Origin of the sequence: Marmoricola sp. URHB0036 (genome assembly GCF_000426045.1) — a bacterium.
In the GTDB taxonomy this organism is placed as follows: Bacteria; Actinomycetota; Actinomycetes; order Propionibacteriales; family Nocardioidaceae; genus Marmoricola.
This window is the reverse complement of the sequence record NZ_KE384490.1, coordinates 1-115,343: the sequence shown is the minus strand read 5'-3', so window position 1 is coordinate 115,343 and position 115,343 is coordinate 1. Positions and strand designations below refer to the sequence as shown.

99 protein-coding genes and 1 tRNA gene (1 of these 100 running past the window's edge) are annotated in these 115,343 nt (G+C 67.1%); 27 read left to right on the top strand and 73 right to left on the bottom strand.

Features of this window, described 5'->3' with window-relative positions; genetic code table 11:
- Window positions 1–308, bottom strand: partial view of a DEAD/DEAH box helicase gene (locus H976_RS27735; protein WP_051277219.1) — the 5' end (the start) only. The gene continues 1,867 nt to the left of window position 1, outside the view; 308 of the gene's 2,175 nt are visible here — the first part of the coding sequence; the start codon lies at window positions 306–308; its stop codon lies beyond the left edge, outside the window.
- 240 nt (window positions 309–548) lie between these two features.
- Between H976_RS27735 and H976_RS0120800 the strand changes: the two genes are divergently transcribed.
- Window positions 549–1,427: a dioxygenase gene (locus H976_RS0120800; RefSeq protein WP_027863095.1), complete on the top strand. Its 879-nt coding sequence runs from the start codon at window positions 549–551 to the stop codon at window positions 1,425–1,427.
- On the opposite strand, the gene H976_RS0120795 is transcribed toward H976_RS0120800, so the two are convergent.
- A complete protein-coding gene (locus H976_RS0120795) occupies window positions 1,410–2,441 on the bottom strand; it encodes an acyl-CoA desaturase (RefSeq protein WP_051277217.1) in 1,032 nt (343 codons plus the stop codon). The genes H976_RS0120800 and H976_RS0120795 overlap by 18 nt on opposite strands.
- A gap of 100 nt (window positions 2,442–2,541) precedes the next feature.
- Window positions 2,542–3,123, bottom strand: coding sequence for a DUF664 domain-containing protein (locus H976_RS0120790; protein ID WP_051277215.1), 582 nt, complete (start codon window positions 3,121–3,123; stop codon window positions 2,542–2,544).
- A 53-nt stretch (window positions 3,124–3,176) separates the two neighbouring features.
- Between H976_RS0120790 and H976_RS0120785 the strand changes: the two genes are divergently transcribed.
- On the top strand, window positions 3,177–4,133 hold the full coding sequence (locus H976_RS0120785) for a YafY family protein (protein WP_027863092.1): 957 nt from the start codon (window positions 3,177–3,179) through the stop codon (window positions 4,131–4,133).
- Here H976_RS0120785 and H976_RS0120780 read toward each other — a convergent pair.
- From H976_RS0120780 to H976_RS0120765, 4 genes are all read right to left on the bottom strand, one after another.
- The gene (locus H976_RS0120780) at window positions 4,130–4,447 is read right to left on the bottom strand and encodes a hypothetical protein (protein ID WP_155918600.1); all 318 of its coding nucleotides are present in this window, start codon (window positions 4,445–4,447) and stop codon (window positions 4,130–4,132) included. The two genes, H976_RS0120785 and H976_RS0120780, sit on opposite strands and share 4 nt — an antisense overlap.
- An 18-nt stretch (window positions 4,448–4,465) precedes the next feature.
- Complete coding sequence (gene smpB / locus H976_RS0120775) at window positions 4,466–4,945, bottom strand: SsrA-binding protein SmpB (protein WP_027863090.1); 480 nt, start codon at window positions 4,943–4,945, stop codon at window positions 4,466–4,468.
- A gap of 21 nt (window positions 4,946–4,966) precedes the next feature.
- On the bottom strand, window positions 4,967–6,646 hold the full coding sequence (locus H976_RS0120770) for a formate--tetrahydrofolate ligase (protein ID WP_027863089.1): 1,680 nt from the start codon (window positions 6,644–6,646) through the stop codon (window positions 4,967–4,969).
- A gap of 104 nt (window positions 6,647–6,750) precedes the next feature.
- The gene (locus tag H976_RS0120765; protein ID WP_081683093.1) at window positions 6,751–7,923 is read right to left on the bottom strand and encodes a HoxN/HupN/NixA family nickel/cobalt transporter; all 1,173 of its coding nucleotides are present in this window, start codon (window positions 7,921–7,923) and stop codon (window positions 6,751–6,753) included.
- A 169-nt stretch (window positions 7,924–8,092) separates the two neighbouring features.
- On the opposite strand from H976_RS0120765, the gene H976_RS29220 reads away from it, so the two are divergent.
- The 3 genes from H976_RS29220 to yidC are packed head-to-tail and all read left to right on the top strand — an operon-like array spanning window position 8,093 to window position 10,768.
- A complete protein-coding gene (locus H976_RS29220; protein WP_027863087.1) occupies window positions 8,093–9,601 on the top strand; it encodes an endonuclease/exonuclease/phosphatase family protein in 1,509 nt (502 codons plus the stop codon).
- A 29-nt stretch (window positions 9,602–9,630) separates the two neighbouring features.
- Window positions 9,631–9,921 carry a hypothetical protein gene (locus H976_RS0120755; protein ID WP_027863086.1) on the top strand — a complete coding sequence of 97 codons (291 nt, stop codon included), beginning with the start codon at window positions 9,631–9,633 and terminating at the stop codon, window positions 9,919–9,921.
- Between the two features lie 55 nt (window positions 9,922–9,976).
- Window positions 9,977–10,768: a membrane protein insertase YidC gene (yidC, locus tag H976_RS0120750; RefSeq protein WP_027863085.1), complete on the top strand. Its 792-nt coding sequence runs from the start codon at window positions 9,977–9,979 to the stop codon at window positions 10,766–10,768.
- On the opposite strand, the gene H976_RS0120745 is transcribed toward yidC, so the two are convergent.
- From H976_RS0120745 to H976_RS0120720, 6 genes are all read right to left on the bottom strand, one after another.
- Complete coding sequence (locus tag H976_RS0120745) at window positions 10,765–12,456, bottom strand: SulP family inorganic anion transporter (protein ID WP_027863084.1); 1,692 nt, start codon at window positions 12,454–12,456, stop codon at window positions 10,765–10,767. The two genes, yidC and H976_RS0120745, sit on opposite strands and share 4 nt — an antisense overlap.
- An 85-nt stretch (window positions 12,457–12,541) precedes the next feature.
- Window positions 12,542–13,558 carry a proline racemase family protein gene (locus H976_RS0120740; protein ID WP_027863083.1) on the bottom strand — a complete coding sequence of 339 codons (1,017 nt, stop codon included), beginning with the start codon at window positions 13,556–13,558 and terminating at the stop codon, window positions 12,542–12,544.
- Window positions 13,559–13,883: 325 nt separating this feature from the next.
- Entirely contained in the window at window positions 13,884–15,233 is a 1,350-nt protein-coding gene (locus tag H976_RS27725; protein WP_231389035.1) for a helix-turn-helix domain-containing protein, read from the bottom strand.
- A gap of 318 nt (window positions 15,234–15,551) precedes the next feature.
- The gene (locus H976_RS0120730; protein ID WP_027863082.1) at window positions 15,552–16,442 is read right to left on the bottom strand and encodes an NAD(P)-dependent oxidoreductase; all 891 of its coding nucleotides are present in this window, start codon (window positions 16,440–16,442) and stop codon (window positions 15,552–15,554) included.
- 25 nt (window positions 16,443–16,467) lie between these two features.
- Window positions 16,468–17,745 (bottom strand): dihydrolipoamide acetyltransferase family protein, encoded by a 1,278-nt coding sequence (locus H976_RS0120725; protein WP_027863081.1) that lies wholly within the window; start codon window positions 17,743–17,745, stop codon window positions 16,468–16,470.
- Between the two features lie 31 nt (window positions 17,746–17,776).
- Window positions 17,777–19,957 (bottom strand): thiamine pyrophosphate-dependent enzyme, encoded by a 2,181-nt coding sequence (locus H976_RS0120720; RefSeq protein ID WP_027863080.1) that lies wholly within the window; start codon window positions 19,955–19,957, stop codon window positions 17,777–17,779.
- 132 nt (window positions 19,958–20,089) lie between these two features.
- Here H976_RS0120720 and H976_RS0120715 point away from each other — a divergent pair, with 132 nt between their 5' ends.
- On the top strand, window positions 20,090–20,605 hold the full coding sequence (locus tag H976_RS0120715; RefSeq protein ID WP_027863079.1) for a VOC family protein: 516 nt from the start codon (window positions 20,090–20,092) through the stop codon (window positions 20,603–20,605).
- A complete protein-coding gene (locus tag H976_RS27720) occupies window positions 20,602–21,285 on the top strand; it encodes a GntR family transcriptional regulator (RefSeq protein ID WP_036227620.1) in 684 nt (227 codons plus the stop codon). Before H976_RS0120715 ends, H976_RS27720 begins: the two co-directional genes overlap by 4 nt.
- Before the next feature lie 12 nt (window positions 21,286–21,297).
- Here H976_RS27720 and H976_RS0120705 read toward each other — a convergent pair whose 3' ends face one another.
- The 3 genes from H976_RS0120705 to H976_RS0120695 all read right to left on the bottom strand — a co-directional run bounded on the left by H976_RS0120705 (window position 21,298) and on the right by H976_RS0120695 (window position 24,274).
- A complete protein-coding gene (locus H976_RS0120705; protein WP_027863078.1) occupies window positions 21,298–22,341 on the bottom strand; it encodes a ketopantoate reductase family protein in 1,044 nt (347 codons plus the stop codon).
- A 1-nt stretch (window position 22,342) separates the two neighbouring features.
- Window positions 22,343–23,542 carry a metabolite traffic protein EboE gene (eboE, locus tag H976_RS0120700; protein WP_027863077.1) on the bottom strand — a complete coding sequence of 400 codons (1,200 nt, stop codon included), beginning with the start codon at window positions 23,540–23,542 and terminating at the stop codon, window positions 22,343–22,345.
- Between the two features lie 84 nt (window positions 23,543–23,626).
- Window positions 23,627–24,274 (bottom strand): helix-turn-helix domain-containing protein, encoded by a 648-nt coding sequence (locus H976_RS0120695; RefSeq protein WP_036227619.1) that lies wholly within the window; start codon window positions 24,272–24,274, stop codon window positions 23,627–23,629.
- Between the two features lie 231 nt (window positions 24,275–24,505).
- Here H976_RS0120695 and H976_RS0120690 point away from each other — a divergent pair, with 231 nt between their 5' ends.
- On the top strand, window positions 24,506–25,585 hold the full coding sequence (locus H976_RS0120690; RefSeq protein ID WP_027863075.1) for an SDR family oxidoreductase: 1,080 nt from the start codon (window positions 24,506–24,508) through the stop codon (window positions 25,583–25,585).
- Between the two features lie 4 nt (window positions 25,586–25,589).
- Here H976_RS0120690 and H976_RS0120685 read toward each other — a convergent pair whose 3' ends face one another.
- The 8 genes from H976_RS0120685 to H976_RS0120650 form a co-directional block, all read right to left on the bottom strand.
- The gene (locus H976_RS0120685; RefSeq protein ID WP_027863074.1) at window positions 25,590–26,564 is read right to left on the bottom strand and encodes a zinc-binding dehydrogenase; all 975 of its coding nucleotides are present in this window, start codon (window positions 26,562–26,564) and stop codon (window positions 25,590–25,592) included.
- Window positions 26,565–26,590: 26 nt separating this feature from the next.
- Complete coding sequence (locus H976_RS0120680; RefSeq protein WP_027863073.1) at window positions 26,591–27,649, bottom strand: 2,3-butanediol dehydrogenase; 1,059 nt, start codon at window positions 27,647–27,649, stop codon at window positions 26,591–26,593.
- A gap of 58 nt (window positions 27,650–27,707) precedes the next feature.
- Window positions 27,708–28,769 carry a zinc-binding dehydrogenase gene (locus H976_RS0120675; RefSeq protein WP_027863072.1) on the bottom strand — a complete coding sequence of 354 codons (1,062 nt, stop codon included), beginning with the start codon at window positions 28,767–28,769 and terminating at the stop codon, window positions 27,708–27,710.
- Entirely contained in the window at window positions 28,769–30,160 is a 1,392-nt protein-coding gene (locus H976_RS0120670; protein WP_027863071.1) for a Xaa-Pro peptidase family protein, read from the bottom strand. The genes H976_RS0120675 and H976_RS0120670 overlap by 1 nt, the downstream gene beginning before the upstream one ends.
- Window positions 30,161–30,242: 82 nt before the next feature.
- On the bottom strand, window positions 30,243–32,768 hold the full coding sequence (locus H976_RS0120665; protein WP_196804170.1) for an ATP-binding cassette domain-containing protein: 2,526 nt from the start codon (window positions 32,766–32,768) through the stop codon (window positions 30,243–30,245).
- A gap of 87 nt (window positions 32,769–32,855) precedes the next feature.
- A complete protein-coding gene (locus H976_RS0120660; protein WP_027863069.1) occupies window positions 32,856–33,956 on the bottom strand; it encodes a substrate-binding domain-containing protein in 1,101 nt (366 codons plus the stop codon).
- A 67-nt stretch (window positions 33,957–34,023) separates the two neighbouring features.
- On the bottom strand, window positions 34,024–34,824 hold the full coding sequence (locus tag H976_RS27715) for an ABC transporter permease (protein WP_196804197.1): 801 nt from the start codon (window positions 34,822–34,824) through the stop codon (window positions 34,024–34,026).
- A 554-nt stretch (window positions 34,825–35,378) separates the two neighbouring features.
- Window positions 35,379–35,454 (bottom strand) — tRNA-Ile (locus H976_RS0120650).
- Between the two features lie 118 nt (window positions 35,455–35,572).
- Between H976_RS0120650 and mobF the strand changes: the two genes are divergently transcribed.
- From mobF to H976_RS29180, 5 genes are all read left to right on the top strand, one after another.
- The gene (gene mobF, locus H976_RS29205) at window positions 35,573–39,076 is read left to right on the top strand and encodes a MobF family relaxase (protein ID WP_196804169.1); all 3,504 of its coding nucleotides are present in this window, start codon (window positions 35,573–35,575) and stop codon (window positions 39,074–39,076) included.
- 42 nt (window positions 39,077–39,118) lie between these two features.
- Window positions 39,119–40,453 (top strand): hypothetical protein, encoded by a 1,335-nt coding sequence (locus H976_RS29745; RefSeq protein ID WP_036227617.1) that lies wholly within the window; start codon window positions 39,119–39,121, stop codon window positions 40,451–40,453.
- A complete protein-coding gene (locus tag H976_RS29190) occupies window positions 40,450–41,508 on the top strand; it encodes a toprim domain-containing protein (RefSeq protein ID WP_081683091.1) in 1,059 nt (352 codons plus the stop codon). The genes H976_RS29745 and H976_RS29190 overlap by 4 nt, the downstream gene beginning before the upstream one ends.
- 125 nt (window positions 41,509–41,633) lie before the next feature.
- Entirely contained in the window at window positions 41,634–43,319 is a 1,686-nt protein-coding gene (locus tag H976_RS29740) for a type IV secretory system conjugative DNA transfer family protein (protein ID WP_155918597.1), read from the top strand.
- The gene (locus H976_RS29180) at window positions 43,316–43,888 is read left to right on the top strand and encodes a hypothetical protein (protein ID WP_027863065.1); all 573 of its coding nucleotides are present in this window, start codon (window positions 43,316–43,318) and stop codon (window positions 43,886–43,888) included. Before H976_RS29740 ends, H976_RS29180 begins: the two co-directional genes overlap by 4 nt.
- Before the next feature lie 96 nt (window positions 43,889–43,984).
- Here the strand turns inward: H976_RS29180 and H976_RS0120615 are convergent, their stop codons facing one another.
- Complete coding sequence (locus H976_RS0120615) at window positions 43,985–44,431, bottom strand: hypothetical protein (RefSeq protein ID WP_196804168.1); 447 nt, start codon at window positions 44,429–44,431, stop codon at window positions 43,985–43,987.
- A 43-nt stretch (window positions 44,432–44,474) separates the two neighbouring features.
- Entirely contained in the window at window positions 44,475–45,314 is an 840-nt protein-coding gene (locus H976_RS27685; protein WP_051277201.1) for a DUF4386 domain-containing protein, read from the bottom strand.
- A 430-nt stretch (window positions 45,315–45,744) separates the two neighbouring features.
- Between H976_RS27685 and H976_RS30775 the strand changes: the two genes are divergently transcribed.
- Window positions 45,745–46,659: a DUF480 domain-containing protein gene (locus tag H976_RS30775; protein ID WP_231389007.1), complete on the top strand. Its 915-nt coding sequence runs from the start codon at window positions 45,745–45,747 to the stop codon at window positions 46,657–46,659.
- Window positions 46,660–46,772: 113 nt separating this feature from the next.
- On the opposite strand, the gene H976_RS30195 is transcribed toward H976_RS30775, so the two are convergent.
- A complete protein-coding gene (locus tag H976_RS30195) occupies window positions 46,773–47,843 on the bottom strand; it encodes a hypothetical protein (RefSeq protein ID WP_155918594.1) in 1,071 nt (356 codons plus the stop codon).
- 340 nt (window positions 47,844–48,183) lie between these two features.
- Between H976_RS30195 and H976_RS31190 the strand changes: the two genes are divergently transcribed.
- The 3 genes from H976_RS31190 to H976_RS30190 all read left to right on the top strand — a co-directional run bounded on the left by H976_RS31190 (window position 48,184) and on the right by H976_RS30190 (window position 50,517).
- Window positions 48,184–48,657 (top strand): pentapeptide repeat-containing protein, encoded by a 474-nt coding sequence (locus H976_RS31190; protein ID WP_081683089.1) that lies wholly within the window; start codon window positions 48,184–48,186, stop codon window positions 48,655–48,657.
- Between the two features lie 734 nt (window positions 48,658–49,391).
- A complete protein-coding gene (locus H976_RS0120585; RefSeq protein WP_027863061.1) occupies window positions 49,392–50,087 on the top strand; it encodes a hypothetical protein in 696 nt (231 codons plus the stop codon).
- A gap of 259 nt (window positions 50,088–50,346) precedes the next feature.
- Window positions 50,347–50,517, top strand: a complete 171-nt coding sequence (locus H976_RS30190; RefSeq protein ID WP_155918590.1) for a hypothetical protein — start codon at window positions 50,347–50,349, stop codon at window positions 50,515–50,517.
- Here H976_RS30190 and H976_RS0120575 read toward each other — a convergent pair.
- Window positions 50,511–50,786 carry a DUF3892 domain-containing protein gene (locus H976_RS0120575; protein WP_027863060.1) on the bottom strand — a complete coding sequence of 92 codons (276 nt, stop codon included), beginning with the start codon at window positions 50,784–50,786 and terminating at the stop codon, window positions 50,511–50,513. The two genes, H976_RS30190 and H976_RS0120575, sit on opposite strands and share 7 nt — an antisense overlap.
- 2 nt (window positions 50,787–50,788) lie before the next feature.
- Window positions 50,789–50,971: a hypothetical protein gene (locus H976_RS27675; protein WP_036227615.1), complete on the bottom strand. Its 183-nt coding sequence runs from the start codon at window positions 50,969–50,971 to the stop codon at window positions 50,789–50,791.
- A gap of 218 nt (window positions 50,972–51,189) precedes the next feature.
- Between H976_RS27675 and H976_RS0120565 the strand changes: the two genes are divergently transcribed.
- Window positions 51,190–54,960, top strand: coding sequence for a hypothetical protein (locus H976_RS0120565; protein ID WP_155918588.1), 3,771 nt, complete (start codon window positions 51,190–51,192; stop codon window positions 54,958–54,960).
- Between the two features lie 112 nt (window positions 54,961–55,072).
- On the opposite strand, the gene H976_RS30185 is transcribed toward H976_RS0120565, so the two are convergent.
- From H976_RS30185 to H976_RS27655, 6 genes are all read right to left on the bottom strand, one after another.
- On the bottom strand, window positions 55,073–55,339 hold the full coding sequence (locus tag H976_RS30185) for a hypothetical protein (protein WP_155918585.1): 267 nt from the start codon (window positions 55,337–55,339) through the stop codon (window positions 55,073–55,075).
- Window positions 55,340–55,390: 51 nt separating this feature from the next.
- Window positions 55,391–57,280: a peptidoglycan DD-metalloendopeptidase family protein gene (locus H976_RS29175; protein WP_081683088.1), complete on the bottom strand. Its 1,890-nt coding sequence runs from the start codon at window positions 57,278–57,280 to the stop codon at window positions 55,391–55,393.
- A 30-nt stretch (window positions 57,281–57,310) separates the two neighbouring features.
- Window positions 57,311–59,194 carry a hypothetical protein gene (locus H976_RS0120550; protein ID WP_155918582.1) on the bottom strand — a complete coding sequence of 628 codons (1,884 nt, stop codon included), beginning with the start codon at window positions 59,192–59,194 and terminating at the stop codon, window positions 57,311–57,313.
- Window positions 59,191–61,731: an ATP-binding protein gene (locus H976_RS27665; protein WP_155918579.1), complete on the bottom strand. Its 2,541-nt coding sequence runs from the start codon at window positions 61,729–61,731 to the stop codon at window positions 59,191–59,193. The genes H976_RS0120550 and H976_RS27665 overlap by 4 nt, the downstream gene beginning before the upstream one ends.
- Entirely contained in the window at window positions 61,731–62,039 is a 309-nt protein-coding gene (locus H976_RS27660; protein ID WP_051277195.1) for a hypothetical protein, read from the bottom strand. The genes H976_RS27665 and H976_RS27660 overlap by 1 nt, the downstream gene beginning before the upstream one ends.
- Window positions 62,040–62,105: 66 nt before the next feature.
- Window positions 62,106–62,366, bottom strand: coding sequence for a hypothetical protein (locus H976_RS27655; protein ID WP_036227614.1), 261 nt, complete (start codon window positions 62,364–62,366; stop codon window positions 62,106–62,108).
- A 335-nt stretch (window positions 62,367–62,701) separates the two neighbouring features.
- Between H976_RS27655 and H976_RS27650 the strand changes: the two genes are divergently transcribed.
- Window positions 62,702–63,937: a cytochrome P450 gene (locus tag H976_RS27650; protein ID WP_051277193.1), complete on the top strand. Its 1,236-nt coding sequence runs from the start codon at window positions 62,702–62,704 to the stop codon at window positions 63,935–63,937.
- 103 nt (window positions 63,938–64,040) lie between these two features.
- Entirely contained in the window at window positions 64,041–64,328 is a 288-nt protein-coding gene (locus tag H976_RS30180; RefSeq protein ID WP_155918576.1) for a hypothetical protein, read from the top strand.
- A 207-nt stretch (window positions 64,329–64,535) separates the two neighbouring features.
- Here the strand turns inward: H976_RS30180 and H976_RS29170 are convergent, their stop codons facing one another.
- The 3 genes from H976_RS29170 to H976_RS29730 all read right to left on the bottom strand — a co-directional run bounded on the left by H976_RS29170 (window position 64,536) and on the right by H976_RS29730 (window position 67,248).
- Entirely contained in the window at window positions 64,536–65,102 is a 567-nt protein-coding gene (locus H976_RS29170) for a sigma factor (RefSeq protein ID WP_051277191.1), read from the bottom strand.
- 428 nt (window positions 65,103–65,530) lie between these two features.
- Window positions 65,531–66,751, bottom strand: a complete 1,221-nt coding sequence (locus tag H976_RS0120510; protein ID WP_027863057.1) for an MFS transporter — start codon at window positions 66,749–66,751, stop codon at window positions 65,531–65,533.
- Complete coding sequence (locus tag H976_RS29730) at window positions 66,748–67,248, bottom strand: MarR family winged helix-turn-helix transcriptional regulator (protein ID WP_081683084.1); 501 nt, start codon at window positions 67,246–67,248, stop codon at window positions 66,748–66,750. The genes H976_RS0120510 and H976_RS29730 overlap by 4 nt, the downstream gene beginning before the upstream one ends.
- A gap of 974 nt (window positions 67,249–68,222) precedes the next feature.
- Between H976_RS29730 and H976_RS0120505 the strand changes: the two genes are divergently transcribed.
- On the top strand, window positions 68,223–69,380 hold the full coding sequence (locus H976_RS0120505; protein WP_027863056.1) for a hypothetical protein: 1,158 nt from the start codon (window positions 68,223–68,225) through the stop codon (window positions 69,378–69,380).
- 249 nt (window positions 69,381–69,629) lie between these two features.
- On the opposite strand, the gene H976_RS29725 is transcribed toward H976_RS0120505, so the two are convergent.
- The 9 genes from H976_RS29725 to H976_RS0120460 all read right to left on the bottom strand — a co-directional run bounded on the left by H976_RS29725 (window position 69,630) and on the right by H976_RS0120460 (window position 76,978).
- Window positions 69,630–69,812 (bottom strand): hypothetical protein, encoded by a 183-nt coding sequence (locus H976_RS29725; RefSeq protein WP_196804166.1) that lies wholly within the window; start codon window positions 69,810–69,812, stop codon window positions 69,630–69,632.
- A gap of 95 nt (window positions 69,813–69,907) precedes the next feature.
- Window positions 69,908–70,141 carry a hypothetical protein gene (locus H976_RS0120495; RefSeq protein ID WP_027863055.1) on the bottom strand — a complete coding sequence of 78 codons (234 nt, stop codon included), beginning with the start codon at window positions 70,139–70,141 and terminating at the stop codon, window positions 69,908–69,910.
- Between the two features lie 59 nt (window positions 70,142–70,200).
- Entirely contained in the window at window positions 70,201–71,067 is an 867-nt protein-coding gene (locus H976_RS27640) for an alpha/beta fold hydrolase (RefSeq protein ID WP_036227612.1), read from the bottom strand.
- A gap of 27 nt (window positions 71,068–71,094) precedes the next feature.
- Window positions 71,095–71,517, bottom strand: coding sequence for a DoxX family protein (locus H976_RS0120485; protein WP_027863054.1), 423 nt, complete (start codon window positions 71,515–71,517; stop codon window positions 71,095–71,097).
- Between the two features lie 92 nt (window positions 71,518–71,609).
- On the bottom strand, window positions 71,610–72,182 hold the full coding sequence (locus H976_RS0120480; protein WP_027863053.1) for a PadR family transcriptional regulator: 573 nt from the start codon (window positions 72,180–72,182) through the stop codon (window positions 71,610–71,612).
- A gap of 578 nt (window positions 72,183–72,760) precedes the next feature.
- Entirely contained in the window at window positions 72,761–73,984 is a 1,224-nt protein-coding gene (locus tag H976_RS0120475) for an acyl-CoA dehydrogenase family protein (protein ID WP_027863052.1), read from the bottom strand.
- Window positions 73,984–75,012 carry a phosphotransferase family protein gene (locus H976_RS0120470; protein WP_027863051.1) on the bottom strand — a complete coding sequence of 343 codons (1,029 nt, stop codon included), beginning with the start codon at window positions 75,010–75,012 and terminating at the stop codon, window positions 73,984–73,986. The genes H976_RS0120475 and H976_RS0120470 overlap by 1 nt, the downstream gene beginning before the upstream one ends.
- Window positions 75,009–75,764: an SDR family oxidoreductase gene (locus H976_RS0120465; protein ID WP_027863050.1), complete on the bottom strand. Its 756-nt coding sequence runs from the start codon at window positions 75,762–75,764 to the stop codon at window positions 75,009–75,011. The genes H976_RS0120470 and H976_RS0120465 overlap by 4 nt, the downstream gene beginning before the upstream one ends.
- Window positions 75,761–76,978: an acetyl-CoA C-acetyltransferase gene (locus tag H976_RS0120460; RefSeq protein WP_027863049.1), complete on the bottom strand. Its 1,218-nt coding sequence runs from the start codon at window positions 76,976–76,978 to the stop codon at window positions 75,761–75,763. Before H976_RS0120460 ends, H976_RS0120465 begins: the two co-directional genes overlap by 4 nt.
- 123 nt (window positions 76,979–77,101) lie before the next feature.
- Between H976_RS0120460 and H976_RS0120455 the strand changes: the two genes are divergently transcribed.
- Both H976_RS0120455 and H976_RS29165 read left to right on the top strand, forming a co-directional pair.
- Window positions 77,102–77,725 (top strand): TetR/AcrR family transcriptional regulator, encoded by a 624-nt coding sequence (locus tag H976_RS0120455; RefSeq protein WP_027863048.1) that lies wholly within the window; start codon window positions 77,102–77,104, stop codon window positions 77,723–77,725.
- Between the two features lie 77 nt (window positions 77,726–77,802).
- Complete coding sequence (locus H976_RS29165; protein WP_081683083.1) at window positions 77,803–78,711, top strand: NAD(P)-dependent oxidoreductase; 909 nt, start codon at window positions 77,803–77,805, stop codon at window positions 78,709–78,711.
- A gap of 59 nt (window positions 78,712–78,770) precedes the next feature.
- On the opposite strand, the gene H976_RS27630 is transcribed toward H976_RS29165, so the two are convergent.
- From H976_RS27630 to H976_RS0120405, 8 genes are all read right to left on the bottom strand, one after another.
- Window positions 78,771–79,787, bottom strand: coding sequence for an ABC transporter permease (locus tag H976_RS27630; protein ID WP_196804165.1), 1,017 nt, complete (start codon window positions 79,785–79,787; stop codon window positions 78,771–78,773).
- 23 nt (window positions 79,788–79,810) lie between these two features.
- Window positions 79,811–81,346: a sugar ABC transporter ATP-binding protein gene (locus H976_RS0120440; RefSeq protein ID WP_027863047.1), complete on the bottom strand. Its 1,536-nt coding sequence runs from the start codon at window positions 81,344–81,346 to the stop codon at window positions 79,811–79,813.
- A gap of 42 nt (window positions 81,347–81,388) precedes the next feature.
- Window positions 81,389–82,540 carry a substrate-binding domain-containing protein gene (locus H976_RS0120435; protein WP_196804164.1) on the bottom strand — a complete coding sequence of 384 codons (1,152 nt, stop codon included), beginning with the start codon at window positions 82,538–82,540 and terminating at the stop codon, window positions 81,389–81,391.
- 252 nt (window positions 82,541–82,792) lie between these two features.
- Window positions 82,793–83,431, bottom strand: coding sequence for a TetR/AcrR family transcriptional regulator (locus tag H976_RS27625; protein WP_081683081.1), 639 nt, complete (start codon window positions 83,429–83,431; stop codon window positions 82,793–82,795).
- Window positions 83,432–83,471: 40 nt separating this feature from the next.
- Window positions 83,472–84,494: a hypothetical protein gene (locus H976_RS0120420; RefSeq protein WP_027863045.1), complete on the bottom strand. Its 1,023-nt coding sequence runs from the start codon at window positions 84,492–84,494 to the stop codon at window positions 83,472–83,474.
- Window positions 84,494–85,402 (bottom strand): phytanoyl-CoA dioxygenase family protein, encoded by a 909-nt coding sequence (locus H976_RS27620; protein ID WP_051277182.1) that lies wholly within the window; start codon window positions 85,400–85,402, stop codon window positions 84,494–84,496. Before H976_RS27620 ends, H976_RS0120420 begins: the two co-directional genes overlap by 1 nt.
- A 14-nt stretch (window positions 85,403–85,416) precedes the next feature.
- The gene (locus H976_RS0120410) at window positions 85,417–86,604 is read right to left on the bottom strand and encodes an aspartate aminotransferase family protein (RefSeq protein ID WP_196804163.1); all 1,188 of its coding nucleotides are present in this window, start codon (window positions 86,602–86,604) and stop codon (window positions 85,417–85,419) included.
- Between the two features lie 102 nt (window positions 86,605–86,706).
- On the bottom strand, window positions 86,707–87,579 hold the full coding sequence (locus tag H976_RS0120405; RefSeq protein WP_027863043.1) for a phytanoyl-CoA dioxygenase family protein: 873 nt from the start codon (window positions 87,577–87,579) through the stop codon (window positions 86,707–86,709).
- 106 nt (window positions 87,580–87,685) lie between these two features.
- Here H976_RS0120405 and H976_RS0120400 point away from each other — a divergent pair, with 106 nt between their 5' ends.
- The gene (locus H976_RS0120400; RefSeq protein WP_036227611.1) at window positions 87,686–88,651 is read left to right on the top strand and encodes an alpha/beta hydrolase; all 966 of its coding nucleotides are present in this window, start codon (window positions 87,686–87,688) and stop codon (window positions 88,649–88,651) included.
- A 248-nt stretch (window positions 88,652–88,899) separates the two neighbouring features.
- Here the strand turns inward: H976_RS0120400 and H976_RS0120390 are convergent, their stop codons facing one another.
- The 12 genes from H976_RS0120390 to H976_RS0120335 form a co-directional block, all read right to left on the bottom strand.
- Entirely contained in the window at window positions 88,900–89,481 is a 582-nt protein-coding gene (locus H976_RS0120390) for a TetR/AcrR family transcriptional regulator (protein WP_027863041.1), read from the bottom strand.
- Window positions 89,482–89,779: 298 nt separating this feature from the next.
- Entirely contained in the window at window positions 89,780–90,646 is an 867-nt protein-coding gene (locus H976_RS29160; protein ID WP_081683080.1) for an NAD(P)-binding domain-containing protein, read from the bottom strand.
- Window positions 90,643–92,889: an ATP-dependent Clp protease ATP-binding subunit gene (locus H976_RS27610; RefSeq protein ID WP_051277175.1), complete on the bottom strand. Its 2,247-nt coding sequence runs from the start codon at window positions 92,887–92,889 to the stop codon at window positions 90,643–90,645. The genes H976_RS29160 and H976_RS27610 overlap by 4 nt, the downstream gene beginning before the upstream one ends.
- A complete protein-coding gene (locus H976_RS0120375; RefSeq protein ID WP_196804162.1) occupies window positions 92,886–94,262 on the bottom strand; it encodes an NAD(P)/FAD-dependent oxidoreductase in 1,377 nt (458 codons plus the stop codon). Before H976_RS0120375 ends, H976_RS27610 begins: the two co-directional genes overlap by 4 nt.
- 89 nt (window positions 94,263–94,351) lie before the next feature.
- Window positions 94,352–94,768, bottom strand: coding sequence for a nuclear transport factor 2 family protein (locus H976_RS0120370; protein ID WP_027863039.1), 417 nt, complete (start codon window positions 94,766–94,768; stop codon window positions 94,352–94,354).
- Window positions 94,765–96,279: an aldehyde dehydrogenase family protein gene (locus H976_RS0120365; protein WP_081683079.1), complete on the bottom strand. Its 1,515-nt coding sequence runs from the start codon at window positions 96,277–96,279 to the stop codon at window positions 94,765–94,767. The genes H976_RS0120370 and H976_RS0120365 overlap by 4 nt, the downstream gene beginning before the upstream one ends.
- A complete protein-coding gene (locus tag H976_RS27605; RefSeq protein WP_081683078.1) occupies window positions 96,276–97,067 on the bottom strand; it encodes a gamma-glutamyl-gamma-aminobutyrate hydrolase family protein in 792 nt (263 codons plus the stop codon). The genes H976_RS0120365 and H976_RS27605 overlap by 4 nt, the downstream gene beginning before the upstream one ends.
- A complete protein-coding gene (locus tag H976_RS0120355; RefSeq protein ID WP_027863037.1) occupies window positions 97,064–98,176 on the bottom strand; it encodes a Zn-dependent alcohol dehydrogenase in 1,113 nt (370 codons plus the stop codon). The genes H976_RS27605 and H976_RS0120355 overlap by 4 nt, the downstream gene beginning before the upstream one ends.
- Window positions 98,173–99,543: a glutamine synthetase family protein gene (locus H976_RS0120350; RefSeq protein ID WP_081683077.1), complete on the bottom strand. Its 1,371-nt coding sequence runs from the start codon at window positions 99,541–99,543 to the stop codon at window positions 98,173–98,175. Before H976_RS0120350 ends, H976_RS0120355 begins: the two co-directional genes overlap by 4 nt.
- Window position 99,544: 1 nt before the next feature.
- Window positions 99,545–100,156 carry a hypothetical protein gene (locus H976_RS0120345; protein WP_155918570.1) on the bottom strand — a complete coding sequence of 204 codons (612 nt, stop codon included), beginning with the start codon at window positions 100,154–100,156 and terminating at the stop codon, window positions 99,545–99,547.
- Between the two features lie 380 nt (window positions 100,157–100,536).
- Complete coding sequence (locus H976_RS0120340; RefSeq protein WP_155918567.1) at window positions 100,537–100,752, bottom strand: hypothetical protein; 216 nt, start codon at window positions 100,750–100,752, stop codon at window positions 100,537–100,539.
- Between the two features lie 5 nt (window positions 100,753–100,757).
- Window positions 100,758–102,209 (bottom strand): NAD(P)/FAD-dependent oxidoreductase, encoded by a 1,452-nt coding sequence (locus H976_RS0120335; RefSeq protein WP_027863033.1) that lies wholly within the window; start codon window positions 102,207–102,209, stop codon window positions 100,758–100,760.
- A 134-nt stretch (window positions 102,210–102,343) separates the two neighbouring features.
- Here H976_RS0120335 and H976_RS0120330 point away from each other — a divergent pair, with 134 nt between their 5' ends.
- Window positions 102,344–103,978 (top strand): long-chain fatty acid--CoA ligase, encoded by a 1,635-nt coding sequence (locus H976_RS0120330; protein ID WP_027863032.1) that lies wholly within the window; start codon window positions 102,344–102,346, stop codon window positions 103,976–103,978.
- A 79-nt stretch (window positions 103,979–104,057) separates the two neighbouring features.
- On the opposite strand, the gene H976_RS0120325 is transcribed toward H976_RS0120330, so the two are convergent.
- On the bottom strand, window positions 104,058–105,518 hold the full coding sequence (locus tag H976_RS0120325) for an APC family permease (protein ID WP_027863031.1): 1,461 nt from the start codon (window positions 105,516–105,518) through the stop codon (window positions 104,058–104,060).
- A 566-nt stretch (window positions 105,519–106,084) separates the two neighbouring features.
- Here H976_RS0120325 and H976_RS27600 point away from each other — a divergent pair.
- Window positions 106,085–107,080 (top strand): aminotransferase class IV, encoded by a 996-nt coding sequence (locus H976_RS27600; protein WP_196804161.1) that lies wholly within the window; start codon window positions 106,085–106,087, stop codon window positions 107,078–107,080.
- A 697-nt stretch (window positions 107,081–107,777) separates the two neighbouring features.
- On the opposite strand, the gene H976_RS27595 is transcribed toward H976_RS27600, so the two are convergent.
- From H976_RS27595 to H976_RS0120305, 3 genes are all read right to left on the bottom strand, one after another.
- On the bottom strand, window positions 107,778–108,929 hold the full coding sequence (locus tag H976_RS27595; RefSeq protein ID WP_051277173.1) for an MFS transporter: 1,152 nt from the start codon (window positions 108,927–108,929) through the stop codon (window positions 107,778–107,780).
- A gap of 131 nt (window positions 108,930–109,060) precedes the next feature.
- A complete protein-coding gene (locus H976_RS0120310; protein ID WP_036227610.1) occupies window positions 109,061–110,422 on the bottom strand; it encodes an FAD-binding oxidoreductase in 1,362 nt (453 codons plus the stop codon).
- 46 nt (window positions 110,423–110,468) lie between these two features.
- Window positions 110,469–111,173, bottom strand: a complete 705-nt coding sequence (locus H976_RS0120305; RefSeq protein ID WP_027863029.1) for a hypothetical protein — start codon at window positions 111,171–111,173, stop codon at window positions 110,469–110,471.
- A 1,053-nt stretch (window positions 111,174–112,226) separates the two neighbouring features.
- On the opposite strand from H976_RS0120305, the gene H976_RS0120300 reads away from it, so the two are divergent.
- Window positions 112,227–113,459, top strand: coding sequence for a CdaR family transcriptional regulator (locus H976_RS0120300; RefSeq protein WP_027863028.1), 1,233 nt, complete (start codon window positions 112,227–112,229; stop codon window positions 113,457–113,459).
- Window positions 113,460–114,200: 741 nt separating this feature from the next.
- Here H976_RS0120300 and trxA read toward each other — a convergent pair.
- Together trxA and H976_RS27590 are read right to left on the bottom strand one after the other, a co-directional pair.
- Complete coding sequence (gene trxA / locus H976_RS0120295; protein ID WP_027863027.1) at window positions 114,201–114,530, bottom strand: thioredoxin; 330 nt, start codon at window positions 114,528–114,530, stop codon at window positions 114,201–114,203.
- Window positions 114,531–114,651: 121 nt separating this feature from the next.
- Window positions 114,652–115,343 (bottom strand): NAD(P)/FAD-dependent oxidoreductase (locus H976_RS27590; protein WP_036227609.1); only part of this gene is annotated, 692 nt, incomplete at its 5' end.

The following is a 115,343-nucleotide window of genomic DNA, read 5'->3' as shown; positions in this document are numbered from 1 at the left end:
CGCGCGGCGGTCTTGGCCAGGATCGTCGCGATGCCGTCGAGCCGCTTGAGCTGTCCGTCGCGCTGGGCCTCGGTGCTGTCCTTGTCGGCCTTGATGCGGGCGCGTTCATCGCGCACGAGCAGCGCCACCACCTGGAACATGGTGCGGTCGGAGACTCGCATCGTGCCGCGCTCGACCCTGGTCTCGATCTCGCGCACCTTGCGGGCGAGGACCGGGATGATCCCCTCGTTGTCGCGTGCCCGGGCACCCTGCTGGTCCCGTTGCGGCGTACGGCGACCCCGCGGTTGACGTCTGCTCTGACGAGCCACTCACTCCTCCTCCGGAGTATCCGGGGCACCTACGCACACCGGACCACATCCGCTCGCACCCATGGCCGGCGCGACCGGGCGTCGTACGGAACGGGCCTGGATGCGGCTGCTCCGCGACGCGGCCCGCGGACCTGAGAGAGGTCGACGCTTCGGGCCCGATGGCCCATCCACGCTGCGGTGCCGTGGCCAATACTAGCGCGATCCGGGTTTCTGTCCGGCTCCGACCCGTCAGGAGTTCCCATGGGAAGCGACTTCTCCGAGGCCACCGCTACCGACGCCGTCGTCGAGAGCTTCGCCGAAACACCCGACGCGCGCCTGCGCGAGGTGATGCAGTCCTTCACCCGGCACCTGCACGCCTTCGTCCGCGACGTGGAGCCCACCCAGGGCGAGTGGGAGGCCGCGATCGGGTTCCTGACCGCGGTCGGCCACCTCTCCGACGACCGGCGTCAGGAGTTCATCCTGCTCTCCGACGTCATGGGCGTCTCGATGCTGGTCGACGCGATCAACAACCGCCGACCGGTCGGCGCGACGGAGTCCACCGTGCTCGGCCCGTTCCACGTCGTCGAGTCGCCGGCCCGTGCACTCGGCGATGACCTGGCCGAGGCCCACGAGGCGCCCCGGTGCCTGGTCCGCGGCCGGGTCCTCGACCTCGACGGCCGACCCGTCGCCGGCGCGCTGGTCGACGTCTGGCAGGCCGACGACCAGGGCTTCTACGACGTGCAGAAGGATGACCTGGCGCCCGACCTGCGTGGGCTGTTCACCTGCGACGAGGTCGGCCGGTTCTGGTTCCGGACGATCGTGCCGCTCCACTACCCGATCCCCGACGACGGTCCCGTCGGCGCGCTGCTGCGTGCGACGGGACGGCACCCCTACCGGCCGGCGCACATCCACTTCATCGCCGGCGCGGCCGGGCACAACCCGGTCACCACCCACCTGTTCGTGGAGGGCAGCCCCTACCTCGAGGACGACACCGTGTTCGGGGTGAAGCAGAGCCTGGTGCGCCCGGTCAGGCAGGAGGACGACGAGGAGACCGCGACGAGCCTGGGCCTGCCCAACCCGTTCCAGGTCATCGACTTCGACATCACCCTGGCCGAGGACAGGTCACCCACGGGCGGCTGATCGCAGCCCGCTTCCCACCCGGTGCAGGTGCCGCAGCCCGATGGCGTACGCCGCGAACGGCGCCGCCTCGGTGTAGCCGACCCCTCGTCGCTCGCAGAAGTCACGGACGACCGGCTGGGCCAGGCGCAGGTTGGGACGTGGCATGTTCGGGAACAGATGGTGCTCGATCTGGTAGTTCAGACCGCCGATCGCGGTGTCGATGAACCGGCTTCCCCGGATGTTGCGGGAGGTCAGGACCTGCCGGAGCAGAGGGTCGACGGCCTGCTCGGCGTCCATCACCGGCATCCCCTTGTGGCCCGGGGCGAAGGACATCCCGAGGTAGATCCCCTGCAGGCCCTTGTGCACACCGATGAACGCGAGCACCTGGACCCAGGTGAGCGTGGTGGCCAGCAGGGCGGCGTACGCCAGGAAGTGCCCGGCCAGCAGCACCGACTCGCTGGACCGGCCACGCAGACCGGGCTTGAACAGCTGGCGGACGCTGGAGACGTGCAGGTTGAAGGCTTCTCCCAGCAGCATCGGGAAGAACAGGCCGGCCTGATGACGCGTCAGCCAGGCCAGGAATCCTCGCCGCTGGTCGGCCTGGCCGGCATCGAAGACCAGGGCACCGGCGTAGACGTCCGGGTCGGTGTCGAGGTCGTTCGGATGTGCGTGGTGGAGGTTGTGCTTGGCCACCCACCAGCTGTAGCTCAGGCCACCGAGGAGGTTGCCGCACACGACTCCGAGGCGGCGGCTGGTACGCGAGCTGTGGGTGACCTGCAGGTGGCCGAGGTCGTGGCCGAGGAACCCCAGCTGGGTGGAGACCACTGCCAGCACCGGTGCCAGTGCCAGCAACGCCCAGGAGTGGGACCACATGACCATGCCGGCGACGACGAGGCCGCCGACGACAGCGATCACGGCGAAGACACCGGCGTAGAACCAGGGCCGCCGGTCCAACAGGCCCAAGGCCCTGATCTCGCGGGCGAGATCGCCGTAACCGTTGGCGGCGGGTGAGGGACGGATCGAGTTGCTGGCCACAGGGGCTCCCGGTGTCGGGCTGGCGCCGCCGGGGTCTGGAGTGGCTGGGCCTCCAACCTACTCGCACCTGGGTGGACGGGCAGGAAATGCTTGGCCCGCCTCACTCCTGCGGCGGGTCCTCCCCGACGAGGCCGTCGACCGCCTCGCGGAACAGGTCGGCGTGCCCGACGTGCCGGGCGTACTCGTCGTGCAGGTCGACCAGCATCCGGCGCAGGTTCGGCGTCCACTCACCGAACGGGATCGCGATCGGCCGGTCGAGGCCGCCGTCGGCGAGGGCCGCGGCGGTCGCGGCCTTCGACCTCTCCACGGCGGTGCGCCACAGGTCGTAGAGCTCCTCGGGGGAGTCGTCGGCCGACGTCCGCCACTCGAAGTCGGGGTCCTCCCCCGGGTCGATGGTGTCCCAGGGCGGAGCGGGGCGCCGACCGGTGATGGCCCGGGCCATCATTCGTTCCTCGACGCCGGCCATGTGCTTGACCAGGCCGCCGATCGTCATCGCGCTCGGCGGGTGCGGCTGTCGCAGGGCAGCGGCGTCGAGGCCGCCGACCTTCCACGCGAACTGCGCCCGCGAGCGAGCGAGGGCGAACAGCAGCATCTCCACCTCGTCGGGGGTGAGCGAGGGCTCGTCGATGTGGGTGTCCAGGGTCGTGGTCGATGTGGGGTTCGGGGCGGTGTTCTCAGTCATGGCGCGACGCTAGTGTCGGTTCCGGACGTTCCACTTCCGGATCAGGAGACGCCGTGCCCGAGATCAGCCCGACGGCTCGCGCGCTGCAGGCGCTCGAGCTGATCCAGGGCAGTCCGGGCATCACGGCGGGGCGGCTGGCTGACAAGCTCGGCGTCTCAGAGCGGGCCGCGCGGCGCTACGTCACCATCCTGCGCGAGGCCGAGATCCCCATCGACTCCGTCCGCGGACCGTACGGCGGCTACCGGGTCGGCCGCGGGCTCCGGCTGCCGCCGCTGGTGTTCAGCGCCACCGAGGCCCTGGGCCTGGTGATGGCCGTGCTCGACGGGCACCACCAGGCGGGCGATCCGGCCGACCCGGTCGGCAGTGCGCTGGGCAAGATCGTCCGGGCCTTGCCCGAGCCGGTGGCAGCGCAGGCCGAGGCGGTGCGTCGCACCGCCGCGCCCGCACCAGACCGCGCCGCTGCCCGCCCGGAGTCCGGCACCACGATCGCGCTGGTGGAGGCCTGCGGCCAGCACCGGCTGACCAGGATCGACTACCGCTCCGAGGCCGGGTCGGCCTGGACCGTCGACGTCGAGCCGTGGGCGGTCGTCGTACGCCACGGTCGGTGGTACCTCCTGTGCCAGGTCCCGGCCAAGGACGCCGTCCGCGCCTACCGGGTCGACCGCGTGCAGTCGGTGGACCTGCTCGACCGCACCTTCACTCCGCCGAGCGAGCTGGACCCGGTCGGCCTGCTCGAGGACCACCTCGCGGTCGGCTGGGAGTTCGACGTGGAGGTCGTCATCGATGCTCCTGTCGAGGAGGCCAGGCGCTGCGTCCCCCGTGCCCTCGGCCGGCTCGAGGAGGTCGACGACCACACCTCGCGGCTCACGGCGAGCACCGGCAACCCCTACTGGTACGCCGAGCAGCTGACCGCCATCCCGGCCTCGTTCCGGGTCCTCGGCGGGGTCGAGCTGCAGCACACGACCCGCGAGCTGGGGCAGCGGCTGCTCGACGCGGGAGCCAGCGACTAGTCAGCCGGACGGCTCCGGACCCTGCGCACGATCAACCGGGTCTCGTTGACGGCGAAGCCCACGACCAGCAGGACCGCCGAGACGACGCCCCAGACCAGTCCAGCGACCGGGGCGATGTCGCACTCCTCGCCAGATCCGCACTGGGTGCCGGAGAAGATCGACGTGGCCGCACTCGCCGCCACGATCACGATGACCACGGCGCTCACGGTGTAGGCGCCGAACCGCCGCAGCACGGTGGGCTGCAGGCTTCCCCACCAGCACGCGAGCACGACCGCGACGACCAGCGGGACGAACCCGAGATCCTGCGCCTCCACCCACACCACCCCCCTGCGTCAGTCCGGCATGCCCTTGAGCCGCCGACTGACGGCGGCCTCGGCCTCGCGACCGGCCTGGCGCTCGGCGAGCGCGTGCCGCTTGTCCCAGGACTTCTTGCCACGGGCCAACGCGATCTCGACCTTGGCGCGACCGTCCTTGAAGTAGAGCTTGAGCGGCACGATCGTCAAACCGCTCTCGCTGACCCGACGCTCGATCTTGTCGATCTCGGCGCGGTGGAGCAGCAGCTTGCGCTTGCGTCGCGACGCGTGGTTGGTCCACGTCGCCTGCTCGTACTGCGGGATGTGCACGCCGTGCAGCCAGATCTCGCCGCCGTCGATGTCGGCGAAGCCGTCCACCAGAGAGGCCCGCCCCGCGCGCAACGCCTTCACCTCGCTGCCCTGGAGGACGATCCCAGCCTCCCAGGAGTCGCCGAGGTGGTAGTCGTGCGCCGCCTTGCGGTTGCGCGCGACGACCGGATCGGTCTGGGGCTTCTTCATCCCGGTGATTCTGCCAAGAAGTCAGGAGAGGCCGAGGATGGTCCCATCGTCGGCCAGGTCGATGCGCGAGGCGGACGGGTCGCGCGGCAGCCCGGGCATCGTCATCATGTCGCCGCACACCACCACGACGAAGCCGGCGCCGGCCGACAGCCTGACCTCGCGGACGTGCAGCTCGTGACCTGAGGGCGCACCCAGGGAGGCCGGGTCGGTGGAGAAGGAGTACTGCGTCTTGGCCACGCACACCGGCAGTCCGCCGTACCCGTCCCGCTCGACGCGCTGCAACCGTCGACGCGCCTTGGCCTCCCACGTCACGATGCCGGCGCCGTAGAGCCGGGCCGCGATGGCCTCCACCTTCGCGGTCAGCGACAGGTCGTCGTCGTAGGTGAAGGAGAAGGTGTACGGCGAGGGCTCGTCCATCGCCTGCAGCACGCCCTTCGCGAGGTCGTGCGCCCCGACTCCGCCGTCGACGAAGTGGGTGGCCGGGAAGGCACGGACTCCCTCGGCTGCGACGAGCTCGACCACCTTGGCCACCTCGGCGTCGGTGTCGGTCGGGAACCGGTTGACCGCGACGACGCACGGCACGCCGTACACCTCGCGGATGTTGTGCAGGTGCCGACGCAGGTTGACCATCCCGGCCTCGACCGCACCGAGGTCCTCGGTGCCGAGGTCGGCGAGGGCCACTCCGCCGTGGTACTTCAGTGCCCGCACCGTCGCGACCACGACCGCCACGTCGGGACGCAGGCCGGACTTGCGGCACTTGATGTCGACGAACTTCTCCGCCCCCAGGTCGGCTCCGAAGCCGGCCTCGGTGACCACCATGTCGGCCAGCCGCAGGCCGGCGCGAGTGGCCATCACCGAGCTGCAGCCGTGGGCGATGTTGGCGAACGGGCCGCCGTGCACGAAGGCCGGAGCGCCCTCGAGGGTCTGCACCAGGTTGGGCGCGAGCGCGTCCCGCAGCAGCACCGCCATCGCCCCGTCGGCGCCGAGGTCGCGGGCGGTCACCGGCTGGGTCCCGCGCGTGTAGCCGATCACGATGTCGCCGATGCGACGCTTCAGGTCACCCCAGGACTCGGTGAGGCAGAAGATCGCCATCAGCTCCGAGGCGACCACGATGTCGAACCCGTCCTGACGGGGAAAGCCGTTGGCGTGCCCACCGAGGCCCACGGTGACCTCGCGGAGCGCGCGGTCGTTCATGTCGAGCACGCGCTTCCAGGAAATGTTGCGGACGTCGATGTCCAGCTCGTTGCCGTGGTGCACGTGGTTGTCGATCAACGCCGCCAACAGGTTGTTCGCCGCGGCGATGGCCGCGAAGTCGCCGGTGAAGTGCAGGTTGATGTCGGTCATCGGCACCACCTGGCTGTAGCCGCCACCGGCCGCGCCGCCCTTCATGCCGAACACCGGTCCCATCGACGGCTCGCGCAGGCACGCCACCGTGCGGTGTCCCAGACCGTGCAGCGCATCGGTGAGACCGACGGTGGTCGTCGTCTTGCCCTCACCGGGCGGGGTCGGGGACATCGCGGTCACCAGCACCAGACGACCCAGCGGCCTGTCCGCGAGCGACGCGAGATGGGTCAGGTCGACCTTGGCCTTGTAGTGGCCGTAGGGCACCAGATGCCGTTCCTCGATCCCGAGGGTCTCGGCGGCGATGTCCCTGATCGGGCGCAGCGTTGCGGCGTTGGCGATTTCGATGTCCGACAGCACTGTCGACCCTCCCTGGTGATCCCCCTCTGCGCACGGTAGCCGAGCACCGGCTGGTCAGGCTGGTGCGGCCGCGACGGGTCCAGACCTGTGGGAGGTACGCCGGGTCAGGGACCCAGGTTCGCCGACCACCGCTCCTCGATGCGTCCGAACCTCCACACGGCGAGCGCGACGATCCACGAACCGAGGAACAGCGCGACGATGGCGTAGCCGGCGTAGTCGAGGGGGATGTCGGCGATCGCGCGCAGCGGCCCGGACGTGATCTCGGCCTGGTCGGCGACCACGCCGATCAGCTCGATCGTGCCGATGATCAGCGCCACGGCGACCGAGATCGAGGTGATGGTGATGTTGTAGAACACCTTGCGCACCGGCTGTGCGTTCGCCCAGCCGTAGGCGCCGTTCATCAGCACCCCGTCGACGGTGTCCATCAGGCACATGCCGGCGGCGAACAGGATCGGGAGCACCAGGATCGCGTAGAACGGGAGGCTGAAGGCAGCCGCACCACCGGCGAGCACGAGCAGCCCCACCTCGGTGGCGGTGTCGAAGCCGAGCCCGAACAGCACGCCGACGGGGTAGATGTGCCACGACTTGCGGACCGACCTGGTGAGGCCCCCGAGGAACCGGTTCATGAAGCCACGGTTGTTCAGCTGTTGTTCGAGCTCCGCCTCGTCGTACCGTCCCTGACGCATCTCGCGGGCGACCTTGATGATGCCGAGCAGCACCATCAGGTTGAGGATGCCGAGCACCCACAGGAAGACCCCGGAGACCGAGGCGCCGACCACGCCGGTGACCGAGTGCAGCATCGAGCTGTCATCCTCGACCGGGCCGGCGAGCGCCTTCACTCCGATCGCGAGCAGGAAGGACAGGGCGAACACGATCGTGGAGTGGCCCAGCGAGAACCAGAAGCCGATCGACAGCGGCTTGCGGCTGGTGAGGCCCTCGGCGTTGTCGGCCATCAGCTTGCGGGTGGCGTTGTCGACGGCGGCGATGTGGTCGGCGTCGAACGCGTGGCGCAGACCGAAGGTGTACGCCAGGATGCCGACCCCGGCGGTGAAGACCGGGTTGTCGCCGCCGATCCGGAAGTGCTCGGGCACCACGAGGCCGAACAGGATCCCGAAGCCGACCACGTGCAGGAACACGATGAAGGCGGACATCGCGCAGAGGGACGTCCAGTCACCACGGTCCAAGCTGCGCCAGAACCTGCTCAGGGAGGACACCTCGACAGCCACCTGCTCGGCCGGCACGGTGGCGGTTGCTGCTCCGCTCGCGTGGTCTGTCATCGCCGCTCCTGGTTCGACTCTGCTCGACATTATTTGTACTTGCACACTATTCGCAACAAGGAGACCCAGCGGATGGGGGTCGGTCCCGGGTTTTCCTGTACACCCACGGCGCCCTCACCTATCGTCGAGGCTGACTGTTCGATCAGTCAGTAAGACGAGAGGGGTCGGCATGCGGCGTACCTCGGTGGTCCGGCTGGTACTCGCGTCGAGCCTGGTGGCTCTCGGCGTACTGGCGGGGTGCGATGACTCGGACGGCCCGAAGGCAGCGGCGAAGCCCTCCTCCTCCCCCGCCGCGCAGGCCAGCCCGATCTCGCTGTCGCTGCTGGTCTTCAACGTGGAGTACGGCGGCACCAAGGCCTCCGACGCGGTGATCGCCGACCTGAAGGCCGACGTGGTCGGGGTGCTCGAGTCCTACAACCGGCTGCCGAAGATCGCGGCCGCTGCCGGCTATCCCTACTACGACGTGGGTCTGCAGATCATGTCGAAGTACCCGATCCTCGAACCTTCCGGAGCCGACGGCCTGTACTCCTACATCGAGGTCCGTCCCGGCGAGGCGGTCGCGATGATCAACACCCACCTCGACTACGTGCACGACGGACCGAACCGCCTCAACCGCGGCGCGTCGGTCGCCGACGTGGTCGCCACCGAGAAGGCGGTCCGGCTCTCATCGATCCAGACGCTGCTGCCCTCGGCCACCACGCTGCTCGACCAGGGCTGGCCGGTGTTCCTCACCGGCGACCTCAACGAGCCGTCCCACCTGGACTGGACGGCCGCGACCGCGTCGCAGCACGGCGGCGTCGGCGCCGTCGCCTGGCCGGTCAGCGAGGCGCTGCTGGGCGCTGGCCTGCACGACTCCTACCGCGAGACGCATCCCGACCCGGTCACGGATCCGGGCAACACCTGGGGCGGTGTCGCGGGCAGCGAGGGCAGTCCGCGGCGGATCGACTTCGCCTACGTCGGTGGGCCGGTGGACGTGGTGAGCAGCCAGGTCGTCGGCGAGCGCGGCGGCGACAGCGTCGACCGCGGCTACCCGAAGTGGACCTCCGACCACCGCGCCGTCCTCTCCCGGCTGAAGGTCACCCCGGCACCGATACCGACCACCATCGCCCTGTCCAGCCGGATGACCACGGTCGGCGAGCAGGTGACGGCGTACTTCCGGATGCCGCAGGGCGTCGACAGCGGCACGGTCAGGCTGTCCGGCCCCGCCAGCGCGTCGTACGACGTGAGCGGCGAGTCGGGCACGATCACGGTCCCGACGAGCCAGCTGACCCCCGGGCAGTACCAGGTCGACCTCGTGCACGGCGACGACGTGGTCGCCACCAACCAGCTCTACGTGCGACCCCAGGCGGCGAAGGTCGAGCTGACCACCGACGCACCGACCTACGGGGTGGGCGATCCGATCACCGTGCGCTGGGCCGACGGACCGGCCAACCGCTGGGACTGGATCGGCGTCTATCCCGCCAGGGCCGCCGACCCGGAGAAGGACAGCTACCTGATCTGGGGCTACACCGGCGGTCACGACGCCGGCGCTCTCCCCCCGACCACCGAGGGTGACCTCGTCCTCGGCCGCGAGCACCAGGGCAAGCCCTGGCCGCTGCCGCCGGGTCGGTATGTCGCCCACTACCTGCTCACCGACCAGTACGTCAGCGTCGGGTCGACCACCTTCACCGTGCGCTGAGGATCCGGATCTCGGCGTACCATCCGGGCATGCGCAGCATCGTCGACCACGCTTCCCGGCGTACGGCGGTCGTGCTCGCGACGCTGCTCGTCGTACTCCTGCCGTCGCTGCTGGTCACCACTCCGGACGCGCTCACCACGGCGGTGCTCGCGGTGGCGTGCGCTGTCCTGGTCGGCATGGCCACGGGCCGACCGGGCCTCACGCCGCAGACCCAGGTCGCGATGCGCGCGCACGACGTGACGGACGACCAGCTGCTGCCCGGCCGGGTCACCGACCCGACCCACCACCCGCTGCGTCCTCGTGCTCCTGGAACGGCCTGACGCTCGCCCCGGCGAGCCACGGTCCCGTTCACCCCCACACCTCCAGGAGCACCACATGTCTGTTCTCGACCCCTTGTCGCACGCCCTCGCAGCCCTGCTGGCCGCTGCCCACACCGCTCTCACCTCGCTCGGGGCCGATCCGGCCTCGGGTGTCACCTGGGCTCTGTGCATCGCCGCCCTCGTCGCCATCGTCCGGATCGCCCTGCTCCCGTTGGCGATCCACGGCGTCCGCCAGGCCCACGCCGCGGCGCGAGCGCGACCGCACCTGGCCGCGCTGGCCAAGCGCTACCGCAACCGCAAGGACCCGGACAGCCTCCGTGCGATGGTCCGGGAGCGGCGTCGCATCGCGGCCGAGCACCAGATGTCGCGGTGGAGCCTGCTGCCGCTGCTGGTGCAGGCGCCGATCTGGTTGGCGCTCTACCACCTGGTCTCCCACGTCGCGGCCGGGACACCGGTCGGCGCCGTCAACGCCGGCCTGGTGGCCTCACTGGGCGCGGCCACGGTGCTCGGCGTCCCGCTCGCCGAGCGCGGCTACCTGGGTGCGGGTTGGTCGCATCTGGCCGTGGTGGCGGCCCTGGCGGGTACGGCGGCGCTGCTGTCCTACGTGAACCAGAGGTTCCTGGTCGCCCCCAACACCGTCCTCACCGACGTCCCAGAGGTGATGGCCCGCGTCCAGCGGTCGATGCCGCTCATCTCGGCCGTCGGCCTGCTGGTCGCCGGCGGCGTCGTACCGGTGGCGCTCCTCGTCTACTGGGTCTGCAACGGGGCCTGGACCCTCGGGCAGTCGGCCGTGGTGTGGCGCTGGTTCCCCACACCGGGATCAGCGGCCGCAGCCCGGGCGTCCTAGCGGCCGAGCTGGGCCTCCACGGCACGGTGCACGTTGCCGTGGAGGTGGTCGCGGCCCAGCCTCTCGACCAGGCCCTCGCGGTCGAGGACGGCGCGTACGTCGGGCTTGACCCGCGCGAGCCGGAGCTCGACGCCTGCCTGCGTGCACAGCACGAGCAGGTCGTCGAGCGTGGCGGACCCCTGCGAGTCGAGGAAGTTGATGCCCTCGCAGTCGAGGACGACGCCGTGCGTCTCCGGCTGGGCCTGGATCAGGGTGCGCACCCTGTCCTCGAGCGCGTCCGCGGTGGCGAAGAACAGCCCACCGTCGAGCCGCACCACGACCACGCCGGGAACGAGCTCGTCGTCCGGGTTGTCGAGCACGTCGCGGAACACCTGGGTGCCCGGCTCGCGGCCGAGGGTCGGCATCTGCGGCTGGGTCGCGACGCCGACGAGCCAGAGCAGGGACAGGCCGATCCCGATGATGACGCCGGCCAGTACGCCGAAGGCCAGCGTGCCGATGATCGCTGCCACCGCGATCCAGAAGTCGAAGCGCTTGACCCGGTACATCCGCCGCATCTCCGGCAGGTTCATCATGCCCATCACCACGGCCTCGATGATCAGCGCACCGAGGACCGGCTTCGGCAGCTGCGAGAACAGCGGCGCCAGCACCAGCAGGGTGAGCAGCACCGTCACGCCGGAGGTGATCGAGGCCAACCCGGTCCTTGCGCCCGAGTGGTCGTTGAGCGAGCTCGCCGACAGGCTGGTCGAGACCGGCATCCCGTGGAGCACACCGGAGCCGATGTTGGCAGCCGACTGGGCGAGGGACTCCTGGTCGACGTCGATCTGGTACCGGTGCTTGGCGGCGAAGGCGCGGGCGTCACCCGCGGTCTGCGAGAACCCGATCAGCATCAGCGCGACCGCGGCCACCGCGACGGTCCCGGCATGGTCGACCATCAGGGAGATGTCGGGAATGGCGAAGGTCGGGAGGCCTCGCGGGACGTCCCCGACGAGCGCCACGCCACGGTCGTCGAGGTTGAACAGGTACGACGCCAGCAGCCCTCCGACGACGAGCACCAGTGCCCCCGGCACGTTCGGGGCCACGGACCGCAGCCCGAAGACGACCACCAGAGCGACGACACCGACGACGATCGTCGCGGTGTTGGTGTCACCGAGCGACCCCAGCCAGGACCGCAGCTCCTGGAACGAGTTCGAGCCGGTGACGTCGGTGCCGGTGAGCTTCGGCAGCTCACCGATGACGACGTCGATGGCCGCGCCGAACAGGAAGCCGGTCACGACGGCGCGGGACAGGAACTGCGCGACCCACCCCATCTTGAACACGGCCAGTAGGAGGAAGAGCAGTCCCGAGGCCAGGGTCAGCCCGGCGACGAAGGCGGCGACGTCTCCTCCGCTGGTCAGGCCGGCGGCCGCGACGGCGCTGGCGGCCACCGCGGCCAGGCCCGAGCTCGGCCCCATGGAGATCTGTCGACAGGTCCCGAAGACGGCGTACAACAGGGCCGCGGCCGCCGCCGCGTAGAGGCCGTTCTGCAGGGGGATCCCGGCGATGCCGGCGTACCCCAGGTTCTTGGGCACGATCAGCGCCGCGACGGTCACGCCGGCGATCAGGTCGCCGCGCAGCCAGCTCCGGTCGTAGGTGCGCAGCCAGCCGACGATCGGCAGCAGCCGGGTCACCCTCCCCTGCGGCTCGCTCATGCTCTCCCCATGCGGGCAGGGTCTCAGCGTTCCCGGAGTTCGGGGTCACCCCTTCCGGGTTGGTTCCCGCCCGTGGCACCCGCGGTCACCGCAGCACGAAGCCGGGGACCAGGGGGTCATGGGGATCGATCGAGAAGGTGTGCTCGCCCGTGCGGTAGGCGTTGCCGGTGACCTGCGGGACCACGGCGGCACGTCCGTCGACGTCCACGGTCTCGAGCACCCTCCCGATGAACGTGCTGCCGACGATGGAGTCGTGTCGCAGCACCTTGTCGTCACCCAGTCGGCCGTCGGACGCGAGGACGGCGAGCCGCGCGCAGGTGCCCGATCCGCACGGGGACCGGTCGACCTCGCCGTCGGCGAAGACCGTCACGTTGCGCTGGTGCACCTGGGCGTCGTCGTCACCGAGCTCGTCGTACAGGATCGTGCCGTAGACGCCGTTCAGTCGCGGGTCGGTCGGGTGTACGGCGTGGCTGCTGTCGTTCAGCGCCCACTTGATCTCGCGACCGAGGGCGATGAGGTCGCCGAGATGCTCCGGCGTGACGGACAGGCCGAGCTGCTCCGCTGGCAGGGTGGCGTAGATCGCACCGCCGTACGCCACCGTCACGGAGACCTGTCCCCGCGACGTGCTGACCGGCACCTCGCGTGCGACCACCCAGCTGGCCACGTTCACGAAGTCGACCGCGACCACCCGACCGGCCTCGCAGTGCACCCGCGCGGTGACGCGGCCGGAGGGGACATCGACCACCACGTCGACGCTGCCGTTCTCCGGCGCCTGCACCCGACCGGACTGCACCGCCCACGCCCCGAGGGCGATGGTGCCGTGGCCACAGGCGGTCGAGAACCCGTCCTTGTGCCAGAACAGCACGCCGAGGTGGGCACCGTCGTCGTCGGGTGGCACCACGAAGCCGCCGTACATGTCCGCGTGCCCGCGGGGCTCCGAGCACAGCACGGCGCGCAGCTCCTGCACCGCAGGATCCTCGATCGCCCGGGCCCGCCGCTCGGCCACGGTTGAGCCTGCGATCGGCACCGGAGGCTCGGCCACGATCCGGAACGGCTCGCCGCCGGTGTGGTAGTCGCTGGTCGAGATCGTCGAGGGCAGCACGCCCCGCAGCCTGCCACGCCCATCCGGGGCGCGTGGCATCAGCGACGACCGTGGGCCACGCCTGACCTCCGCCGCTCTGCCAGGTGGACTACATCTCTCGGAGCCTCTGCCTGACACATCTGGTCATGTGACTTGTCTGAATGTTACGCCTCGTGTCACACGCGCACCCCGCGCGTGACCCGAGGAGGCATGACTCATGACTGGTGCACAGCGTTTCGTAGCGACGATCCTGATCGTCATCGCAAGCGTGCTCGGCGTGACCGCGGCAACGACGGGAGCTGCCGGTTCCGCCGGAGCGGCCGATCGCATCTGCTGCTGACCACGCTCACGACGGGGCAGGCGTGGCCGCGAACCGCGGCCGCGCCAGTCCTGTCGAGGCCGCGCCCCGGCGATAGGCGTCCAGCGCGGCGTTCGAGTCGCCGGCGTCCTCGAGCAGGGCAGCCAGGTCGAACCACAGCTGGGCGATGTTGCGGTCGACGCCCAGACCGGCCAGCACCTGGATGGCCCCTCCGTAGCTCTCTCGTGCCGCGGCCAGATCACCCCGGGCCGCGCTGACCTGTCCCCGCACGACGAGGGCCTCCGCCTGCAGCATCGGCGACTGCCCCCCGATGAGCGCCTCACCCTCCTCGACGCGCGTCAGCGCCTCCTGGTGCTCCCCGAGCATGAGGTGGGCCTTGGCGACGGCCAGATGGTGGTCGGCCCGGTCGAGCGCACTTGCCGAGGACCAGGTCAGCTCGCGCTCGGCCTGCTGCAGCGTGCTCTTGGCACCCTCGGGATCCGGCGGGTCGAGACGCAGCTGGATGAACCCGACCTGCGTGCGCAGCCGCCCCAGGTTGCGGGAGTCGTCGCCCAGCTCGAAGAGGGCCATCGCCTTCTCGGCCAGCTGCAGTGCCGTGACGGTCGAGCCCCGGCGGGACTCGATGACACTGGCGTTCCAGTAGGCAGATCCCTTGGCCACAGGGGAATCGACACGCTCGGCCTCGTCGATGGCCCGCTGGCACATGCGCATCGCGTGGGCCAGGTCGCCCCGCTCCATGTAGGCGCCGGCGATGGTGACGGTGAGCTGGATCGCCTCCGTCGTACCGGCCAGGCCGAGCTCCTGGATGTAGGCGGCCGCCTGCTCCCCCACCGCGATCGCGCGGGCGAAGTCGCCCGACTCGCGATGACATCTGCTCAGGGCGATCAGGGCCTTGAGCCACGACGCGTCGGCCCGGGGCTCGGCCACGAGGTCCTCGAGCAGCTGGATCGCGTCGCTGGTCCGGCCGAGTGCCTCCAGGGCGAGGGCGCGCGCCTGCCGAGCGGCACGCTCGAGATCGCCACCAAGCCCCAGGGAGGAGTCGGCCAGCACCTTGTCGAGCCGCTCCAGCGCCGAGGCCGGGTCTCCGGAAGCCAGCGAGAGCTCGGCGTAGTCGACCTCGAGTCGCCGCTCGGCATCCGCCGGCGTCGACTCCTCCCCCAGCAGCTGCTCGAGCCCCACGTCGAGCCGGGTCGCCATCCGTTCGAGCAGGCCGGCCTCGGGCCGGCGCTGACCGGCCTCGATGCGGGAGACGTACGCCGCCGACGCGTCCTCGCCGGCCAGCTGCGACTGGGTCAACCCGGCAGCCACCCGGGCGTGCCGGATGCGCCGGCCCAGCTCGGCCGCGTCGATGGTCCGGCTCAGCTCGGCGTAGTGCATGTCCACGCCGACATTGTGCCCGCTCGATTGGCCTGAGCAGGCAAGAAGCGACAACCCCGACTGGCAACCCGTGCCGCCCTGACCCGAGGCGCACCCCTCGCAACCTCGAATCCCGAAACGACGAGGTCCCGAGAGGCCCCGCCTCGGAGCCTGATCTAAGCACGACTTGTCAAGATGTGACAACGTGGCAAGTCGCATCCGAGACGTCCGGGGGTGCCGCCAGCCCTTGGTCGCTGAGGGCGGTCCGCAGCGCGTCCGGAACCGTCCGCCCCGACGCTGCGACCCCGGCCGCGCGTAGCAGGAGTCCCCGCTCAGACCTCACGGCGAACCGGCAGCGCTCTTCCGCCGAAAGTGCTCGGCCAGTGCCGTCTCGTCGTGGTCCTTGAAGCCGTCCTCCATGGCCGTGGTCAGGACGGCGAGATTTGCCCTGGCCTGTGGAAGCTGGGCCCCCGCCGACTCGCCAGCAGCGATGGCCAGCCGCAGGTCCTTCGCCGCGAGCTCCAGTCGAAACGCCACCGGCGCCTCCGCCGGCCGCTCGAACGACTCCTGCCGGTAGTGGACGAACGGAGCGGCGATCGCGCTCTCGAGGAAGACCCGATACGCCAGCGACCGATCGATGCCCGCGCGCTCGGCGAAGACCAGTGCCTCGGAGACGGCTCCGTTGAGGCTGTGCAGGACGGCGTTCACGGCGAGCTTCATGTTGCTCCCGGCTCCACTCGGCCCGAGTGCGATGACCGGTGACCCGAGGTCGAGGAGCAGTGGGCGCGCTCGCTGCACGTCCTCCGCCTCTCCTCCGGCCATGATGGTGAGGGTCGCGGCAGTGGCGGCGGCGACGCTGCCCGACACCGGGGCGTCGACGAATCCGATGCCTCGCTCGGAGAGTGCTCGGTGCACCGTCGACACCGTCGCCGGCGAGATGGTGCTCATGTCGATGGCCAGCGCCCGGTCCGGCAGCTCGGCCAGTACGCCGCGCTCACCGAGGTAGACCTGCAGCACGGCAGCGTCGTCGGCCACCATCGTGACCACCATCTCTGCGTCACGCACGGCTTCGGCCACGGTGTCTGCAGCCTTCCCTCCGTGCTCGGCGACGAACGCCTCGGCTGTCGAGCGGGTCCTGTTCCAGACCACGACGTCGTGCTTCGTGCGCAGCAGGCTTGCGGCCATCGGTCTGCCCATGCGCCCCAACCCGAGGAACGCGACCGTGGTCATCGCACCGCGCCGATCGTCCGGCCGGTCATGCCAGCAGCCTCAGCGGCTGCTCGATCACCGAGGCGAGGGCAGTCATCCATCGCGCCGCGAGGGCACCGTCGATCGCTCGGTGATCGACGGAGAGCACCAGGTTCATCAGCGTCGCCACCTCCACCGCACCGTCGGCCACCACCGGCTGAGGCTTCCCGGCTCCGACGGCGAGGATCGCGGACTGAGGCGGATTGATGATGGCGGAGAACTCGTCGACGCCGTACATCCCGAGGTTCGTGACGCTGATGGTGCCGCCCTCGAGATCGCGCTGCTGGAGCTTGCCCTTGTTGGCCTGGTCCACCAGCTCACGGACGCGGCGCGCGATGGCGCTGGGCGTGGAGTTCTGCACGCCCCGGAGCACCGGTGTCACCAGCCCTCGTTCCGAGGCGATGGCCACCCCGACGTCGACCGAGTCGTACTGGCGCATCGCATCGTCGGTCCACACGACGTTGGCCTCGGGAACCTCCTGGTGGGCGGTCGCCACCGCGCGGACCACGAGGTCGTTGACCGAGATGCGTTGCGCAGAGACGTCGTTGAGCTGGGCGCGCAGCTCGAGAAGCGCATCGATGCGCACCACCCGCCTGACGTAGAAGTGCGGGACGGAATGCTTGCTGGTGGTCAGCCGTGCCGCCACGGCACGGCGCAACCGGGTGTGCTCGACCTCGGAGTACGACGGACCGGGCGTCGACGCTGCTCGCGCGGGCTGCGCCGCCGGCTGGTCGGCAGGCTCGGTCGTGGACGTGGACGTCTCTCGTTCGCGACAGGCCTGCACCGCGTCGCGCTTGGTGATCCGGCCGTTCGGCCCCGTGCCAGAGACCTCCTCGAGATCGATCCCGGCCTCGGCGAGCAGCCGCCTCGAGAGTGGCGTTGCGAAGATCCGTTCGCGGGCCGGCTCCTCCGCCACTGGGGCGCCGGACTCCGGATCTGTCTCGGCTGGGGTCTCCTCGGATGCCTGCTGCGCCGGCTCGAGGTCCTTCCCTCCGGACTGGGTCACTCCGAGCTCCGCCAGCAGCGAGTCGGTGTCGCCCGCTTCCTCCGAGGCACCGACGAGCGCCAGCGGAGACCCGACCTCGACCGTGGTGCCTGACTCGACCAGGCGTCTGAGCACCGTGCCGCTCGCCTCGGCCTCCACCTCGACGATGGCCTTCTCCGTCTCGACCACGACGATCGGCGCACCGGACTGGACGTCGCCGCCCTCGTCGACCAACCACTCGGACAGCACCACCTCGGTGGCGCCGGCAGCGACCTCGGGCACTCGCATCAACGTGGCCATGGGGTGCTCGTTCCTCGATTCCGTCGGCGGTTCAGAAGTTGGGGAGTCGTCGTAGCGCTTCCACGACTTCCTCGGTGCGGGCGATGGCGGCACGCTCGAGCACCTTGCTGATGCTCGGCGAGGCGGTCGATCCCGTGACGCGCGTGACGGGAGCGTCGAGCCAGTCGAAGAGCCGCCGCTGGATCTCGTCTGAGAGCCATCCGCCGTACGACGTGCCCACGGCGCCCTGTTCGACGATCAGCACCCGGTTGGTCTTGCGCACGCTGGCGGTGATCGTGTCCCAGTCCACCGAGGCGCGGTCGAGCCACCGCAGGTCGATCAGGTCGGCCGACACCTCGGGGACCTGCTCCAGCGCTTCCAGGCAGTGGCGCACCATCGAGAGGTAGGAGATGACGGTGACGTCGTCGCCCTCGCTGCGCAACGCCGCCTTGCCGACCGGGATCCGGTAGTCGAGGTCGTCCGCCGGTCCGGTGCCCGTGCTCGAGTAGAGGTCGACGTGCTCAAGGACGACGACAGGGTCGTCGCACGCGAGCGCGGTGTTCATCAGGCCCACGTAGTCGAACGGGTTCGACGGAGCCACCACGCGCAACCCGGCCGCCGTGGTCAGCACGCCGGCCGGGTCCATCGAGTGCTGCGAGCCGTAGCCCGTCCCCGCCGCCAGCTTGCTCCGCAGCACGAATGGCACGGCACTCTCGCCGCCGAACATGTGTCTGGCCTTGGCGATCTGGTTGAAGATCTGGTCAGCCGCGACCCACATGAAGTCGGCGTACATGAACTCCACGACCGGACGGAAGCGACCGTCCAGGGCCATCCCTCCACCCATGCCGGCGAAGGCGTTCTCGCTGATGGGGGTGCCGAGAACGCGCTCGGGGAACTTCTCCAGGGCAGCCTTGGTGGCGCCGTTGGTGCCGCCCTTGAGGCCGTCGACGTCCTCTCCGAGGACAACGATCGACTCGTCGAGCTCCATCGCCCGGCCCATCACGTCGCTGACCACGTCGATGAACCGGCGATCGGTCAGCTCGCCGTCGAAGGTGTCCTGCTCCTCGTAGCGACTGTCGTCGAGCTCGCTGAGGTCACCCCTGATGCCGACGTCGACGAACCCGGGATCGGGCCACTTGTCGGCTCGCACACGGCGTTGCCCCGGCTTGCCGTCGGGCACCGGTTCGAAGAGCTCGTCGCCGATCGCGCCCATGGCGTCGGTGATCTCCTGCTTCTTGGTCTCGAGCTCGTCCTCGGTCATCAGCTCGCGGCGTACGACGTGTCGACGGAGCAGGTCGAGCGGGTCTCTCTCCCGCCAGCTGCTCTCCTCGTCCTTGGTCCGGTAGCCGAAGGCGCTTCCCGGGAACGGGCCGTTCTGGTGGAAGTAGCGGTAGACCTCGGCCTCGATGATGGTCGGGCCCTGGCCGGTTCGCATGTGCTCGAGCGCCTCGGCCGTGGCCAGCCTGACGGCGAGCGGGTCCATGCCGTCCACACGCCAGCTCGGGATGTCGAAGCCGAGCCCGCGTGCCGAGAGCCGTGGCTCGGCCGTGGACGTCGAGAGCGGGGTGGAGACGGCGTACATGTTGTTCTCGATGAAGAAGCAGACCGGGAGCTGCCGCGCGGCCGCCAGGTTGAACGACTCGAGGACCGACCCGATGTTGACCGCGCCGTCGCCGAAGTAGGTGAACGTGACGGCTTCGCTGCCTGCCCGCTGCTGGTTGAACGCGAAGCCGAGTGCCTGGGGTACGCCGCCCCCGACGATCGCGTTGGTCCCCATCGCGCCGGCCTCGCGCCACTGCAGGTGCATCGAGCCGCCGCGTCCCTTGCAGAACCCCTCCGCGAGCCCACAGATCTCGGCCAGGGCGCGCCGCAGCACGGTGTGCACCTCGTCGGTGAGCTCGGGGACCCCGTCACCGGCCGGCTCCATCACGTGGCCGAAGGCCTTGGCGAGGAACTGGTGGTGCCCCCGGTGGGAGCCGTTGACGAAGTCGGTCGTCTCGAGGTCGAGGATCGAACCGACAGCACCCCCCTCCTGGCCGATGCTCGAGTGGGCCGGGCCGTGCACCAGTCCGTCGGCGGCCAGCTCGAGGACGTACTCCTCGAAGACCCGGATCCAGAGCGTCTGCACCACCATCATCCGCAGGTCTGCGGCCGGCAACGCGTCCCAGTCGGACCTGGTCGTGGTCAGCTCGACCCAGGCAGACGCGGGAGCCAGCCGCTTCTTCTTTGCCATGACGCCTCTCTGTACTATGGATCCATTTGTGGAGCATGGGCGCGATCTCTGAGCCTGGATGTTGCGCTCAGATGTAGCGCCCCTCACAATCTAGGTGAGCAATGGATCCATTACAAGCGTTGGGGAGCCCCCATGAGCGAGCAGACCGGCCCCATCCCCGGGGTCACCGGCGTCGACCACATCGGCGTGACCGTGCCGGACCTGGACGCGGCACGGGCGTTCTTCGTCGAGGTGCTCGGTTGCGAGTACATGTACACACTCGGCCCGTTCGCCCACGACGACAGCTGGATGAGCGAGCACCTCAACGTGGCGGACACCACGGTGATGCGGCAGCTGCACTTCTTCCGTCTCGGCGGCCAGGCGATCTTCGAGGTCTTCGAGTACGACGCCGAGGACCAGAACCCGACCCCGCCCCTCAACAGTGACATCGGCGGGCACCACGTCGCCCTCTACGTCACGGACCTCGACGCCGCGGTCGCCCACCTGCACCGTCTCGGCCTGAGGGTCCTGGGTGAGCCGACCGCCAGCAGTGGGCCCAGCGAAGGACAGCGCTGGATCTACTTCCTGTCACCGTGGGGCATGCAGTTCGAGCTAGTCTCCTACCCGCACGGCAAGGCCTTCGACAAGGGGGGACAGGTGCCCATGTGAGCGAGCTCTACGACACGGCACCACCTGCCGCCGTCGCGAGCCAGCGCATCGCCGACCATGTCCGCGAGCAGATCCTCTCCGGCGTGCTGAAGCCCGGGGCGCGGATCCGTCAGGACGAGCTGGCCGAGGAGCTCAGTGCCAGCCGGTTGCCTGTCCGCGAGGCCCTTCGGATCCTGCAGTCGGCCGGACTGGTGACGCTGCAGTCCAACAAGGGCGCGTGGGTGACCCGCCTGGACCAGAAGGACTGCGAACGCAGCTACCAGATCCGCGAACGGCTCGAACCGCTCCTGCTCAGGGAGAGCATGCCTGGGATCACCACCGAGGACCTGGCCCAGCTCGACGAGCTGCAGGAACGCATCGAGGCAGCCGCCGATGTCGAGGAGTTCCTGGTGCTCGATCGCGCCCTGCACTGGGCGACGTACAGGCACAACGACGCACGCGAGCTCGCCACCATCATCGGCCGGCTGTGGGACACCACCCAGCACTATCGACGCGCGTTCAGCCACCTGGCGCGAGAGTCCCGCACCTGGATCATCAACGCCGAGCACCGGTTGCTCATCCAGGCGCTCCGCGACAGGGATGGCGACGAGGCCGAGCGCATTCTCGAGCTGCACATCCGTCGGACCCGGGTCGAGCTGCGCGTCCACCCCGAGGTGTTCGACACGGTGGTCGCGCCCTAGCGCCGTCGCCGTTCAGACCGCGTTGACCAGGCCCAGCAGGCGATCGCGGTTGTCGGGGGATGCCTTCAGGTCACCCTCCTCGATGAGCAGGGCCAGCTCCACCGTCGCTGCGTTCGCGGGGGCGCTCCCGCCCCGGCGCCGTTGCTCGTCGACCACCAGACCGTTGATCTCGCGCACCTCGCTGCGACGGCCCTTCATCCAGTCCTGCAGCACCGTCGTCCGGGTCTCCGGGAGGGTGAAGTGCTGAAGCACCTGGTCGAAGAGCTGTTCCACATAGCGCGCGGGATCGGAGACCTCGGCGTCCGTCAGGCCGAAGATGGGCCGTGCCCGGTTGCCGGTGTCGATGGCGGTCTGCAGCGCCTCCCGGCCGGCACGAAGCATGAAGTCGCGCATGCCGGGCAGGGCCTCGGCATCCGCGAGCGGCAGGTCGAGAACGGCCGAGGGCACCAGCTCTGCCGCGTTGACCACGAGCTTCATCCACTTCGAGGAACGGATGTCGTCCGAGACCTCGACCGTCCCAGCAGCGCTCAGGACGGCCGCCACCTCCTCGGCTCCTGCCTGCACACCGGCCCGGACACCGCCGACCGCGAACCAGGATCGCGAGGGTGGGCTCTGTCGCTCGACGACACCGGGCACGAACATGTTCGAGGACACCTCGATCACGCTGGCCAAGGTCCGGTCGGGACCGACCACCTCGGCCATGTCGTCGAGGGTCATGCCGTTCTGCAGCCCGACGACGAGACCGTCGGAGGCCACGAGGGGCTTGATCAGCTCGCACGCCCATCGGGTGTCGTAGGCCTTCACCACCACGAACACCAGGTCGAACGGCCGTCGCAGGGTGGCCACCTCGCACAGGTGGATGACCCGCACGTCCGTCGTCTGCACCTCGTCGGGCATCTCCACCCGGACCCCGTGCTCGCGCATGGCCTCGACGTGAGCGGGCCACTGCTCGATGAAGGTCACGTCGTGACCGGCCCGGGTGAGGTCGGCACCGATCGCGGCGCCGTTGGCGCCGGTGCCGAGGACCGCGATCCGGGGCCGGTCCGGGAGGGCCATCTCAGCCCACCAGCTCGTGCTGCACGAACTCGATCTCGCGAGCGACGTAGTCCGTGATGTCGCCGGTCTTCAGGTGAGCCGGCAGCACGTCCCAGGTGTAGGTCTCGATCTCGAGGTGGTCCGACAAGGGTGTCTCCCGGTGCATCCGAAGGGCGTCCTGCACGGCGAACCTCGTCGTACGAAACGGGCCGATCTCCTCGAGGAAGACGGGCACGTGGAAGTGCGTGCGGATCTCCGCCGGGCGCGGGTCCTTCTCGAAGTCGTCGAGCGCTTCACCCAGGTTGAGGTACTTCGCCACCTCGCCACCACGACGCATCGTGGTCTGGCTGAGATAGATCGTGTCGGTGAACTCCCGGAGCCTGGGGATCTGTTCCGTGGTGAGGTGCTCCACCCAGAGCGCCGCTGCTTCCTGGAGCTTGAAGATCGGGATCCCGGCCGCGACCAGCCCGCGCAGGGAGTCACCGATGTCCTCGAAGCCCACGGACTGGTGACCGATGTCGAAGACCACTCCCAGGTGCCGGCGCAGCAGCCCTTCGGCCTCGGAGATGGGCACCGCCGCGATCCTGGCGAACTCCCGCACCCCCGTCTCGGCGTACACGTGGTGGATGAAGTAGGCGATCGTCTCCTTCGTCGACTCCAGGTAGCAGGCCGGCTCGGGCTCGAGGGCCAGCTTCACCCGTCGACCGGTGCGGGCCTCGACCTCGACGAGGTGTGCGACGACGCGGAACAGGTTGGTGGTGAACAGTGCGACGTACGCCTCGTCGGTCACCTTCGGCTTGAACGCCAGTGGTGCCGTCTGGATGCTGGGGCTGACGTCGGTCGGGGAGATGTCGGCCAGGATGTCGGCTACCTGGTTGGTGTAGAAGACGCGGTCCTGGGTGGTCCAGTCGGGCTCGTAGACCCGCTCCATGACGCTGCCTCCCTTGAACGGCCCGTAGGGGAAGGCGTTGACCGTGTAGACGTACATGTCGTGGGACTCGAGGAAGTCCTTCAGGTCCGCACGCTGTGCTTCGTCCGCACCCAGCGTCCGGGCGGAGTCGGCCGAGATGCGGAGTGAGACGCCGAATCGGCTGCCGGGCGACACGCGCTCCTTGACTGCTGGCAGGTGCTGCTCGAGGCTCGCCCGCATCTCGGCCCAGGTGTCTCCCGGATGCACGAGTGTCGAGTACGAGAGGTGACCGAGACCATTGCCGATGTCCATGACGGAGCGCTCCTGTGTTCAGTCAAAGTGAACACAAACGTAGGCTGACGCGACACCGCCGTCAAGGCGGGTCGAGCGCGACCGTCAGTGTCGCTGACCGTGCACGAACCAGATGCCCTCGAACAGGGCGGTGCCGGGGTTGCGCAGCGTGTGCGGGATCGAGGAGTCGAAGCCCAGCGACTCGCCTGCGTGCAGCACGAACAGCTCGTCACCGACGGTGACCTCGACGACGCCCGCGAGTACGTAGCCGTACTCGTAGCCGTCGTGGGTGATCAGGTCGCCTCCGGCGCTCGAGGTCGCGCCCGGCGCGTAGGCGATCTTCATGAAGTTGACACCGTGCTCCGGGGTCGCAGCAAGACGCTCCCAGATCACTCCCTCCGCCATCGTCAGGTGCGGCCGGTGCGAGGGATGCGCCACGGAGACGCGGTTCGAGTACTCCGAAGGCTGCCATGCGTGGATGGGGTCCATGTGGCCGTTGGCCCCTACAGCCCTGGCACGCTCCGCGGCGGCAGCCCCGTCGGACGCCGAGGCCTCCCGGTCCTCGAAGAGCTCGTCGACGGAGACGTTCAGCAGCCTGGAGAACGAGTAGAGGGTGGCGACGGAGGGTTGGGACTTGCCGTTCTCGATCTGGGAGATCAGCGACGGTGACACGTCGGCCTGGCGTGCGAGCTCACGCAGGCTCAAGCCCGCCTTCAGCCTGACGTCCTTGAGCCGTTGACCCAGATGATCCATCGGATGTCCTTGCCCGCTCTCTGGAGCTACCCGGCGACGCGCGATCCTGTGTGCGGCGTCGCCCGAAGATTAGCAGCACTGTACGGTCCAGAAGTCAAAGTCGCCTCGATCAGGTGACAATTCGCCTCCACACGCGACTGCCCAGCCGAGAAATGGGACGACCGATGCCCTTGCTGTTAATCCACATGCAACAGTAGGGTCAAGGTCGATGAACGAGCGAGGGGCGTGACAGTGGCGGCACCAGGGAGTCAGGGACGGGCCCTCGTGGTGGGGGTCAGCGGGATCGTCGGGCAGGCGGTGGCCGCCAAGCTGGACGCCGAGGGGTGGGACACCTACGGCCTCTGTCGCAGCGGCACCAGCATCGGCGACCACGTGACCACCCTGCGAGCCGACCTGTCGGACCCCACTGCCCTCGCCGTGGCGCTGGAGGGCGTCGCCCCCGAGCTGGTCGCCATCACGGCGTGGACACGCCAGGACACAGAGGCCGAGAACATCGCGGTCAACGGTGGCGCCGTACGCAACCTCTTGGCCGCGCTCGAACCCGCCAGGTCGGTCAGGCACGTGGCCCTCATGACAGGGCTCAAGCACTACCTCGGCCCGTTCGAGGCGTACGCCGTGGGGGAGATGGCCGACACGCCCTTCCACGAGGAGGAGCCCCGACTCGACTCGCCCAACTTCTACTACGCGCAGGAGGACGAGCTGTTCGCGTCGGCAGAGCGCAACGACTTCACCTGGAGCGTGCACCGGGCGCACACGGTGTTCGGCTTTGCCACTGGCAACGCGATGAACATGGTGGCGACGCTGTGTGCCTACGCCACGATCTGCAAGGAGCAGGGGCTGCCCTTCGTCTTCCCGGGTTCGGAGACGCAGTGGAACGCGGTCACCGACGTCACCGACGCTGAGCTCCTGGCCGAGCAGATCCTCTGGGCCGGGACCGAGGAGGCGGGCCACGACGAGGCGTTCAACATCGCCAACGGCGACGTCTTCCGCTGGCGCTGGCTGTGGCCGCAGGTGGCGGCGTACTTCGGCGTGGACTGGGAGGGCTTCGAGGGCACTCCGCGAACCCTGGAGACCTCGATGGCCGGCATGGAGGACGTCTGGCGGTGCATCGCCGACAAGCACGGCCTCGTGGAGGGCGACCTGTCCCGGATCGCTTCCTGGTGGCACACCGACGGTGATCTCGGACGCAACATCGAGGTCATGACCGACATGAACAAGAGCCGGAAGGCGGGTTTCACCGGCTCTCGCGACACCCGCGACAGCTTCTTCGAGTACGCCGAGCGCTACCGGAAGGCGCGCGTCATCCCGTGAGTCCTCAGAGCGCGGCTGTCAGCTCGATGTGTGCCTTGATCGTCGACTCCGGGTGGTGCGCCGCCTCCAACGCCTCGACCGCTTTGTCGATCCCGTAGCGCTGGGTCACCACGGCGGTGAGGTCGATGCCGCTGTTGGCCAGGAACCGGAGGGTCTCCGGCCACACGCCCGGCGAGCCGATGGAGCCGGTGATGCGTAGCTCCTTGGACTGGATGAGTCCGAGCTTGGCCGGCGCCTCCTGGCCGACGTCGATGCCGATGTAGGCGATGCGTCCCTGGAACGCCACGAGCTCGAGCGCGCGGGCCATCACGGCCGGACGACCGCTCGCCTCGACCACGACGTCGGCGCCGCGACCGGCGGTCAGGTCCTTCAGCAGGTCGTCGACGTCGTCGGGGTGGGCGGTGTGATGGGCACCCAACGCCTCCGCCGACGTACGACGGTCGGCGGAAGGCTCGACCACCACGACCACGGCACCCATGGCCCTGGCCGCAGCCACGACTGCGAGACCGACGGGTCCGGCGCCCAGCACGACGACGACATCGCTCGCGTCGACACCACCAGCCCGCACCAGGGCGTAGTAGGCAACGCTGAACGGCTCGACGAGCGCACCCATGGTGTAGGAGAGCTCGTCGGGCAGCCGGTGCAGCCACTCGGGGCGTGCCACGAAGAACTCCGCTGCCGCGCCGCTGATCGAGAACCCGAAGTGGTCGGCACCGATGACGCACTCCCCCACCACCCGGTCTCCCGGCGAGAGGGTGGTGACCGCACTTCCGACCGCCACCACCTCGCCGGACCACTCGTGGCCAGGGATGAGTGGATAGGAGAACGGGATGATGTAGCGACCCTCGAGCAGGTCGATGTCGGAGTGGCACACGCCCACGGAGCGCGCGGCGACCAGCACCTCGTCATCCGCGATCTGCGGCGTCGGGAGCTCCACGACCGTGGCCACGCTCTTGTCCTGGTACTGCAGCGCCTTCATGCGTCCTCCTGCATTTCCGTGTGGGTCTAGCGGGCCTGGACCAGGACCTTGACCTGGTCGCCGGTGGGCGAGAGGAGCGTCTCGAAGCCGGCCTGGACGACGTCGGCCATGGCGATCTGAGCCGTGACCACCTTCTCCACGGGATAGCGACCGCTGGAGATCAGCCCGATGATGCGGGGCCAGTCGTGCACGGGATAGCACCACGTCCCGGCGAGCGTGATGTCGTGCTCGGCCAGGACCATCGGGTCGATCGAGGCCGCCTTGGTGTGCAGGCCGGTCTGGGAGATGCGGCCCGCGGACCGGACAGCCGCGATGGCGGTCTGCAACGCACGCTCGTTGCCCGAGCACTCGATGACTGCATCGAAGCCGATGCCGCCGGTGCGGTCCTTGACCCACGCAGCGACGTCGGTCTCGGACGGGTCGAGCACCTCCCCCACGTCGAGGCTACGAGCGAGGGAGGCCCGGACGGGGTTGACCTCGGAGACGACCACGTCGGCCCCGACCGCGGACGAGTACAGGGCCGCGAGAGCACCGATCGGCCCCGCCCCTGTGACGAGCACGGTGTCGCCCGGTCGCACCTGCGCCGTGTCCACGCCGTACGCCGCGACGGCAGCCGGTTCGACGAGGGCGCCCTGCAGGTCGGAGACCTCTTCGGGGAGCACACTGACATGGCTGGCGGGGACCACCGCGAGCTCGGCGATCCCACCCCACCCGAAGCTGAGTCCGACGCAGGCCATCGACACACACAGGTGGTTCAACCCGCGCCGGCAGTAGTAGCACTCCCCGCAGTAGAGCAGGGGCATGACCGAGACCCTCTGACCTGGCTGCACCCCCGAGACGCCGGGACCCACCTCCACCACCTCGGCGGAGAACTCGTGGCCGAGGATCTGCGGTAGCTGTGACTGGTTGAGGGGGTGCGGTGAGGCCGGGATGACGATCGGGCCCATGGCGTACTCGTGCAGGTCGGTGCCACAGATCCCGCACCAGCTGGGCCGGAGCAGGACCTCGCCCGGCCCGGGACTCTCCGGACGGGTCACGTCCTCGACGCGGATGTCGTGATCTCCGTAGAAGACTGCTGCTCTCATCGGTGGGCTTCCCTTGCGTTCGTCGGAGTGGGAGGAGTGGGGCGGGTGTGCGCGGTCGTCATGGGGCAGGCACCAGCGCGGGGTCGAACAGCACCTTGCCCTCGAGCTGTCCTGTCGCCAAGAGCTCGAGCTGTTCGGGCAGGTCCTCCAGAGGGAGCACCGCCTCGAGCAGCTCGTCGGCCAGCGCCGTACCTTCGAGAATCTGCAGCGCTGCCGCGAGATCCTCGGCACAGACGTGCGCGAGGGTGGTGACCACCGAGATCTCCCGCATCACGAGAGTGTGCACGTCCACTTCCTGCTGGGTGGACGGCAGGCCGACCTGCAGGATGGTCCCGCCCGTGCGGACGATCTCGATCGCCGTGTTCAGCTGGCCTGGCGCACCACTGGCCTCGATGAGGACGTCGACCGAACCTCCGCCCAGGCTCTCGCGCACCCGAGCCACGACGTCGTCGCCGGCCGCCACCGTCCGCGATGCTCCCAGGCGGGCAGCCCGGTCCAGCCGGGTGCCCGGAAAGTCGATCACGGTGATGTCGGCGTCGACGAGTGACTGCAGACCGGCCAGGACGAACGAACCGATGGCTCCCGCGCCGATCAGGACGACACGGTCTCCTGCAGCGACACCCGCCCGCCGAGCCGCGTGCAGGCCGACTGCCATCGGCTGTGCCAGCCCCGCCCGGTCGACCGAGACCGAGTCAGGCACAAGCGTCAGTACGCTCTCGGGTACGGCGACGAGTTCGGCCATGCCCCCGGCGGCGTTGAGTCCCAGGGTGTAGTAGCGGTCACAGATGTTCGTCCGCCCCTCACGGCAGCGGAGGCACTTGCCGCAGGAGACGCCGGCTCCCGAGGCAACGACGTCACCCACGGCGAACCGACCGGACTCGCTGGTCTCGACGACCTCGCCGACGAACTCGTGCCCGAGCACCATGGGCCCGGTGTGCGCGGTCACCGGGTGGACCCGGTCGACCGGGAACGTCTTCGGACCGCTGGACCACTCGGTGGCATCGGTCCCGCACATCCCGCTGCGCAGCACGCGAAGCACGACCTCACCTTCGCCTCGCACGGGCTCGGGAACGTCCTCCACGCGCACGTCGTGGGCACCGTGGAAGACGGAGGCCCTCATCACGCATCCCCGGGCTGCTCGCCTCGACCGGCCGCGGTGTTCAGGTGCGACTGCGAGCTGCGGATCACCGGCAGCTGGCCGCCCACCGAGAAGTAGCGTTGTCCCGCCACGAGCAGCTCCTCCGCCGGGAACTTGGTGACGACCTCGCACCCGGTCGCGGTGACGACGAGCTCCTCCTCGATGCGGGCGGCGCCGATGCCGTCCGCCGATGGCCAGTAGGTCTCGAGTGCGAAGAACATGCCTTCCTCGAGCACCTCGGGGTGGTCCAGGGACACGAGCCGGGAGAAGATCGGCTTCTCCCAGATCGACAGGCCCACGCCGTGCCCGTACTGGAGGGCGAAGGCGGCCTCCTCGTCGGGGAACCCGAACTCCTGCGCCGTCGGCCACACCGACACGATGTCGGCGGTCGTCGCGCCGGGCCTCACCAGCGCGATCGCTCGATCCATGTACTCACGCGCACGGGTGTAGGCGTCGTGCTGCGCGTGGCTCGCCGAGCCCACCGCGAACGTCCGGTAGTAGCAGGTCCGGTAGCCGTTGTAGCTGTGCAGGATGTCGAAGAACGCGGGGTCCCCCGGCCTGATGATCCGGTCCGAGTAGACGTGCGGGTGGGGAGAACACCGCTCCCCCGAGATGGCGTTCACGCCTTCGACGTACTCCGAGCCGAGGTCGTAGAGCACCTTGGAGACCAGCCCCACCGTCTCGTTCTCCCGTACCCCGGGGCGGAGGAACTCGTAGAGCTGGTCGTAGGCGGCGTCGACCATCGAGACGGCCTGGGTCAGCAGCGAGATCTCGTCCTCGGTCTTGATCGCCCTGGCGTTCAGGAACACCTGCTGGCCGTCGACGACCGTCACTCCGGCCTGCTGCAGGGCGAACAGGATGGGCAGCTCGATCACATCCACCCCGAGTGGCTCGTCGAGCAGCCCGAACTCCTCCAGCTCGCGCTTGATCTTCCTGGCCACCTCCTCGGCGATCCCGGCGTCGGGGTTGAACGCTCCGCGGAGGGTCGAGATGCCGGCACGCGCACCCGACTCCCGGCGGGGTCGCACCGCGCCGTGGTGTGGGGCGTGCGGGTCGGCGTCCATCTCGGCAGTGGTGGTCGAGAGCCAGGGGTTGAAGAGCTGGTGGTGGCGCGCCGCCGAGCCGAAGTCCCACACGATCGGGTCGGAGTGCCGTGTCAGGAGCGAGAACCGGATCATCTTGTCCATCGCCCAGGTGCCGATGTGGGTGGAGGACATGTAGCGGATGTTGGAGAAGTCGAAGGCCAGCAAGGCACCGAGGTCGGAGGCCTCGAGCTCATTCTTGAGTCTCGCCAGGCGCTCGGTGCGCAGGCGGTCGAACGAGATGCGGCTTTCCCAGTCGACGGCGTTGGTGCCGTACGTTGCAGTGCTCATGCTGTTCTCAAGCCTTTCTGTCTGCCGGACAGCGAGTTGGAGGGGACGTGTGCGGGTCGTGCTCTGGGCAGGACCCGGCCGGTCAGGTCACCAACGTGCGCTTCTGACGACGTGATCGGGCCAGCGTGTAGACGACGGCCGCAACGAGGATCAGCACTCCCTGGAAGTAGTACTGCGAGGTGGACCCGAGCCCGAGGAACGTCGTGGCGTTGAGCAGCTGCTGCAGGAGGACGGCACCGACCAGGGTGCCCACGAAGGTTCCGCGGCCACCGAGGAGGCTGGTCCCGCCGAGCACGACTGCCGTGACACTGGTCAGGGTGAAGGCGCTCCCCTGCGACGGGTCGCCGATGCCGTACTGGCCCATGAACATCAGGGCTCCGAGGAAGACGAACAGCGAGGAACCGACGTACGCCAACAGGATCGTGCGGTTGATGCTGATGCCGAGCCGTCGCGCCGAGTCCTCGTTGGACCCGACAGCCCGCAGCTGCCAGCCCCACGGACGGCGTCGGAGCAGGAACTCCATGACCAGGGCCAGCGCGACGAAGGCCATGAAGGCAGCAGGGATCGGACCGAAGGTGTAGTTCACCGCGTTCTGGAACGACAGGCTGATGTAGCCACCCTGGGTCGACCTCAGCAGGAACGCCATGCCGCCCAGCGCGATGTAGAGGGTCAGCGTCGCCGCGATCGGCGTGAACTTCCCGAAACGTATGAGGGATCCGTTGATCAGGCCGACCACGGTCGCCGCCGCGATCATCAGGACGAGCCCGACCACCAGCTCCCATGGTGACTTCCCGTCGTTGACGTAGAAGGAGGAGATCACCACGAGGAAGCCGGCGAGCGGACCCACCGAGAGGTCGATGCCTCCGGTGAGCAGGGCGATGTTCTGGCCCATCGCGATCAATCCGATGGCCGTGGCCGCCGTGAGCAGGTTGGTGATGTTGAAGCTCGACAGGTAACGCTCGTTGCCGGGGGCGATGTACGCCGCCAGGCCCACCATCACGACCAGCAGGAGCACGGTCGGCGTGTAGTCGCCCTGGATGAAGCGACGCAGGGCCGGAGCACTGGCCTCACGTTGTGCCGCGGCCACGGAGACCGCTTCCGCGGTGGAGGTGACCGCAGCCGAGATGATGCGTTCCTCGGTCACGTCGGCACCCTTCAACGTCTCGACGACGTGTCCGCGCGACATGACCAGCACCTGGTCGCAGAGGCCTTCGAGCTCCTTCGCGTCCGAGGACGACACGATCACCGGCACACCACGGGCCGAGGCCTCGCGCAGGATGCCGTAGATCTCGGCGCGGGCGCCCACGTCGACGCCCTGCGTGGGCTCGTCGGCCACCAGCAACGGCGGGTCCGAGAGCAGGGCACGCGAGATGACGACCTTCTGCTGGTTGCCACCGGAGAGTGCTGACACCGACGCGTCCAGGGAGGGCGCCTTGACCGACAGCGACCGGAGCGAGCCGCGCACGCTCTCGACCTCGCGACCACGGTTGAGGAAAGGTCCGGACTTGAACTTGGTCAGAGCCGACAGCGCGGAGTTCTCCCGCACCGACAGGCTCATCATCAGACCTTCGGAGTGCCGGTCCGAGGGCATGTAGGCACTGCGTCGGAGCAGGTCCCGAGCGGACAGCTTCGTTCCCTCGACCTTGACCGTCCCCGTGAACGACTCCTGGCCGGCAAGAGCACGGAGCAGCTCGGTCTGGCCGTTGCCGACCACACCCGCGACCCCGATGATCTCGCCTCGCGTGGCTGACATCGACACGGAGACGAAGCCCGGCCCGGAGAGGTCGTCGAGCACGAAGTTCGGCTCGCCCGGCTCCTGGGCGACGTGCTTGTCCGGGAACGTCGAGTCGAGGGTGCGACCGACGATCAGGGCCAGGAGCTCAGGATCGGAGATGTCGGCGACCTGTGAGGTCCCCCGGACCCGACCGTCGCGCAGCACGGTCACTCGGTCCGCCAGCTCGCGCACCTCCGCCAGCCGGTGCGTGATGTAGATGACCGAGGTGCCCTCCGCCACTGCGTCACGCACCCGTCGGAACAGCAGGTCCACCGCGTCGCCGCCCAGGGGCGCCGTCGGCTCGTCGAGGATCAGCAGCTTGGGCTCGAAGGCGAACGCCTTGGCGATCTCGAGCAGGTGCTTCTCGGCCAGGGTCAGCGACTCGACGCGGTCACTGAGGTGGACCTGGAGCCCCACGCCGTCGAGGAGCGCCCGCGCCACCTTCTTCTCCGGTGCCCCGGCGAAGACCGACCGTGGCAGCGCCACCTGCAGGTTCTCCAGGACGGTCAGGTCCGGGAGCACCGCGGGATGTTGGTGCACGATCGCGATCCCCAGCGAGGCCGCGGTCTTCGGGTTGAGCGAGGTCAGCTCGGTGCCGAGGACCGTGATGGTGCCCTCGTCGGGGTGTGTGGTGCCCGTGGCGATGTTGACCAGCGTCGACTTGCCGGCGCCGTTCTCACCGAGGATGGCGTGGACCTCCCCTCCGAGAACACGGATGGACACGTCCGTCAGCGCCGCGACACCGTCGTAGCGCTTCGAGATGTGGGCCATCTCGAGGGTCAGGTCGCCCACCTCCTCGAGGTGGCTCTGCACGTCGACGTACTCCTGGGTCACAGCAGTCCCTTGCATGTCGTCTCTCGAATCCGCGGTGCTCGGGGTCGGGTCGTCGTCGACCCCGAGCACCAGCGTGTGGTCGTGTGCCTACTTGCCGAGCTTGGCCTGCTCATCACCGGGCATCTGCGCGGAGAGGTAGACGTCACCGGGCAGGTCCTTCTTGCACTGCACCCCGTTGGGCTGCTTGCTGACGGAGTCCTCGAAGACCGGCCCCTTGAAGGAATCGGCCTCGGGGATCTTGCCGCCCGTTGCCTTCGCGACGGCGTAGTCCACCGCGAGGCGGACGTTGTCGTTGCCGGTGGCCACCGTGACCATCTTGAACGGGCTCTTGGCCTGGCTGTCCTGCCAGAAGCAGCTCAACGAGTTCCCGTCCGAGGTGGCCAGGGCCGGGATCGCGCGGCTGCTCTTGGGGAACAGCGGGAGCGAGCTGACCAGGGTCGGTCCGAAGTCAGACACGATCACGTCGATCTTCGGGTACTTCGCGATGTCCGCCGTGAGCAGCTGCTGGGTCAGTGTCGGGTCCCAGTTGGTCGGCTGGAACGGCGTCTGCCCGATGAACTTGTAGCTGGCGGGCAGGTTCTTGCGCAGTGCCTCGTACTCGGTGGTGCTCTGGCTGTTGCCCGCGGGTCCACCCAGGAACAGGATGTTGCCGCCGTTCGGCACGTTCTTCTTGATCCAGGCGGCCCAGTTGTTGCCGTCGTTCGCGAAGTCGTCGCCGATCCACTTGTCGAAGTTCACACCCGCCTTGCCACCGGGGTCGACGCGGTAGGGAACAGTGACCACGCCCGCCTTGAAGGCGCTGGTGAGGGCGGGCAGCACAGCCTTGCCGGCGTCGGGGAAGACCACCATCGCGTCCACGCCGGAGGACACCATGCCCTTGATGTCGGAGATCGCCTTCTGGGTGTTGCCCTGACCGTCCGCGTAGCGGAACTTGGTCACGCTCGGGCACTTCGAGGCCTCGTCCTTGCCGGAGGCCGTGGTGACCAGACGCCAGCTGTTGCCGCCGAACCCGTCCAGCAGGGCGAAGTCGACCTTCTTGGTTCCGCACCAGTCCGGAGCCCCCTTGACGTGGGTGACCGGCCCGCCTGGCCCGTTGGCTTGTCCTCCTGAGCTTCCACAGCCGGCGAGGACCATGGACACCGCCGCGACTGATCCGAAGATCGCCGCGATCCTGGTGCGAGACTTCATCTTTCTCTCCTCTTGTTTGCGCGCGACGTGCTGTCACGCTCTGCCGGCCCCGAAGCCGAAAAACTGGTCATGCTGTCTGGCCCTGAGCAGGCGTGGGCGAACGCCGTACGACCGACCTGACGATCGCCGGCCAATCGAGGGTGTAGAGCGAGATCCCGATCGCGAGGGCCGCTGCCTGGACCAGCGGGGAGATGGCGGGTGAGACGCCGAGCACGCTCACCAGCTGGATGAGCTGCTGGAGGAAGATCGCGGCGATCACGGTCGGCAGGGGGTAGCCACGCCCGCCCAGCAGCGAGGTGCCACCCAGGACCACGACCGCGATCGACGGGAGCAGGAACGTGTCGCCGGCGTACGCCGTGGGCTGGGCCGTGATGCCGGCGATCAGGACCCCGGCCAGGCAGTAGAGCAGCTGGGCCCACACGTAGCCGAGCGATTGGACGGTCCGCACCCGGAGACCGGCTGCTCGGGCCGCCTCACGGTTCGCGCCGATCGCCTCGAAGCGTCGACCACTCACCGTGCGCTTCACGATCGCGGAGACGACGGCCAGGGCCACGGCCGCGAAGAAGATGGAGTTGGGGACACCGGCCGTCGATCCGCCGGCCACACTGCCCAGCGCGTGCGTGGTGATCCTCGGCCGTCCTCCGGAGATGCCGAGGTTGATGCCGTACAACACGGCATTCGTGCCCAGCGTCGCGATGATCGCGTTCAGCCCCAACCCGCCGATCAGCACGCCGTTGAGCAGCCCCGCACCGACGGCGAACACGATCGCCAGCAGGATCGCCGGCAGCAGCTTTGAGCTGTCCCCGTCTGGAATGTGGGTCACGATGATCAGCGACAGCGAGATCCCGCCCGCGACGGAGAGGTCGATCCCCCCCCTGCTGGACCACCAGCATCTGGCCGAGGCCGGCGATCGCGAGCACGGCCGCCACGGGCAGCATCCCCGAGAAGGAGGTGGAGGAGACGCTGGCCGAGTCGAGCAATGCGCTCACGATGAACAGCAGGATGGTCGCCGTACCGATCGTCACCAGGCCCTTGGAGACCGAGAACCGTGCGCTCCTGAGCTCAGCACGCTCCTGCTCGACCGGGTCCGCGACTGCCACCTGTACCTCGCCCTCTGTGACGGCGCTCACGCCGTGATGTTGAGCGAGACTGTACAAAGTTGCGTGGCTGCGCACAACCCCAGCGCGGTCTGACCGGTCGGCGTGTTGACCTGCCATGAACATCTGCTGGACACGGCGCGGCCCGGTCAGCACGCGGGTGATCCCCGGAACGCGGAACCGCCGCGCAGGTCGGGACGGACGGGTTCTCCGCCGCCACGGGTCGCCGGGACGCACCTCGGGACACCCAGAGGGTGAGGAGGGTCGAGACAGCAAAGAACCCGGTGAACTGCTGCGTTTCCGCAGGTCACCGGGTTCTTCCTGTTGGTAGCGGGGGCAGGATTTGAACCTGCGACCTCTGGGTTATGAGCCCATTCGACCCGCATCTCTGGCGTCCCGCCCGATCCCAGACGTGCCGTCTGACCTGCGCGTATGCGTCTCGCCCGTCCCACGTCGTCCGGGCGCTCACGACGGTTTCCGCTGCGTTCTGGTCGCAGAATTGGTCGCACTGTGCGGGTCGTGGTCACCGTGATGACGGTGCACAAGCTGACCGCTGGAGATGGCTACACCTACCTCACGCGACAGGTCGCATCCGCCGATGAACATCGAGCCCAGGGTCAGTCGCTCGCGGACTACTACGTCGCGCGCGGCAACCCACCTGGCGTGTGGCTCGGAAAGGGAGCGCACCAGCTCGGTCTCGCCGGTTCCGAAGTGTCGGAAGCCCAGATGCGTTCGCTATTCGGAAAAGGGTGCCATCCGAACGCAGATGACATGCGCGCAACTGGCGCGACCGAACGGTCGACGCGTCTTGGTACCGCCTACCCCACGTACGCCGAGCTCGCGCCCTACGTAGAACGCGTGGCTCAGGCGACGAGGGACTTCGAGCTGACGAACGGACGGCCCGCCACCGACACCGAACGAGCGCGCTTGGCTGCCAATGAGGCGCGGCGCGGGCGACGAGCGGTGGCTGGCTTCGATCTGGTGTTCACTCCCGTGAAGTCCGTCTCGCTGCTGTGGGCATTAGGAGGTCCGGGCGTACGGGCACAAGTGGAGGCCGCCCACCACGAAGCAGTCGGCTCCACGTTGGCTTGGCTCGAAGAACACGCGGCCTTCACGCGGACAGGCCACGGGGGCGTTGCGCAGGTCGACACCACCGGTCTTCTGGCTGTTGCTTTCGACCATCGTGAGTCGAGGAGCGGCGACCCAGACCTGCATACACACGTTGCGGTGGCCAACAAGGTATGCGGCACCGACGGCAAGTGGCGTTCGCTGGATGCTCGTGGGCTCTACGCGCTCGGGGTCGCTGCTTCAGAGCGATACAACACCAGGCTCGAGGACGGGATGGCGCGTCGACTCGGAGTCGACTTCGCGGAGCGACCTGGTGGCGTCGCCGGGAAACGGCCGATCAGAGAGATCGTCGGCGTCCCCCACGAGCTGATCCGGCATTTCTCGCGACGCCGCATGCTCATCGAGCATCGCTATGCCGAGCTCCATGCCGAGTACCGCGCAACTCATGGGCGTGAGCCAGGCCGAGCCACACAGTTGCACCTCGCCCAACAAGCGACCTTGGAGACTCGCGAGGGCAAGGGACCGGGCCGCACCTTGGACGAACAGGTCGAGGACTGGACGGGCCAAGCGCGCCGGGTCCTCGGAGACAGTGCGATGGACCGCCTGATTGAGGATTGCATCGACCGCGAGGACGGCTGCACGGGATCGGACACGACATCGGTGCGCGACACAGCAAAGTCCGTTATCCATACCGTCTCGGGACAGCGATCGACGTGGTCAGTCGGGAATGTCTACGCCGAGACCGAGCGGCAGTCCCGCGGTCGTCGTTTTTCCTCTGCACACGAGCGCGAGGACTTCACCGCGGCGGTCGTCGAAGCGGCCACGGGACCCAACTTCTCAATTCGAATCGCTGAGCCGGAGTTGGTTACCGAGGCGCCCGCGCTCCGCAGAGAGAGCGACGGCGAGAGCGTATTCGTTTCTCACGGCACCGACAGGTTCACGACCAGTGAAGTCCTTTTGGCCGAAGACCGTCTGGTCGCCGCCGCACGCAGTACCGACGGGCCTTACATCGATGAAGCGGTACTCGAGGCCTCGCTGGCCATCGAAGAGTCCCGGACGCATCTCACGCTCGATGCCGGTCAACGCTCTCTCGTGGAGGCATTCGCCACGTCAAAGGCTCGGCTTGGCGTGGGAATCGGTCCCGCCGGATCGGGCAAGACGACTGCGATGCGGGCCTTCGCACACGCGTGGTCGTCGGCGGGACCAACCGGGGGAAGGCTGGTCCCTCTGGCGACGAGCTCCAAGGCTGCCCAGGTCCTGGGCGCCGAGCTCGGGCTACGGGCCGAGAACATGCACAAGTTCTTACACGAGAACGGCGCTGAAACGCCTCGTGATCCCTGGTACGCCCTGAGGTCCGGCGACGTCGTCCTCGTCGACGAGGCTGGGATGGCGGGGACCTTGCAGCTGGACGCGTTGCTCGAGCGGGCCGCCGAGAGCGGTGCGGCCGTGCGACTACTCGGCGACCCATCTCAACTGGCCGCCGTCGATGTCGGCGGAGCTCTCGACCTTCTCGAGCACGAAGTCGGCGCCAGTTATCTCACCGAGCTGCATCGGTTCGAGGATCCCGAGGAGGCCCAAGCAACGATGGCCATCCGCGCGGGGGACGCACGTGCCTTGGACTTCTACCGATCGGCCGATCGCATCTCCGCAGGGTCTCGTGACGCGATGCTCGAATCGGCGTACGACGCATGGGCCCGCGACGTGCGCGCCGGGCTGAGCTCCGTGTTGATCGCAGCCGCCACCTCCGACGTCGCCGCGCTGAACATCCGGGCGCGCACGGAGCGAGTTCGAGCGGGTCAGGTGAGTCTCGACGGCACCGAGCTCCACGACGGCAACGTCGCCGGCATCGGTGACTGGGTGGTGACCCGCACCAATGCCCGAGGCTTGCGCTATTCCAGGCGAGCGCGGTGGGTGCACAACGGCGATGTGTGGAAAGTCGTGAGTCGCCATGAGGACGGCTCGCTGACAGTCCAGCACAGGGAGAACCACGGCACGGTTCGGCTTCCTGTTGGATACGCGTCCGAGTCAGTTGAGTTGGCCTACGCCGCGACGGCCCATCGGGTGCAGGGCGTGACGACGGACACCGCCCACGCGCTCGTCTCTCCCGCCATGACCCGGGAGGCGCTTTACGTCAGCTCGACGCGAGGGCGCCGCGGAACCAAGTTGTATGTCGTGACGGAGCCCTCGGTCGGCATGGACTGCGACGCGGAACCGGAAGGTCCTCGTACAGCAGTGGAGGTGCTCACATCGGTACTTCGACGGTCCGGCGCCGAGTCGTCCGCCACACGCACCATCGGGTCTACCTTTGACGAGGCGTGTGCCCTGCCATCACTTGTCAGCCGCTATGAACACGCACGAGTGCTGGCCGCCGACTCGTCGCTCATTCATGCGTCCCGGGTCCTGCCAACAGACGTCCGCGCTCATGTACTTGGTGCGACCGGCGCGACCTACCTCGCAAAGACCCTCGCATCGGCCGCCGGTCGTGGCGCCGACCCGGCAGTCCTCCTGCGAGCTGTCTTCGACCTCGAAGACCTCGATCACGTTCGTTCTCCGGCAATGGTGCTCGCCTCGCGCATCGAGGACTACGCCGACTCCCTCGGCGTCCCCACCGAGCCAATCGTCGCGGCTCCCCTGCCCTGGCTGCCGACTCCCGAAGTCGGGGACGCCGGTTGGCGACCGTACCTACGCGAGCGAGCGCGTCTCATCGAACAGCGCGTGGAGGAACTGGGCGGCTTGTCCGCCGCATATCGCGAAGAGTTCGGTATTTCGGACCGAGATGGGTTGGGCGAGCCCCCCGAGCCCGGAACACGACGAGAGCACGCATACAGCCTGCTTGGCGACGATCGCCTCGAGACCGGCCGATCGAAGGCTTCACGAACAACACAGTCGTCGGAGTCCATGACTCCACCTCGTTCTCAACGTTCACGGCATCGGGGCCCACACCTGCACCGCTGATCTGAACCCACCACCCACGCGGCACTCCATCGAGGAGGAGCCTTGGCTTCGCACACCCAAAATCTGGAAGATTCGCGCGCGATCTCGTTCGCTCCGGCGACTTACGGCACGCTGATGGCACAGGTTCGGTTGGAGCTCGACCAGGCACTGACGATCTCGGATCAACGTCCGATCGACGTACATCGAGCACATGCCGAGATTCTTGGCTACGAGCGATTCCTGCGCATTTCGGGGCACCACCTCAGTCTCTTGGCGTTCCTGGCCCAGACCGACTCGAGGGCCTGGCGCACCCTGAGCGAGCGACTTGCACACCTGCCGACGTGGGAGTCCAGCGAGGGAAGGTGGTCGCGGGCAGCCTCACTGTTGGGAACGGCACACGACCTCGTCTCGACGCACGTGGGCCCTGACCGTGGCCTGCGCACGCCGGAGATCGAAGACCTCGCCGGCGGGCCAGAAGTGATCTCGACGGCGCGCGAGATGTTGGATCGACTCGAGGCAGCTGCGCAAGCCGGCGAGCACATGCTCGACAGGGCGGCAAGGCGGCAGAGGCAGACCGAGGCTCACCCAACCACGACGCGCCACTACAGCGTCCTGCGGTCCGCAAGTCGCGCGATCGCCGTCTACGGCCGCGCCGCACACTGGGACTTGCGCGAGGCGAAGCCACCCTCGCCCGTGGACGGCTTTCAATCCCTGGCGGCCGCGCCACTGTCCCGAATCAGTCGCGCACCACGGTTCGAGGATTGCCTGCAAGCGCTGCGACTACTTCGTCACTTCGTGCGCAGGCAAGGGCACGGAGAGGTACCAGCAAGTGCCATCAGCCTTCGCGACCTGGCTCTCCTCGGCGCGCTGGTCACGGATCCGTCGCAACTCGGCGACCTCGAGGAGAGCGCAAACCCCGTGCTCCGCCTCGAGCACGCGCACTTCCGGGATCAGTTGGACTTTGCCCACCAGTCATGGCAGCAGCTTGCTGATCATCTGCTGACGCAGACTCAGGGACTGTCGAAAGCACCACGCGAATACGCGTTGGCAATCGAGCAGCTGCAGGGGCCGCTTGACCCGGCCCTTCGCGGCGCCATCGCTCGGGCGCTTCCCGAGCTCGGGCGCCGTGCCGGCGACACCGTCCGTCAGCTTGCGCTTCATAACGCACTGGTGAGCCGCCAGCGCGAGCCCGGGGCGCTGCAGGCTCACTGGCGTCCACTAAACCTTGAACATCGGGAGGCCCTGGCGGATCTGTTCGCCGAAGCAGGAGCCGCATCTGCTGCGATGGCAGCCCTAGGTCGCCCCAGTGTCACCAGCCACGAGCCGGTGGAGACGTTCCCCGCGGCAGCAAGGGGTCTGCATCGGAGTCACGCCCACCCCCACTCGGTGCAGCGATGAGCACAAACGCATCCCCTGCTTCCACAGACCGGCTCGTCGCAGCCAACGAGGACGCAGCCACCTTCTATCGACGACAACTCATGAGCCCTGAAAATGTTGGGCCGCGCGCCTACCTCTCCCAGAGAGGCTTCGGGCAGTTGCTCGAGGACAACCACTGGACCGTGGGTTTCGCGCCAGACGGGTGGACGTCTCTCCGCGACCACCTGTCGGCACTGGGGTACACGAATGAAACGCTGCTTTCGGCCGGCCTGCTGGCCGAAAGCCGGCGAGGACCATACGACCGCTTCCGCGGACGGATCACATTCGGCATACGAAATGATGCGGGAGAGCTCGTCGGCTTTACTGCCCGCTCGGCTCCCTATGCGGATGCCCGCGTTCCGAAGTACCTGAACACCCCTGCCACGAGGCTCTTCCATAAGAGCGCGGAGCTGTTCGGCTTGGGCGAGCAGGTCATTCACGGGGCCGAGTCGACGCTCGTGGCCATTGTGGAGGGACCGCTGGACGCGATCGCCATCGACATCGCCGGGCGAGAGTCACCCGACCATATTTCAGCACTCGCACTCTGCGGGACCGTGCTCAGCGCGACACATGTGGGTCATGTCCAATCCCTCAGTCCACGCGCAGTGATTGTGGTGCTCGACGAGGACGCGGCCGGGCGTTCAGGGCGCGAGCGCGCATACCTGCAGCTGCGCGACCGAATCGAGCATCTTCTATGCCCAACGTTTCCTCTAGACCACGACCCGGCCGACATCTTCCGGGCCTCGGGTGGGATCACGCTGCGTGAGCACTTGGCATCCACTCGTCCCCTCGCGGACCAGCTGGTCGACGACCGGCTCGCCTCGTGGCCCAACCTCGACGACAACGCAGAGGCACGAGTCGCTTGTCTGCGTGAGACGGCGGCCCTCGTTGCGTGCATGGGACCCGCGGACCTAACCCGAGAAGCCGGGAGGCTTCCCGCGGCGCTGAACCTCAGCCAGCAGACGGTGACACGCGAGCTCGCCGAGCGAGTCGCGGCGCCGACGACAAGGCTTCACCGCGCTCGCCTTTCGACGTAGAAGTTATCCACAGACTGTCCACTCATGGCTCCCCGCCGTATAGATCCGCGGCATCGTGATCTCGATCGTGGGTCCATCAACACCAGCCAATAGCAGCGACCCACGAGCAATCCGAGGTGGTGACGGTGACCCAGCAGGGTGACGAGGATGAGATGGCGATCGGCCTAACAGCGATCTGGTGCCTGGCACTTGCCCTCGCCGCGTGCGTGCTTGTCTGGCTTGCCTCGCTGTCCGCTCTGGCTCTGGACGGACAAGGGCCGCACAACACCCCGCTCTCCAGCAGCCCTGAGTTCGTGTTCAGACTTGTACAAGGAACTCCAGCAGAAAACGCGTGGGCAGATTCGTACGTCGATGCCGAGCCGCTGCATGCGGGCACGTTCTGGTGGGTTCTCGTGAGCTATGCCGCGTTGGTTCTCGCAACCAGTGTCTGGGTTCTGCTGACCTGGCCGCACAGCAAGACCACCGCATCGGATCCGGCCCACTGGGCCGGACGATCCGACGAAAGGCGCATGGCCGTCCGTCGAAAGCCAACACGTCGGCGCTGGCGCCTCGTCGCGGGACGCGGGGCATCGAGTCATCGACTTCTGGCGGGCGCCGACTGTGTTTCGGCGGTCGCCTTCGGCCCGAATGGATCGGGAAAGACCACGGGTCTGATCGTTCCGAACGTCCTGGATTGGGACGGACCGGTGGTGCTCACCACGGCCAAGGTTCAAGATCTCGAACCGATCTGCACCGCCCGTGCCCAGGTCGGACCGGTATGGATCGTTGCTCCGGGCGGCGCTGAAGGCCACGAAACCGTCGGGTGGTCGCCCGTCGCCGCGGCGCGAGATCCTGAAACGGCTGATCGCGTGGCCGAGTGGATGGTCGATTCCTCAGGCATGACATCGGATCCCAAGGGCCGGCCGTGGAACGCGCAGGCGCGCAAATACCTGAAGGGACTCCTTCTCGCGTCACATCTCGTCGGCGGTGGCATCAGTCAATGGATCCGATGGATTCACGCGGGTGAGCGGGTTCGGGATCACGTCGAGGAGATCCTGCGATCAGCCGGGCACGAGAGCACGGCGCAGGAGTATGCATCCACATGGCTCATCCACGAGGATGGCAAGGGCTCGGTCTTGTTCACCGCTCTCGGCCTTGCGGACACCTATTCGCGACCGGGGATCATGGCAGCGTCTGACAGCGGCGGGTTCTCCCCCACCGACCTGCTGGACCGCACCAGCACTCTGTGCATAGTGAGTCCCAGCGGTGAGGGTGAGCGCTTCGCGCCGTACTTCACCACAGTGGTCGGCGCCATCATTCACGAGGCAGAGAGTCGGGCTGCCGCCCAGGCACGACCCATCGAACCAAGGTTGCTGCTGGCTCTCGACGAGGCTGGCAACGTCTTCCGCTACCCCCGCCTCCCGCACCTGCTCACCACGGCGCGCGGCAACGGCATTCAGCTGCTACTGATTTACCACGACCTGGCGCAGCTCGAGCATCTGTACGGAGGTCGCGAGGTAGGACGAACGGTGCTCTCCAATGCCAAGATGCGCATGCTGTTGCCGGGCGTAGGGGATCTCGACACACTGAAGTACTGGTCAGATCTGATGGGCAGAACCCTCACGGAGAGCGAGGGAACGACCACCAGCCACGATGGCCGTCGCAGCCAGACTCGCAACCAGCATGAGATCGCCCTCGCTCCTCCCCATGTGCTGCAGCAATTGCCGGACGGTGAGGCGATCGTGCTGTACCAGAACCTGCCGCCCGCGCGAGTTCGTTTGCTCCCCTGGTTCGCCGATCGAAGGTTCCGTCACTTGAAGGGGCTCGCATGAGTCACGACAGCGCCGGCGACAGCCCCTTCGAACGGCTTCTCGTGAGCCAGGCGGAGCTAATCAGCCGCCTCCGCCGCGACCTCGACGAGCTCGCGAGCGAGTTCGCAGACACGGCTGCAGGTTTGATGGGCAGGATCGACGACCTCGACTCGACGAACGGGGCTGCCGCTCCGCGTGCCTGGAACTGGCGCGGCATAGGGCCACGGGCAGAGGAGGAACTCTGGTCGCAGCTCACGGCGTGGGTCGCGTGGATCCGACACCGCTATCCGTTGGCCAAGCGAATCCCACCGTGCTGGGCCAAACACACCGAGGTCGTCGAGGAACTCACCGCGCTGTGGCTCGCATGGCAACAGGCCTACGAGGACCGCCACGCCTCTTTGGCCGCTCCTGCGGAGTGGCACGACAGGTGGCTTCCCGGCGTTCTCTACCGCCTCGAACATGGGCCCTTCGCCCTCGACTGCGCCAGTGCTCACCAAGAGCGCCCACGACATGCTTACGGCGACCGGGGCAGGCGCGCGTCATGCGAAGCCGGCGAGCAAGGACGTGGCGCTCGACTCGAGAGCGGGTGACCATCATCAGCCGCGTCGATGTGCACGAGCTAAGGCGGCGGTAAGACGCGGTTCGTCGAGTGCACTCATCGCGGCAGATCCGGCCATGGCTCGCCATCAGTGGGCGGATACGGCGCGTGATCTCTTTGTGAGGGTCAGACCAGTACCCAGGGCCAGGAGCAAGATCAGATTCAAGCTGAGGTCGAGACTGGTGCGGCGGCCGATCCCGAGTGCGATTGTTGTCAGCCCCACCAAGGCGCCCAAGGCTGCGAAGCATTGTGCCGCGCAAGCAGCCCGACGGCTCCAGGGTGGGCGCGTCCAGGTGAGCAGGAGACCGAGGATCAAAACGGCTGAAATCAACGCCTCGGTGGCTCCGGCGGCGTGATGGCGGTAGCCGCCTATGAGCGCGCCGAAGTGGATCGACATCAGGACAAGGAAGATCGCTATTTGGGCGACCATCAAGGCTCGAACCATCCAGATGCTGCCGAATCGCCGGCCGCCGGGATCTGGTGCCGTCTGAATTTCTGCAGGAACCCGGCGCATCGGGTGGCCGGACTCGCTCATGCCAAGCTCGCTGGCCGAGGGACGATCTTCGCCCGGACGGTGGTCATACCAGGGCTTCGGCGGGTGTGACAGCCGCGGTCGCTCTCCTTGTCCACTTCGCCGTGTTCAGCCCGACAAGGAGAAGCCACAGGGCCAGCGAACCTTCGGCGAGAGGTGCGGGCAACTGGATCCAAGGGACCAGGTTGTCGGCATTTTTCGGTGTCAGGACATCCGCGAAGGCGTAGACGAGGTAGGCCACGGCGTCAATCGCCAACAAGACACCAAGGGCCCGCGGTAGGAACCCTGACTGGAACACCAGGTAGGCCAAGCAAAGAATGTCCAGGCCGAAGAACACGGTGTAGATGTTGTAGGCACCGTCGGAAAGTTCGCCGGGCAGGGATGCCAGCGCCTGAAGTTGCTGAGTCGGCAGGGCGTGGGCATAAGAGGCACTGTTCAGGAGCACCAGCGGTGCGAACTGGGTGATGATGCTGGCGGCCTCGATGGCTGTGGCGACCAGGACGAAGAACGCGTCAAGCAGGGCCAGCCTTCTATTCACTACCTTGAACAGCTCATAGAAGAGCAGAGCGAGCGGGACGTTTGTCACGACCACGACGATGTGCGCAGCGAGCCCGGCACGGTACAACAGCTCGTGCGACTGGATGTTCTGCGCCGTGGTGGCCGGATCCGTCGTGAACAGTGTGCCGTTCACGAAGCCGATCGCGAAGGCGCCACCAATAATGTTGACGAGGTAAAGAGCCCCCGCGATCCTGGCCAGCCGGCGAGGTGAGGTGCCAGCGACAAGTTGTGACGGTTCGGGGGCTGTCGTCAGGGGTTGTTCCGATGCTTGCCTCATGGTGCGCCCCCGACGAACGCGGACCGCGAAGGCGACAATCCGGCGTTCCACGCCACACCTGTCATCGAGATGTCGGCTCGACGCTGGCTATCCTGCGGAGACCTAGCGGGTTCCATGTTTCCCCCTACAACGAAGACTGGGACGTCGTTCTGGGCTCGCATGCTGCGCACCTGAGCACGCGCAGGCTTTCGATTGGGAACGTTTCGGTGCCTACGCTCGACCATCGACCTTCGCGGCCCGGCTTGTACATAGCGGTTTGGAAGTTTGGGCACTCCGACCCCGGTCGCCAGGTACGGGCGCAGACTCGAGCCCCGGGCTCGCACTGACCAACTCGAAACCTACGCGCCAACAGATACCCCTGCTGGGCTCGTGTGTCACCCGCCCACGCATCGAGAGATCCGGTTACTCCGGCGCGTCCTACAAGCGGTGAAAGGACGCTGCTCAATCCGCGCTCGTGCCAAGGCAGGCCTAGGGTCGTGACGTGAGAGAACTTCCCGTCCTCGATGCGACTGACCAGCGCATCCTTGGCAGCCTGCTGGAGAAGCAGGTGACCGTGCCCGCCACCTATCCCCTCTCCGCGAACGCACTGGTGTCGGCGTGCAACCAGACGAGCAGCCGCGACCCCGTCACCGACCTCGACCAGCGGACCGTCGAGCGGACCGCGAAGTCGCTTAAGGAACGCGGGCTGCTGCGGATCGTGTGGTCCGATACCGGGCGCCGGACGCTGAAGTACCACCAGACCCTCGACGAGCATCTCGCCCTCGAGCCCGACGAGCGGGCGCTGCTCACGGTGCTGCTGCTCCGCGGCGCGCAGGCGCCGGGTGAGCTGCGCACTCGCACCGAGCGGTTGCACGGGTTCACCGACCGGGGCCAGGTCGAGGAGTGCCTGCGCCGGATGGCGAGCCGCCCGCAACCGCTGGTGTGCGAACTCGAGCGCCGGTCTGGCCAGCAGGATCCGCGCTGGATCCACGTCCTGGGCGCCGAGTCGGAGCGGACCTCAGGCCAAACCGGCCCAGCTGGGAGTGCCAACCCGTCGCATATCCGCGTCATGCAGATCATCGCCGACCTCCAGGTACCCGACCTCCCAGCCTCCAGGAGCTTCTACAGCGACTACCTCGGTTTAGCCGAAGAGGAGTTCAACCTGGGCTGGGTGGCCCGCCACACGTCACCAGTAACCAGGGCGACGCTTCAGGTGATGACCAGCGATGCCACCGCGCCCGTGGACCCCGTGGTCTCGGTCATGGTCGATGACGTCGAGGCCGCCTACCGCCAAGCACAGGATCGTGGGTACGAGATCGTGCATCCCCTGACAACCGAGGCCTGGGGCGTGACACGCTTCTTCGTCCGCGCTCCCGATGGCAACGTGCTCAACGTCGTTCAGCATCACGCGAGCTGAGGATCTTGGTCATCCGCGGCGAAAAGACGCGAGTTGGCAGAGAGACGGCAGCGGGTGCAGCACTGCGGATCTCATGGCGCTCTGCCTTGGGTCCGACTCCCCGTAGCTGACCGCTAGTCGATTGCGGTGACCTCTCCGTCGTTGTCCGGCTCCACCTCTCGTTGCGCAAACGTGATTCCGGGTGATCGCTCGCCCTTCAGCAGAGCCATGAGCTCACGCGCCGTGTCGAATTCTTCGCCGCCTGTGGTGGGGGGCGTCACGTGCAGGGCGTCGTATAGCGCGAAGCGCGAAAGGTCCGTAACCGTTTCGATCGCAACGTTGTAGGAGGCGGCCGAAGCTACGACCCCCAGATAGGACGCGTACGCGAGTGCGAACGGGACCAATGCGAAGAGGCACCAGAGCCCGTCGTCAGAGAAGAGCACTGCGGTTATCGCCGTAGCGAGCGCGCCCACTAGGCACATCGTGATCGCTAGATCCATGGCTTTTTGTCGGTCTTCTACATATGCGTAGTGGCTTGGATCCGCGATCAAGCTCAGGTGCGGGGCGATGACTACAGTCTCGAGCCCGTACTGGGTACCCGCTTCGTCTTCCGATCGGCGCAGCACATTTCCGAGTCGGGTAGGCATGACTCGGTAGAGCTTCGCTGGGTACGAACGAAGCTGTCTTTCGTAAGCTTGTTGTGCCAAGTAGGCAGGCAGCATCACTCGGCCACCTGGACGCGCCAAGGCGCGGCGCGCACGCTTTTCCCTTCGCGCCCAGTCTTCTCCTCTGGGGGCGACGGGCGCGGTATCTGTCGCGTTCGCCAAGCGCTCCCCTCTCACAACCCAATCTTGGTACGAACAGTCGCGGGCCTTTCTCAAGCTCACGGCGTTCCGGTGGTGACGCTTGACTTGGGCAAGTGCCAAGGCTCGACCGAGGCGACTCACGCCCCAATAGCCTTCCAAGACCTGCGTAAAGACAAATTGCAGTGGGTGGATAAGGAGTGCGACGACAAGGGACGCCGCAATGAACCACGCGAGGTCTTGCCATCCGAATCCGTGCAGGGCAGGCGCAAGACGTCCGACATCGATGGGACCACGCCAGGCCCCAACCGAGAGCAGAAGCCAGACATAAACCACAAGAAGTGCAGATGGAATGGCGTTGGTGACGGCGAAGTATTTTCCAACACTGGCGCTCGAAGACACGGCAGCGTCGACTGGCGAAAACCCGGGCATCACTCAGTCGTCCACGAGCACAAGTTCGCGCGCGGCGTCGTCCCAGGAGTGCACGTGCCCGCCGTCACAGACGTACTCGTCATCTTCCTTGAAGAGCGCCAGGCCGCAGCCTTTCTGGGGGCAGAACCTAGGCGCCGTGGCATCACTTTCGCCAGCCCTGCGCGGGTCTCCGCGGTCGGGAAGCCATGCAGACGCAACCCCAATGCCTATGAGCAAAAGCGGCAGTCGCATAGCTTCACCTTGACCTACGTCATTGATGCACGGTCATCCTATTGCGAAATCCGCGAACTGAACACGGCGTGCCTACCCAATGACGCCTCAAAGGAGGTGTAGCGCTTCCAATGTGGAGTTGGATAGCGGCCGAGCAGCCGCGGACCCAGGGAGCGCCTTAACGCGGACACGCTCCTTACCCAGCCCCCTCTGGCTGCTCCTCCTGGCGCTCCTTCTGTTCATAGCCGGCGGGCTATGCGCTACCACCCTCGGGCTGGTCAGCCCGCACAGAGTCGATCAGTGCGCAATCGGCTCCGAGCGCGCCGGCACAAGCGGCCCCGATATGCACGGCGCCGATCTGACTGACGCGAGGCTCGCAGGCGCCAAGCTTTGTGGTGCCGACCTGGGCGGGGCCATTCTGCGCGGTGCCTGCCTTCGTGGCGCGCACCTCGATCGAGCTGACCTCACAGGCGCCATCCTGACCGGCGCTGACCTGACTGCTGCGACTACCTCCGGAACGGTTGGACTGCCAGACGAGGTGCCCAACTCGACTTCGGCCTGTAGCAGCGGATAGCAGCACGAGTGCCGGCGATCGCGGCGGAAAGACCCACACAGCGTGGCGGGTCCAAAAGGCGCTGGGCCGCGCGGCGGAGAGTGTTGCCCAGCTAGGGCGTCCAGAGTTGCGTCCACCGCCTGTACAGGCCGCAGGTCCCCAGGCGGAACGGCAACAGGGGACCCGCAGAGCGGGCCCTACTCGTGATCCACCAGCAGATGAGACCAACACGCGTGTGCACGGTGTGGTCATGCATTCTGGCTATATCCGCCTCCCTGGACTGGCGGATAGCGGCCCGCAACAACACCGGAGGCGGGGAGGTTAAGAGATTGCAGAGACTCACCCGGATCATCAAGACAGCTGCAGGTTCGCTCCTCGGCATCCCCCTCGCAATGGGAGCCCTTCCAGCGTCAGCAAGTGCCGCCGACTCTCCCCCGGACCCTCTAGGTGCCTCATTTCAGTCGCGACAATTTCTTGGGGACCGGGACGTCGTCTACGTGCAAGGCCAGCGCGTGCACGCCGGGCAGTACGAAATCCGCCTGCGTAGCAAGGAAGTCATCCCGGTATACCGCTTGGACCCTTCTGGCTTGCGTTCAGAACAGAGTTGGGAGATCGGGCAACCCAACACCCCCGGTCTCCACGGCGTAGTCACCGCGCTCTGGCTCGTCCACTCAACCCCACCTGGCACGCAGCTCGTGTCAGACGACTTGGAGGCCGCGGCTCAGCAGGTAGCCATTTGGTCAACAGGACACCTAATGCAGATCACGAAGGCGAGCGTGCCCGACACGGCCCTTCGAAGGCGAGCGTCCTACATCGCGCGGCACGCCCCAAACAACGGCACGGCCGCCCTCACGTTCGGCAACTACGGACTGCGGCCCTACCTACGGGCCGCGGACTGGCGAACCCTCTTGGTAGCAGTCACGCTCGACCAAGGCTCAGACAATGCCAAGCCCTCCAAGACCCAAGAAGTCGACATCCGCATCGGAGGGCACTCGCAGGTCATTCAAGTAGGCGAATTCAAGGACCTGCGCAACTTTCAACATCCCTCGGGGGGCGTCAAGCGAATCGCTGACGCAACTACGGCCGAGGTCAAGCTCAAGCGCCCGACCGTAACCACGCCTATCACCTTCGGCTGGCCAGTCACCTACGAACCGGGACTGGTGCTCCTCGGCAACGGCGGAGGACCGTCTCTCATCACCGCGAGGCCAGCAAACGTCACAGTCGAAGAGACACTCACGATCGACCCCGACGACCTACCGACCCCAGCCGACTTCATGGCCAGAACGGCCTACGACTTCTTGGTCGGCCTGCCGGCATGGCTGGACTGGATTCTCGTGCTTGTCGCGATTTACCTCATTCCAAAAATCAGCAAAGTTATCGACTGGACCGTTAGCGCCACCCTGCGCCGAAACAAGGGCAAGCATCAGAAGCAGGCATCGACCGGCGGCTAACGCGCTGGCCGGAGGGTCACACACCGACGCGGTGGGGCGAGATCAAGGCGTTCCGCGAAAGCCACAACCCAGGCCGACCACCGCGCAAAGCCTGAGCGGCCCAAAGGACGTGACGCACCCAACTCCGGGCGCTCCTGCATGACGTCGCGGACCCCCCGAGGGCGACTGCAAGACGCAACGTGCCAGACGGGAAGAGCGAAGGCACTGGGTGGACAATCAACCTCCCCGCCGAACCAAGGTCGCTGACCCAGGAAGCATCGTGCTGTTCAACACAGTTCTGCCCGTCATGAACTTCGACCTGCCCAACGCCATCCGGGTGCTCAAGGATCACGAGCTGAGGCTTAGCAACTTTGCGGGGACCGCAGCCCAGGATCGGTTGAATAGTTATCAAGCCGGGGTAAGCGATGAGGCAGGCTATGCGAGTCAGTAGCGAGGCAGAGACAGCAAGTTGTCCGTCCAGCGACCGTCAGCATGCGTCCGGAGATAGGGCGGCGATGCGTTGACGACGCCGACGTGTACCTCGCCTTGCTGATCGGCCACGCGGACGTCGCCGCCTTGATTGATGAACGTCACCATCTGGTCGGTGTTGGAGTAGCCGATCTGCTGCTTGCCCGACTCCAGCCATTGCACAGCGCCAATGTGCTCGTGGTCAGAGGCATTGGAGGGCTCCATGTGGATGGCCTGGATGTACACAGCCATGACTAAGCCTGCAGCGCTTCGTAGCCGGCCAGTACCGCCGAGGCGCTGATCGCGACCAGCGCCTGGGCCTGGGCCGGACTCAGCCCGAGCGCCGCGCCCTGACTACGCGCCAATTGACGGGCGACAGCAACCAGGCCGATCGCAAGACCGAGCCCGATCACTGCTCCCCATTGATCCTCGTTCATTCGTATCTCCATTCTGAATACAGCCATCCGCCCATCGCGGGCCGCCTCACCGTCACTATGGAGGACCCCGCCGACACAATCCTCGAGCTCAAATACCGGCTCGAGCAGGAGCAGTCACGCGGGTGTTCGCCACCACATGCGTGGAAACAAACCGCCGTTTGTCAGGTTGGTCGGGCAGAGTGATTGTCGAGCACCCCTAACTGAGAGGCATGGTCGCAGTGTCAGATCCCGACATCACCACACAGCAGACAATTGCTTCCCGCGACAACAGGGCCGACGGTCAGACTGGAAACGACCCCGCACACAAACTTCAGTCCTTGGCTGCAACTTTTCAAGCCGACCAGCACGGCAACTATGTCGCGCACCTAGAAGCGGCCGTCTCCGACCCCAAGAACAGGAACATTGCGCTCACCGGGCGCTACGGCACCGGGAAGTCCAGTGTGTTGGACAAATTCGAGGAGAAGCATCGGGATCGCACCCTGCGCGTCAGTATCACCACACTCGGCCCGGACCGTGACGACGAGGGACTCACGAATCGGATCCAGAAGGAACTGGTCAAGCAGCTCATCTATCGGACCAAGCCCGCCGATCTGCGCTCCTCCCGTTTCGCCCGCACCGATCCCCTGAACCCGTGGAAAGCTCTCGGGCAGGCTGCGGCCGCCGTGGCGGTCGTCCTTCCGTTACTCATGCTGACGGGCTGGCTGCCCCACATAGCCGGAACCGCGCACCAAGAGACCACCTCGACACGGATCGCAGCGTGGCTGCTGTTCGTCGTCCTTACGACCCTGGCGGCATGGGCGGCGCGGATGGCGCTCGGTAGCCGCATCATCACCGGCCTGTCGACGGCCGGCGCTTCGATCACGCTCAAGGAACGCGAAGACACCTACTTCGACGCCTACCTGGACGAGTTGGTGACGTACTTCGACGGAGGTCGAGAGGACTACGTCATCTTCGAGGACCTGGACCGGTTCGACGACCCGGAGATCTTCGACTCGCTCCGCGAGCTCAACACGATCCTCAACGCCTCGCCTCGCCGAGTGAAGAAGTCCGACAAGAGGCAGCTGTGCTTCATCTACGCAATCAAGGACAGTCTTTTCGAGCGACTCGGCGAGACAGAGTCCGCAGACACTGACGGCTCCTCGGATGCCCCCGATGACAAGGCCATGTCCCATCAGGAGGTGACGGCAATCCAACCAAGCGCCTTCGGCGAGGATCCAAGCCGCGCCGTCCGTGGCTCGATGGCCGAGAGGGCGAACCGAACCAAGTTCTTCGACGTCGTCATTCCGATGGTGCCGTTCCTTTCCCACCGGAACGCCCGTGACGTCCTGGACCACGAAATGCGGAAGCGCGACGTCCCCGAGGGAACCGTGTCGCGAGGGTTGTTGTCCTTGGTTGCTCGGCACACAACGGACATGCGGTTGATGCTGAACATCCTGAATGAGTTCGTGGTCTATGCCGAGCACCTGTTGTGGGTAAAGAAGCCAGCACCCGAGATCACGGGCGATCGCCTGTTCGCACTGGTCGCGTACAAGAACTTCCATCTCGCCGACTTCGAGGCAGTACCCGCGCGAGAAAGCACGCTGGATAGTCTCGATCAGAAACATCGACAAATGGTCCGCGCGGCAGTCAGTGCGCGCCAGGCACAGAAGTCGGCAGCCGCGGATCACGTTGCTCGGCAACGAAACACCAGTCCAGTCGCCGATCGACTCGGACGCATGGTCGTCGCTGCCGCGAACCTGGCCGTGAAGCCGAGCTACCCCAAACACGCCATCGCCCTGCACGTGGGGAATGACACCTTCACAGCGGACACCGCGCGCACTCCGCTGTTCTGGCAGAAGGTCGCAGAGCACCAGGCGATAACCGTCCAAGCCCGGGACACGAACGACGACGCCATCACCGATGTCGTGACGTGGAACGCCCAAGAACTGAAGCACGCGTTCAGTGACGGCATGGACCAGGAGACGTGGAGCGACACACTATCCCAGGCGCAGGAAAAGCGCATCAAGGAACTGGACGCCGAGATCGACGCCTTGCGCGGTGCCGACTACTCCGAGCTCGCTAAGGAAGAAGAGATTAAGGATTCAGATGGCAAGACCTTCGATGAGCACGTGGAGGCCTTGCCGTCCGAGCTAGCGCGCGAGCTCGTACGGAGTGGCTTCATCAACCGCAACTTCGCTACCTACTCGGCAGCGTTCTACGGCACCTTCGCCGGAATTGACGCCGAGACGTTCTACTACCGAAGCGTCCTGCCGAACGAAATGCTGCTTGACCACTCCTTCACCACGCCGGAGGGCATCTCCCACCTCCTGGCGCAGGTCGAGCAGACCGAGCCAGATTTCTACGGCAGCATCAGCGCACTGAACCCACAGATCGTCACATATTTACTCGACCAGTGGCCCGCACGTGGCCGAGAAGTCGCCTCTTTCCTCGCCAGCCACTTCGACGCCAACGCGCAGGAGTTCATGACTGCCTACCTGGCCGAGGACAAGGCCCCCCACGGGAAGCTCGTACAAGCCCTCACTGCTCACCCATGGGTCGAGATTTTCAACTACCTCGTCTCCGACGACGTCCCCGAGCACCTAAAGGCCACGCTCGTAGACGCGGCACTCCTTACTGCAGTCACGGAAAGTGATTTCCACCTGAATGACAGCGCACGCGAGTTCATCGCAACCAACTTTGGCGAACTGACCGCGTTTACCGAGCCCCAGGACGAACCACGGCCAGCCACAGTGCTCGGCTTCGCCCAACGGGCGAGCATGCTCGTCGAGGATCTCAACGACGTCGCCAAGCCACTCCGCGACCTCTTGGTCGAGCATCACATGTACGCGCTCACAGCCCACAACCTGCGGGTCGCACTCGACGGTGACGGTGCCGTCCCGCTGGACCAGGTCGCCGAAAACCCCGACGTTGCCGCTTACTGCCACGACAAGATTGACGACTACCTGTCCGCCATCGCTGAGGACGATGCGACACCACACTCGGTAGAAGCACCCGCCACCCTGCAGTCATTACTTTCGGAGAAGTACGAGGAATGGACCGCCGAACAACTCGAAGCCGTTCTCGCCTCCAGCTCGCCCAACAGTGCACTCAACGACCTTGGCCGAATCACGCAAGAGTGCTGGACGCTTTTGGCGAAGTACCGGCGCTTCACTCTGACGGTGCCGAACCTGCAGGCCTACACGGCCCAGTTCAACGTGGACGCCCCCCTTGCAAAGCATCTCGTCTCGGAAGGGGCGCGGATACACGTCAGTGACGACACCTCCGAGGATCAAGAGCCGCGCCTGGCGCTTGCACTGACGCTGCTCAACGCACACGATCAGCTCAGCGCCCCCGACCGCACGCGGCTCACCACCGATTTGGGCATTGGGCCAGGTGACCTGCAGGTTGACCAGATCACGCCAGTTGCCGACGACCTACTCGCCGAGGCGCTTGACCGTAACCTCGTTGAGCCGTCGGAGGCCACGTTCACTCATTTCCTCGGCGCCGGGTGGGCGGCGGTGTCCACGGCAGTCAAGCGCCACGAGCAGCTGCGGCCCTTCGTCACTCCCGATCGCGTCAGTGGCGCGGCGGTCCGGGAGCTACTCGACGACGACGACGGCGACGCGCAAGTCCAACAAGCCGTCCTCGAGAATTTTGACGAGTTCGTGCCACCGACGGCGTCTGCCGAGCTTCACCGAGCAGCAGCAATCCGCGGCGCAAAGCTAAGCACCAGCCTGGCCATCCCGCAGATCAGTCGAATCGCCGACCACGTGCCGGACGCCGATCTTGTACTGCCTTTGCTAGCGCAACATGACGGGCTTGACGGAGACCAGCTGGTGAGTGTGTTGGTGAAGCTTGGCGCCCCGTACGACCAGCTCCAAACACCAGAACGCCAGTTCGCCCTCCCGGAAGGCGAGGCCGCGCTAAAAGTGTTCCGGAGGCTTGAGGCGACCGAAAAGGTACGGCTGAGCAGCAGTCGCAAGGAGGGAGAACAGGTGCACGTGCGCTGACAGGGTGAGTCATTCTGGGCGCTGTGCCGTAACTCTCCGGACAGTCGCTTCCCGGACGAGGTCATGGATTGCAGCGAACATCCGCAGGGATCTCCAGTCCCCAGTGAGATGGTCAGTCGACCCAAACGAGGTGGACGGGCCAAGCAACGGGCTTGTGCTGACGTGGCGTGAACATCTGCTCGAAGTAGTGCGGCTCCGTGAGGATGTAGACGATCGCTCCGCCGTGGCCGTCTGTCTGAACCTCACTGACCGCACGCATGTCATGGACGAAGCCGTCCGGCGTTGAAAGGACTACGCGCTTGCCGGCGAGGGCCGGCTCGTTGACTGCAGGACGACGTTCGTGAGTCGGCGGCGCCCCAAAGTACGGGTAGCTAGCCACGACTCGGGCACCTCCTCCGTGTCCAACCTAGGTCGCCAAGACCTCGCCCACTCATGGTGCGACTCTGGCTCGTGCAATGACAACCGGGTGGTCCGTTGTTCTGTGCACAAGTTGGTCTCGGTCCACCGTGTGGTCGCTGAACTGGATGCTGCTCGAACCAAGGATCCAGTCAATACCTGAACGGCGAGGGCGCGCGCAGGGCGAAGCGGTTCCGCCATTCGACGAGACGAGTCCTCCGACCGTCGCCAGGCGGCAAAAGGCCTCTCGGCGGTCATTGAGGTCGCCGGTCATAATCACGGGCGATCCATTGGACGACAAGCTTCGAGTGAGTGCGATCTCGCGGGTGACAGCAGCGTGTCGCCACCTGCCTTGATTCCTGAACTGCCCTGTGTCCGCAGGATTGTGGACGTTGAGAAAGGTGACGTCAGCCCCGCTGACTCGATCGCGCAACCGGATCACCGGCATGCGTCGAGCGTGTCCGTTGAAGTACGGAACGGAAATCGAGTCGGCGGCAACGAGTTCCCACCGCTCGCGCCGAAAGGCAATCCCGTTCTCGGGGGTCTCTCCCGGTGGATGCCAGACCGCGTAGGTTGCACCGGCCAGAGAGGCGAAGGCTTGGGCCTGCGGACGCTGAAACTCCTGCAGCCCCACCACGTCGACGTGGTACTGGTCGAGGATTCTGACGACACCGCGCGTTCGGGTGGGACCGGACGCCATGCCCGCGTTCTTGCCACCTCTCGCGGTGTGGCTCGAGCCGAGTGTGTTGAAGGTGGCCACTGTGAATGCTTCACCGTCACTGGCCCAGGAAGCGCTGCGCACCCCATGCCCAACTCCCCCATCACGACCGACGTGTTGGGACAGCCATGCGGACGGGTCAACCGAGTCTTGGTAGATGGAGCCCCCACGAGGGTGAACTTCAAAGTGCAAGTGACATCCGGTTGCGTTGCCGAGGTCCCCCACCTCGCCGATCTGTTGGCCGGCTCGCACGGTCTGGCCAGCGCTGACCATGAGCGCGCGCATGTGCGCGTACCAGGTGGTGAGCTGACCTGTACCAGTGCTGACCTGGACCAACCATCGGCCTGCCCACCCTTGGTTGGTGATCACGACGACCTTGCCATCCGTCGCGGCTAGCACGGGGGTGCCGCAAGCGACCGAGAAGTCGTCGCCTGTGTGCACGCTGGCCCAGTGTCCGCCTCGGCCTCCGAAGTTGCGGTTGTCGTGGTATCCAGATCCGGCCGGGAGCGGGAACACGACTTCACCGGGCGACGTCGCGGGCTCAGCACAGTCAAAAGCGACGACATCCTGCATAGTCGAACTGCCCGCGGATCCAGAGGTCCCGAGTAGTTGGCGTGCGAGCAGCTCGTCGTCGGCGTATGCGTCGGGAAAGGCGGATCCCTGCACTGTCTGCGCCGCCACGGTCACCGGTTCCGACTGCCATGCCGGCAAGGAAAGGAGGGCACGATAGAACTTCCGAGCTGCGATCGCGGGAGTCATCAACTGCTGCATGGTCCCCCACCACGGCCACTGCTGCTGGAACACACCGAGCGAGCCGTGATCGGTCCCAACCGCCTCGTGCGGCAGGCGAACGGACGCCGCGATACCCGACTGAATGGAGAGAAGGTCGCCACCCTTGCCGTCATTGGCGTAGTTGGTGAAACGCGACTCCTGGTTTGCCACGGCCAGTGCGATCACGATCCCCTGCGTAGGCACCCGCATGTGGATTCCTTCAGTGATGATCGCGCTGGCGTTGGCGAGCTGACTCGACGTCAGTCCGCCCACCCCTTGCGCCTCGATGCTCGGACCGGAGCCACCGTCACACGAACCGCTGTCGTCGCCTTGGAACGCTCCCATGACTCCGGCGACGACGAGCACGCCACAGATGATCAGCGCTAATGGCAGCATCAAGACCAGGGCAATCACGGCAACGCGTCGCACGGTCATGCCACCGCTCTGATCGAGCTCGTAGGTGTGTCACGCGGCGTCATCCGGAGCCTGCTCGGGTTCAGTCGGTCGATAGATGGGATAGACCTCCTCGCCGTCAACCCACTCCGGCTCGGTCGGCGGTAAAGGCTCCGACTGCATATCAGGCGGCTCTTCGTACGCCGGAGCAGTCTCGTGTGGACGACGATCGGTGCGGTGATCGTCCGTCGGCGGAGCTGGGGTGGCCCTCGTCATCGGAGACACGCGTCCGTCTCGACCTTGTCCGCCAGGGTCGGACGAGGGATTCGCGGCCGAAAGGGCGAGCGGCTCTGAGCGCACAGGCTGGGCATGTGCCGGGCCTGGGTGCGCCTCCGCCCGATCAGGCGCATCGCCTCCCTCATCATCCCCGTCGAGTGCTCCGGCCGTCGCGAGTGCTGCGACGTTGCCCGTGTAGGCGGCGGCTGCCTTCGCTCCGAGATTGACGAGCCCGCGCCGCGTGTTACGAGCGCTCGCGCCGACAGCACCCGCAGCATCGCCGAACGGGTCGGCCTTACGCGAAACCATCGAGGTGAGCCGTCGAAACGGCCTCAGGCCCACCCACATCACGAAGCTGAACAGCGGCAACAGTACGAGAGTGAGCCAGCCTGGGAGGTCACTAGCGGGATCAAGGATGAGTCCGAGGACGCGGATCGTGACTGCAGCTCCAATGCCAAAGACGACTGAGTTGACCAGGGCCGCGCCGACCGTTCGGCCGACGCCCAGCACGACCCCACGTCCAGCCGGGAACAGGCCGATCGTGGCAAAGGCAGGAAACATCATGACCGCAAGGCGCACGATCAGGAACGACCCAATCAGGAGCAACGCGGCCGCGAGTAAGAACGGAAGCGCCAGGAACGCAGCCATGAGGGCGAGTACGGCGTACCCGAAACGAGTCTCCGATCGCTGACCCGTCAAGAACTCATAAGCGGCGGGGTCCTCGGCCTTGATCGCGTCAGCCGTTTTGGCCCAGGCGTCCTGCTTCGTCTCGATGATCTTTTTGCCAACCCCCGAAGGATCCTTCTGCACGATGGCCGCCTCGCGCCATGTCAAAGCTTGCGACTTGAACAGCAGGGGGCCGTACTTGCGGGCAGTTCGACTATCGGTGGAGCCGAGAGTGCCGGCGAGCCAAGACCTGTAGAAGATCGACTCCTGCACGTTCGACGCGACGGCGACTCCCGGATCGACATCTGGGCCTGCGCTGCTGTCGCTACCTTGCATCCTCGAGACCACTGAACCGAGCGTCCCTGTGACACTGCTGTCGGCGAAGTGGCCAGCTGTCAGTGGCCAGCGGAAGATGGCCGTCGCGACAAGCACCACCAGCAGCGCCCAGCCGATCGAGGCAGCAGTCGTGGCCAGAGCCGATTTACGTGCAGTGAACAGGATCGCGATGCCCAGTAGGGCGATGACCACCGGAACCCACGACGCGAACAAGCTGTCGTGTAGTGCCGATGAGACTCGCTCAATCACCGGATCGAACACCCGGAGGAAGGTGGGATGCAATGCCGCGCGGGTGATCGACGAGGTTAGTGCCGAGAAGGCGATCGGCACGATCATGATCCAGTTGGCGATTGCCGTACCGATCACTGCGTCGGGATGACGGGCCAGATCCGGGCCGCAGCCGAGGTCATACGTATGCCACCGCAGGCCCGCGTAGCCATACTGCTCATAGATCGTCGTCTTGGAGTCCTTCGCGAACGGGTCCTCGTCCGGCGGCAGCTCACTCGGCGGACGGTCGAAGAAGGCCGCCAATCCGGAGGCGGGCATGTCCGGCGTCGGCGACTCCTTGCAGTCGAATCCAGGAAATCCGCGGACCTGAGCGGAGGCCGATGGTGCCACAACCAGCACCGCGAAGAGCGCGGTGAGCGCAGTCAGGACTGCAGCCGCGCGCGGCCTCATGCCACGGCCCCCTCGGCATCCGAGCGTTCAGGCATTGCGCGGCCTGCGGTGGTGTTGAGTACTTCAAGCAAGGCCGGATTCGCAGCGAGGTCGACCCTGACCTTGTCAACATGTCCTTCGACGTCGCGCATGACGAACTCGCGCATCGCTGCGCGGCCATCGGCGCCGACTCCGCGGCTGGCCGAGAGGCTGGCGAGTGCACGTTCGTAGCCAACGCCCGTTGGGACGCGCAGCATCCGTAGCCCGTCACGTGCTGCTTCCTCGTCCTCGAGGCGCCCCACGAAGGCGGCCGACATGAAGTTGGCGACGTCCATGCCGAGTACGTCGGCAGGATTCTGCGAGGCCGCCAACACACAGGTGTTCCACTTACGTGAGTCGCGGCCCAGACGCGTAAACAGCGCACGTCCGGCCGACCACTCCCCCAGGAAGTGCGTCTCGTCGAGGGCAACCAGTTTGCGCGATTGCATGGAGCGCCCGTAGACCGCTCGCGTGGCGAACCACGAGGCGAGGTGGAGCAACGGCACGGCAAGCTGTTCCGAGGTCGACCAGTGCTCCCTCGGCACCGACCGTGGAGGCAGCACCAGCCCTGGCATCGTCAAGACCGTCAGCGTTGCGCTGAGTCGCTCCCGCTCAGCGCCGGCCTTTGGAAAGAAGAGTCGTGACAGGGGCAGCTCGGCCATGTCCCGCAGGTAGTTGGCGACCACGCGACCGTGGGGATCCTTGTGTGTTTCCAGGTTGCCCACCACGTCCCACAACGAGGCGTTCCGATCACCCCGGGTGGCCCGCATCGCGTCCGAGAGCACGAGCGAGGTGGAGGGGATCGATTCAAGTGACGGCGGAAGCAGCATCTTGACCACATCGATCGCGAGCAGCTTCCTATCCTGGGCAGCGAGCACCTGGGCCTCGGCGTAGGCGTCCGCGTTCTTGTAGGCCGATTCGAAGGGCTCGGCGACGACCTCGAACGGGTTCAGGGTGCCCGACGCCGCCGTGGTGAGGTCCATGTGCTCGCTGTGCTGACGAAGCTCCGGCATCTGGGTCAACCGCGCCAACGGTCCTGAGGGATCAAGGACGACGGCCGGAATTCCGCGCCGCGCCGCTTCGTAGGTGATCTGACCCAGCAGGACACTCTTCCCGGCTCCGAGTCCGCCTACGACGGGGACGAGACCAGAGGTCTCCTTGTCTTCCGTAGCGAAGTGCGTGTCGAACATGACTGCTCGTCGCGAGGAACCTGCCGTGTAGCCAACGTACGGTCCCCGCCGGTCCCCCAGGGTGCTAGAGGCGGCGGGAACCCCAGCTGTCAGGTACAGCAGGGGGAGCCGGCGTCGGTAGGCCGACGTGGAGACCGGCTCTCCGGGGATGAACTCGCGCAGTAGGCCGTACTGACCTCTCGGGTGCTCGATCGCCACGCGTCGTCCGCGATACGAGGTCACCACCTTGCGGACGCGCTCGAGACACTCCACTTCTGTGCGGCCGGCGACGGCGATGCGGAACCAGCCGTGGACCCGGGCCGCGGCGACTTCTGCGCCGCGCGACATCTGGTCCTCGATCTCACGCGCCTGTCGAGCCTGTCTATCGAGTGCCAAAGGCTCGTCTAGGTCGTGTTCGCCGTAGTGTCGCTGCATATCCCGCACGACCAGCAATTTGCGCTGCACGGCCCGACGCGCATCGGTGCCGGACAGCACATCGAGCTGACACGACCACTCGACAGGGAATGGCAACCGGTCGGTGTGGGAGAGCCACGGATCGCGCGCGGGGTCAGGTGCGTCAATCTCTTCCACTCGACCCACGGACAGAACAGAGACGTGGCGCTGGACGTCTTGCTGCCCAACCCGTCCAGTGAGCTGCACAGTGCGTGCGAACGGCTGTGCCACGTAGTCGACCTGGTCCGTCAAACCGTGCAGATCGTCGAGCTCCCATACGCCCGAGTCGATGGGTGACAGTTCGACCGGTGCGGGCAGACCCATCCCCACGGACCGGCGCAGGAGCCATTCCATCTCGTCAGCTGTGGCGGGTCGCCCCTCGAGGCCGGGGAGTCCAAGACGCTCGATAACCCGCTCATGTATGGACAACAGCCGCGCGTGCTCGATGTTGCCCGGCCTACGCCACACAGCAGCGATGGCCCGGTGCGAGGGGGCACGCGTCGTCAAGCGCACACCGAGGAACACCTGCTTCTCGGCCATCGTCTGAGTCGCAAGGTGTCGCTGCATCGACACCATGTGCTCAGACCACGGCTCCACGCCGTGGGTATGCAGGGGCGAGGGAGTCAACTCATGCAGCCGCTGCGCCCAAGCCGCCGATGGGTAGGGCTTGTTCGTGACGCGGAGGTGCAGCCGGTGCCCAGTGAGCCAGGCCAACGCATCCCCGGCACCGAACAACAGTTGCTCCCGCTGAGTATCGGAGCGAAATGCCCACGGCTGAGTGGGCAGTACGAACCATGCCCAAGCCTCGTGCGCGGTGAAGCACAGGTTGTCTTCGATATTTCGTAGTGCCAGTCGGGACGGGGTGACCGGATCGGAGACACGCTTTCGAAGCCGCATCACGAAGCACCCCTCTCCGCCACCCCGCGTACCCGGACCGTGCCAGCGTCGAGCCGCCGCGGTCGCTCCTTCTTGGGCCGCCTTGGAGCACGCAGTTCGTTGCGCATCAGTTGGAACACGCTGCCAACTGGGCGGTCATGATCGATGACGCCAGTCAGGGCGTACGTCGCGAGCACCGACAGCACGAGCTCCCAAACGGGAGGCACACTTACGTGCATCGGCAACAACGCCTCCGCGAGGAGGATCGAGACGAATAGCACCAGCCAGATGCCGTACGCCGAGTAGCGAGCCGTCCAGGGCAGGGTCATTCCGCGGGGGCCTAGCCACACCGCATCGACTCGGTAGATCTCGTCATCAGGACGTAGCAACATGGCTCAGCCCTTGAAGATGAAGGACGCGATGTTACCGGCGAAACCGTAGAACAGAGCAGCGCCTGCGATGAGCGCGCAGCCGAGCATCACGTTGGTGATCGTCATCGCGTTCTGCGACATCTGGCCCTTGCGAGCGCCAGCGATGATCCCGATGCCGACAAAGAGCAACAGGATCGGGATGATGTTCTTAACGCCCCACTCCACGATGCCCGTGGAGTTGAACTTCGGGTCGAGCACGATCAGTTGAGAAATTGCGTGCAGCATGTCAACTACCTCCCCTTGAGCCCGAGTGAGAAGCAGCAGCCAGCGCCGCCTAGCCCGAGCACGGATGACCTGTTACCAACGACGATGCGCCTCGTGGCGCCGAAGGGATCCCGCATGAATCTGCGTTGCAGAAACTCGCGGCTCTGTGATGGCGTTGCACCCGCAACTCCGTGGTCGCTCGTCATGTATCTAGATGAGCATCGCCCGAGTACACGCGGGCACCCCAAGGTTCCGATCTGTGGATAACTCATGACTCGGAGTCGGCAGCAATGACAGCGGGGACCCGATCAGCCCCTCACACCCGGCGCGCACGAGGCGGCCCGACGCAATGGCACTTGGACGAGGCACGCTCGTTGCTGCTGGCCAGGCACGGCTACCTCTTCACCGCGGCCCTGTCCGAGGCCGAGCGCCGTCAGCTGCACGAGACGAGTGCGGTCAGCATCCCTTTCCTGGGCCGATCCTCGCTGCTGGTCACCGGCGACGACGGTGTCAGGCTCTTCTACGACGAGTCGCGCATCATGCGGCACAAGGCGGTCCCGGCCCCGATCGCCACCTCGCTGTTCGGCGCCGGTGCCGTGCACGGGCTCGATGACCAGGAGCATCGTCACCGCAAGCAGCTGTTCCTGCACGCGCTGCGGCAGGACGAGCTCGACCGGCTGGTCCCCATCGCGGTACGCCGGTGGCGCGTGCAGATGGATCAGTGGCGTAGGTCGGGCTCGGGCGCGGTGTTCCCCTCCGCAGTGGCGGCGTTTGCCGGCACCATCATCGAGTGGGCCGGTGTCGAGGAGTCCGAGACCGAGATGGTCCAGCACGGCCAGTGGCTGGCCGACATCGTCGACGGGTTCGGCGTGGTCGGGCCGGCCTATGCCAAGGCAGCGGTTGCGCGCAGGCGGTGCAACTCCTGGGCCACCCAGCTGGTGCGCCGACAGCGCGAGCACCAGGCCGCGTCGGCCGAGTCGTGGCTGGGTCAGGTCGCGAGCTTCGTCGACGCCGACGGCCAGCCGCTGCCAGAACGCACGGCCGCGGTCGAGCTGCTCAACATCCTGCGGCCCGCGGTCGCGGTCTCGTGGCTGGCGACGTTCGCTGCCCTGGCCCTGACCGAGCACCCCGAGTGGCGTGAGCGCCTCGACGAGGAAGATCCGGCCGGACCGCAGCCGCTCGCCGAGGCATTCGCGCATGAAGTACGCCGCTACTACCCGTTCGTGCCAGTGCTCGCCGGACGGGCCCGGCACGAGCTCGACTTCGCCGGGCAGCACATCGGTGCCGGCCACCGCGTTATCCTCGACGTCTACGGCACGAACCATGGACGAGAGTGGACGGACCCCTGGGCCTTCGACCCGAGCCGGTTCCTCGGCCTCGACCCGTGCGACGTCCCCCACTTCGTACCGCAGGGCGGAGGTCCGCGCGAGAGCGGCCACCGATGCCCGGGCGAGGGGGTGGCCAACGCCCTGGTCGCCGTGGCCGTGTCCGAGCTCGCATCGCTCAGCCCGGAACCGCCGCTCCAGGACGCGGGGTACTCCATGCGCCGGATGCCCACGCGGCCGGACAGCGGCATAGAGCTGGTCCCATGAACCCGGTCGACAACCCAGTGGACAACCCGTGGGTGTGGCCCGCGCCGCGTCGCTAGGCGCCTCTGGCGCCATGGTTCGCGATAGGTGCAGGTAGCGTTTCGGCGTGGTCGGGGCAGGTTCGGTATTGGTCGACTACCGCGAACGTGGTAGTTCGATCCCGGATGCTCTGAAGGCTGCTGGCCTTGATTTACAGCTGACCGATCTGCCGGTGGGCGACTACGTGCTCGGGGGGTATGTCGCTCTGGTCGACCGTGAGTTCGCGGACGGGTGGCGTGGTGCACGGCGCGGCGATGTGCTCCGCGACCATGCGGGCTGCGACGTCGCGGACCTCTGGGCGCTCTCCACGATGGTTCGCGAAGCGTGGTCGGGCCACCGGTGGGGTCGGCGATGACCGCAGCGATGCGCTCGGCGACGGTGAGGTGCATCCGGTTGGAAATCGAGACGCCAGCGTCGGCCGGGACCTCGGCGTCGATCTCCCGCAACCGGTCGATGACGCCGCTGACCGTCGTCACCAGGTCCACAGATTGAATATCGCGTGCCGCCATCGTCCTGTTCCCGCCAGAGCCCATGGCACCAATAAACCGTCGAGCGAGCTCGGTTAAAACGCGCGCCTTACCGCTGCGTTCAGGACGCACGCCCGGGTGAGCGCCCGCATCCGGTTGATCCGTCGGTTCCCGCCACGTGAGAGCCGGCGCCGGACGTGGTCACCGGCAGGAGGCATGTCGACGGGCGCGTCGATGCGTACGGCGATGTCGCTTGGCCGCGGTGAGCATCCGAGCTCGCGCCACAGGTCGTCGCTGGCGCGGTTGATCTGCGGTTGTAGTTCCTGGATGCGGCGGGTCGGTCGAATCATCCAGGCATGGTCGCGGAAGTACTTGCGGACCTCACCGCGCATGTTCGGGACGGCGAAGCCGGCGAAAGCGGTCCCGCGGGTGGGGTCGAACCGGTGTGCGGCGCGCGTCAGGGCGGTGTACGCCACCTGGCGTAGGTCCTCGGTAGCTACACCCCGTCCGGTGTAACGGGACACGACGGCGTCGGCCATGGCCATGTTGAGCACGATGATCTCCTCCAGGAGGCCGCGCTGCTCTTCGACATCCTCGGTGGTGCAGACGCGGTGGAACAGCTCCCGGGTCTGTTGTCCACATTGGTCGATGCCTGTGGTCATGCTGGCAGTGGCAGTGTTCGCAACGGCGTTTGAAGGGGTGGGGACCGACGACATCGTCAAGTCGCTTCCTGTGTGGACTACGCGCCGCTTTGGTTCAACGCCGCGAGATACAACACGCCCCGCTTGGTGCGCAGGTGTTCATCTCATGCCCACCTACCGGGGAGCTCAAACACGCAACGTCTCGCCCGCGGCCACCTGGCCGCCACTGGGGGCGGGGCGCGCCGGCGGACTGGCCGCTCGATCCCGGTAGCGCAGTGCGGCTCACCCCCTTGCCTGGGCTCACCCCAGGTCCTCGACGATTTGGCTGTCCCGGACTGCGAGCCCTCGATGTGCGAAGCATGCCCCGGTGATCATCGTTCTCGTCCGAGCGCTAAACGCACGCGTCGCCAGCCGATTCTTGATCATTCGTAGTTGTTGTGGGCGGGGTTCTAGGCGGTTGTGCGCAGGCCATGGTGGGCGAGCGCCACGGCGCCCGCGAGAAAGCATGTGCCCGCGCTCAGGGCGAGCAGCAAGTGGGCGTTGTGGGGGGCGAGCGCCACCGCACCACATGCAGCTCCCAGCGGCGTGGCCGTAGCCAGAAGAGAGCGCTGCAAACCGAAGACTGCGCCGTGCTGGGCTGGATCGACCCATCGCTGCAGAGCGGTGGTTTCGACCGTGGTGTACGGACCCCAGATAACTCCCCCGAACAAGAACAGGGCTGCCGCGACTCTGAGATCGTCAACAAACAGCAGCGGCAGCATGGCCGCGCCCCAGGCCGCGGCACCGACCGCATTGACGAGACCGGGACGGCGACGGGCAAGAAGCGGCGCGAGCGGCAGGGTGGCCACGGCGCCGAGACCGAACAGAGTCCAGAGCCAGCCATAAGTTGCCGCGCCACCGCCCAGGCTCTCGCGCACGAAACTAGGCGTTACGGTCTCGAAGGGCCCGTAGACGAAGTAGTAGACAGTCGACAACGCGATCAAAGCGACCACCTTCGAGGGCAGCATCCGGATCCTGATAGTGCTCGGTCCCTGACGCCCGGTAAGTTGCGGGAGCACGCCCGCTTGAGGGCCACTCGGCAGACGCCCGGCGAACATCAGGGCAATCCCGAACAACACGACGGGAATCGTCAGACTGGGTGCTGTTCCCAATAGGGTGAGCGAGGGGCCGACCAGTGCTGCGCTGAGCAACAGCGGCAACTGGTCGCTGATCGCGACGACTGCGTTGGCTCTGCCGAGCTTCTCCACCGGGACCATCCGCGGGACCAGCCAACGGACTCCTGCATACGTCGCCGGGGACAGCGCACCGCACATCCCACCAAGCAGGAGTACTGGTACGAGAGGTACCTCGCCGGCATACAGCGACAGGACGAGTAGCGCGACGAGGAGTAGGCCACGGAGGGAGACGTCGGCAAGGATCATGGGGCGGGCGCCCCACCGGTCGACGCCGCGACCGACCGGCACCCCGAGCAACAGAATGGGCAATCGCAGGGCCACAACCACGAGAGCAGTCTCGATGCCGGACCATCCCTGTGGCGCGGCGATCCAAACCAGTAGAAGCATCACGTAGTTGTCGGCAGAGGCTGCGAGGAAGGCCACCATGCCCGCTACGCGGACCGCCGAGGGTATCCGCCAACCGGTGCGATCAGCTCCTAACCGGACCTCGGTCATCTCGACTCGTCGGAGACGCTGAGATCGACCGGGCAGTCGGTGCCGCACGCCGGCCACGTGCAGGAGCCGCACGCAGCGTCCGCGGTCCGTCGGTCACGTGGCGTTGTTTGTAGCGCGACGCGGATCGCCGATAGGAACTGGTCGCACTGCTCTGCAGAAAGTCCTGCCAGCAGGTCGTCCACCGACCTATCCCGTGCCCCGGCCCATGCCTTCAGCAGGCCTGCTCCCGCAGCCGTCAACCGCAAGGGAACAGTGCGGCCAGGAATCAGGACGCGTTCGACCAGACCACGGGCGGTCAACCGGTCGACAAGCCGGACCGTCCCGGATTGAGTGAGCCCGATCCGTTGGCGCAGCCAGTCCATCGTGCACCCCTCGTGCTCGGAGGCGAGCGTGAGTGCGGCAAGTTCGCGAGGGTCGAGCCCGAGCTCAGAGCGTGCCTCATCAACGGCGCCGTGCACGGTATTCGCCCAGGCCAACACGGCATTCGACGTATGCATGATTCATGCATACATAGGGTGACTGTGCTTGTCAACCCGCTCGTCGGGTCCGAGCGTCCGACGGTCACGAGCCAGCCGCTCGGACTGGAACCAGTCAGCAGCACCAGCCACGGACCGGACGTCGAGACCGTCCTGCGCCGTGTCAGGCCTGAGCGAAGCCGGACATTGGGAGGCAGCCGAGGACGCCGGCTGGTCAGGGACGACGTGGTGGTCGTCTGTTCGCGCGATCGAGGCAATGGATCCTTCGAGAGATGCGGCTCGCACGGTAGCCAGGCGCTGTTGCGCGCCGGAGAACGCCTCACGCGTGCTGCCCCTAGGAATGAGTCGACCACGACGAAGGCGGCGGCTCGAAACGACTCGGTTGAGGCCGAGCGGATCGCCCACGACGCGCATCGATCCCCACAGGCGCCCGATGCGATCGCGCCATGAGCGACTGTAAGCCTCCGGGGTGCTTGCTTCGGCCCGCTCAGGCTTGGTCATCCCGGGTGAACCCGCGTGGCCCGTTGGGGCGATCTCGCAGTCGTCTCCCAATTGGGACTGTGCGCTGTCGCCCAGTCACTACGGGAACAAAAAGCCGCCTGCGGCTTGGTCGCTCTTGGTCATGAACCCTCCGGAACTGCCGCATAGCGTTAGCGCGGCCGCAGCGCACGCTATGCGGCATGTCCGGATGGCCGCGGCGCGGGCTATCTGCGGCAGATGAGTAGGTGAGACTTACTCGACCCGATCGAGCCTGCGCGTGTGGCGCGGAAGATGCGCCGACCCCTAGCCAGTCATCAGCGCAGCTCGCGGGGTTGAGTGGCTCTGGATTTACATCTCAGCAGTCAGCAGGAGACCGCCCTTGGGGCGGGTGTTGGCCTCTGCTACCAAGGCGGTGGTATGACGCGCTCTTCGCGGGTGATCCGGATGCGTTCAGTCGGGGCGTCAATTAGGTTGTCCCGGTGCAGGATCCTCGCCCGCGGCTATTCGAGTCCTCGGTGCGCGTCGACAAGGCTCCCAAGAGTCATCTCGAGACGTCGTACCAGTTCTTCGACCGCATAGCTGGCGACTACTGGCAACAGGTTCGAGACCTCATGCAGACCTGGCTCGACCGTGTGGAGATCGATCGTGACTATCGTGACCTTCGCGGGCGCCTGGCAGCCGACGATGCGGCCCACTACTCGGCTTTCCTAGAGCTTTACCTGCATGAGCTGTTCTGCCGAGCTGGCTACACGGTGCACATTCATCCCAGTGTGGCCGGCAGTCCGCGGCGCCCCGATTTCCTCATCGAGGGGCACGGTGAGTCCTTCTACGTTGAGGCGACGATGCCAGGACCTCAGCGCGCCGCTCAGGGACGTAGTCAGCGACGTTCCGCCTTCCTCGACACCCTGCAATCGTGTCGCAACCGCAACTTCTTCCTGTCCCTCGATCGTTTGATCGTCGGCCCTGAACCCGCAAAGGGTGCGGCCGCTCGACGCGTGATCGACGCTTGGCTCAACACGCTCGACCCGGACCAAGTCCACTACGACGGACCCAACCGAGAATCGTTCGTCTGGGAACGTGACGGCTGGGAGGCAGAGTTCTCGGCCATCCCTATCTCAAAGGAGCATCGCGGCCGCCCCGATCATCGGGCGCTCGGTGTCTACGCCGACGGCGACGTCGAGTGGATCGATAACGCGCCCAGCATGCAGTCAGCTCTGCGATCGAAGGCCAACGCCTACGGCGATACCGGTCATCCCCTCATCGTCGCCCTTGGCACCTACATCTGGGACCGCGACCGCTGGCACGCGACTAACGCGCTCTACGGACGGGCGGGGGTGACGTGGTGGGAAAACGGAAAGGGGGAAGTGCACACCACTGAGGTTCGCCAACCGGATGGCTACTTCGGGATCCCACCAGACTGGGCCAACGCATCGGTTGCCGCTGTGTTGCACGTGAATCAACTCCAGCCGCACCACCTGCACAGCGCCGAGGTAACGCTGTGGCCCCATCCGACTCAACAAGACCGTCTGGACGGGTTGGCCAACAGAATCCCCGCCACCACGGTCACTGCAGACGACAGCCGGCTAGCGGCCACGAATGCACCCGTGGATCCATTCAAGTACTTCGACCTTCCTGACCCCTGGCCAGCGGGTGAGGCGTTTCCCGTCGATTGAACGCGACCAACTTGATCCCGTCACTTGGCTAGGTCTCTGCAGAACGGTGCGTCCAGCACGCGGCGGAAAGACGTGGGTCCTGAAGGGCACTCATCGCGGCAGATCCGGTCGGTTGAGCCTTAACCCAGGATCGCGACTTCGATACAGATCAGGATGATCGTCAGTACGCCCGTGATCACCACCAGGGGCCGGGCGACCTTGTGCCAGACGTCCGAGCGCAGCCAGTCGTCGATCACCACTCGGTACGCGTCAATCCGTGAGCCGCGTTTGGGCGGTTGCTTTCTCGCCTTCGGCCCATGCAGATTCCAGCGCCGCTGTCACGGTTCGGAAGCCGACGCCGTGCTTGCGCTGCAGCGCCCGGTTGGACATTCCAGATCGGGCATCCCGTCGGATGGCCGCGTACAGGTCGACCCGCGAACGCGCCTGCGTCATCGGTGGCACTCCTGACGTGAGCACGCCGTGGGCACGGCTTTCGGCACCGGGCCACCGCCCCGGAAACGGTGACCGCATGCGACCACAGCCCGGAATCACTGGCCCTGCCGAGGTGCCTGGTCATGTGCTGTGCAGGGCTTCGGTGGGCGGTACTGAGTCGGCCCGGAGTGCGGGGTACGACCGACGACGGAGCCGATGAGCAGCGAGTAGGCCAGGTCGAGTCCCACTGAAGCCCAGGTCAGTACGACGGCCCGGCCTTGCGTGGTGACGAAGACGTTGGTGACGAGCTCGCCCAGGATTAGGCCTGTGATGCCGCCGACGACATCCACCTCGACACTATCTGTCCGCCCCGTGTCCCTGGCGCGACGAAGATCTGCTTGCGCGGTGCCTAATCGTCTTCCCGCAACACCTCGCGGACCCCTCGGTGTTCGCTGCTGAAGAACCGTAGCAACAGCGGGCCGACGATCTGTGGGTCGACGACGTGATCCGGCCCCTCGAGGGTCTCCCGTTGAGCGTGGGGTAGGAGGTCTGCAAGCTCGTCGGCTGCGCGGTCGAAGAAGTCCGAGGGCAGGCCTGCCATGTAGGGGACCGTGATCGGTCCTCCGGTGGTGACCAGGACCGGTTGGGTGACCGTTGCCAGTCGATCGGCCGGCAACTGGTAGTGGTTGAGGAAGAGGCTGTCGTGGACCAGCGTGGGCGCGAGGGCGACCGAATCCGCCCAATGCGCCGTCTGCTTGCCTGCCGCTTTCCTGGCCGCGACGTTGTCGTCGGAGGCGCCGGTCATGCGCATGAACAGTTCGAGAACCTCCTCGTCTCGCCCGGCGTCGAAGGCGCGTCGGGTGTCCGCGACGTACTCCTCGAATCGCGGGCGTATGTCGTCCCCGACCGCGTAGGGCACCTCCCACACGGCGATCGTGTCGATGGCTGACCCGGCCGCGGCGGCTTCCAGCGCCAGAGCGCCACCAGAGGACGCCCCGAACAGGTGTGCCGAGCCGCCCGCCTCCGCGATCAACGCATCCAGGTCCTCGATCTCCCTTTCCACGGCGTAGGGCTCGGTGAAGCCGCTCGCGCCGCGTCCCCGACGGGCAAAGTTGTAAACCGTGAAGTGCTCGGCGAGAGCAGGTATCACGGGAGCGTTCTCGGCTCCGTCGTCCTGTGCGCCGCCTACCAGGACGACAGCCGGGCCCCTTCCGTTCCGGTCGTAGGCGATGGTGGTGCCATCGTTTGATGTCACGCGAAAGGCCATCTCGTTCATCTCACATCTCCGTTCGAGAGGTTTGTCTCAGCGCCTGAGCAGCGTGCCGACGACGGCGTCGGTGCGTGACCACCGCGCCCTTGCGATCACGGCCGCCACGGCGAGAAGGGCGAGCGGCAGCCAAGGGCTCTGCTCGAGCACGAACTGATCGGTGATGACAGCACCGGTCAGCAATGCCGCCAACCCCAGACTGGCCAGGCCCGCCAGAGCTGGGATCAGAAGTCCAACCCCTCCCGCGACCTCCAGCGCTCCGACCAGGTACCGGAGCCACTGGCCAGCCCCGATGTCGGCGAACATGTCCACCATGACCGGGTCGCCGGCGAACTTCGAGATTCCGCCGCCGGCGATGATCGCCGCCAGCACGACTTGCAGAATCCAGACCCCGATGCTGCTCGCCCGCCCGGGCGTGTGCGCAACGGTTTCCGAGTTGTTCTTGAGGATGGTGCTCATTCGGCTCTCCTTGCCGTGTCCGGGCCTGGCCGACTAGTCAAGTTTGGTTACTGGGCCAAAGTACGCGAGGAGGAGCGTCTAGTCAAGATTGATTAGGGGACCGTTCGCCACGAACCCGGATCATCGGCCATGGTGTAGGCGCCCTCAGCCAGTCGTTTGCTCAGGCTCTTCGCCCACTCCAGTTCGGTGCGTGCATGTCCCGCCCACAGTTCGGCCTGATCGCGGACGTGTTCGGGAATGTCGGGGTTCGGGTGCTCCCGCCACTTGGCCTGCTCTACGAGCTCCGCTTCCAGGCGCGCGACCCGCTCGTTGACGTGCGCGATGGCATCTGTCCTGGTCAGCATGGGCAACATGGCGATCGACGCGTTGAGCATGGTGGGGTCATGGGTGCGCCGCAGACCGTCGCGGACCAGTTCGACTATCTCGTCACGTCCCCGAGCTGTCACGCGGTACAGAACGCGCTCCGGCCCGGAGTTGCCCGGCTCGGCGTGTTCGGTGAGGAAACCGTCAGCCGCCGCCTTCTTCAGCGCGTGATAAATCGAGCCGGGCTTGATCTTGGCCCAAATCTCCGCACGCCAGCTCTGCAGCTCGGACCGCACCTGGTAGCCATGCGCGCCGCCGGAGAGGTGCACGATACCGAGTGCCAGGAGCTTCGTCGCCGACATGCGCCCACCTCCGCTCAATCTGCTCGGACTCGCTCCGCTTGCGCGCCCGCCAGCGTGGTGTCAACTCCCACCAACACTAGGGTGCCCTCCTGGTCCGGGTGGTGTCAGCACTGACCTACAAACGTGCTGGTGGAGACCTCCAAAGCCACCCGCTGGCCAATCGCTGAGGACTGGTGAGCCAGTGGTGAGCCAATCAACATGAGGCTCCGCACGGCGAACTGAGAAAGCCCGCGTCTACGCAGGTCAGGAGAGAGTTCTCGGAGCCGCCTGTCGGAATCGAACCGACGACCTTACGCCTTGGGATAGGCATGGCGCCGGGCCAATCTCGGCCTGACCTGCGGCTTTGCTGATCACGGCCCGCCCACTCCAGCGCACTGCGACGCACTACGACGCAGGGTTCGTTGGGAGTTTGTCGGGACCTTCATCACGTTGGATCAGACCACCAAGACCGCTCGAGCGAATGCACAGCTGACAGGGTCTCTCATCGAGCTCGAGCACCGCGACGGCGTGCCCGTCTGCGGCCAGCGGCTTGGCGACGGTCGGCGCGGGCAGGGTTCGTCTGGGAGCTGCGGTGGTCATCAGCGGTTCGCCTGCTGTCGGTGAAGCTCCGCTCGAGCCAGTGCGTTCTTGTGCACCTCGTCGGGACCGTCGGCGAACCGCAGCGTACGGATGCCGGCGATCATGTTGGCCAGCGGGAAGTCCTGGGAGAGGCCCCCGGCGCCGTGGGTCTGGATCGCCTTGTCGAGGATCCACTCGACCGTGGCCGGGGTGGCGATCTTGATCGCCTGGATCTCGGTGTGGGCCGCTTTGTTGCCGACGGTGTCCATCAGCCAGGCGGCCTTGAGCACCAGGAGCCGCAGCTGCTCCACGCGCACCCGCGACTCCGCGATCCAGTCGCGGACGACGCCCTGCTCGGAGATCCGCTTGCCGAACGCGACCCGCTCGTCGGCGCGCGCGCACATCAGCGCGATCGCCCGCTCGGCGATCCCGATCGAGCGCATGCAGTGGTGGATCCGGCCCGGTCCGAGACGGGCCTGCGCGATCGCGAAGCCGTCGCCCTCTCCCCCGATCAGGTTCGCTGCGGGCACCCGCACGTCGGTGAACGACAGCTCGGCGTGGCCGCCGTGCTCGTGGTCGTCGTATCCGAGGACGGTCATGCCGCGGTGGATCTCGACGCCGGGGGTGTCGCGCTCGACGAGGATCATCGACTGCTGGCGGTGCCGGTCCGCGCTGGGGTCGGTCTTTCCCATGACGATGAAGATCAAGCAGTTCGGGTTCATCGCGCCGGTGATCCACCACTTGCGACCGTTGATGACGTACTCGTCTCCGTCCCGCTCGATCCCGGTCGCGATGTTCGTCGCGTCCGAGGAGGCCACGGCCGGCTCGGTCATCGCGAACGCCGAGCGGATCTCGCCGGCCAGCAAGGGCTCGAGCCACCGCTGCTTCTGCTCGGGGGTGCCGAACTGCGAGAGCACCTCCATGTTGCCGGTGTCGGGCGCCGCGCAGTTCATCGCCGCCGGGGCGAGGTGGATGCTGCGGCCGGAGATCTCGGCGAGGGCGGCGTACTGCACGTTGGTCAAGCCGCCACCCTCCTCACCGGGCAGGAAGAAGTTCCACAGCCCGCGACGGCGGGCCTCGGCGCGCAGCTCCTGGATGACCGGGGCGGAGTCCCAGGCCCAGCGGTCCTCCAGCAGCTCGAGCTGCTCGTGGAAGACGTGCTCGGCTGGATAGACGGCCATCTCCATGAACTCGAGCATGCTGGCCCGCAGGTCCTCGGTGCGGGCGTCGTACGAGAAGTCCATCAGTGGTTCTCCTTCATCGCGGTCAGGCCCGTGTCGAGCAAGGGCTGGATGGCTTCCCCGATCCGGTCGAAGCCCTCGCCCACGGTCTGTCCTTGCAGGTAGCGGTAGTGGATGCCCTCGAGGATCGCGGCGAGCTTGTACGCGCCGAGCCCGAGGTAGAAGCCGAGGTGGGCGAGTTCGCGGCCGCGTGCCGCGGCATAGCGCTGGACGATCTCGCTCTCGGTGAGGAAGCCCGGCGCGTTCGAGGCGTCAGCGACGACGTTGCCGCTGAGCACCTGCGCGAGGCGGTGGTAGACGAGCATGAGCGCGAGGTCGGCGAGCGGGTCGCCGAGGGTCGCCATCTCCCAGTCGAGCACCGCGGTCGGTTGACCGTCGTCGATGAGCAGGTTGTCGAGCCGGAAGTCTCCGTGCACGATGGCGGCTCCGGACTCCGGCGGCACCGCGGCGGCCAGGCGCCGGTGGAGCTCGTCGGCCGCCGGGAGATCGCGGTTGTACGACGACGCCAGCTGGCGTCGCCAGCGCTCGACCTGCCGCGCGAGGTAGCCCTCGGGGCGGCCGAAGTCGCCGACCCCGATGGCGGCCGGGTCGACCTCGTGGAGCTCCGCCATGGTGTCGACCATCCGGGTCGAGACGGCGCGAGCGAACTCAGGGCCGAGCGCCTGTAGCTCGGCGCGGGTCCGGTACGGCGTTCCGGGGACCCGTTCCATCACGTAGAACGGCGCTCCCAGGATCTCGGCGTCCTCACAGAAGCCGAACGTCCGGGGCACCGGCACCGGCGTGGCGGCGAGGGCCGTCATCACGCGGTGTTCGCGGCTCATGTCGTGCGCGGTGGCCAGGACGTGTCCCAGGGGCGGGCGTCGTACGACCCAGTCGTGGGGGCCGTCGGAGACGACGTAGGTCAGGTTGGAGCGACCGCCGGCGATCATGGTCGCGGTCAGCGTCGACCCGGCTCCGGTGACGTGGTCGGCCATCCAGCGACCCAGACCTGCGAGGTCCAGGCCGGGCGGCGTCCGCGACGAGTCGCTCACAGCGGTGTCGCCAGGCCCACGCCACCGTCGACGGCGACGGTCTGTCCGGTGAGCCACGCGGCGTCGTCGGAGAGCAGGAAGGCGACCACGCTGCCGATGTCCTCGGGCTCGCCGAGTCGGCGCAGCGGGTAGGCCGATGCTGCCTCCTCCTCGTGGCCCTCGTAGAGCGCGGCCGCGAAGCGGGTCTTGACGACGGCCGGGGCCACGCCGTTGACGCGGACGCTCGGGCCGAGCTCGACAGCGAGCAGCTCGGTGATCGAGTTCAGCATCGCCTTGGAGGCGCCGTAGAAACCGATGCCCGGTGCCGTGCGGACACTGGAGAGCGACGAGACGTTCACGATCGCGCCGCCGTGCTCGTGCATCCACGCCCAGTAGACGCGCTGCACCCAGGACACGGCCGCGATGCAGTTGACCTCGACGACCTTGCGGGCCGCGGCGAGGTCGAGCTCGACCAGCGGGCCGTAGACCGGGTTGATGCCGGTGTTGTTGACGAGCAGGTCGACGCTGCCGAAGGTGGCGATGGCACGGGCGACGGTCTCCTCCTGGTGTGCCAGGTCGTCGGCCTTGCCGGCGACGGCAAGGGCGACGTTCCGGCCGCCGAGGTGGGTGACGGCCTCGTCCAGCGCTTCCTGCTTGCGGGCGGTGATGACGACGCGGGCGCCGTCGGCGACCAGTCTCTCGGCGATGCCGAGCCCGATCCCGCGGCTGGCTCCGGTCACGATGGCGGTCTTGCCCTGGAAGCGCGTCCTCATGAGAGCCGCTCCAGCACCATCGCCATGCCCTGGCCGCCCCCGACGCACATCGACTCCACGCCGAACTGCTTGTCGTGCCACTGCAGGGAGTTGATCAGGGTCGCGGTGATGCGCGCACCGGTCATGCCGAACGGGTGGCCGATCGCGATCGCGCCGCCGTTGACGTTGAGCTTCTCGATCGGGATGCCGAGCTGCTGCGCCGAGCCGAGCGACTGCACGGCGAAAGCCTCGTTGATCTCGAACAGGTCGATGTCGTCGGGGGACATGCTCGCATTGCGCAGCGCGGCCGGGATCGCCTCGACCGGCCCGAGGCCCATGATCTCCGGGGAGAGACCGGTCACTGCGGTGGAGACGATCCGTGCCAGCGGCGTCAGGCCGAGGGCCTTGGCCCTGGTGTCGCTCATGATCACGAGCGCCGCGGCGCCGTCGTTAAGCGGGCAGGCGTTGCCGGCGGTCACGGTGCCGTCGGGGCGGAAGACCGACTTGAGGCCGCTGATGCCCTCCAGCGTGGTGCCGGGACGGGGGCCGTCGTCGGTCGAGACCACGGTCCCGTCGGGCAGCGTGACCGGAGTGATCTCGCGGGCCCAGAACCCTTCCTCGATGCGCTGGCAGGCCAGGTTTTGGCTGCGTACGCCGAACTCGTCCTGCTCGCGTCGCGACATCCCCAGCACCTGGGCCACGTTCTCGGCGGTCTGGCCCATCGCGATGTAGAGGTCCGGCAGGGCCCCGTCGATGTGCGGGTCCTTCCATGTGCCCGCGCCACCTGAAGCACGCTGCGCGGTGCGGGCCCGCGCCTCGTCGTACACGGGGTTGTAGCCCTCGGGGTTGTCGGCGAAGCCGTTGCCGAACCGGCTGACGGTCTCGACACCCGCGCTGATGTAGACGTCGCCCTCGCCGGCCTTGATCGCGTGGAACGCCATCCTGGTGGTCTGCAGGCTGCTGGAGCAGTAGCGGTTGACCGTGACGCCCGGCAGGCGGTCCATGCCGGACCGCACAGCGACAGCGCGGCCGAGGTTATTGCCGGCCTCCCCCGCGGGCTGGCCGACTCCGAGAATCAGATCCACGACCTCGGCCGGGTCCAGCTCGGGCACCGCGGCGAGCGCCGCTTGGACCATCTGCACGGCAAGGTCGTCGGGACGCATCTCCTTCAACGAGCCCTTGACGGCGCGCCCAATGGGCGAGCGGGCGGTGGAGACGATCACGGCTTCGGGCATGAGCCACATCCTTGGTTACTAAGCGCTTGCTTAGGCTGTACTCTGACTCATGACAAGATCGACGTCAACGGGCGTGGCCCGGCCGCTGCCGTGACCCACGTCACTTCATCTCCCAGGGGCCTGATGACCGAAGCAACGGAGTCGGCACGCGCCGACGTGAGTCGCGCGCGGCTGCTGCTGGCCGCGACCGACGCCTTCGCTGAGAAGGGCTTCCACGGCACGACGACGCGCGACATCGCCGCCGCCGCGGGCATGAGCCCGGCCGCGCTCTACGTCCATCACCGCTCGAAGGAAGAGCTGCTCTACCTGATCTCCCGCCAGGGCCACGAGACCACGCTGGCGATGGTCCGCGCCGCGACCGAGGCTGGCGCCCCTGCCTGCGAGGCGCTGCGAAGCTGGATGCACGACTTCTGCCTGCATCACGCTCGCAACCACACCTCGGCCCGGATCGTGAACTACGAGCTCGCCGCACTCTCGGAGGAGCACTACGCCGAGATCCGCGGCCTTCGTCGCCAGATCGAGCACCTGACCCGTGGTCTGGTGGAGCACGGAGTCCGCCAGGGTTGCTTCGCCAGTCCCGACCCCTCCATGTCAGCGGCGGCCCTGCTCTCCCTCGGCATCGACCTGGCGCGGTGGTATCGCGAGGGCGGGCGTTGGACTCCCGAGCAGGTCGCCGAGGAGTACGCCGAGATCGGGCTGCGGCTCGTCGGGCTGGTCGCGCCGCACCAGCACGTCGCGAGGGGCTGAAGCACGGGCGGCGCCGTCGATGTCGCGCCCCACAACAGCTCTTGACAGCGCCCGGTGCCGTACCCGACATTGGTCAGATGACTGGGTCATTTGATCGCGGCGCTTCGACCTCTCCGGACGCCGCAACGCGTGCCGTCGCCGTGCTCGGCTGCGGCAACATGGGCTCGGCCATGGTGCGCGCCTTCTTGTCCAAGGGATGGAGCGTCACCGCCTGGAACCGAACGCCCGAACGCGCCGAGGCGCTCGCTCGCGACGGTGCCGTCGCGGTGTCCTCTGCCCGAGAGGCGCTGACGAGCACCCCGCTGGCCATCCTGTGCATCAGCTCCACCGAGGACGTACGCGCACTGCTCGACGTCGTCGACTCCGCCGAGCTCGGCGCCACCACCGTCCTGAACACGACCAGCGGCACGCCCGAGGACGGGCGCGCCCTCGGCGAGTGGGCGCACGCGAAGGACGTCCGCTACCTCGACGCCGCGATCGCGGCCTACCCCGAGCACCTCGGCACCGCCGAGGCCCGCTTCCTCGTCGCCGGAGACGAAGACGTGTGGAAGGCCCATCAGGACGCTGTCCTCGGCCTCGCCGGAGGCTCCCTGCACGTGGGAACCGACTTCGGCGCCGCCAACGCCATCGACTGCGCGATGACAGGGGCCTTCTACATCACGACGCTGACGGCGTTCGTCGAAGCGGCCCGGTTCACCACCGCGTTCGGGGTGTCGCACGAGATCCTGTCCGACCTCACGTCCTACTCACTATCGGTCATGGACGGCCAGCTGAAGCTGATCCTGGACCGCCTGCGCGACCAGGAGTTCGCCACCGATCAGGCCACGCTCGCCGTCTACGCCGACGCCGCAGCCGCGTTCGCGGCGGGCCTGAACCAGCACGGGAAGGCCCCGATGATCCAGGCCACCTCCGAAGTGCTCCGGCGCGGTGTCGACGCCGGCCTGGGCGACCAGGACATCGCGGTCGTCGCCACGCTCGACTCCTGAGAACAGCACGGCCAGAACAGCAGCGCCGCCACGACCACGTGGCGACGCTGCTGTGTGGTTCAGGCCTCGCGACGGCCGCCGAGGCGAGCAGCGACGCCGACACCGACGATGAGCGCTCCGCCGTTGACGAAGTTCGAGACGTACTCTGGCGCGCCGGCCAAGTTGAGTCCGTTGTTGAGGACCGCGAGGAAGTAGACCGAGACCAGCACGCCGCCGACGTTGTAGCGACCAGGCCGTACCGCCGCCGCACTGAGGAACGCGGCAGCGAGGGCGGGCAGCAGGATGCTGTCGGCCAGGTGTGGGTTCGCGCCGCCGGCCCGAGCGACCTGCAGAACCCCAGCCGCGCCGCAGAGCGCACCGGCGATCACGAACGTGGTGCCGACGACCAACTTGATCCGGATGCCGGTCAGCCGGGCTGCGGAGCGGTTCGACCCGAGCGCGTAGAGATAGCGGCCATACGGCGTGTAGTCGAGCACGTAGTAGGCGATGGCCGCCACGACGGCCAGCGCGACCACCGAGCGTGGGATCCCGAACCACGAGAGCGTGCCGAAGTTGGTGACGGCCACCGGGATCGAGCCGGCGACGGTGACACCGCCGGTCTTGAGGGAGATGATGCCGGCGAGGATGATCGACATGCCCAGCGTAGTGATCACGGCGTTGACGTTGAGGCGGGTCACGAGGACAGCATTGACGATGCCGACCGCCAGCCCGATCCCGATGCCGAGCGCGATCGCAAGGAACGGGGAGGTGCCGTTGGTGAGCGCGACGGCCACGAACACAGAGCTCAGGCCCGCGGTCGCGCCGATCGACAGGTCCCACTCGTTGCACACCAGCGGAATCAGCGAGCCGAGCGCTGCGATCGCGGCCACGGTGCTGGATCCGAACAGGATCTGCAGGTTCGCCGTCGTCGGGAAGACCGCCGATGTCTTGGGCCATACGCTGAAGAAGACGAGCGCCAGGACCAAGAGCCCGAGGAACGCATGGGCCTCCAAGTAGGCGCGGATCGGCTTGCGAAGTCGACGCTTTCGCGCTGGCACGACGACAGGCGCGGCCTGCGGAGCGCCACCGGCGCCCACCTCTGTGTTGTTGGACAACGAACTCATACCGCCACTTCCTCTGCCTCACCGTGCGCCAGGCGCTCGATCCGGTTGCTGGTCATCTGGTCGCGGCGAACCTCGCCGACGATGCGCCCACGGCGCAGCACGAGCACGCGGTCACAGATCGCTGCGAGCTCCTCACTGTCGGAAGAGGCGACCAAGGCGACTGAGCCCGTGTCCACCGCGCGCTTGATCAGCCCGTAGATCTCCGCGCGTGCGCCGACGTCAACGCCCTGGGTAGGTTCGTCCAGCAGGACGACCCGGGGTTCACGCCGCAGCCAGCGGGCGACGACCGCCTTCTGTTGGTTGCCGCCGGAGAGGGAGTCGAGCGGGTCCTCGACGGCCTCCGCCTTGATCGCATAAGTCGTGAGCAGTCCGTTCGCGTCCCGGCGCTCGCGCCGCCCACGCATCAACCCACCACGAAAGTAGTCCGGGAGCACGCTCACCGACAGGTTCTCCGTGAGGGTCAGGTCCGGGAAGGCTGCATCCTCCGCACGGCTCTCGGGTACGAGCGCGAATCCGGCTCGCATCGCACGACGCGGGCTCGAGAGCTCAAGCGGTTGGCCGTCCAGTCGCACCTCACCCGCTTCGGCGGGCAGGACGCCGAACAATGCCTTGAGCAGGCTCGAGCGACCCGACCCGACGAGACCGGCGATGCCTACCACCTCGCCCCGGTGGAGGGTGAGGTCGACCGGGCCCACAGGGCCAGCCTGCAGCGCATGCACCTCGAGCACGGCTGGCCCGCCGCCGGCTCCGCCGGTCGGGGCGACCTCCTCCACCGGACGACCGATGACCAGCTCGATCAGGTCGGCGCGGGTGATCGATTGCGGCGAGACCTCGTCGACCAACCGGCCGTTGCGCAGCAGGATGGCATTGTCGGCCACAGCGAAGACCTCCTCGAGCCGGTGCGTGACGAGCACCACGGTCTGACCACGGTCGGCGTGGCGTCGTACCGCGTCGAGAAGGAGCCGCACCTCGGCGTCGGGCAGCGAGACCGTCGGCTCGTCGAGGATGAGCACGCCTTCGCCTTCGCCCTGGGACTGCAGCGCCCGCGCGATCGCGACCATTGCCTGACGCGCCGGCCCCAGTTCGCCGAGGAGCTGATCGGGGTGCACCTCGATGCCGAACCGCTCCAGTGCATGCTCCGCGCGACGCCTCGCTTCCCGCCAGCGGATCCTGCCGCCCGAGCCGAGAGGAAAGCCGGAACCGCCGATCGCGAGGTTCTCCGCGACGGTGAGCTCGGGGAACGTCGACCGCTGCTGGTGCACGAATCGCAGGCCCATGGCGCCAGCGCGAGCCGGGGTGAGTTCCGCGAGCTGCGTGACGCGCCCTGCGATCTCGACCCGGCCCGCGTCTGCGCGCTCCACACCTGCGAGGAGCTTGATCAGTGTCGACTTGCCCGACCCGTTTCCACCAAGCAGGGCGTGCACCCGTCCCGGTGCCAACTCGAACGAGACGTCGTCGACCGCCTTGTTCGCGCCGAACGTCTTGCAGGCGCCGACCATAGCGAGCGCTGAACCAGGAAGCTGCGTGCGCATGGGAACTCCCATTTCATCCGAGTGCGGCCGGTGGCTGGAGCCTCAGGAGAGACCCCACAGCTTGCGGTAGGCGGAGACGAAGTCGACTGGTGGTGTGTAGGCCTTGCCCGTCGGCGGCATGTTGTGAGCCTTGTCGCAGACCTGGATGCCATTTCCGGTGTCGACCTCGGACGTGTCACGCTTGAGGAACGAACGCACCAGGGCGTCGAAGGCGGAGTAGGTCTCCCACTCACCGGACTCGCCGGCACACATCTGCATGCCGTCGCCGCCGCGGATCTGCGCGATGCCTGCAGAACTACCCTCACCACCGGCGATCGCGAGTTGGGACATCCGACCAGTGGACTTCAACGCCTGAGCGCCGCCACTCTGGGTCATCACCGAGTCGTAGCTCGGGATGAACGAGTTCGCATCAGGGTGCTTCACCATCGCCTGTTGGATCTTGGTCTGCAGTCCTGGCCCATAGTCCGACGACACCCACGTCGCGTCCTCGAGGATCTTGCAGGTCGAGCACTGCTTGAGCTGCTCCTTGATCCCCACGGTCGTGCCGAGGGTGCTCGCCGTGTCAGTCTCCGTGTTGAGCACGACCTTGGCCTGACCGTTGGTCTTCGCGATCACCCACGTCGCCTGCGCCTTGCCGAAGTCGCGCAGCCAGTGCTGAAGGGACGCCTTGCCCGCGTAGCTGACAACGTGCGAGTACACGCTCGGACTGCAATCGGCGGACTCGATGCCGATGATCGGGATGCCGGCCGCCTTCGCCTGCTGTGCCGCGTTCTTGACCGTGGCGCAGTCGATGTTCGAAACGATGATGCCGCTGGCGTGGGCGACGACGGCCTGCTGCACGCCGGTCAGCATCTGGTTCGGGTCGAACTTCGCGTCGAAGACGTGGAAGTTCCAACCGAGATCGGTGGCCGCCTGCTTCGCTGCCTTCGCTACGCGCACGGAGTACTCGATGCCCATGCCGGTAGAGACGAGCCAGACATCCTTTCCCTTCGGGGCCTGAACCGCCGGGCCCTCAGGCTCCTTGTAGGTGCCCTTGTACCAGGCATTCAACGCGTCCTTGTAACGCGCCGTGTCTCCGCTGCTGGCCTCAGCACCGGAGCTACCGGTGCCGGACCCGCCGCACGCGGACACCGTGGTTACCAGCAACGCCGCCGCCGCGATCGCGCTCCATTGCCCGGGTATGCGCTTCTTCATGAGTTCTCCTGGCCTGCTCGACAGCGTCTCGCGAGGCATCTGGAGCACCTGGGTGCGGCAGTTCCTAGCGTGCTGATCAGTTGACTTAGACGCGTGATCATAAACACGACCGCGACCATGCCGCAATGGCTCACGAGTAAATGACTAGATCAGATGATCAGGTAGAAACGGCGCCCATCAGCGCCAGCGCGCTCAAGGACATCCCGGCTTGACGGGGCATCCCTAAGGGCGAGCGTCAGGAAGAGGATGGAGTCAAGCGATGCGCCGCGAACGGCGCCCGAGATAGGCATCGAGCATCGCCGAGGCAGTGGCGAGCTCGCGAAGGATCATCTTCTCGTCACCGTGGGTGATCAGTTGCATGCACAATCCGTCGGCGATCGAGACGATAACGCGGGTGACCGTCTCGAGCTGGTCATCCGGGAGCGGGTTCTTCGCGGCCCGGAGAAGATCTTTCGACAAGTCGATGTACAAGCCGTAGAGCTTGACGGCGAGCTCAGGGTCGTTGCGCTCGGCCCAGAGCCAGATCTCGATCTGCGTGCGGTTCTCGGCAGGGCGGGCGATGGCCCACTGGATGGCCTCAGTCAGCAGCGAGGTGGCGATCGAAGACACGGTCTGACCCTTCGCATTCGCCCGTACATCGCCTTCCGCAGGGTCGGGGCGCATCAGGTCCGCGATCTGCTCGAAGACGGCCCAGAGCAGGTTCTCCTTGGTTTGGAAGCAGTAGTGGAGCGTAGCGAGCGGTGCCCCCGCCTCCTCGGCGATCCGACGCGTAGTCGCGCCGTCGACACCGACGCGCGCGATGACGGTCACGGCAGCATCGATGAACTGCTGGCGTCGGACATCGGTAGGGACGTGTGCCACGGCTCCTCCAACGGAGATCGACTTAGTCATTTGAATGAGTCAAAGCGTAGCAGTTCAGCCCGGGTCGCCCTCAGATCATCCGGGCGCCCTTGCTTGCAATCGCGGACACCGGGAGCTCGAGCAGGGTGCGGAAGCCGGGCTCCGCATCGGCAACCGCGTCCACCGAGTTCGCGGCCATCGCCACCGTCGACAGGAAGCTCTCATAGCCCCCGGCGGCGCGCACCTCGATCGTCTGCTCCCTCCCCGCGATCGTCAGGGTGTCGCCGGTTTCGACATCGTCGCTCGAGTCGAAGATCCCGAACCGCGTGGCGAGCTCTACCACTGGGATTCCCGACCTGACCCCGCGGGCGCGGTGGACGACGCAGGCGACCGTGCCGCGAGGGATGAGCAAGTGCGCACCCTTGCGCTCCTCAGTGGCGACGATGTCAGGCTCGACCGCTTCCACCACGATGTCGTCGAGGGTCCATTCCAGGCCGCGGGCGATTGCCGCGATGCTCTGGGCGAAACCGACGTGTCCCATCACCCGACCCTCCTCCCTACGCACGAGGAACTCGTCCGGGGACAGGCCGAGGCCGAACTTCGCCAGGATGGCGCCGTAGCGACTCATGTCAGCCGTTCGCCGGATGGCGATCGATTGGACGCGGGTCGTCAACCCGCTCAGCACGATGGGAAGCGTGTCCATCAACATGCCCGGGTTGCATCCGGTGCCGAGTACCGTGACGCCGTTGAACCTCGCAACTCGATCTAGCCGCTCGACGACGTCGGGGTGGCTGAGACCGGGGTCGCGCAGCTCCTCGCAGATCGACACCACATTCATGCCCTTGCTCAGAAGCGCGATCAGTGTGGGCTCGATGCTCTCGACCCACGACGAAGTCGCCACGACAGCGACGTCGGCGGCGGGCAGCTCCTCGAGCGAGGCCACGACCGCCACCGACGGCGCCCCGGGCACCACGGACGACAGCGAAGTGCCCGCGATGTGCGGCTGGATGTCAGCTGCGCCGACGAGACGGCAGTCAACCCGCGACGCGAGCGCTTCGGTGATCGCCAGGCCGGTGGCTCCCAGCCCGACGATCACCACGTCGGTGGGCCGCATCAAACGCTCTGCGGCTCGGGACTGGCGTTGAAGTCGGCGTAGGAGTTGCGAACCTCCTCGCCGTCCTTGAGGAGGAAGATCGGGTCGGCCATGGTGCCCTGGTAGTCGACGAAGCCGGTGCCCGGCGGGCAGACCGACCACCCGAGCAGCTGCTGGATGTCCTCGTCGAACGTCTTCATGACGTCGGTCGAGTACGTCAGGTAGGCGTTTTCTTCCTGGCGCAGGTAGCCGAGGTCGAGGCCGATCGTCAGGCCGATCCGGTTGCTGTCCGAGGTGTTCGTGCCGCCGCCGTGAAACGTGCCACCGACCCAGATCAAGGCCGAACCGGCGGTCATCACCGTCGGCACGGCCTCGTCGACGTGCGGGCCGCGGTTGTCGTCCCACTTGTGGCTGCCCGGCACGACCATGGTGCCGCCGTTCTCTGCGGTGAAGTCCGTGACCGCGACCATGATCTGCACGCGGGCCTGGCGATACCCCTCGGGGTGCCGCCACTGCCAGACCGTGTCGTCGCGGTGCAGGGACTGGGCGCCTTCGCCCGGGTGGATGTCGATGATCGAGCTGACGCCGACCTGGTAGCTGGGGGCGAGCTCGATCAGGTCATCTCCGACGTACACCGGCTTGGAAATCTCGAGAAAGTGCTTCGCGATGCCGGCGTAGTGCGGGTGCCGCACAGCGGTGGCCGCGTGTGGGGTGTGCTGGAAGACGCCGTAGAGCCGTTTGGTGTGGTGACCGGAGAAATCGTCCTGGCCCCACGGTGTGCTTGCCATGGCGGCGTCGATGTCGGAGCGCAGCTCCTTGAGGACGTTGGCGTCGAAGAAGTCGCGGATGATGACGCCGCCGTCGCGCTCTACGACGGCGATCGCTTCCTCGATGCTTGCGGTGGGGTCCAGGGTTGTCAGCGTGCTCATGGCACGTCCTTTCTTCAGTGTGGTTGGAGGGTGCGCATCTGAACGAGCACCTCCAGGAGCGCCTCGGCGGTTGCCGCGACGTCGTCGGTGGTGTGCGTGGTGGAGAGGAAGACCTTCCCTGAGGGCATGAAGAGCACGCCGCGTCGCACCATCCCCTCGAGGATCGCGGCCCAAGGGCCACCGGTTCCGTGGAGTCCGGTCCTACCGCCCGGCGGCACGTACTGCAGCAGCGAGCCGACGCGGTTGAGGCTGCCGCTGTCGGGGACGGACGCGAGCGCGGCGCCGACGGCACGCTCGAAATCGGCGGAGATCTCCTCGAGCTGGGTGTAGACCCCCGGCCCGGCCAGCGCGCGCATGGTCGCCTCGACGGCGGCCAGCGCAATCGGATTGGCGTTGAAGGTGCCGGCGTGGACCACGCCGGAGGTCACCTGGTCAACGAGGTCAGCTCGGCCGACGACAGCACTCTGTGTGAATCCTCCGGCCATCGCCTTCCCGAACACGGACAGGTCCGGCGTGACGGCATACCTCTCGGCCGCACCGCCACGTGCGATCCGGAACCCGGCGATCACCTCGTCGAAGATGAGCACGACGCCGTGCCGGTCGCACGCGGTACGCAGCGCGGACAGGAAGCCCGGCTTGGGGGCTTCCACTCCGCCGTTGCTGAGGATCGGGTCGACGAGAACCGCCGCAATGTCGCGCTCGACGTCCCCAATCAGCTGCTCGGCCATCACGGTGTCGTTGAACCGAGCGACGATCAACTCCTCGAGCCCCGACGGGCTCTGCCCCTTGCTGGCGGGAACGGCCTGCCGGCCGCTGTCCGACTCCCCGAGACCGGCGTACACCGAGTCGTACCAGCCGTGGTAGCTCCGCGCGAACTTGAGGATGCGCCGGCGGCCGGTCGCGCCGCGCGCGAGGCGCAGCGCCACCTGCACGGCCTCGGTCCCGGTGTTGCTCCACAGCAGCCGCTCGCCATGAGGTACGGCGTCCAGCACGGCCTCGGCCGCGAGGTACTCCAGCTCGTGGCCAGTGCCGACCACCTGCATCCGGGTCGCGACCTCCGCGACGGCTTTGGTAATGCGAGGATCGCCGTGGCCGAGGACCAGTGGCCCCCACGCCATCACGTAATCGATGTACCGGTCGCCGTCGAGGTCCCACACATGCGCACCGCGCGATTCGCGGACGAAGAGTGGATGGGGCTGCATGGCGGCACGCAAGCCTGAGCCGACTCCCCCGCCGACACTCCGTCTGGTCCGCTCGAAGGCGGCCTGGGAGCTCGCGAGTGCCACGTCGAATCCTTCGCTTCCTCAGCCGTCGAGACCGAGGTAGTCGCCGAGCTCGGCGTAGTCCACCTGCCACAGACCGGCTGAGCCGGTCGGGTACTGCGACCGGAAGCCGAGCATGCGCTGGACTCGTGGCGACAGCTTCTTGGCGAGCTCGAGGTCCACGAGGAAGGGGTAGGCCTCCTCGCCGGTCAGGAAGCCCGGGTTGAGCGCGAAAGCGACGGCCCGGCGGTACTCGTTCTCGGTCCGGTTGGCGCCGCCACCGTGGACGGTCTTGCCACTGAAGAAGAGGGCGTCGCCGGCGTCCATAACGGCGGGGATGGTGTCCTGCGGGGCGCCACGGTCCTCGAAGTCGTCCCAGTGGTTGCTGCCTGGGATGACTCGGGTAGCGCCGTTCTCCTCGGTGAAGTCGGTGAACGCGATCAGGAAGTTCAAGATGGCCTCGGGACCGTTCTTGCCGAGGGTGACGAAGGGATACCAGTTCTCGAGGTCGCGGTGCAGGATCTGGGCGTCGTTGCCGGGCCCGATCTCGATCACCTGCGCTGTCGTCATCCAATAGCTGCCCGACTCCTCCAAGAAGGTCGCGTCGCACAGGCTGTGCACGAGGTCGTGGTCGATGATCTCGTTGCGGAACGTCGGGCTCAGCGTCACCAGATTGGTCAGGCGCTTGGTCTTGCTGCCGTGGAACGCCGCGATCATCTCGTTCTCGTGGGTGGATCCGGGCCGGAGAACCTCCATTGCCGACTCGACCTCTGCGTTGAAGCGGTCGATCTGGTCGCGACTGAGGAAGTCCTTGAGGATGACCCCACCGTCGCTCGCCACGATCGCGAGGATCTCCTCGATCGAGGTGTCCCGAGGCACGGATCGCAGGGACTGGGGCTGCGTGGATACGGCCATGACCAATCTCCCTATTGAAGACCGAGTTGTTCAAACGACTGTATCATTTGATCAAGTAAGGGGAACACCCCTCAACTCATCCGAACCCACACCGTCGGGAGACGACATGACGGAGCCGTTGTGGCACTCACTGCTCGACGACGAGGCGCGCCAGGTGGCTCAGCAGCTGGCCGATCTGTTGCCCGGCCCGCTGCACACGCTGGGTCTCCAGGGCGTCCGCGACTTCACGGCTCCCCTGCCTCCTTCGCGCAGCACTGTGATGGCGACCGTGCGCGATCACCGCGTGGGCGTGCCCTCGGTACGGGTGCGCGAGTACCGACCCTCCGAACGCACGGGGTCGCCGGCCGTGATGTACGTCCACGGAGGTGGCTTCACGGTGGGCAGCCTCGACGGCGTCGACGAACTGTGTCGACTAATCGCCGCCGGGGCCAGGTGCGCGGTGTTCTCGGTGGACTACCGCCTCGCGCCCGAGCACCCTTATCCCGCCGCTCTGGACGACGTACGCGCCGTGCACGCGTGGCTTACCACGAGTGCCGCCGACCTGGGCGTCGACCCACGACGCATCGCGGTCGCCGGCGACTCTGCCGGCGGCGGTCTTGCCGCGGCACTGTGCCTCGACCTGCGCGACCGCAGCCTTTCCCAACCGGTCCTGCAGCTTCTGGCATACCCGGCTGTCGACGATTCGTTCCAGCGACCGTCGTGGAGCGAGTTCGCCGACGCGCCGCTGCTCGGCGCCGAGGACGCGCGCTGGTTCTGGCATCAGTACGTCGGCGAGGCCGGCGTCGCTCCGGACGTGCTCGCCGCCCCGATGCGCGCAGAGAGTCTCAGCGGACTGGCGCCCGCCCATGTGATCACGGCCGAGGTCGATCCGCTCCGCGACGACGGCGAGGCCTATGCCGACCGCCTCGCGGAGGAGGGTGTGCTCGTGACGCGTGAGCGGTATCGAGGCGTCTTCCACGGGTTCTTGACTGATGTCGAGACGTTCACCACCGCTAGAACGGCAGTGAACGACGCCTGCCGAAGGCTCCGCGACGCCTTCCAAACCGGCCTGGTCACGGATCAGCGCATATGAATGCCGAACGCGAGGTCCGCTCGTATCCGACCATAGGACTCGGCGATGAGGCCACTGTCCACCAGTGACAGACGGCTCTCGACAGCCCGGTCGCGCACGTGTGCCGGTTGCTCGGGAGCCCGCACAGCGACGACCTGCAGCCACGCGTTCATATCCGTAACTGCATCAAGGCCCGTGATCCTGGAGTCTGGGTTCACGACTCGCGCCTCGGGTGAAGGCCGCCCCAACGCTTCGGCGCGGCGGCGGCGCTACGGGGAGCCGACGTACGCCATCAGCATCTCGCGCGCGGTCTCGGCCTCGCGGAGGACCGCCAGATCATCGCCGTGAGTGATCAGCTGCATGCACAGGCCGTCGATCACCGCCACGAAGACCCGCGTCAAGGTCTCGAGGTGCTCCTCGGGAAGCGGGGCCAGCACCTGCCGCAGACACTCCTTCCAGGTCTGGATGAACATGTCGTAGATGCGCGACGCGAACTCCGGGTCATTGCGTCTTGCCCACGACCAGATCTCGATCTGGGCCCGGTTGGGGGCCGGATTCTCGATCGCCCACTGGACGGTCTCCCGCACCAAGTGGGTGACGAGAACGGTCGCGGCTGGGTCAGGGGCTGATGTCCGTGCAAGGTCGTCGCGGACGAGCTTGGCCAGATGCTCGAACACTGCCCATAACAGGTTCTCCTTGTTGTGGAAGCAGTAGTGCAACGTCGCCAACGGGGCCTGGGCCTCGTCGGCGATCTTCCGTGTGGTTGCACCATCGACGCCCTCGCGAGCGATCACCGTCATCGCAGCTTCGATGAGCTGCTGTCGCCGGAGCTCCGTGGGAACGCGCGCCATCACTACTCTTTCATTCGACTAAGTCATTTGAACAAGCCAGACTAGCAGCCACCACAGCCCGAGGAGCAAACACCCGATCAATCCCCTCCGCGGTGAGCGTCAACGCTCGTTCATGGGTCCGGTTCCACACGGTGACCGAGCAGCCCCGCTCCGCCAGGGTGCGGGCCAGCAGTCCCCATGAATCCGAAGCCGGCGGCTGCCACCTCGGTGACGTCTCGTGAGCGGGTCGGCAACGTCGGCCTCCGGGACAGGGAGAACTTTGATGATCAAAGGGTCTCGACACGCGCACGGCTGACCTCTAGCCCTGAGGACGCCGGAAGTCCTGGCACGCCGCCGCCAAGGCCAGATGGCCCTTCTCGTCGGCCACCGTCGCAAGGAGATCGACGAACGCCCCCAACATCGGCGCGGGCTGGCCGATGCGCTGCATGTCCGCTCGGTTCACCAGCATCGAGTCGAAGTGGGTGCGCAAGGCAGCCTGGTCGGTGGCGAAGTCCCCTTTCTCCAGGTGGTCGACGGCAACGTGACGGGCATGGGAGGTGAGGGGCCCACCCAGCCGTTCGTGAAACTCCAGGAAGGTGGCGGGACTGACCCCGTAATGCGCCGCGTAGGCCGCGGCCTCGTAGAACGCGCCGACCTCAATGTGATGGGCGATCCCCCCAGCCGAGCCGAGGATGTTGGGGAGGGCCGGGTCCGCCCCGTCGTACTTCGGAAGGGCGAGGGTAGAGAGGACGTCCGCGTGTGCGTCGAAGACCGAGCGTTCGCCGGCGTACGACAAGCACTCGAAATCGGGCCCCAGGCCCTCCGGGTAGACGTAGATGTTCCCGTCCAGATACAGGCCGCCGCGCTCCTGCACCCACCGGCTCATGGTTCGAGCCTCGTCAGGCGTGCCCCACGTGACGTTGACAACCGTGCATCCCGTGAGGTTGGCCTGATCGAGCACCTCCCGAACATGGTTGTATCGGTCGAGACAGACCATCGCCAGCGGCACGTCGCTCACAGCAGCGGCCGGGTCCGCCGCCAGCTCTGCGCCGGCCGCCACGAGGGGTGCCGCCTTCTCACTGGTCCGGTTCCAGACCTTGGTCGCCAGACCTTGGTTGACGAACAGCGCGGCGAGGGCCGCGCCCATGGGGCCGAGACCAAGTACCGCTACGTCGCCTTGCGTCATGAGTGCGTCTCTTCGTGCGGGGGGTACGACGGGACGATGGACGTGACGAGCTCTCCGTCCGCAACATCCACGACGACGGTGTCGCCGCGGGCGACGTCGCCGGACAGGACGCTCCGCGAGACTGCGGTGGTTGCCTGCTGCTGGAAGACACGCGTCAGGAGACGCGCGCCGTGGTCCTCGTCATAACCGAGATGCGCAACGTGGGCCCGTGCCTCGTTGGTCACCCGCAGGGCGACCCCGCGATCAGCAAGGCGCGCCGCGAGCGACTCGACCTGCATGCCGACAAGCCGCTCGACGTCGGTCTCTGCCAGCGGCTGGAGAGGAACGACGTCGTCCAGTCGGGTGACGAAGTCAGCCCGGAACGTCTGGGCGACAGTTGCAGGGTCGACGAGGCTCGACGTCATGGCGAGCACGACGTTGCGGAAGCTGACCATTCGTCCCTGGCTGTCGGCGAGAGACCCCTGGTCCATCACTTGACGCAGCAACGCGTGCACATCCGGGTGCGCCTGCTCGATCTCGTCGAGGAGCACGACCGAGTACGGTCTGCGGCGTACGGCTTCGGTGAGCTGGCCACCCTCCTCATATCCGACGTAACCCGGCGGCGCGCCGATCAGACGGGCAACGGCCTGCCGCTCGGAGTACTCCGACATGTCGAGCTGTACCAGGGCGTCGTCACTGCCGAACATGAAGTCGGCGAGAACATGGGCCAGGTGGGTCTTGCCCACCCCCGACGGGCCACAGAGCAGCAGCGAGGCCAGCGGTCGCAGCGGGTCGGCAAGGCCGGCTCGCGCGTTGCGCAAGGCGGCGGACACACGGGCGATGGCGGCTGCCTGTCCGACGACGTGCTCGCCGAGGCGATCCTCCATGGTCGCGAGCTTCTCGAGCTCCGCCTCCTGCAACCGCGTCACGGGAATGCCGGTCCACGCAGCGACGACACTGGCGATGTCGTCATCGTCGACGACGCCTGCATCCACGTCGATGTCGGCCCGTCTGTCCAGCTTGATCCTCAGCTGTGATCCCGCTTCGTCGATGAGATCGATCGCCTTGTCGGGCAGGAACCGGTCGGGGATGTAACGCTTGCTGAGCGACACGGCGGAGACGAGTGCAGCATCGGTGAGGCGTACGCCGTGGTGATCCTCATAGCCGGAACGCAGTCCCTGCAGCATCTCGACGGCACTGGCGGCCGATGGCTCGTCGACATGGATCGGCTGGAACCTGCGCTCGAGCGCGGCGTCCTTCTCGACGTACCTGCGGTACTCGTCGAGAGTGGTCGCGCCCAGAGTTCGGAGCTCACCACGCGCCAGCATCGGCTTGAGGAGGTTGCCGGCGTCGACGGCTCCCTCGGCGGCGCCGGCACCGACGATGGTGTGGAGCTCGTCGATGAACAGGACGATCCCGCCCTGCGCATCGCCGACGTCGGTCAGGATCGCCTTGATCCTGTCCTCGAACTCACCGCGGTAGCTCGCGCCCGCAACGAGTCCACCTACGTCGAGCGCGACCAGCCGCTGGTTGCGAAGGCCCGCGGGCACGTCGCCGGCCACAATCCGACGGGCGAGTCCCTCCGCGATCGCGGTCTTTCCGACACCGGGGTCACCGATCAAGACGGGGTTGTTCTTGCGGCGGCGGCCCAGCACCTGGACCACGCGCTCGATCTCGGCATCCCTGCCGAGCACGGGGTCCAGCTTGCCCCGGAAGGCCAGCTCGGTCAGGTCGCGGCTGTATCGGCGGAGCTGGGCGGAGACCGGCTCCGGGCGCCACTGGCGGTCGAGATAGGTCAGCTCGGGCTCGGCGTCGTCCACTTTCACGGGCCCGCGAACCCGCAAGACAGCGTCGAGCATCGATCGCCGGTCAATACCGAACGACCCGAGGATCTCTCCCACGCCATCGCGGTATCCGGCCAACGCGACCAACAGATGCTCGACCGACACGTACGCGTCGCCCAGCTGCTTCGCCTCGTGCTCGGAGGCACGCAGCGCTGAGCTCAGCGACAAGCCGTCGGTCTCTGCTGACGCGCTCAACGCCGCGTGCAGCGCAACTAGATCCGTGCCGAGCTCCGCGAACACCGGGCCCGTGATCGTTCTCTCCTGCTTGAGGAGCACACGGAGGAGGCCGCCAGGCCCCGAGCCCGCCGTGCCGCCGGTCGCGGCGGCGGCCAGGTCGAGTGCCTCGAGTGCCCGCCGGGTGTAGTCCCCCCGGAGCTCCACGCTCGAGATGACCTGACCGACCTCCGCAACCGCGCTCATGCCTGAGCGGATGCTGACGCGACGGCCGAGGCCTTAACACGCGCAGGCACCTTGGACTCGATCGCCTCGCGGGTCATGAGTCGCTGCGCGTCGACGGCTGCCTTCTTGCCCATCTCGATCGCGCCGTCGAACCAGACCAGGAAGGTCTGCGCGATGTCGGCGGTCGCGAAGTGGAGACGACCTTCGGGGCGCGCACATTCTGCGTGGTGCTTGCTGATGATGCCCGGAGGCAGCGCCATCCAGTCGCCGTACCCCGACCACTCGTCCTCGTTCCAGTCATGGAGGTCGAAGGCGACCAGCTCGGCCTCGCTGAAGAAGGCGTGGAGGAAGCGCTCGACGCCGGCGAAGTCCGTGCCGAACCGGTCCTGGTTGTCTGGGTGGTTGATGTAGAAGCCGGTCAACAGCTGACCGTTCTCACCCAGGTCGGAGTCGGTGTAAAGGACAGCTGCGCCGTTCTCGGTCTCAGGGTTGGCAAGTGCGAACGGAATCCTGGGCGCGTTTTTCACCTGCATGTGGACCTTGATCGTGCACGAGTTGTGGTTGCCGTCACCGACGGTCGCCAGCTTGCCCGCGCTGAGCGGCGGGTCGAAGGTGATGTTCTTCCAGCACGCAACCGGAGTCGCGACGACGACGGTGGTCGCGGTAAACGCGTCTCCGGCCGCCGTCGTGACCGTCGCTCCGCTGTCATCTTGACGAACTGAAGCGACGGGTGTGCCAAGCCGCACGTCGGCACCCGAGTCCGCCGCCATGGCGTCGACCAGCGTGCTGATCCCCTCCTCCGTGTACTCGTCGAGGACCCCCCAGGCGCGGATCAGGCTGTAGTCCATCTGGGCGACGTATTGCAGTGGCGGCAGAGCCGAGATTTCGTGGGTGGGCCGCCCTGTGAAGAAGGTGCCGACGAATGTGAAGAAGCCACGGGTCGCGGGACCGACCTTGAGGTTGTCCAGGTACTCGCTGAACGGGATGTCCAGATCGGCCAGGTTCTGCCGGTCCAGTGGAATGCCGAGCGTGATGCGCTTGGCGTCGCTGATGATCTGGTGTGCCGCCCTTTCGAAGTCGAAGATCTCCTCCACGGGCACCGGCAGCGGACCGGGGTTGTACTGACCGCGGTCGACCGTCGGGTAGCACTCGGGCCACGGGCTGTGCACGACCGTCAGGCCGTACCGCTCGATCTCGGCCATGACGTTGACCTGCTTGTCGGACCATACGTACTGGCCACCGTGTTCGATGACGCCATCCCAATCACCGATCCGGCCCCGCTCGGAAAAGACCCGACCACCGAGACGGTCACGCGCCTCCAGCAGCAGGACGGAGTAGCCCTGCTCAGCCAGATCGCGACAGGCCGTCACACCCGCGAAACCCCCGCCGATCACGATCGTGTCGAAGTCATGCCTTGTCATCTTGAACTCCTCTGTTGATGTCGACCCCGAACCTCCATGGCGGGGTGCTGGGGTGGTGGTGCTTAGGCAATGCCGGCTGCGGCGAACTTTTTCGCGACTCCCGCTTCGTCGGAGAAAGCAACCTCGCGCACGACCTTCAGCGTGGTGAGGTCGAACTGGTACGCCACGAACATCGGCCAGCTGATCGTGACCTTCTCGCCCGCCTCTGCCTCGGCGCTTGCGCTGGCCTCGAGCGTGACGGCAAGGACGTCATCGACCCTGTGCGCGGTCGCGAGATCCACCGAGAAGCCACTGTCTCCGGACCACAACTCCTGTACGTAGTCCTTGAGGGCGGCCTTGTCTCTCTCCTTGCCGTTCTCGAGGTAGACGAGGGCGTCGTCGTAGTAGTCCATCAACGCGTCGATGTCCTGGGCCTCCATGGCCGCGGCCAACTCGCCCAGACGGTCATGGAGGGCGTCGTGCTGCTGCGTCGTGCTCATGATGCTCCTTCGATGTTGATCCACGTGGTCTTCAGTGAGGTGTACTTCTCCAGCCCGTGCACGCTCCGGTCGGCGCCGTGGCCTGACAGCTTCTGGCCACCGAAGGGCACCGAGCTGTCGCCCTCCTCGTAGCAGTTGACCCAGACCATGCCGGCCTCGATCCGTCGCGAGAGCCGGTGCGCCCGACTGAGGTCCGCGGTCCAGATGGCGGAGCCGAGGCCGTAGTCGGAGTTGTTGGCGATCGCGATCGCCTCCTCCTCCGTGGAAAAGGTCAGCACCGACAAGACCGGGCCGAAGATTTCGTGCTGGGCGAGTCGGCTGTCCGGGTCAACGTCGATGAAGACTGCGGGCGAGACGTACAGCCCGTCGTCGCGCTTCTCGTCAGACCCCATTACCAGGGCGGTGCCGGCGGCGATGCCCTTGCGGATCTCGTCCACGACGTCATCGCGGTGGCCGGCGTACGCCAGTGGGCCCATGGTGGTGGCCGGATCGAGCGGATCACCGATCACGTGCGCCTCGAGGTGCTTGACGACCCGGGCGACGAAGTCGTCACGGATGTCCTCGTGGACCACCAGCCGCGAGCCGGCGGTGCACATCTGGCCGCTGTTGAAGGAGACGGCCCAGGCGGCCACCTCCGCGGCCTGGTCGAGGTCGGGCGCGTCCGGGAAGACGATGTTGGGCGACTTGCCGCCGAGCTCCAGGGAGACCGGCTTGGCGTTGGACTCCCCCGCGTAGGTCAGCAGCTTCTTGCCGACCTCGGTGGAGCCGGTGAACGTGAGCGTCGCGACATCAGGGTGCCGTGCCAGCGCCGCGCCGACGACGGAACCGCTGCCGGTCACGATCTGGAGCGCACCTGGCGGCAGCCCGGCCTGAGCGGAGAGCTCGGCCGCACGCAGCAGCGACAGCGGCGTCTGGGTGGCGGGCTTGACCACGACGCTGTTTCCTGTGGCGAGCGCCGCCGGGATCTTGAACATGGCCAGCGTCATCGGGAAGTTCCATGGCGTGATCGCGCCGACGACGCCTAGGGGCTCACGGGTCACGAGGGCCAGGGCACCGTTGCGGCCGCGTGGAGACTCGTCGTACAGCTTGTCGACGAGTTCTCCGTACCAGCGGATCGTGTTGATCGCCGTCCGCAGCTCGACGTTCCACCCGACGTTGACTGGCTTGCCCATCTCCAGGGCGAGCAGCAGGGCCAGCTCGTCGCGATGCGCGTCCAGAAGCTCCGCCCAGCGCAGGAGTACCTCGCCGCGCTCACGCGGCTCGAGGCTTGACCACACGCCCTGCTCGAACGTGCGCCGGGCGCCGCGCACCGCACGGTCGACGTCCTCGACATCGGCACTGGCCACGTTGGCTACCACCGTGCCGTCGCGAGGGCTGACCAGCGGCAGCGTGCGGCCGCCCGCCTGGTCCCAAGCGCCGTCCACCCACATGGCTTCCGGCACCGTGGTCCGCGAGCGCAGCTCGAGCCAGTCGTCGAGGGTGGTCAGCTTGCTCACGCGAGGGGTGGTCACGCCATGGCCTTTCTGTCCGGTCTGTCCAGGGCGAGCTCGTCGGCGGTCCGCCGGGACGCGGCTCCCACGAGCCAGTTGAAGATCGGCTCGGGTTGGGTGGCGGTCCACTCGGGGTGCCACTGCACGCCTACGACGGGGCTGTAAGCGAGCTCGATGCATTCCACGACGCCATCGGGCGTACGCCCGACGACCCGGAGGCCCTCGCCGGGACGGTCGACCGCCTGGTGGTGCCAGGAGTTGGTCATGCGCTGGCCGCTGTAGACCGCGTGCGGCACGGAGCCCTCGGCGAACTCGACGACGTGGCCGGGGTCCCCGTCGCTGGGCGCGGCGTAGGGAGCGGAGTGCACGATCGGGCCCTCGTCGAGGTGCTCGGTCAGAGTGCCTCCGAGCACGACGTTGAGCAGTTGGTGGCCGCGGCATACGCCGAGCAGCGGCGTGCCGGCACCCACGGCAGCAACGATCAGCGCGGCCTCGTAGGCGTCGCGCTCGGCGTCGTGGGCGTCGTGGTCCCAGCGGGGATCGACGGCCGGGTCGACCGCGGCGCGCCCACCCCAGCGGGCGGGGTGCACGTCCTGACCGCCGGTGATGACGATGCCGTCCAGCCGTGTCACGACGCCGGTCGCTTCGGCGACGAATGGGACGTACACCGGGATGCCTCCGGCCGCGGCCACGGCCTCGGCGAAGGCCGAGAAGTAGCTGCCGATCCGCTGCTCGCGGAACCGCTCCGAGGTGTTCGCGACCATGCCCAGCGCCAGTTGGCGGCCGGTGATACCGATCAGTGGCTTCACGCCCGGCCCCCGATGCGGGCCACGACGCGGATCTCGTCGCCGGAGGCGAGCGCCTTGAAGCCCTCGTTGATCGTTGCCAGGTCGAACTCGGCCGTGACCAGCTCGTCGAGGCGCAGCACACCCATCCGGTTGAACTCGGCGTACATGGGGATGTCGACCTTGAAGTGGTTGGAACCCATGAAACAGCCCTGGAGGCGCTTCTCCTCCAGGAACAGCTCCGCGCCGCGGATGTCGATCTGATGCCCGTCCGGGATCATTCCCATTACGGTGGCCGTCCCGCCGGCGCGCAGCATCGCGAAGGCCTGACCGACCGTGCGGCCCGAACCCACGGCCTCGAACGCATGGTGGACGCCGCCCTCCGAGAGCTCCCTGACGGTGGCAACGGCCTCACTGTCGCGCGCGTCGACGACGTCGGTAGCACCGAACTCGAGGGCCCGCCGCAGCTTCGCGGGTACGACGTCAACGCCGATCACCTGCGAAGCGCCGGCGAGCCGCGCAGCTTGGAGGGCGGCGAAGCCGACGCCGCCGAGACCGATCACGGCCACGGTCTGCCCGGGGCGGACGCGCGCGCTGTGCAGCACCGCGCCCATGCCGGTCGTCACGGCGCAGCCGAGCACGCTGGCGGTCGCGGGCAACACGTCGTGCGGCACCACGACCAGTCCGTTCTGGTGCACGAGTGCCATCTCGGCGAACCCGCCGATGCCGGCGGTCGGGCGCACGGCCTCGCCACCAGCGTTGGTCAGCCGCGGTCGCGAGCGCTGCTGCTGGAGTCGGCCACGGTTGATGCAGAGGGTCTGGCGACCCTCGAGGCAGTAGGCGCACGTCCCGCAGAACATCGACAGGCAGGTGACGACGGGGTCGCCCGGGGCAAAACCCTGGACCGCGCTGCCGACCTCGACCACATCGCCGACGAGCTCGTGCCCCAGCACGATCGGGGGCGGCGTCGTGTCGAAGGTGCCGTCGATCTCGTGCAGGTCGGAGTGGCACAGCCCGGCGTACTCCACGCGGACGAGAACCTCTTCCGGGGCAGGGTCGTCGATGATCAGCTCCTCGACCTCCAGCTCGCCGGGCGAACGGTTGAGGACGGCGGCCGCGATGCGCCTGCTCATACGAGCTCGAAGTAGCGCGCGAACTCCCAGCCGGTGAGCCCGACATCGGGGTCGCCGCCGCCCATCGTGTGGAAGGCGAGCCATTCCCAGCGGCGGGTACCGAGCCAGTACGTCACGAACTCCTCGCCGAGCACATCGGAGAGGACCTTGTCGGCCTGAAGCGCCGCAGCGGCCTGGGTGATGGTGGTCGGGATGTTCTCGACGCCGCCGGGAAGCCCCCAAGCCATCCCGGCGAACGGGTCGGGCGGCGCGGTCTGGTTGACCACGCCGTGGATTCCCGCACCCGCGACAGCCGCGGCGACGAGGTAGACGTTCGCGTCCGAGCCGGGCAGGCGGTACTCGATCCGGGAGTACGCCGGGTGTCCGGTGATCGCCCGGACCGCGGTCGTCTTGTTGTGGTGGCCCCACGTGATGGTGGTGGGCGGGCCCTCGAGCTGCACCAGGCGGCGATAGGAGGTGATGAACGGCAGCGCCAGGGAGGAGGTGCCGGCCATCGCGGCCATGACGCCACCCAGGAAGTGCTCCATGACCTCGGAGCAGCCGTCAGGGCTGTAGAAGGCGTTGCGCTCCCCGCCGGTGAGCGAGAGGTTGATGTGCGACGCCTGCCCCCACTGATCCGACCACTTCGCCATGAAGGTCACCGTGCGACCGAGCTCGTAGGCGACCTCGCGCATCACCTGGCGCGTCCGCGCCCATCGGTCCGCCACGTCGACGACGTCGCCGACTGCGACGTTGACCTCGACCTGGCCGGCCGCGGCCTCGTCGTTCCACGCCTCCCACTCGATGCCGATCGAACGCAGCCGCTGCTCGACCGCCTCGAGGTACTCCCACCAGTCGGCGGACTTGCCCAGGACGTACGCCGATCCGGCCGTGCCGCCCAGCGGGGTGAGTCCTTGGTAGCCCTTCGCCCGTGCGTCCTGGACCGACTCCTCGAAGAGGGTGGCCTCGATCTCGACGGCCGCCTTGATGCCGTACCCGAGCTCGTCGGCCCGTGCCGCAATCTTGCGCAGCTGGTTGCGCGGGCAGACGCCGACGGGATCGCCATCCTTGGTCCAGAAATCACCGATGACCGCGGCGACACCCGGCCGCCACACGCAGAGCGTGCCGAGGTCGGGACGGAGGAAGATGTCCTCCAGCTCACCGCGCCAGGACGGGAACGCGACACCGAGGACCGGGAAGTTGCCCAGGTCGTTGCCGAAGACGACGTCCGCGAAGGCGACGCCGTTCTCGAGGCTGCCGAGGAACTTGTCCGGCGACACGGTCTTGCCGAGAAAGGCCCCGTCCAGGTTCGTGGCCTGGACATGGACCGACGTGATCCCGTTGTCCACCAGCCATTGCTGCACCTCGGACGTCCGCATCGTCTTCATCTCAAGCACCGAACCGAACCTTCCAGTGCGCACCGCACATCACGGACATATGTGCCGCGGACCCGACGGTGGAGACCACCCCGAACGCGATGGCGTACAGGAAGTGCTCGATCTGGCCGCTGAGAACGGCTGCGAGCGCCGGGCCGTAGCCGTGGATCTCGTAGGAGTCCTCACCCTCGCCGTACACCTCCTGCGTCTCCTCTTCGAGACACACGACGACCAGCCGGGTCGGGAAGCCGGGAGTGCCGTGGTTGACCTCCCAGAACTGCATCGCCGCGTCGCGCCAGGAAGGCAGCGGCGGCGACAACAGCCGCGCAGCCGCGAGTGCGACCGGGTCGGCGGTCTCGCCGAGGGTGTACTCAGGCTCGAAGATGAGCTCCGCCTGCTCCGCACCTTCGGCGAGCCCGTGGCTCACCACGACGCTGGACCCGTCGAACGTCAGCGACGCCGACTGGGCGTCGGTGACCGATCGCAGTGCGACGGCACCGTTGGTCTGCGTGACCAGCTCGCGCAGCTCAGGGACCTGGGCACTCGCCCGGAGGGTCCGGGCCAACGAGAGCACGAGCGGCGTGGGGTCGGCTTCCGTGGCGACCATTGCTACTGGGCTGTTCATGACTCACCTGCTCTATTGCTGATCGAATGACTTGATCGGATGATCAAGTATGACCTGGGTCACCGCGCCCGTCAATGGCCGAGTTGGCCCGGGACTCAGCGCTCAGGACGCCGCGGGGCACCGGCAGCCACGGCCGCGCGATGGCGAGGCGCTTGTGTCCGCTGAAGCGGTCGCAGAACCGGCGAACCGACGGGAGCACGCCGGAGATTGCCCAAGTGCCGTAGACCCTGCCCAATGGAGCACCGCGCGGGACCATGGAGCGCGCCCTTGATGCGGAGCGATGCAGTGACTTCGCTCAAGATCGCAGTGGCAAGGAGTAACGCACGCTGGGCTCAAGCGTGGTCGGTGCGCCATGTCGGGCCCGCCGGAGAGTGTCGAGCTCACCGTTTGACGTTGGCTGTTCCGCTCGACTGCAGTGCATCGGCCAACCGGCAGGCGTCCGCCGGCGGGAGGGCACCCAGCACGAGGGCCAGGTCCTCCAGGGCGGCGGCCAGGCCGCGATAGTCGAGCTCCTGCGCGGTGGCTGCAGCGGCGCGCAAGCCCGATGCGGCAGCCTCGATAGCGTCCGTTGGTGCGGCCTGCGCGTTGGTCGTCATCGTCCTCACCTGAACGTGAGGGAGCCGTCGTCGAGGTCGCTCAGGAGCGCCTTGGTCTCCTCGTGCACCTGCGGGTTGAGCCACGGCGCATAGTCCCCCTGCTTCGGCATGTCATCCATGTGCCGCACCAGGTAGCCCGACGTCACGCCGGTCATCCAGGGACGCCGTTCCATTGCGACCTCCTCAGGGGTGAGCACCGGCCGGACCTCCCGGACACCGAGCTCGTCCATGCGGCTGAGCACCGCGCTCCAGAACTCGTTGACGAGCTCGATCCGAAGGGTCCAGGACGAGTTGAGGTAGCCGAAGGCGGTCACCAGGTTCGGGACGTCGCTGATCGCCACACCCTTGTAGGTGAAGCACTCGCCGACGTCGACGTGCTCGCCGTCGACGTACAGGTCGATCTTGCCGAAGGTGACGAGCTTGAGGCCGGTCGCCGTCACGACCACATCGACGTTGACCTCTTCGCCCGACGTCATCCGCAGACCTTGGGGCGTGAAGGTCTCGATGTGGCCGGTGACCACATCGGCGCGGCCCTTGGCGATGGCATGGAACAGGTCACCGTTCGGCACCAAGCAGAGACGCTGGTCCCAGGGCTGGTACGACGGGGTGAAGTGCTTCTCACGGACCTCGCGGCCGACGATGTCCTCGATCGCCTCGAAGAGAGGCTTCTTGAACTCCTCCGGCCAGGTGCGGGCCGTCTGGTAGCGCTCCTGCTGCAGCTCGAGGTTGCGCAGCCGGATGCGCTCGAACGCCTCCCGATCGCCGACCTCCTTGCGCAGCCGCTGAGCCTCCTCGTCGACGTCGGAGTCGATCGCGACGTACGTCGGTGACCGCTGGACCATGATGACCTTGTCGGCGGCCTCGGCGAGCGCGGGGACCAGGGTGATCGCCGTCGCGCCCGAGCCGATGACAGCGACGCGCTGGCCCGCGCAGTCGACGCCCTCTGGCCACTCCTGCGGGTGGATCACCGTGCCCTCGAACTGCCCGAGCCCCGGGAACTCCGGCATGTTGCCGCCGTCGTAGTCGTAGTAGCCGGCGGCTAGGTAGAGGAATGAGCACGTCCAGGGCTCGACACCCGACGGCGCGTCCACCTCGAGCGTCCAGCAGTGGGACTCGCCGGACCAGTCGGCCCTGCGTACCTTCCGGCCCAGCTGGACGTGCGAGGCGAGGTCGTGCTCGTCGACTGCCTCGTGAAGGTAGTCCAGGATCGAGGCGCCGGACGCGATGGCCTTCTCGTGCGTCCAGGGCTTGAAGGCGTACCCCAGCGTGTACATGTCGCTGTCGGAGCGAATGCCGGGGTAGCGGAACAGCTTCCAGGTCCCACCCAGCTCTGCGCGCTGCTCGAGCATCACGAACGACCTGCCGGGGTGGTCGGCCTTGAGCTGGACCGCGGCAGCGATTCCGGAGAGGCCGGCTCCGACGATGACGACGTCCTGGTGACCGGGGCTTGGCTCCATGCCGGCTCTTCCCTTCCCGCTGCTCGGGGCGCCCGCTTGCCGACGCCCATGAACACGATTACAGTCAACTGACTTGATCGTTTGATCACTATGGCGCGAGCGGACCTCGTTCGTCAATGACAGGAGAGGCAGCAATGTTGAGCACGATGCAGGACGAGCCACTCTCGCTCGGCCGACTCTTGCGCTACGCCGGAGAGGCGCACACCGCTTCGACCGTGACCACCTGGACTGGCGGGACGACGCGGAGCCGCTCCTATCCTGAGCTCGCCGCGCGGGCCGCTCAGCTCGCCGGTGCACTGACGAAGCTGGGCGTCGGCGCCTTCGACCGGGTCGCGACCTTCATGTGGAACAACAACGAGCACCTCGAGGTCTACAGTGCGGTCCCGGCCATGGGAGCCGTGCTGCACGCGCTCAACATCCGCCTCTTCCCTGAGCAGCTGGTGTTCATCGCCAACCATGCCGAGGACCGCGTCGTCGTCGTGGACGGTTCGCTTGTGGAGACGTTCGCGAAGGTGCTGCCGAAGATGCGTACCGTGCGGCACGTCGTGGTGGTCAACGGCGACGTGCACGCTCTCGACGCTCCCCCTTCCGTCGCTGTCCACGCCTACGAGGACCTGATCGCGGGCGAGCCGACGACCTTCGACTACCCCGTGCTCGACGAGCGTTCCGCAGCAGCCATGTGCTACACCTCCGGCACCACCGGCGACCCGAAAGGCGTGGTCTACTCCCATCGGTCGCTCTACCTGCACGCGATGCACGTAACAACGCCGAGCGCGATGAGCCTGTCCGCGCGCGACCGGTGCCTCGCCGTGGTGCCCATGTTCCACGTCAATGCCTGGAGTCTTCCGTACGCGGCCTTCGTATCCGGCGCCTCGCTCCTCATGCCCGACCAGTTCCTGCAGCCCGGACCGTTGCTGGCGTTCATGGCCGCCGCACGCCCTACCTGTGCTGCAGCCGTCCCTACGGTGTGGACCGGAGTGTTGGCGCGACTCGAGCAGCATCCCCAGGACCTCAGTCACCTGCGCGAGGTCGTCGTGGGTGGCTCCGCTGTGCCACCCGTGCTGATGAAGGCTTTCGAGGATCAGCACGGGGTGAGGGTCCTGCACGGCTGGGGCATGACGGAGACCTCGTCGCTCGGCGCGGTCGCGCACCCGCCGGCCTGGGCCTCGGAGGACGAGGCCTGGCCCTACCGCGTGAGCCAAGGGCTCTTCCCGCCGCTGGTCGAGCACCGGCTCGTCGACGACGGCAACGTGCTGCCGCAGGACGGCGAAGCGCTCGGCGAGCTCGAGGTCCGCGGACCATGGATCACGGGCTCCTACTACTCGCCGACCGGCGAGCTCGAGGGCAGCGACGCGTTCGACGACGGCTGGCTGCGCACCGGGGACGTCGGCCGGATCAGCCCCGACGGCTACCTCACCCTGGCGGACCGCGCCAAGGACGTCATCAAGTCCGGCGGGGAGTGGATCTCCTCGGTCGACCTCGAGAACGGCGTGATGTCGCACCCGGACGTGGCCGAGGCCGCCGTCTTCGGCGTACCCGACGAGAAGTGGGACGAGCGTCCCTGCGTGGCCGTCGTGCTCCGCGGAGGCGCGACCGCCGATGTCGAGGCGCTACGCGACCACCTCGCCGGCTCCTGCGCGAAGTGGCAGCTGCCCGAGCGGTGGACGTTCGTCGCCGAGGTGCCGAAGACGAGCGTCGGGAAGTTCGACAAGAAGACGCTGCGCCAGCAGTACGCCGCCGGCGACCTCGAGGTCGTGCTGGCCGACTGAGGCACGCAGCGCCCCCTAGGACGACATCGCCGGTGGCCGACAGGACGTCGGCCACCGGCGATGAGCGGTCCAGCAGGCGCTACCTGCGACCGATGCGCTGGTAGATATCGGGCCTGGCGCGCTTCATGGCCAGCGCGTAGAGGACGCCGGCTGCGATGGCTACCGCGAGCACGACGTACGTGATCGTCACCGCCCCGCTGCCAGGGATCAGCAGCTGGATGTTCGTCGTGGCCAGCCACAGCATCACCACGAGACCCACGAGGGCGAGGACGGGAGCGATGGCCCGGTGCCAGACCGTGGTGTCCGACGGACGTTTCCGCCACATGAACGCCAGAACGGCGAGCGTGGTCAGGACGAAGAGGATCTGTAGCGCGTAGCCGAAGATGCCCCACAGCTGCGCGTACAGGATCGACGGGTCAGCATTCAGGAGCACGCTGACGAGGTAGCCCGCGACGATGATGATGCTGCCGAAGACCGACGCCTGATGGGGCGATCCATGCCGGGCGTGCACGGCGCCGAGTCGACGGGGGAGGATCCGGTCGACGCCGAGGTTGAACAGATAGCGCGACAACACGCCGTGGACGGCGATGAGCGAGGCGAACCCGCTCGTGATCACCAGCACCGACACGAGATGCACACCAACGCCGCCGAGGAAGGTCCGGAAGGTGGCGGTGACGCTGCCGGTCGGGTCGGTGGCCGATGCGGCGACGGCGTTCGCGGGCCCGTATGCCTGGATGATCACCCACGTGAACACGGCATACCCAATACCGATCACCGCGATGAAGCCGTACGCCGCTCGGGGAATGGTACGCGCGGGGTCGCGCACCTCGTCACGGAAGACCGCGGTCACCTCGAAGCCGGTGAAGCTGAGCGCGGCGAACAAAAGACCGATACCAATGCTCCCCGACGTGATGTTGTGAGCAGTGAAGGAGGATGCCGACAGGCCCGTCGCCCCGCCGCGCACGAGGACGACCGCCCCGTAGATCAGGATCAGCGCCGACTCGAAGCACATGAACAACGTCAGGAAGCGTGCTGACAGCTCGATGTTGAAGTATCCGAAGATGCCCACGATGACCTGGCACACAGCCGCCCAGACCCACCACGCGACGTGCGGCCCACCGAGCGTGTCCGTCACGAAGCTGCCGATGAGGACGCCAGCGAGCGCGTAGCCGCCGAGCAGCAGCAGGTAGTAGCTGGTGACGGCAAGGAAAGCCGCACCCAAACCGGCCTCGCGACCCAGGCCGAGCGCGATGTAGGAGTAGAAGCCGCCCGGATTGTCGATGTGCCTCGACATCTTGAGGAAGCCGCTGGCGAACAGGGCGATGATCGCGCCCGACAGGAGGTAGCTGACGGGGGCGCCCAGCCCGTTGCCGTACCCGATGGTCAACGGCAGGAACGCGACAACCGCCACCAGGGGGGCGTTGTAGGCGAGAATGCCGAAGAGGAGCTGAAAGGTGTTGAGATCGCCGCGCAGCGTGTGGTTCTCCGACTCCGGTGACGTCACGCCGGCAGTGTCTCGGGTGCTGTCGATGGTGGTCATGCGTCTTCCTTCTGGCTTTATCGGCGACGGCCGAAGGGCTCAGCGCGACCGTCGTTGTGATTCGCAGCACGCTACGCACTTCCAGTCATTTGATCAAGTAGCCCGATCAAGTCATGTGTACGCTTCCCTTGGCGAGAGGGATCCCAGACTCGATCCAGTGCGCTCTCGGCGACTGTTTGGTCCTCGCCCGCGCGGAGCACCACCCGATGACGTCAGCGGTGCAGTCCCAACCTGGGCCCGGCAGTTTGGGCGATCCCGCCTGAGAGGTGACGTCAGTGGCTGCGCTTGGAACTGGGAGCGTGGACGCAACCGTGGTCCTGGTTCTGCTCAAGCCGCCGGTCGGCCGAGGATGGCAGAGCACTGCAGTTACTGGTTCGTACTGTGATTGGCGCCATACGCACCAGGTGCTGCCACTCCTTGGCGGCATGGCGTCCGGGAGTGCCAATGGGCAGTGTGACAACAAGCAGCGTGCGCCGGCCTACTCGGCATTTCCCCACTTGATCATTTGATCAAATCGCGACTAGGTTCGGGCTGGGGGCCATGGTGCTGAGCCTGCCTCGGGCCACGTGGCTCAGTTCGAGGAGGAGGCGCACTCCAGAATGACGGCAGATTCAGGCCTCAAGGCCGGAGCAGCATTCGTCGAAGGTCAGGTCGTGCCGATGTCGCAGGCACGGATCCCCATCACCGACACAGGTTTCACACGATCTGACCTCACGTATGACGTGGTGAGCGTGTGGGACGGCGCGTTCTTCCGCCTGGAGGAGCACCTCGCACGCTTCGAGAGGAACTGCCAACGACTTCGCCTGCAGCTGCCCCACGATCGCGCCGCGGTGCGGAACATCCTGATCGAACTGATCGAGGCATCTGAGCTGCGTGAGGCGTACGTCGAGATGATCTGCACCCGAGGTCCGAGCGTGAACGGATCGCGAGACCCCCGCACATTCGCCAACTGTTTCTACGCCTTCGCCATCCCCTACGTCTGGATCCTCAAGCCCGAGGATGCAGACGTCGGCATGGCCGCCGTGATCGCGAGGACGGCACGCCGCATCCCACCGGGCTCGGTTGACCCGACGGTGAAGAACTTTCACTGGGGCGATCTCACCAAAGGCTTGTTCGAGGCCTACGACCGCGGCGCCGACCAAGCCCTGCTCCTGGACTACGCGGGCAACCTCACCGAAGGGCCGGGGTACAACGTGTTCGCCGTGGTCGAGCGCCGGCTGCTCACACCGTCCACTGGTGTGCTGGAAGGAATCACCCGCCGCACGATCTTGGAGCTCGCCGCGGCCGAGGAGCTCGAGACTCGCGAAACTCAGGTCTCTGAGCAGGATGTACGGCGAGCCACTGAACTCTTCGCCACCTCCACGGCGGGTGGCGTCATGCCGATCACCCGGCTGGACGGTCAGCCCGTTGGGGACGGCACAGTCGGCACCGTCACTCGTCGCCTTCGGGATCTCTACTGGGCGGCGCACGTCTCAGGACCCTTCGTGACGCGCGTCCTGCCAGAGTTGCGTGCCGATACGGGCGCCTCGCCATGGGCGACGTCGAACGTGTCGAAGGCGTGAAGGGGCGGCCGGACTCCCCTATCCACGGCGTCGATCGCGATGGGCCTTTGAGTCGACTGCAATTACTGACCAAGTCAAATGATCATGTACCGTTCGGACGTGTACAGCCTTTGCGTGCCGCCCCTAGGTGCGCAACGACAGGCTTCGGACTCGTCTGGAGGGAGAAGCGTGAGTCACACTGATCCTCGATACATGGAGTCCCAGGGCGATGTGCCTTCCGTTGCGTTGCGTCCGCAAGGATCGACAACGAGGATCCGCAGCACCAAGAACACTTGGTTCATCACCTCGCCGTTTGCCCGAGAGGCATGGGTTGCGCCAGATCCTCGGGACGCACGACCCCTTAGGGCCTTCCACGCCAAAAGGCTGGGCACGGTGCTCACTGCTTGCGGACAGAACGCGTCGAGCTGGACGAAGTACTGGGATGAGTTCCGCGAAGGCCCTTCTATCGCGGCGTGTCCGACATGCCGTGACGTCGTCGCCAGTTCTTAACCACGCGCGACCTTTGGCCCGATCTCACGGCGCATCAGCTGCCTTGTCCATGCATGTTCTGGGAGTCACACCCTCGTAAACTCTCGCTCCGGGGACACCCCGATCCAGACGCTGGCGCGCCGGCTGCCGCGGTGCCGGACCACAGGTGCTACGCCCCATATCGGCCCACGACATGGTGGGAGCCAGCCCAAGCATGGGCTCAAGCCCGTTAGAGGACAGCGGGATCGTCGACGTGCCGGTGAAACCAGGACAGCAGCGGCAGCGTCCCTAGTGTGATGACTCCGAGGACCAAGAACGCCGCGGTCGGCTGATTGACGAGTACACCCGCTACCGTCGCGATCAGGAATCCGCCGAGCGTGCCTGACATCCAGATGAGACCGGCGGCGGTGCTCTCGGCTTCTCCGGCGCGCTTCTCAGTCAACGACAAGACGATCGGCAGTGCGGGCAGCAGGACAAGACCAATGGCGCTCAGGGCGACGTAGGCGGTGACGACACCGGGCGCAACGGCGAGCAGCACGCAGGCCACAGCGGTCACCACGACCCCGATCGCGATGACGGACACCTCTCGACCACGCCGGTCAGCCCAGACAGGAAGCACCGCGCAGCCGACCACACCGGCGACCACGTTGAGGAGGAGAACAACACCGGCCGTCGAGACGCTGACGCCTGCGGGTTCAAGCAGGGGTTGGGCATAGGTGGCCAGGGCAATGAACGTTCCGAACGGAATGAACACCACAGCGCACAGCCGGCGGAGGTACCGGTCGCGCCAGGCGACGCGGACCGCGGCGAAACCACCCGAACGTGCGGCGACGCTGTCGAGACCCGCCGGTGGACGGCGCAGCACGGCAAAGGTCGCGACGAGCGCAGCCGCCACGGCGATCAGCGCGCTCACGAGCACGACGGTTTGGACGCGGTCGACGCCAGGGAGCAGCGCCCCCAGCAGGAACCCGACGGCCAAGCCGGCGAACGTGGCCGCGGAGGCTGTCGCAATCCCGTTCGCGCGGTCTTGCGAGGCGAGGTACCCGACGCTGAGCCCGGTGATCGCGTTGAGGATGAACGGCTCCCCCACAGCCGCGACGCTTTGTCCGATGAGTGCCCAGGTGAAGTCATCAGAGACCAGGCGCAGCAAACCGCCTAGTCCGGTCAGGACCGCGCCGAGGATCAGCCCGCCGCGGAAGTAGCGGTCAAGCACGACCCCGGCGGGGATGGCGAGGAGGACGTAGAAGAGCGGAAAGACTTGCGCCAGCCAGCCGATGGTGGTGCTGGACACGCCGAAGTGCTTGGCGGCATCATCAGTGATCGGAGCATAGGTAACCCACAGCAGCTGGGTAGCGGCGGCGATCAGCCCGTACGCGGCCACAACTCCCCATCGGCTCTCCGCCGCCCCTGTCGCAGGATCGCCGAGACCCGATGCCGACTGCGCGGCAGGGACGTCGCCGGGGCGGTAGGTCGGCGACTCGACTCGACTTGTCTCAGGTGCTGGGTGCTCACTCATGACGCACTCCCGACATACGCAGGGGCAGCGCGACGAGCGCGGCGACGGCTGCCGTTGACCAGGTCGCCGAACCGGTCGACAGCCCAGATGGTGCGCAGCCCGACGCGACCCATCATCATGAACGGCGGGAACTTCGGCTTCGCTAGCCAGATGCACTCGAGGTCCTCGTGCATCGTGCCGTCAGCGATGTAGTCGGCGATCAGCGACCCGACGTACGGCGCCTGCGCGAGCCCGTGACCGTTGCAACAGATCGAGTAGTACACGCTGTCCCCGAGGGCGCCTGCAAGCGAGATCCACGACGAGGTGATCGCGATCCAGCCGCCCCAGGCCCGGGCGACCTTGACGTCGGCCAGCGAGGGAAACCGCGTGTGGAACGCGTCCGCAAGCTCCTGGACGAGCCCGGGGTCGGGCTTCTTGTCCTTGGGCAGCGGGTAGCTCGTGCCCCGCTCGAGGCGTCGTACCCCGAAGATCATCGTGCCGCGCTCGGTGAGCCGGTAGTTCTCCATGATCTGGTGCTGGGTCACGACGCCCGACCGGCTGGTCCAGCCGAGCGCGGCGATCCGCGCCGGGTCGATGGGCTCGGTCTCAACCTCGATGATCCAGGCGGGCACCGACAGGCGCTTGGGGGTGATCTGCCACTCGCCGGAGTACGCGTTCGTCGAGAGCACGACCTTGTTGGCGTGCACCTGGCCGCACGAGGACGTGATCACGACCCCACCACCGTCCCGGCGTACGTCGGTAACCTTGGTCTGCTCGTAGACCTTGACGGAAGTCGCCAGCAGGGCCTTGCGGATACCCCGGCTGAGCTTGCCCGGGTTGAGCATGCCGCCCACGCCCTCGCGCATGCCCCCGATGAACGCGCGCGGGATGCCGAGGTCCTCGGCGGTGCCGACCTGGCCGCGCCCGCCAGCCGCCTTGAGTACCTTGGCGCAGGACTTGACTCGCATCATCTGGATCGGCGAGATCGCGCCGAAGACCATGCCATTGCGCTCGTAGTCGCAGTCGATGGCGTTTTCATCGATGAGAGCCTCCGCGAACTCCGCCGCGTGGTCGGCCAGTTTGACCATGCCCTTCATCTGTTTGGGGTAGAACAACTTGAGCATCCGCAGGTCGCCGCCGGGGGCTCCCGCGATCTGTCCCCCATTGCGCGAGCTGGAGCCGTAGCCACAGAACTCAGCCTCGAGCAGGACAACGTCCTGCCCACGCTCGGCGAGCCGCTTCGCCGTCGCCATCCCGCCTACACCGCCGCCGATGACGGCGACGTCGCAGGTGATGCTCTCGGTGAGGGCGGGCTGCAGATCGGTCGGCCGATCGATCCAGCCGCTGAAGCTGGTGAGCTCCACGTTGTCCAGATTCATGATCAACCTTTCATCCTCGGACGCGGGTCCTGTCGGCTGGGTGCGTTCATGCGGCGGTGCTCGCCGTCCGGGCCGGCATCGCGCCTGCGGCCTCGTTGTGCTCGTCCATCGCCTTGTAGGCGTAGTAATAGGTCATGGCCTGGGCACCCCAGACGGTGAGTGCGAGGGTGTAGAAGATCGTGCGGTTCGCGTCGTCGAAGGAGAACGGGGAGAAGTCGTAGGTGACCGCGACGTAGCAGCCCGCAGCCGTCACGATGGCGGTCGCGACAGCGATCTTGGTGGCGCCTGCCTGCCACAGCCTCGTCGCGAAGTACGCCAGGAATGCTGTTGTGAGGAGGTTGATCACGACGTAGAAGGTGGCGAGGGCGAGGTGAGGGAAGTCGTGAACCAGGTGATCGCTGTGCATGCGCCCGAAGACGAGTGCACCGGCGACAGCGAGGGTCAAGGTACCTACCTTCACCCACACCGGCGGCTTGTAACCGTGTGTGACCGACAGCAGGCCGATGACGAGGATGAGCGTGATGCCGAAGGACCGGGAGAACGCGTCGAGCGCGTAGGCAAGGTCGTACAGGGGGCTGGACTTGTCGCCACCGAGCAACGACCAGAACAGGAAGTTCGTCGATGACACGGCCACGACGAGCCACTCGAGCGTCAACAGGAGGTTGCGGTAGTTGCGCCACAGCTTGATCCCGTAGGTCCAGGTCGTCGCCATCAGCCACAGATCGGATAACAGGAACAAGATGTCCTTCATCGCCCGGCCCCACTTCTGTTCATTCGACTGAGTCAGTTGACCGAGAGTGCACTTCGTCACACGCCCTGTCAATGGACAGGCAGGCCGCGCCATCAAGTGGGTGCACGGTGCACCGGGGGCCGTCCGAAGGTGGTGCGCGCTGTCGTTGAGATCGCCGCGACTGACCGGCGATCCGGTCATCGACTTCGCGGGCTGGTCCACGCTGGTCGACCCGATGGTCGAGCAGATGGACGTCAGCGACGGACCCGTGCGCGTTCCATGGCTGCGATCGTCTGGCGATCATGCCGCCCAGGGAACGCCCGACGAGGTGGCCCTGGGCGATGCCCAAGTGGTCCAGGACGCCGACGCAGTCCTCGGCCCATGTCGGCCCAGAGCCTCCCTGGTCCAGGATGCGAGCTGCAAGAACTGGTCGCCAGACTCAGTCGGCTTTGTCTCGGACATGAGCCGACCTCCGATCCTGCGAGACCACCGTCGGCCGCCGTCGCCCGAACTCCAGGTGCTGGTCTTGGACCGGAGGACACCAAGGCGCTGCGGGGCCTGGTGCTCTCCCCCGGGGCCAAGCCCCGCACCGACGCGGTCCGCGGCCACCTCCGCAACACCCAGCACATCGCCGGGGCGTCCAACCCCATCGACGACGCTGAGGAGGCCGCCATCGCCGCGCGTGAATGCGGCCGCTGCGCAGACGACCGGGCCGCAGGCCTGGCCCGTCAGATCCAGGCGATCCAGCACTCCGGCGACCGCACGGCGCAGCTACGCACCATCACCACGCCCACCCTCGTAATCCACGGCGACCGGGACCGCGTGGTGGCCCCCACCGGCGGAGGCGCGACGGCCGAGGCGATCCCCTCGGCGCAGTACGCACGTCGTGATCCCCGGGACGGGTCACCACATCCCGGAAGCCCTGGTCGGCCCGATTACGCGCTAAATCGCGGGGCACGCCGACAGGGTGAACGCAGGGAACTACCGGGGCCAGACTCCTGATCCCGCTGCGAGTCCGCGAATGCCTCTGTGGGAAGTCTCGCCGACTGAGCCTGATCAGGCACACTGCCGGTCATGGAGGAACTGTGGGCGGCGCCCTCGGCTGAGGCCGCCGACCTGATCCGGTCGGTGTCCCAACAACTGCTGACCGAGACCGATGGTCTGGCGGAGGCGCTCATCGGGCCAGCCCTCACGGCGCAGAAGAGCGATGTCCTGCTGGCGGATGGCTCACTGGCAAACGAGGACCGCAATATCGGCCGCTCCGATCTCGTCCAGTGGCTGACCGCGAACGTTCATCGCCCTGGGCGTCGAGTGGACCTCTACTTCAGCCCTCGAACGCTCGCCTACGTCCGCGATCTCGCTTCGCGCCACATCTCGCCAGACTTCCCTGCGGCGTGGCGGGTCGCGCTCGCCCTCGCCTGGCGACGCTGGCTCCAAGTGTGCCTGGAACAGTGCACGGACCCGGAGGTTCTCCTCGATGCCCTCGACGTGACGGCGCAGTCGATGGTGCAGTACGGCGTCGACTGGATGGCGGCCGCACGCGAGGCCAGCCCTGCCGACGCAATCGCCGACGCGGATGCCGACGCGATCGCAATGATCCAAATGATCGCGAGCGGCTCGCCCATTCCCCACGAGGTCGCGGAATCGCGTCTGAACTACCGTTTGGCGAGGTGGCACACGGCGATCATCCTGTGGACCGTCGATCCGAGCCAGGTCGACGCCCTGGAGGCGGCCTTGGCGGTCGTGCGCGCAACGCCACCCGGCCGGACCGCACTCGTGGCACGGGCCAGCACGACCTCCCGCTGGATGTGGCTGTCGGGATCCACCGGGGCGGACCTGAAGCCCGTCGAGAAGGTCCTGTCCAAGGCGGAGGGCGTCTATTCGGCTGCCGGGCGACCGGGACAAGGACTGGACGGCTTTCGGTCCAGCCACGAGGACGCACTCGCCGCGCAGGCGATGATCCTCCGACTGGGCTCTGGCCGGCGATTCACGGCGTACGCCGACGTGGAGCTCATCGACACGCTGACGAGGGATCGGGCATCGGTGCAGCGGTTCGTCGTGAATACGCTCGGGCCGCTGGCTCACGCCGATGACGCGTTGCGCGAGACGCTCCTCACCTACTTGCAGTGCGGCTTCAACACCACGCGTGCTGCGGCCAGCCTGTACGCCCACCGCAACACCGTCGAACGCCGGGTCTCGCGGGCCAACGAGCTGTCAGCGGTGAAGGTGGAGGACAACCCGACCTACGTGGCCGCTGCTCTTCTGGTGCTAGACATCGCTCCTGATCTGGTGGCGGGCGGGTCCTGAGGTCGCTGGCGGCACCGGCTCCCTGATCGGTCATCGCGTTCTGCGACATCTGGCCCTTGCGAGCACCGGCAATGATCCCGATGCCGACGAACAGCAACAGGATCGGGATGATGTTCCGAACCCCGCACTCGACGATCCCAGTGGAGTTGAACTTCGGGTCGAGCACGATGAGTTGCAAAATGGCGCGCAGCATGTCAACTACCTCCCCTTCGGCCCGAGCGGGAAGCAGCCAGCGCCGCCTAGCCCGAGCACGGATGAACTGTTACGAACGACGATGCGCTTCATGGCGCCCAACGGAGCCGGCATGAATCTGCGTTGCAGAAACACGCGGCTCCGTGCCACCGGACATACCCAGTCGCTCGTCATGTCTCTAGATGAGCATCGCCCGAGTAGACGCTGGCACCCCGAGGACCCGATCTGTGGATAACTCACGACGGGATGCGGCAGCAATATCGCGGGGATCCGATCAGACCCCGCACGCCCTGCGACGCACTGAGCGGACCGACGCAACTGCGATTGGACAAGGCAAGACACGCACTCACACCGCGGATGCGGATGGAGCTCCAGTCCCTTTCACCTGCAAAGACGAGGTGGAGCAGGCGATCGGGAAGCCGCTGGGCGCGGTGCGCCCCGCTGTACTGCCAGCGCAGAAGGCCGCCCGCCCACAGGTGAGGGACGGGCGGCGCCGGCGCTGAGCTGACGTTCCGAGACAGGCGCTAGCGTCCTTCCCCAAACAACAGATCAGGCGATGAATTCCGCCAACTCGTTGAGCAGGAAGGCCTTCGGCTTGGCGCCGACAATCGACTTCACGACCTCGCCGTTTTGGTAAACGTTGAGCGTCGGAATGCCGGTGACCTGGGCGTTGGACAGGGTGACCGGGTTCTCGTCGACGTTCATCTTGCGGAACGAGAGCTTGTCGCCGTGCTGGGCGTTGATCTCCTCAAGGACCGGTGACACCTGGCGGCAGGGGCCGCACCACTCGGCCCAGAAGTCCACGAGCACCGGCTTGTCCGACTTGAGGACCTCGGCCTCGAAGTGCTCATCGGTAACGGCTTCGATGTTGCCCACGATCATTCCTTTCTCGGTGCCCGGGGACTGGTCTCCTGGGCGGCTGACGTCTGAAGGTCGATGCTCATTGAGCCCTCGAGCGCCGACGGTTCATTCCCGAGGCGGTCAGGGCCGCGGCCCGCGGTCAAACAGCAGCGTCGACTGCACTCGTCTCTGCCGAGCCGGCGAACGACGACACGGCGAAGTCGAGGTCGGCGAGGTACTTCTCGGCGTCCAGCGCGGCGGCGCAGCCGGTGCCGGCGGCGGTGACCGCCTGCCGGTAGCGGTGGTCGACGAGGTCGCCGGCCGCGAATACGCCGCTGACGTTGGTGTGGGTGGTCGGGGCGTCGACCAGGACGTAACCCTCCTCGTCGAGCCGGACCTGGCCGTGCAGCAGCTCCGAGCGCGGGTCGTGGCCGATGGCGATGAACAGGCCGGTCGCGTCGAGGTGCCGGGTCTCACCCGTCACCGTGTCGCGCAGCGTCACGCCGGTCACCTTGTCGTCGCCGTGGATCTCGGTCACCTCGGCGTTCCAGGCGAAGTCGATCTTGGGGTCGGCGAAGGCGCGCTCCTGCATGATCTTGGAGGCGCGCAGCTCCTCGCGTCGGTGGATCAGCGTCACCTTGGAGCCGAAGCGGGACAGGAAGGTGGCCTCCTCGATCGCGGAGTCGCCACCGCCGACCACGGCGATGTGCTGCTCGCGGAAGAAGAAGCCGTCGCAGGTCGCACACCAGCTGACGCCGTGGCCGGAGAGGCGGTCCTCGTCGGGCAGGCCCAGCTTGCGGTACCCCGAGCCCATGGCGAGGATCACCGCGCGGGCCGAGAAGGTGCCGTCGG

Coding starts and splice junctions, on each gene's coding strand:
- H976_RS0120800 (WP_027863095.1), top strand. CDS start 549: ATGGGAAGCGACTTCTCCGAGGCCACCGCTACCGACGCCGTCGTCGAG.
- H976_RS0120790 (WP_051277215.1), bottom strand. CDS start 3,123: ATGACTGAGAACACCGCCCCGAACCCCACATCGACCACGACCCTGGAC.
- smpB (WP_027863090.1), bottom strand. CDS start 4,945: ATGAAGAAGCCCCAGACCGATCCGGTCGTCGCGCGCAACCGCAAGGCG.
- H976_RS0120765 (WP_081683093.1), bottom strand. CDS start 7,923: ATGACAGACCACGCGAGCGGAGCAGCAACCGCCACCGTGCCGGCCGAG.
- H976_RS29220 (WP_027863087.1), top strand. CDS start 8,093: ATGCGGCGTACCTCGGTGGTCCGGCTGGTACTCGCGTCGAGCCTGGTG.
- H976_RS0120755 (WP_027863086.1), top strand. CDS start 9,631: ATGCGCAGCATCGTCGACCACGCTTCCCGGCGTACGGCGGTCGTGCTC.
- yidC (WP_027863085.1), top strand. CDS start 9,977: ATGTCTGTTCTCGACCCCTTGTCGCACGCCCTCGCAGCCCTGCTGGCC.
- H976_RS0120745 (WP_027863084.1), bottom strand. CDS start 12,456: ATGAGCGAGCCGCAGGGGAGGGTGACCCGGCTGCTGCCGATCGTCGGC.
- H976_RS27725 (WP_231389035.1), bottom strand. CDS start 15,233: ATGCACTACGCCGAGCTGAGCCGGACCATCGACGCGGCCGAGCTGGGC.
- H976_RS0120730 (WP_027863082.1), bottom strand. CDS start 16,442: ATGACCACGGTCGCGTTCCTCGGGTTGGGGCGCATGGGCAGACCGATG.
- H976_RS0120725 (WP_027863081.1), bottom strand. CDS start 17,745: ATGGCCACGTTGATGCGAGTGCCCGAGGTCGCTGCCGGCGCCACCGAG.
- H976_RS0120720 (WP_027863080.1), bottom strand. CDS start 19,957: ATGGCAAAGAAGAAGCGGCTGGCTCCCGCGTCTGCCTGGGTCGAGCTG.
- H976_RS0120715 (WP_027863079.1), top strand. CDS start 20,090: ATGAGCGAGCAGACCGGCCCCATCCCCGGGGTCACCGGCGTCGACCAC.
- H976_RS0120705 (WP_027863078.1), bottom strand. CDS start 22,341: ATGGCCCTCCCGGACCGGCCCCGGATCGCGGTCCTCGGCACCGGCGCC.
- eboE (WP_027863077.1), bottom strand. CDS start 23,542: ATGGACATCGGCAATGGTCTCGGTCACCTCTCGTACTCGACACTCGTG.
- H976_RS0120695 (WP_036227619.1), bottom strand. CDS start 24,274: ATGGATCATCTGGGTCAACGGCTCAAGGACGTCAGGCTGAAGGCGGGC.
- H976_RS0120685 (WP_027863074.1), bottom strand. CDS start 26,564: ATGAAGGCGCTGCAGTACCAGGACAAGAGCGTGGCCACGGTCGTGGAG.
- H976_RS0120680 (WP_027863073.1), bottom strand. CDS start 27,649: ATGAGAGCAGCAGTCTTCTACGGAGATCACGACATCCGCGTCGAGGAC.
- H976_RS0120675 (WP_027863072.1), bottom strand. CDS start 28,769: ATGAGGGCCTCCGTCTTCCACGGTGCCCACGACGTGCGCGTGGAGGAC.
- H976_RS0120670 (WP_027863071.1), bottom strand. CDS start 30,160: ATGAGCACTGCAACGTACGGCACCAACGCCGTCGACTGGGAAAGCCGC.
- H976_RS0120660 (WP_027863069.1), bottom strand. CDS start 33,956: ATGAAGTCTCGCACCAGGATCGCGGCGATCTTCGGATCAGTCGCGGCG.
- H976_RS29190 (WP_081683091.1), top strand. CDS start 40,450: ATGAGCACAAACGCATCCCCTGCTTCCACAGACCGGCTCGTCGCAGCC.
- H976_RS29180 (WP_027863065.1), top strand. CDS start 43,316: ATGAGTCACGACAGCGCCGGCGACAGCCCCTTCGAACGGCTTCTCGTG.
- H976_RS0120615 (WP_196804168.1), bottom strand. CDS start 44,431: ATGAGCGAGTCCGGCCACCCGATGCGCCGGGTTCCTGCAGAAATTCAG.
- H976_RS31190 (WP_081683089.1), top strand. CDS start 48,184: ATGACGCCTCAAAGGAGGTGTAGCGCTTCCAATGTGGAGTTGGATAGC.
- H976_RS0120585 (WP_027863061.1), top strand. CDS start 49,392: ATGCAGATCACGAAGGCGAGCGTGCCCGACACGGCCCTTCGAAGGCGA.
- H976_RS0120575 (WP_027863060.1), bottom strand. CDS start 50,786: ATGGCTGTGTACATCCAGGCCATCCACATGGAGCCCTCCAATGCCTCT.
- H976_RS27675 (WP_036227615.1), bottom strand. CDS start 50,971: ATGAACGAGGATCAATGGGGAGCAGTGATCGGGCTCGGTCTTGCGATC.
- H976_RS29175 (WP_081683088.1), bottom strand. CDS start 57,280: ATGACCGTGCGACGCGTTGCCGTGATTGCCCTGGTCTTGATGCTGCCA.
- H976_RS0120550 (WP_155918582.1), bottom strand. CDS start 59,194: ATGAGGCCGCGCGCGGCTGCAGTCCTGACTGCGCTCACCGCGCTCTTC.
- H976_RS27665 (WP_155918579.1), bottom strand. CDS start 61,731: ATGCGGCTTCGAAAGCGTGTCTCCGATCCGGTCACCCCGTCCCGACTG.
- H976_RS27660 (WP_051277195.1), bottom strand. CDS start 62,039: ATGACCCTGCCCTGGACGGCTCGCTACTCGGCGTACGGCATCTGGCTG.
- H976_RS27655 (WP_036227614.1), bottom strand. CDS start 62,366: ATGCTGCACGCAATTTCTCAACTGATCGTGCTCGACCCGAAGTTCAAC.
- H976_RS29170 (WP_051277191.1), bottom strand. CDS start 65,102: ATGACCACAGGCATCGACCAATGTGGACAACAGACCCGGGAGCTGTTC.
- H976_RS0120510 (WP_027863057.1), bottom strand. CDS start 66,751: ATGACCGAGGTCCGGTTAGGAGCTGATCGCACCGGTTGGCGGATACCC.
- H976_RS29730 (WP_081683084.1), bottom strand. CDS start 67,248: ATGCATACGTCGAATGCCGTGTTGGCCTGGGCGAATACCGTGCACGGC.
- H976_RS29725 (WP_196804166.1), bottom strand. CDS start 69,812: ATGACGCAGGCGCGTTCGCGGGTCGACCTGTACGCGGCCATCCGACGG.
- H976_RS27640 (WP_036227612.1), bottom strand. CDS start 71,067: ATGAACGAGATGGCCTTTCGCGTGACATCAAACGATGGCACCACCATC.
- H976_RS0120485 (WP_027863054.1), bottom strand. CDS start 71,517: ATGAGCACCATCCTCAAGAACAACTCGGAAACCGTTGCGCACACGCCC.
- H976_RS0120480 (WP_027863053.1), bottom strand. CDS start 72,182: ATGTCGGCGACGAAGCTCCTGGCACTCGGTATCGTGCACCTCTCCGGC.
- H976_RS0120475 (WP_027863052.1), bottom strand. CDS start 73,984: ATGGACTTCTCGTACGACGCCCGCACCGAGGACCTGCGGGCCAGCATG.
- H976_RS0120465 (WP_027863050.1), bottom strand. CDS start 75,764: ATGAGGACGCGCTTCCAGGGCAAGACCGCCATCGTGACCGGAGCCAGC.
- H976_RS0120460 (WP_027863049.1), bottom strand. CDS start 76,978: ATGCCCGAAGCCGTGATCGTCTCCACCGCCCGCTCGCCCATTGGGCGC.
- H976_RS0120455 (WP_027863048.1), top strand. CDS start 77,102: ATGACCGAAGCAACGGAGTCGGCACGCGCCGACGTGAGTCGCGCGCGG.
- H976_RS29165 (WP_081683083.1), top strand. CDS start 77,803: ATGACTGGGTCATTTGATCGCGGCGCTTCGACCTCTCCGGACGCCGCA.
- H976_RS0120440 (WP_027863047.1), bottom strand. CDS start 81,346: ATGCGCACGCAGCTTCCTGGTTCAGCGCTCGCTATGGTCGGCGCCTGC.
- H976_RS0120435 (WP_196804164.1), bottom strand. CDS start 82,540: ATGAAGAAGCGCATACCCGGGCAATGGAGCGCGATCGCGGCGGCGGCG.
- H976_RS27625 (WP_081683081.1), bottom strand. CDS start 83,431: ATGACTAAGTCGATCTCCGTTGGAGGAGCCGTGGCACACGTCCCTACC.
- H976_RS0120420 (WP_027863045.1), bottom strand. CDS start 84,494: ATGCGGCCCACCGACGTGGTGATCGTCGGGCTGGGAGCCACCGGCCTG.
- H976_RS27620 (WP_051277182.1), bottom strand. CDS start 85,402: ATGAGCACGCTGACAACCCTGGACCCCACCGCAAGCATCGAGGAAGCG.
- H976_RS0120410 (WP_196804163.1), bottom strand. CDS start 86,604: ATGCAGCCCCATCCACTCTTCGTCCGCGAATCGCGCGGTGCGCATGTG.
- H976_RS0120405 (WP_027863043.1), bottom strand. CDS start 87,579: ATGGCCGTATCCACGCAGCCCCAGTCCCTGCGATCCGTGCCTCGGGAC.
- H976_RS0120400 (WP_036227611.1), top strand. CDS start 87,686: ATGACGGAGCCGTTGTGGCACTCACTGCTCGACGACGAGGCGCGCCAG.
- H976_RS0120390 (WP_027863041.1), bottom strand. CDS start 89,481: ATGGCGCGCGTTCCCACGGAGCTCCGGCGACAGCAGCTCATCGAAGCT.
- H976_RS29160 (WP_081683080.1), bottom strand. CDS start 90,646: ATGACGCAAGGCGACGTAGCGGTACTTGGTCTCGGCCCCATGGGCGCG.
- H976_RS27610 (WP_051277175.1), bottom strand. CDS start 92,889: ATGAGCGCGGTTGCGGAGGTCGGTCAGGTCATCTCGAGCGTGGAGCTC.
- H976_RS0120370 (WP_027863039.1), bottom strand. CDS start 94,768: ATGAGCACGACGCAGCAGCACGACGCCCTCCATGACCGTCTGGGCGAG.
- H976_RS0120355 (WP_027863037.1), bottom strand. CDS start 98,176: ATGAGCAGGCGCATCGCGGCCGCCGTCCTCAACCGTTCGCCCGGCGAG.
- H976_RS0120350 (WP_081683077.1), bottom strand. CDS start 99,543: ATGAAGACGATGCGGACGTCCGAGGTGCAGCAATGGCTGGTGGACAAC.
- H976_RS0120345 (WP_155918570.1), bottom strand. CDS start 100,156: ATGAACAGCCCAGTAGCAATGGTCGCCACGGAAGCCGACCCCACGCCG.
- H976_RS0120340 (WP_155918567.1), bottom strand. CDS start 100,752: ATGACGACCAACGCGCAGGCCGCACCAACGGACGCTATCGAGGCTGCC.
- H976_RS0120335 (WP_027863033.1), bottom strand. CDS start 102,209: ATGGAGCCAAGCCCCGGTCACCAGGACGTCGTCATCGTCGGAGCCGGC.
- H976_RS0120330 (WP_027863032.1), top strand. CDS start 102,344: ATGTTGAGCACGATGCAGGACGAGCCACTCTCGCTCGGCCGACTCTTG.
- H976_RS0120325 (WP_027863031.1), bottom strand. CDS start 105,518: ATGACCACCATCGACAGCACCCGAGACACTGCCGGCGTGACGTCACCG.
- H976_RS0120310 (WP_036227610.1), bottom strand. CDS start 110,422: ATGAATCTGGACAACGTGGAGCTCACCAGCTTCAGCGGCTGGATCGAT.
- H976_RS0120305 (WP_027863029.1), bottom strand. CDS start 111,173: ATGAAGGACATCTTGTTCCTGTTATCCGATCTGTGGCTGATGGCGACG.
- H976_RS0120300 (WP_027863028.1), top strand. CDS start 112,227: ATGGAGGAACTGTGGGCGGCGCCCTCGGCTGAGGCCGCCGACCTGATC.